Annotated in this window: 104 protein-coding genes (2 of these 104 running past the window's edge); 62 read left to right on the forward strand and 42 right to left on the reverse strand. The window is 59.6% G+C overall.

All coding sequences use genetic code 11. The annotated features are described in order from the left end of the window. The 8 genes from ACIQJ2_RS12455 to ACIQJ2_RS12490 all read left to right on the forward strand — a co-directional run. On the forward strand, window positions 1-344 hold the 3' portion of the coding sequence (locus ACIQJ2_RS12455; protein WP_400668999.1) for a L,D-transpeptidase. Its footprint begins 85 nt before the window's first position; 344 of the gene's 429 nt are visible here — the last part of the coding sequence; its start codon lies beyond the left edge, outside the window; the stop codon is at window positions 342-344. Window positions 345-569: 225 nt separating this feature from the next. Further along, window positions 570-848, forward strand: a complete 279-nt coding sequence (locus ACIQJ2_RS12460) for an acyl carrier protein (protein WP_069613139.1) — start codon at window positions 570-572, stop codon at window positions 846-848. 123 nt (window positions 849-971) lie between these two features. Continuing rightward, entirely contained in the window at window positions 972-1,445 is a 474-nt protein-coding gene (locus ACIQJ2_RS12465; RefSeq protein WP_199147910.1) for a 3-hydroxyacyl-ACP dehydratase FabZ family protein, read from the forward strand. A 42-nt stretch (window positions 1,446-1,487) separates the two neighbouring features. Next, a complete protein-coding gene (locus ACIQJ2_RS12470) occupies window positions 1,488-2,693 on the forward strand; it encodes a beta-ketoacyl-ACP synthase (RefSeq protein ID WP_400669004.1) in 1,206 nt (401 codons plus the stop codon). An 11-nt stretch (window positions 2,694-2,704) separates the two neighbouring features. Beyond that, window positions 2,705-3,991 (forward strand): beta-ketoacyl-ACP synthase, encoded by a 1,287-nt coding sequence (locus ACIQJ2_RS12475; protein WP_199147912.1) that lies wholly within the window; start codon window positions 2,705-2,707, stop codon window positions 3,989-3,991. 54 nt (window positions 3,992-4,045) lie between these two features. Next, window positions 4,046-5,074 carry a zinc-binding dehydrogenase gene (locus tag ACIQJ2_RS12480; RefSeq protein WP_112797738.1) on the forward strand — a complete coding sequence of 343 codons (1,029 nt, stop codon included), beginning with the start codon at window positions 4,046-4,048 and terminating at the stop codon, window positions 5,072-5,074. Window positions 5,075-5,079: 5 nt separating this feature from the next. Beyond that, window positions 5,080-6,012: a lipid A biosynthesis lauroyl acyltransferase gene (locus tag ACIQJ2_RS12485; RefSeq protein ID WP_400669007.1), complete on the forward strand. Its 933-nt coding sequence runs from the start codon at window positions 5,080-5,082 to the stop codon at window positions 6,010-6,012. Between the two features lie 646 nt (window positions 6,013-6,658). Next, window positions 6,659-7,084 (forward strand): PAS domain-containing protein, encoded by a 426-nt coding sequence (locus ACIQJ2_RS12490; protein ID WP_400669009.1) that lies wholly within the window; start codon window positions 6,659-6,661, stop codon window positions 7,082-7,084. A gap of 187 nt (window positions 7,085-7,271) precedes the next feature. Here ACIQJ2_RS12490 and zigA read toward each other — a convergent pair whose 3' ends face one another. Then, window positions 7,272-8,477 (reverse strand): zinc metallochaperone GTPase ZigA, encoded by a 1,206-nt coding sequence (gene zigA, locus ACIQJ2_RS12495; RefSeq protein WP_400669011.1) that lies wholly within the window; start codon window positions 8,475-8,477, stop codon window positions 7,272-7,274. 81 nt (window positions 8,478-8,558) lie between these two features. Further along, window positions 8,559-9,542: a zinc ABC transporter substrate-binding protein ZnuA gene (znuA, locus tag ACIQJ2_RS12500; RefSeq protein WP_400669014.1), complete on the reverse strand. Its 984-nt coding sequence runs from the start codon at window positions 9,540-9,542 to the stop codon at window positions 8,559-8,561. 100 nt (window positions 9,543-9,642) lie between these two features. Between znuA and ACIQJ2_RS12505 the strand changes: the two genes are divergently transcribed. From ACIQJ2_RS12505 to ACIQJ2_RS12515, 3 genes are read left to right on the forward strand one after another with little or no spacing between them, the layout of a single operon-like run. Next, window positions 9,643-10,548 (forward strand): ATP-binding cassette domain-containing protein, encoded by a 906-nt coding sequence (locus tag ACIQJ2_RS12505; RefSeq protein WP_400669016.1) that lies wholly within the window; start codon window positions 9,643-9,645, stop codon window positions 10,546-10,548. Beyond that, window positions 10,541-11,368 (forward strand): zinc ABC transporter permease subunit ZnuB, encoded by an 828-nt coding sequence (gene znuB, locus ACIQJ2_RS12510; protein ID WP_400669597.1) that lies wholly within the window; start codon window positions 10,541-10,543, stop codon window positions 11,366-11,368. The genes ACIQJ2_RS12505 and znuB overlap by 8 nt, the downstream gene beginning before the upstream one ends. Next, entirely contained in the window at window positions 11,365-11,763 is a 399-nt protein-coding gene (locus tag ACIQJ2_RS12515; protein WP_075850764.1) for a Fur family transcriptional regulator, read from the forward strand. Before znuB ends, ACIQJ2_RS12515 begins: the two co-directional genes overlap by 4 nt. A gap of 51 nt (window positions 11,764-11,814) precedes the next feature. Here the strand turns inward: ACIQJ2_RS12515 and ACIQJ2_RS12520 are convergent, their stop codons facing one another. Next, on the reverse strand, window positions 11,815-12,345 hold the full coding sequence (locus ACIQJ2_RS12520; protein WP_184703941.1) for a gamma carbonic anhydrase family protein: 531 nt from the start codon (window positions 12,343-12,345) through the stop codon (window positions 11,815-11,817). 16 nt (window positions 12,346-12,361) lie between these two features. Continuing rightward, entirely contained in the window at window positions 12,362-13,057 is a 696-nt protein-coding gene (locus ACIQJ2_RS12525; RefSeq protein WP_400669020.1) for a fumarylacetoacetate hydrolase family protein, read from the reverse strand. A gap of 139 nt (window positions 13,058-13,196) precedes the next feature. Between ACIQJ2_RS12525 and dusA the strand changes: the two genes are divergently transcribed. Further along, entirely contained in the window at window positions 13,197-14,210 is a 1,014-nt protein-coding gene (gene dusA / locus ACIQJ2_RS12530) for a tRNA dihydrouridine(20/20a) synthase DusA (protein WP_400669023.1), read from the forward strand. Window positions 14,211-14,493: 283 nt separating this feature from the next. Here the strand turns inward: dusA and ACIQJ2_RS12535 are convergent, their stop codons facing one another. Continuing rightward, window positions 14,494-14,706, reverse strand: coding sequence for a cold-shock protein (locus ACIQJ2_RS12535; RefSeq protein ID WP_184354750.1), 213 nt, complete (start codon window positions 14,704-14,706; stop codon window positions 14,494-14,496). Window positions 14,707-15,181: 475 nt separating this feature from the next. On the opposite strand from ACIQJ2_RS12535, the gene ACIQJ2_RS12540 reads away from it, so the two are divergent. Then, window positions 15,182-15,715: a nucleoside deaminase gene (locus ACIQJ2_RS12540; RefSeq protein WP_400669026.1), complete on the forward strand. Its 534-nt coding sequence runs from the start codon at window positions 15,182-15,184 to the stop codon at window positions 15,713-15,715. Window positions 15,716-15,754: 39 nt separating this feature from the next. On the opposite strand, the gene ACIQJ2_RS12545 is transcribed toward ACIQJ2_RS12540, so the two are convergent. The 3 genes from ACIQJ2_RS12545 to uvrB all read right to left on the reverse strand — a co-directional run bounded on the left by ACIQJ2_RS12545 (window position 15,755) and on the right by uvrB (window position 20,401). Continuing rightward, on the reverse strand, window positions 15,755-16,813 hold the full coding sequence (locus ACIQJ2_RS12545) for an adenylate/guanylate cyclase domain-containing protein (protein ID WP_400669029.1): 1,059 nt from the start codon (window positions 16,811-16,813) through the stop codon (window positions 15,755-15,757). 163 nt (window positions 16,814-16,976) lie between these two features. After that, window positions 16,977-17,432 carry an SRPBCC domain-containing protein gene (locus tag ACIQJ2_RS12550; RefSeq protein ID WP_400669032.1) on the reverse strand — a complete coding sequence of 152 codons (456 nt, stop codon included), beginning with the start codon at window positions 17,430-17,432 and terminating at the stop codon, window positions 16,977-16,979. A gap of 179 nt (window positions 17,433-17,611) precedes the next feature. Further along, window positions 17,612-20,401 carry an excinuclease ABC subunit UvrB gene (gene uvrB / locus ACIQJ2_RS12555; RefSeq protein ID WP_400669035.1) on the reverse strand — a complete coding sequence of 930 codons (2,790 nt, stop codon included), beginning with the start codon at window positions 20,399-20,401 and terminating at the stop codon, window positions 17,612-17,614. 283 nt (window positions 20,402-20,684) lie between these two features. Between uvrB and ACIQJ2_RS12560 the strand changes: the two genes are divergently transcribed. Beyond that, the gene (locus tag ACIQJ2_RS12560) at window positions 20,685-21,935 is read left to right on the forward strand and encodes an MFS transporter (RefSeq protein ID WP_400669599.1); all 1,251 of its coding nucleotides are present in this window, start codon (window positions 20,685-20,687) and stop codon (window positions 21,933-21,935) included. A 52-nt stretch (window positions 21,936-21,987) separates the two neighbouring features. On the opposite strand, the gene ACIQJ2_RS12565 is transcribed toward ACIQJ2_RS12560, so the two are convergent. From ACIQJ2_RS12565 to ACIQJ2_RS12585, 5 genes are all read right to left on the reverse strand, one after another. Then, the gene (locus ACIQJ2_RS12565) at window positions 21,988-22,503 is read right to left on the reverse strand and encodes a hypothetical protein (RefSeq protein WP_400669037.1); all 516 of its coding nucleotides are present in this window, start codon (window positions 22,501-22,503) and stop codon (window positions 21,988-21,990) included. A gap of 227 nt (window positions 22,504-22,730) precedes the next feature. Further along, window positions 22,731-23,801 carry a hypothetical protein gene (locus ACIQJ2_RS12570; protein ID WP_400669039.1) on the reverse strand — a complete coding sequence of 357 codons (1,071 nt, stop codon included), beginning with the start codon at window positions 23,799-23,801 and terminating at the stop codon, window positions 22,731-22,733. A 158-nt stretch (window positions 23,802-23,959) separates the two neighbouring features. After that, complete coding sequence (locus ACIQJ2_RS12575; RefSeq protein WP_400669041.1) at window positions 23,960-25,549, reverse strand: sel1 repeat family protein; 1,590 nt, start codon at window positions 25,547-25,549, stop codon at window positions 23,960-23,962. 122 nt (window positions 25,550-25,671) lie between these two features. Next, window positions 25,672-26,262 carry a hypothetical protein gene (locus ACIQJ2_RS12580; protein WP_199147985.1) on the reverse strand — a complete coding sequence of 197 codons (591 nt, stop codon included), beginning with the start codon at window positions 26,260-26,262 and terminating at the stop codon, window positions 25,672-25,674. 4 nt (window positions 26,263-26,266) lie between these two features. Beyond that, window positions 26,267-26,656 (reverse strand): acyl-CoA thioesterase, encoded by a 390-nt coding sequence (locus ACIQJ2_RS12585; protein ID WP_199086317.1) that lies wholly within the window; start codon window positions 26,654-26,656, stop codon window positions 26,267-26,269. 244 nt (window positions 26,657-26,900) lie between these two features. Here ACIQJ2_RS12585 and ACIQJ2_RS12590 point away from each other — a divergent pair, with 244 nt between their 5' ends. The 6 genes from ACIQJ2_RS12590 to ACIQJ2_RS12615 all read left to right on the forward strand — a co-directional run bounded on the left by ACIQJ2_RS12590 (window position 26,901) and on the right by ACIQJ2_RS12615 (window position 32,637). After that, a complete protein-coding gene (locus tag ACIQJ2_RS12590; RefSeq protein ID WP_400669044.1) occupies window positions 26,901-28,088 on the forward strand; it encodes an extensin family protein in 1,188 nt (395 codons plus the stop codon). 178 nt (window positions 28,089-28,266) lie between these two features. Continuing rightward, window positions 28,267-28,551 (forward strand): hypothetical protein, encoded by a 285-nt coding sequence (locus ACIQJ2_RS12595; RefSeq protein ID WP_400669046.1) that lies wholly within the window; start codon window positions 28,267-28,269, stop codon window positions 28,549-28,551. 387 nt (window positions 28,552-28,938) lie between these two features. Further along, the gene (locus ACIQJ2_RS12600; RefSeq protein ID WP_199147943.1) at window positions 28,939-29,865 is read left to right on the forward strand and encodes an ABC transporter ATP-binding protein; all 927 of its coding nucleotides are present in this window, start codon (window positions 28,939-28,941) and stop codon (window positions 29,863-29,865) included. Continuing rightward, on the forward strand, window positions 29,862-30,623 hold the full coding sequence (locus ACIQJ2_RS12605) for an ABC transporter permease (protein WP_199147945.1): 762 nt from the start codon (window positions 29,862-29,864) through the stop codon (window positions 30,621-30,623). Before ACIQJ2_RS12600 ends, ACIQJ2_RS12605 begins: the two co-directional genes overlap by 4 nt. Window positions 30,624-30,784: 161 nt before the next feature. Next, on the forward strand, window positions 30,785-32,110 hold the full coding sequence (locus tag ACIQJ2_RS12610; RefSeq protein WP_400669050.1) for a bifunctional folylpolyglutamate synthase/dihydrofolate synthase: 1,326 nt from the start codon (window positions 30,785-30,787) through the stop codon (window positions 32,108-32,110). Continuing rightward, window positions 32,107-32,637 carry a GNAT family N-acetyltransferase gene (locus ACIQJ2_RS12615; RefSeq protein ID WP_400669053.1) on the forward strand — a complete coding sequence of 177 codons (531 nt, stop codon included), beginning with the start codon at window positions 32,107-32,109 and terminating at the stop codon, window positions 32,635-32,637. Before ACIQJ2_RS12610 ends, ACIQJ2_RS12615 begins: the two co-directional genes overlap by 4 nt. 25 nt (window positions 32,638-32,662) lie before the next feature. Here the strand turns inward: ACIQJ2_RS12615 and ACIQJ2_RS12620 are convergent, their stop codons facing one another. The 4 genes from ACIQJ2_RS12620 to ACIQJ2_RS12635 all read right to left on the reverse strand — a co-directional run bounded on the left by ACIQJ2_RS12620 (window position 32,663) and on the right by ACIQJ2_RS12635 (window position 35,389). After that, on the reverse strand, window positions 32,663-33,568 hold the full coding sequence (locus ACIQJ2_RS12620) for a DMT family transporter (protein WP_400669055.1): 906 nt from the start codon (window positions 33,566-33,568) through the stop codon (window positions 32,663-32,665). Window positions 33,569-33,673: 105 nt separating this feature from the next. Beyond that, window positions 33,674-34,375, reverse strand: a complete 702-nt coding sequence (locus ACIQJ2_RS12625; protein WP_199147952.1) for a TIGR02281 family clan AA aspartic protease — start codon at window positions 34,373-34,375, stop codon at window positions 33,674-33,676. Beyond that, window positions 34,372-34,713 carry a DUF1289 domain-containing protein gene (locus ACIQJ2_RS12630; RefSeq protein ID WP_400669059.1) on the reverse strand — a complete coding sequence of 114 codons (342 nt, stop codon included), beginning with the start codon at window positions 34,711-34,713 and terminating at the stop codon, window positions 34,372-34,374. Before ACIQJ2_RS12630 ends, ACIQJ2_RS12625 begins: the two co-directional genes overlap by 4 nt. After that, window positions 34,613-35,389 carry an adenosylcobinamide-GDP ribazoletransferase gene (locus ACIQJ2_RS12635; protein ID WP_400669061.1) on the reverse strand — a complete coding sequence of 259 codons (777 nt, stop codon included), beginning with the start codon at window positions 35,387-35,389 and terminating at the stop codon, window positions 34,613-34,615. The genes ACIQJ2_RS12630 and ACIQJ2_RS12635 overlap by 101 nt, the downstream gene beginning before the upstream one ends. A gap of 128 nt (window positions 35,390-35,517) precedes the next feature. On the opposite strand from ACIQJ2_RS12635, the gene cobT reads away from it, so the two are divergent. Together cobT and ACIQJ2_RS12645 are read left to right on the forward strand one after the other, a co-directional pair. After that, window positions 35,518-36,534 carry a nicotinate-nucleotide--dimethylbenzimidazole phosphoribosyltransferase gene (gene cobT / locus ACIQJ2_RS12640; protein ID WP_199147958.1) on the forward strand — a complete coding sequence of 339 codons (1,017 nt, stop codon included), beginning with the start codon at window positions 35,518-35,520 and terminating at the stop codon, window positions 36,532-36,534. Between the two features lie 283 nt (window positions 36,535-36,817). Then, window positions 36,818-37,210 (forward strand): diacylglycerol kinase, encoded by a 393-nt coding sequence (locus tag ACIQJ2_RS12645; protein ID WP_400669064.1) that lies wholly within the window; start codon window positions 36,818-36,820, stop codon window positions 37,208-37,210. A 17-nt stretch (window positions 37,211-37,227) separates the two neighbouring features. Here ACIQJ2_RS12645 and ACIQJ2_RS12650 read toward each other — a convergent pair whose 3' ends face one another. After that, window positions 37,228-38,757: a sensor histidine kinase gene (locus tag ACIQJ2_RS12650; protein WP_400669067.1), complete on the reverse strand. Its 1,530-nt coding sequence runs from the start codon at window positions 38,755-38,757 to the stop codon at window positions 37,228-37,230. A gap of 126 nt (window positions 38,758-38,883) precedes the next feature. Between ACIQJ2_RS12650 and ACIQJ2_RS12655 the strand changes: the two genes are divergently transcribed. The 3 genes from ACIQJ2_RS12655 (at window position 38,884) to ACIQJ2_RS12665 (ending at window position 40,640) form a co-directional block, all read left to right on the forward strand. Beyond that, window positions 38,884-39,456 carry a thermonuclease family protein gene (locus ACIQJ2_RS12655; protein WP_400669601.1) on the forward strand — a complete coding sequence of 191 codons (573 nt, stop codon included), beginning with the start codon at window positions 38,884-38,886 and terminating at the stop codon, window positions 39,454-39,456. Further along, window positions 39,456-40,085, forward strand: a complete 630-nt coding sequence (locus ACIQJ2_RS12660) for a uracil-DNA glycosylase family protein (RefSeq protein ID WP_199147986.1) — start codon at window positions 39,456-39,458, stop codon at window positions 40,083-40,085. Before ACIQJ2_RS12655 ends, ACIQJ2_RS12660 begins: the two co-directional genes overlap by 1 nt. Before the next feature lie 66 nt (window positions 40,086-40,151). Beyond that, window positions 40,152-40,640, forward strand: coding sequence for an Lrp/AsnC family transcriptional regulator (locus tag ACIQJ2_RS12665; protein WP_068388031.1), 489 nt, complete (start codon window positions 40,152-40,154; stop codon window positions 40,638-40,640). A gap of 62 nt (window positions 40,641-40,702) precedes the next feature. On the opposite strand, the gene ACIQJ2_RS12670 is transcribed toward ACIQJ2_RS12665, so the two are convergent. Then, window positions 40,703-41,575 (reverse strand): NAD(P)-dependent oxidoreductase, encoded by an 873-nt coding sequence (locus ACIQJ2_RS12670; RefSeq protein ID WP_400669071.1) that lies wholly within the window; start codon window positions 41,573-41,575, stop codon window positions 40,703-40,705. A 266-nt stretch (window positions 41,576-41,841) separates the two neighbouring features. Here ACIQJ2_RS12670 and ACIQJ2_RS12675 point away from each other — a divergent pair, with 266 nt between their 5' ends. From ACIQJ2_RS12675 to ACIQJ2_RS12690, 4 genes are all read left to right on the forward strand, one after another. Continuing rightward, window positions 41,842-42,810, forward strand: coding sequence for an aliphatic sulfonate ABC transporter substrate-binding protein (locus ACIQJ2_RS12675; RefSeq protein ID WP_400669073.1), 969 nt, complete (start codon window positions 41,842-41,844; stop codon window positions 42,808-42,810). Between the two features lie 195 nt (window positions 42,811-43,005). Next, a complete protein-coding gene (ssuD, locus tag ACIQJ2_RS12680) occupies window positions 43,006-44,181 on the forward strand; it encodes an FMNH2-dependent alkanesulfonate monooxygenase (RefSeq protein WP_199147968.1) in 1,176 nt (391 codons plus the stop codon). A gap of 23 nt (window positions 44,182-44,204) precedes the next feature. Then, complete coding sequence (gene ssuC, locus ACIQJ2_RS12685) at window positions 44,205-45,041, forward strand: aliphatic sulfonate ABC transporter permease SsuC (RefSeq protein ID WP_400669077.1); 837 nt, start codon at window positions 44,205-44,207, stop codon at window positions 45,039-45,041. Between the two features lie 10 nt (window positions 45,042-45,051). Continuing rightward, window positions 45,052-45,852, forward strand: a complete 801-nt coding sequence (locus tag ACIQJ2_RS12690; RefSeq protein WP_400669079.1) for an ATP-binding cassette domain-containing protein — start codon at window positions 45,052-45,054, stop codon at window positions 45,850-45,852. On the opposite strand, the gene ACIQJ2_RS12695 is transcribed toward ACIQJ2_RS12690, so the two are convergent. From ACIQJ2_RS12695 to ACIQJ2_RS12710, 4 genes are all read right to left on the reverse strand, one after another. Continuing rightward, window positions 45,849-46,325 carry an SRPBCC family protein gene (locus ACIQJ2_RS12695; RefSeq protein WP_199147971.1) on the reverse strand — a complete coding sequence of 159 codons (477 nt, stop codon included), beginning with the start codon at window positions 46,323-46,325 and terminating at the stop codon, window positions 45,849-45,851. The two genes, ACIQJ2_RS12690 and ACIQJ2_RS12695, sit on opposite strands and share 4 nt — an antisense overlap. Then, entirely contained in the window at window positions 46,322-46,666 is a 345-nt protein-coding gene (locus ACIQJ2_RS12700) for a metalloregulator ArsR/SmtB family transcription factor (protein ID WP_199147972.1), read from the reverse strand. The genes ACIQJ2_RS12695 and ACIQJ2_RS12700 overlap by 4 nt, the downstream gene beginning before the upstream one ends. Next, window positions 46,659-47,351 carry a glutathione S-transferase family protein gene (locus ACIQJ2_RS12705; protein ID WP_400669082.1) on the reverse strand — a complete coding sequence of 231 codons (693 nt, stop codon included), beginning with the start codon at window positions 47,349-47,351 and terminating at the stop codon, window positions 46,659-46,661. The genes ACIQJ2_RS12700 and ACIQJ2_RS12705 overlap by 8 nt, the downstream gene beginning before the upstream one ends. A gap of 130 nt (window positions 47,352-47,481) precedes the next feature. Next, entirely contained in the window at window positions 47,482-48,306 is an 825-nt protein-coding gene (locus tag ACIQJ2_RS12710; protein WP_400669084.1) for a methyltransferase domain-containing protein, read from the reverse strand. A gap of 146 nt (window positions 48,307-48,452) precedes the next feature. Here ACIQJ2_RS12710 and ACIQJ2_RS12715 point away from each other — a divergent pair, with 146 nt between their 5' ends. Continuing rightward, window positions 48,453-49,178: a DUF2270 domain-containing protein gene (locus ACIQJ2_RS12715; RefSeq protein ID WP_400669087.1), complete on the forward strand. Its 726-nt coding sequence runs from the start codon at window positions 48,453-48,455 to the stop codon at window positions 49,176-49,178. Window positions 49,179-49,328: 150 nt separating this feature from the next. Here the strand turns inward: ACIQJ2_RS12715 and ACIQJ2_RS12720 are convergent, their stop codons facing one another. From ACIQJ2_RS12720 to ACIQJ2_RS12735, 4 genes are all read right to left on the reverse strand, one after another. Next, window positions 49,329-49,595, reverse strand: a complete 267-nt coding sequence (locus ACIQJ2_RS12720; protein ID WP_113345563.1) for an aspartate-semialdehyde dehydrogenase — start codon at window positions 49,593-49,595, stop codon at window positions 49,329-49,331. Between the two features lie 182 nt (window positions 49,596-49,777). After that, on the reverse strand, window positions 49,778-50,608 hold the full coding sequence (locus ACIQJ2_RS12725) for an ABC transporter permease (protein ID WP_400669090.1): 831 nt from the start codon (window positions 50,606-50,608) through the stop codon (window positions 49,778-49,780). Then, window positions 50,605-51,417 carry an ABC transporter permease gene (locus ACIQJ2_RS12730; protein ID WP_199150595.1) on the reverse strand — a complete coding sequence of 271 codons (813 nt, stop codon included), beginning with the start codon at window positions 51,415-51,417 and terminating at the stop codon, window positions 50,605-50,607. Before ACIQJ2_RS12730 ends, ACIQJ2_RS12725 begins: the two co-directional genes overlap by 4 nt. Window positions 51,418-51,535: 118 nt before the next feature. Further along, complete coding sequence (locus ACIQJ2_RS12735) at window positions 51,536-52,318, reverse strand: lysine/arginine/ornithine ABC transporter substrate-binding protein (RefSeq protein ID WP_199150596.1); 783 nt, start codon at window positions 52,316-52,318, stop codon at window positions 51,536-51,538. A gap of 369 nt (window positions 52,319-52,687) precedes the next feature. On the opposite strand from ACIQJ2_RS12735, the gene ACIQJ2_RS12740 reads away from it, so the two are divergent. After that, on the forward strand, window positions 52,688-55,189 hold the full coding sequence (locus ACIQJ2_RS12740; protein WP_400669093.1) for an OmpA family protein: 2,502 nt from the start codon (window positions 52,688-52,690) through the stop codon (window positions 55,187-55,189). A 47-nt stretch (window positions 55,190-55,236) separates the two neighbouring features. On the opposite strand, the gene mobB is transcribed toward ACIQJ2_RS12740, so the two are convergent. Genes mobB through ACIQJ2_RS12755 form a run of 3 tightly spaced genes read right to left on the reverse strand, consistent with a single transcriptional unit; the run spans window position 55,237 to window position 57,336 of the window. Further along, window positions 55,237-55,767, reverse strand: coding sequence for a molybdopterin-guanine dinucleotide biosynthesis protein B (gene mobB / locus ACIQJ2_RS12745; protein ID WP_400669095.1), 531 nt, complete (start codon window positions 55,765-55,767; stop codon window positions 55,237-55,239). Beyond that, complete coding sequence (gene mobA, locus ACIQJ2_RS12750) at window positions 55,764-56,414, reverse strand: molybdenum cofactor guanylyltransferase MobA (protein ID WP_400669097.1); 651 nt, start codon at window positions 56,412-56,414, stop codon at window positions 55,764-55,766. The genes mobB and mobA overlap by 4 nt, the downstream gene beginning before the upstream one ends. Before the next feature lie 10 nt (window positions 56,415-56,424). Continuing rightward, window positions 56,425-57,336: a DMT family transporter gene (locus tag ACIQJ2_RS12755; RefSeq protein WP_400669099.1), complete on the reverse strand. Its 912-nt coding sequence runs from the start codon at window positions 57,334-57,336 to the stop codon at window positions 56,425-56,427. 335 nt (window positions 57,337-57,671) lie between these two features. On the opposite strand from ACIQJ2_RS12755, the gene ACIQJ2_RS12760 reads away from it, so the two are divergent. Further along, window positions 57,672-60,221, forward strand: a complete 2,550-nt coding sequence (locus ACIQJ2_RS12760; RefSeq protein WP_400669101.1) for a methyl-accepting chemotaxis protein — start codon at window positions 57,672-57,674, stop codon at window positions 60,219-60,221. Window positions 60,222-60,320: 99 nt separating this feature from the next. Here ACIQJ2_RS12760 and ACIQJ2_RS12765 read toward each other — a convergent pair whose 3' ends face one another. Together ACIQJ2_RS12765 and moaA are read right to left on the reverse strand one after the other, a co-directional pair. Continuing rightward, window positions 60,321-61,070: an MBL fold metallo-hydrolase gene (locus ACIQJ2_RS12765; protein ID WP_400669104.1), complete on the reverse strand. Its 750-nt coding sequence runs from the start codon at window positions 61,068-61,070 to the stop codon at window positions 60,321-60,323. Between the two features lie 20 nt (window positions 61,071-61,090). After that, the gene (gene moaA, locus ACIQJ2_RS12770) at window positions 61,091-62,140 is read right to left on the reverse strand and encodes a GTP 3',8-cyclase MoaA (protein ID WP_400669106.1); all 1,050 of its coding nucleotides are present in this window, start codon (window positions 62,138-62,140) and stop codon (window positions 61,091-61,093) included. A gap of 134 nt (window positions 62,141-62,274) precedes the next feature. On the opposite strand from moaA, the gene ACIQJ2_RS12775 reads away from it, so the two are divergent. Further along, complete coding sequence (locus ACIQJ2_RS12775) at window positions 62,275-62,649, forward strand: gamma-butyrobetaine hydroxylase-like domain-containing protein (RefSeq protein WP_199150603.1); 375 nt, start codon at window positions 62,275-62,277, stop codon at window positions 62,647-62,649. 33 nt (window positions 62,650-62,682) lie between these two features. Continuing rightward, complete coding sequence (locus ACIQJ2_RS12780; protein ID WP_199150604.1) at window positions 62,683-63,882, forward strand: low temperature requirement protein A; 1,200 nt, start codon at window positions 62,683-62,685, stop codon at window positions 63,880-63,882. Here ACIQJ2_RS12780 and ACIQJ2_RS12785 read toward each other — a convergent pair. Then, complete coding sequence (locus ACIQJ2_RS12785; protein ID WP_400669109.1) at window positions 63,876-64,361, reverse strand: MarR family winged helix-turn-helix transcriptional regulator; 486 nt, start codon at window positions 64,359-64,361, stop codon at window positions 63,876-63,878. The genes ACIQJ2_RS12780 and ACIQJ2_RS12785 overlap by 7 nt on opposite strands. Window positions 64,362-64,406: 45 nt before the next feature. On the opposite strand from ACIQJ2_RS12785, the gene ACIQJ2_RS12790 reads away from it, so the two are divergent. Together ACIQJ2_RS12790 and ACIQJ2_RS12795 are read left to right on the forward strand one after the other, a co-directional pair. Further along, on the forward strand, window positions 64,407-65,372 hold the full coding sequence (locus ACIQJ2_RS12790; RefSeq protein WP_400669112.1) for an alpha/beta hydrolase: 966 nt from the start codon (window positions 64,407-64,409) through the stop codon (window positions 65,370-65,372). 61 nt (window positions 65,373-65,433) lie between these two features. Continuing rightward, window positions 65,434-66,042 (forward strand): pyridoxamine 5'-phosphate oxidase family protein, encoded by a 609-nt coding sequence (locus tag ACIQJ2_RS12795; protein WP_400669604.1) that lies wholly within the window; start codon window positions 65,434-65,436, stop codon window positions 66,040-66,042. A 55-nt stretch (window positions 66,043-66,097) separates the two neighbouring features. Here ACIQJ2_RS12795 and ACIQJ2_RS12800 read toward each other — a convergent pair whose 3' ends face one another. After that, the gene (locus tag ACIQJ2_RS12800; RefSeq protein ID WP_400669115.1) at window positions 66,098-67,165 is read right to left on the reverse strand and encodes a GGDEF domain-containing protein; all 1,068 of its coding nucleotides are present in this window, start codon (window positions 67,163-67,165) and stop codon (window positions 66,098-66,100) included. 199 nt (window positions 67,166-67,364) lie between these two features. After that, window positions 67,365-68,972, reverse strand: a complete 1,608-nt coding sequence (locus ACIQJ2_RS12805) for a fumarate hydratase (protein WP_400669118.1) — start codon at window positions 68,970-68,972, stop codon at window positions 67,365-67,367. Window positions 68,973-69,209: 237 nt separating this feature from the next. Between ACIQJ2_RS12805 and ACIQJ2_RS12810 the strand changes: the two genes are divergently transcribed. After that, complete coding sequence (locus ACIQJ2_RS12810; RefSeq protein WP_400669121.1) at window positions 69,210-69,446, forward strand: hypothetical protein; 237 nt, start codon at window positions 69,210-69,212, stop codon at window positions 69,444-69,446. A 58-nt stretch (window positions 69,447-69,504) separates the two neighbouring features. Here ACIQJ2_RS12810 and fumC read toward each other — a convergent pair whose 3' ends face one another. After that, window positions 69,505-70,896, reverse strand: coding sequence for a class II fumarate hydratase (gene fumC / locus ACIQJ2_RS12815; protein ID WP_400669123.1), 1,392 nt, complete (start codon window positions 70,894-70,896; stop codon window positions 69,505-69,507). Window positions 70,897-71,304: 408 nt separating this feature from the next. Here fumC and ACIQJ2_RS12820 point away from each other — a divergent pair, with 408 nt between their 5' ends. Beyond that, entirely contained in the window at window positions 71,305-73,206 is a 1,902-nt protein-coding gene (locus ACIQJ2_RS12820; protein WP_400669126.1) for a murein L,D-transpeptidase, read from the forward strand. Between the two features lie 71 nt (window positions 73,207-73,277). Here ACIQJ2_RS12820 and ACIQJ2_RS12825 read toward each other — a convergent pair whose 3' ends face one another. Next, complete coding sequence (locus ACIQJ2_RS12825) at window positions 73,278-73,952, reverse strand: HAD family hydrolase (protein ID WP_199151490.1); 675 nt, start codon at window positions 73,950-73,952, stop codon at window positions 73,278-73,280. A 197-nt stretch (window positions 73,953-74,149) separates the two neighbouring features. Between ACIQJ2_RS12825 and rpiA the strand changes: the two genes are divergently transcribed. From rpiA to ACIQJ2_RS12850, 5 genes are all read left to right on the forward strand, one after another. After that, the gene (rpiA, locus tag ACIQJ2_RS12830; protein ID WP_400669130.1) at window positions 74,150-74,851 is read left to right on the forward strand and encodes a ribose-5-phosphate isomerase RpiA; all 702 of its coding nucleotides are present in this window, start codon (window positions 74,150-74,152) and stop codon (window positions 74,849-74,851) included. Between the two features lie 13 nt (window positions 74,852-74,864). Continuing rightward, a complete protein-coding gene (locus ACIQJ2_RS12835) occupies window positions 74,865-75,419 on the forward strand; it encodes a DUF2059 domain-containing protein (RefSeq protein ID WP_400669132.1) in 555 nt (184 codons plus the stop codon). Window positions 75,420-75,603: 184 nt separating this feature from the next. Continuing rightward, window positions 75,604-76,989, forward strand: coding sequence for a glutathione-disulfide reductase (gene gor, locus ACIQJ2_RS12840; RefSeq protein ID WP_400669135.1), 1,386 nt, complete (start codon window positions 75,604-75,606; stop codon window positions 76,987-76,989). A 153-nt stretch (window positions 76,990-77,142) separates the two neighbouring features. Continuing rightward, a complete protein-coding gene (locus ACIQJ2_RS12845) occupies window positions 77,143-78,516 on the forward strand; it encodes a class II 3-deoxy-7-phosphoheptulonate synthase (RefSeq protein WP_199151275.1) in 1,374 nt (457 codons plus the stop codon). Between the two features lie 152 nt (window positions 78,517-78,668). Then, window positions 78,669-79,088, forward strand: a complete 420-nt coding sequence (locus ACIQJ2_RS12850) for a GFA family protein (protein WP_400669138.1) — start codon at window positions 78,669-78,671, stop codon at window positions 79,086-79,088. 99 nt (window positions 79,089-79,187) lie between these two features. Here ACIQJ2_RS12850 and ACIQJ2_RS12855 read toward each other — a convergent pair whose 3' ends face one another. Continuing rightward, complete coding sequence (locus ACIQJ2_RS12855; RefSeq protein WP_400669141.1) at window positions 79,188-81,116, reverse strand: LTA synthase family protein; 1,929 nt, start codon at window positions 81,114-81,116, stop codon at window positions 79,188-79,190. A gap of 187 nt (window positions 81,117-81,303) precedes the next feature. On the opposite strand from ACIQJ2_RS12855, the gene ACIQJ2_RS12860 reads away from it, so the two are divergent. From ACIQJ2_RS12860 to ACIQJ2_RS12870, 3 genes are all read left to right on the forward strand, one after another. After that, on the forward strand, window positions 81,304-82,983 hold the full coding sequence (locus ACIQJ2_RS12860) for an NAD+ synthase (RefSeq protein WP_400669607.1): 1,680 nt from the start codon (window positions 81,304-81,306) through the stop codon (window positions 82,981-82,983). A 28-nt stretch (window positions 82,984-83,011) separates the two neighbouring features. Next, window positions 83,012-83,839 (forward strand): PD40 domain-containing protein, encoded by an 828-nt coding sequence (locus ACIQJ2_RS12865; protein ID WP_199151277.1) that lies wholly within the window; start codon window positions 83,012-83,014, stop codon window positions 83,837-83,839. Window positions 83,840-84,016: 177 nt separating this feature from the next. Continuing rightward, window positions 84,017-85,798: an ankyrin repeat domain-containing protein gene (locus ACIQJ2_RS12870; protein WP_400669144.1), complete on the forward strand. Its 1,782-nt coding sequence runs from the start codon at window positions 84,017-84,019 to the stop codon at window positions 85,796-85,798. Here ACIQJ2_RS12870 and ACIQJ2_RS12875 read toward each other — a convergent pair. Then, window positions 85,758-86,510, reverse strand: coding sequence for a hypothetical protein (locus ACIQJ2_RS12875; RefSeq protein WP_400669147.1), 753 nt, complete (start codon window positions 86,508-86,510; stop codon window positions 85,758-85,760). The two genes, ACIQJ2_RS12870 and ACIQJ2_RS12875, sit on opposite strands and share 41 nt — an antisense overlap. Window positions 86,511-86,651: 141 nt before the next feature. Further along, on the reverse strand, window positions 86,652-88,964 hold the full coding sequence (locus ACIQJ2_RS12880; RefSeq protein WP_400669149.1) for an NADP-dependent malic enzyme: 2,313 nt from the start codon (window positions 88,962-88,964) through the stop codon (window positions 86,652-86,654). Between the two features lie 343 nt (window positions 88,965-89,307). Between ACIQJ2_RS12880 and ACIQJ2_RS12885 the strand changes: the two genes are divergently transcribed. From ACIQJ2_RS12885 to gndA, 7 genes are all read left to right on the forward strand, one after another. Then, window positions 89,308-90,114: a UDP-2,3-diacylglucosamine diphosphatase gene (locus ACIQJ2_RS12885; RefSeq protein ID WP_400669151.1), complete on the forward strand. Its 807-nt coding sequence runs from the start codon at window positions 89,308-89,310 to the stop codon at window positions 90,112-90,114. A 166-nt stretch (window positions 90,115-90,280) separates the two neighbouring features. After that, entirely contained in the window at window positions 90,281-91,498 is a 1,218-nt protein-coding gene (locus ACIQJ2_RS12890) for an MFS transporter (protein WP_400669153.1), read from the forward strand. A gap of 153 nt (window positions 91,499-91,651) precedes the next feature. After that, window positions 91,652-92,812 carry an ABC transporter permease gene (locus tag ACIQJ2_RS12895; protein WP_400669155.1) on the forward strand — a complete coding sequence of 387 codons (1,161 nt, stop codon included), beginning with the start codon at window positions 91,652-91,654 and terminating at the stop codon, window positions 92,810-92,812. Window positions 92,813-92,824: 12 nt separating this feature from the next. Then, window positions 92,825-93,688 (forward strand): ABC transporter ATP-binding protein, encoded by an 864-nt coding sequence (locus tag ACIQJ2_RS12900; protein WP_400669157.1) that lies wholly within the window; start codon window positions 92,825-92,827, stop codon window positions 93,686-93,688. A gap of 9 nt (window positions 93,689-93,697) precedes the next feature. Beyond that, on the forward strand, window positions 93,698-95,068 hold the full coding sequence (locus ACIQJ2_RS12905; RefSeq protein ID WP_400669159.1) for an MlaD family protein: 1,371 nt from the start codon (window positions 93,698-93,700) through the stop codon (window positions 95,066-95,068). A 38-nt stretch (window positions 95,069-95,106) separates the two neighbouring features. Further along, window positions 95,107-95,721 carry an ABC-type transport auxiliary lipoprotein family protein gene (locus tag ACIQJ2_RS12910; protein ID WP_400669161.1) on the forward strand — a complete coding sequence of 205 codons (615 nt, stop codon included), beginning with the start codon at window positions 95,107-95,109 and terminating at the stop codon, window positions 95,719-95,721. A gap of 488 nt (window positions 95,722-96,209) precedes the next feature. After that, on the forward strand, window positions 96,210-97,637 hold the full coding sequence (gene gndA, locus ACIQJ2_RS12915) for an NADP-dependent phosphogluconate dehydrogenase (protein WP_400669163.1): 1,428 nt from the start codon (window positions 96,210-96,212) through the stop codon (window positions 97,635-97,637). A 58-nt stretch (window positions 97,638-97,695) separates the two neighbouring features. Here gndA and ACIQJ2_RS12920 read toward each other — a convergent pair whose 3' ends face one another. Next, window positions 97,696-98,730 (reverse strand): LacI family transcriptional regulator, encoded by a 1,035-nt coding sequence (locus ACIQJ2_RS12920; protein WP_199149318.1) that lies wholly within the window; start codon window positions 98,728-98,730, stop codon window positions 97,696-97,698. A gap of 462 nt (window positions 98,731-99,192) precedes the next feature. Between ACIQJ2_RS12920 and ACIQJ2_RS12925 the strand changes: the two genes are divergently transcribed. From ACIQJ2_RS12925 to ACIQJ2_RS12965, 9 genes are all read left to right on the forward strand, one after another. Next, window positions 99,193-100,431, forward strand: a complete 1,239-nt coding sequence (locus ACIQJ2_RS12925) for an ABC transporter substrate-binding protein (protein WP_199149319.1) — start codon at window positions 99,193-99,195, stop codon at window positions 100,429-100,431. A 90-nt stretch (window positions 100,432-100,521) separates the two neighbouring features. Next, window positions 100,522-101,412 (forward strand): carbohydrate ABC transporter permease, encoded by an 891-nt coding sequence (locus tag ACIQJ2_RS12930; protein ID WP_199149320.1) that lies wholly within the window; start codon window positions 100,522-100,524, stop codon window positions 101,410-101,412. Window positions 101,413-101,424: 12 nt separating this feature from the next. Beyond that, on the forward strand, window positions 101,425-102,321 hold the full coding sequence (locus ACIQJ2_RS12935; protein ID WP_400669166.1) for a carbohydrate ABC transporter permease: 897 nt from the start codon (window positions 101,425-101,427) through the stop codon (window positions 102,319-102,321). A 3-nt stretch (window positions 102,322-102,324) separates the two neighbouring features. Beyond that, a complete protein-coding gene (locus tag ACIQJ2_RS12940; RefSeq protein ID WP_400669169.1) occupies window positions 102,325-103,416 on the forward strand; it encodes an ABC transporter ATP-binding protein in 1,092 nt (363 codons plus the stop codon). Window positions 103,417-103,472: 56 nt separating this feature from the next. Next, on the forward strand, window positions 103,473-105,938 hold the full coding sequence (locus ACIQJ2_RS12945) for a glycosyl hydrolase 2 galactose-binding domain-containing protein (protein WP_400669171.1): 2,466 nt from the start codon (window positions 103,473-103,475) through the stop codon (window positions 105,936-105,938). Between the two features lie 105 nt (window positions 105,939-106,043). Further along, window positions 106,044-106,805: a sugar phosphate isomerase/epimerase family protein gene (locus ACIQJ2_RS12950; protein ID WP_400669173.1), complete on the forward strand. Its 762-nt coding sequence runs from the start codon at window positions 106,044-106,046 to the stop codon at window positions 106,803-106,805. 11 nt (window positions 106,806-106,816) lie between these two features. Next, window positions 106,817-107,950 carry a Gfo/Idh/MocA family protein gene (locus ACIQJ2_RS12955; RefSeq protein ID WP_400669175.1) on the forward strand — a complete coding sequence of 378 codons (1,134 nt, stop codon included), beginning with the start codon at window positions 106,817-106,819 and terminating at the stop codon, window positions 107,948-107,950. Window positions 107,951-108,019: 69 nt separating this feature from the next. Beyond that, the gene (gene mgrA, locus ACIQJ2_RS12960; RefSeq protein ID WP_199149326.1) at window positions 108,020-109,051 is read left to right on the forward strand and encodes an L-glyceraldehyde 3-phosphate reductase; all 1,032 of its coding nucleotides are present in this window, start codon (window positions 108,020-108,022) and stop codon (window positions 109,049-109,051) included. Between the two features lie 257 nt (window positions 109,052-109,308). Continuing rightward, the gene (locus tag ACIQJ2_RS12965; RefSeq protein ID WP_400669177.1) at window positions 109,309-109,635 is read left to right on the forward strand and encodes an RcnB family protein; all 327 of its coding nucleotides are present in this window, start codon (window positions 109,309-109,311) and stop codon (window positions 109,633-109,635) included. A 135-nt stretch (window positions 109,636-109,770) separates the two neighbouring features. On the opposite strand, the gene ACIQJ2_RS12970 is transcribed toward ACIQJ2_RS12965, so the two are convergent. Then, window positions 109,771-114,131: the 3' portion of a hypothetical protein gene (locus ACIQJ2_RS12970; protein ID WP_400669180.1), read on the reverse strand. 2,845 nt of this gene lie beyond the right edge of the window; only the last 4,361 of its 7,206 coding nucleotides appear in the window; the start codon falls outside the window, past its right edge; its stop codon occupies window positions 109,771-109,773.

Consider the following 114,131-nt stretch of genomic DNA (forward strand, 5'->3'; position numbering starts at 1 on the left):
CCGTGGATCTTCGCGCCCAGACAATGACCGTCTCTGAAGATGGTATTCTCAAGTATCGCTGGAAGGTATCGACGGCTCGCAGGGGCTACGTCACGCCGATCGGCTCTTATACTGCCAAATGGCTCTCCAAGGATCATCGCTCGAAGAAATACGACGATGCGCCCATGCCCTATGCCGTTTTCTTCAATGGCGGTTACGCGGTTCATGGAACCTACGAGGTGAGGCAACTCGGCAGGCCGGCATCGCATGGCTGTGTGCGGCTCGAGACCCGCAACGCTGCAACCTTCTTCGCGCTGGCGTCGGATGTCGGGCTGCATAATACGCGCATCGTCATCAGCGAGTAATCGCCAGCGATCGTGCGAAAGGCATTGCAAATGCGGTCGGCGGCGAGGCTGACGCATCTTGAATGCATGGCGTCCGGTATCCCATCAGTTGCGGCACGGGCGCCGTTTTGCTGTTTGCGCAACAGTGGCCTGCCAAATTGCCGGGGTTTCTGGTGGAAACCATTGGCTTTTGGAATGGATTTCCCTATGAGGGGGATTGAATTATTATTTCAAGAGGTATGGGCAGTGACTGCTACATTTGACAAAGTTGCCGACATCATCGCTGAGACCAGCGAAATCGACCGTGACACGATCACTCCGGATAGCCACACGATCGACGACCTTGGCATCGACAGCCTCGACTTCCTGGACATCGTTTTCGCTATCGACAAGGAATTCGGCATCAAGATCCCGCTGGAACAGTGGACGCAGGAAGTCAACGAAGGCAAGGTTTCGACCGAAGAATACTTCGTGCTGAAGAACCTCTGTGCCAAGATCGACGAGTTGCGCGCCGCTAAGGGCTGAGCAACATCCTTGCACTTTTTTGACGCCCAGCCGCCCGTGAAACTGGCGGCCGGGCGGTTTCATTCTTAAATAGCGTATTCCGCCCGTGGCATCTAGCGTTTCGGGTTTAGAGCGGAGGCGTTGATGCTGCTGGAATATTTCCAGATGATCGACAAGGTCGAGTCCGTCGATCTGTCCAAGGGCCTGTTGAAGGCGCGTTCTGTCGTTCCGGCGAAAAGCCCGGTCTTCGAAGGCCATTTTCCCGGCATGCCGTTGGTTCCCGGCGTTCTCCTGATCGAAACGATGGCGCAGGCTTCGGGTATGCTCGTGCTTGCCGCGACGAAGTTTGCCTACATGCCTTTCCTGATGTCGGTCGACGGCGCCAAGATGCGCACTTTCGTCGAGCCTGAAGCGGAGCTGGATATCGAGGCCGAGCTGGAGCACGATGGATCCGGTTTTGCGGTCACCAAGGCACGCATCACCATTGCCGGGAAGAAGATCTGCGATGCGCAGTTGAAGCTGCGCACCATGCCGTTTAATGAGGTGCCGCTCGCCGATATCGTGCGTAAGCGGGCAGGCGAAGTCGGACTTCTCGACGCCATCGCCGCCAACGGTTGACGCCGCCGGCTTGCGGGTACCGCCTTCGAAGAGGATTGATGAATGAGCAAGGCTCAGAATGATGTGGTGATCACGGGTATCGGCATCGTCACCTGTCAGGGTGTCGGCAAGGATGCGCATGTCGCCCTTCTGACTGCGGACAAGGCGCCGCCGACCATCGTCGAAACCGAAAAATTCAAGCCCTATCCCGTGCATCCGCTGCCAGAGATCGACTGGTCACAGCAGATCCCGAAGCGCGGCGATCAGCGCCAGATGGAAAACTGGCAGCGCATCGGCGTCTTCACTGCCGGCTTGGCGCTCGACGATGCCGGTTTCAAGGACAATCTCGAAGCCTGCGGCACCATGGACATGATTGTCGCGGCCGGTGGCGGGGAGCGTGATACCAACGTCGACACGCTGATCGTCAACGAAGGTCTGAAGCGCAACGATCGCGAACTCCTGCTGAACGAAAAGCTGACGACGGAGCTGCGGCCGACCCTGTTTCTGGCGCAGCTTTCGAACCTTTTGGCCGGCAATATCTCAATCGTCCATAAGGTGACGGGCTCATCTCGCACGTTCATGGGCGAAGAGGCCTCCGGCGTTTCCGCTGTCGAGACCGCTTTCCATCGTATCAAGTCTGGCGAATCGACCCATGCGCTTGTCGGTGGTGCGTTTTCGGCCGAGCGTCTGGACATGATCCTATTGATCGAATCCATCAACGCACATGCGATCGGCGACTGGCATCCGCTCTGGTCTCGCAAGCCGGAAGATGGCGGCGGCATGATCATGGGATCGCTGAGCGCTTTCCTTGTGCTCGAATCACGCGCCCATGCCGAAAGCCGCGGTGCGCGTATCTACGCGACCATGGATGCGGTCGAGGGCGATCGTGGCCGTCGTGACGACGGCAAGTTCGAGGCCCGGCTGGAACGCATGCTTGCACCTGCCAAGCAGGGACTGGAAGGTGCGACGGTGGTCTTTTCCGGCACGACGGCGATCCCCGATCTCGCCCAGCGCGAAAAAGCGGTGCTCGAGGCACAGCTTCCAGGGGCGGCCATCCGAGCCTATTCCGGCATCTCCGGTCATGGGCTGGAAAGCCAGTTCCCGCTCGGCATTGCTTTCGCGGCGCTTGCCGTCGCCAATCAGGCCAAGGTGCCGCCCTTCGATACCACGCACGAAAAAGCGATGGCGGCTGGTACACGTAATGCTGTTGTAACGACTGTTGGTCATGTACGCGGCGAAGGCATCGCCGTACTTTCAGCTGAAGCGTGAGGAGCAGGATTATGACCGCATCCGCCTACAAGGACCACCTCGGACGCCCGATCGTCGCCGTCACCGGCATGGGGATTATCACCTCGCTCGGGCAGGGTCTCCAGGACAACTGGAACGCACTTTCCTCGGGCGTTTCGGGCATTCACAATATTACGCGCTTCCCGACCGACGGTCTGTCGACCCGGATCGCGGGCACGGTGGATTTCATCGATATTCCCTCGCCGAATGCCGTCGAGCGCTCCTATGCCTTCGCCCGCGAGACGACGATCGAGGCCCTGGCTCAGGCCGGAATCTCCGGCGACTTCGATGCGCCGCTGTTTCTTGCCGCGCCGCCGATCGAGCCGGAGTGGAGTGCACGTTTTGCCCTTGCTGATCGCTCGCCGCCGGCCGATCATGAAGGGGATGCCTATGAGCGCTTCCTTGCCGCCATGCGTCAGCGCCCGGATCCGACTTTCCATGAAGCAGCGCTGTTCGGCGCCATTTCCGAGCGTCTTGCAGACCGTTTCGGCACGCGGGGCTTGCCGGTGACGTTGTCGACCGCCTGTGCATCGGGCGTCACGGCCATTCAGCTCGGTATCGAAGCGATCCGTCAAGGACGTACGACACGCGCGCTCGTGGTTGCGACGGACGGCTCGTTGAGCGCCGAGGCGCTCATTCGCTTCTCGCTGCTGTCCGCTCTTTCGACACAGAACGACCCGCCAACCAAGGCTTCCAAGCCATTCAGTAAGGATCGCGACGGTTTCGTCATCGCGGAAGGCGCGGCGACGCTCGTGCTTGAATCGCTGGAGGCGGCAATTGCTCGTGGCGCCAAGATCCTCGGAATCATGAAGGGCGCCGGCGACAAGGCCGATTCCTTCCATCGTACCCGTTCCTCACCCGATGGTGGTCCGGCCATCGCCACAATCCGCGCGGCGCTATCCGATGCCGGCATGGATGAGAGCGATATCGGCTACATCAACGCTCACGGCACATCCACGCCGGAGAACGACAAGATGGAATATGGTTCCATGTCCGCGGTTTTCGGCGAACGGCTGCCGAGCATTCCCGTGTCGTCGAACAAGTCGATGATCGGCCACACGCTGACGGCGGCCGGCGCGGTCGAGGCGGTGTTCTCGTTGCAGACGATGCTGACGGGCACATTGCCGCCAACCATCAACTATAACAATCCCGATCCGTCGATCGATCTCGACGTGGTGCCGAACAAGAAGCGTGAAAAGCAGGTAAATGCCGTTCTTTCGAACTCTTTCGGGTTCGGCGGTCAGAACGCCAGTCTTGTCATGGCGCTTGAACCGGCTTAATCGGGCTTTTGAATACCAAATGATAACTGCGCCCAAGGGGCGAAGGACTTTGCCATGCGTGCTTTGCAACTGATCGACGACCGCAAACTAGAGATCACCGATCTGCCGGAGCCGGAAGCGCCTGGCGCAGGCGAGGTGACGTTGCGTGTCAAGGCCGTCGCCCTCAACCACATCGACGTATGGGGCTGGCGCGGCATGGCGTTTGCCAAGCGCAAGATGCCGCTCGTCATCGGCGCCGAGGCTGCCGGCGTGGTCGAGGCGATCGGGCCGGGCGTCGCCAACGTACTTCCGGGCCAGCTGGTATCGATCTACGGCGCTCGCACCTGCGGCCTTTGCCGCCATTGCCGCGAAGGTCGTGACAATCTCTGCGAACATGTCGGCGGTGTGCATGGCTTCCATCTGGACGGCTTCGCGCAGGAGAAGGTCAATCTTCCGGCTCGTCTGCTCGTTCCGGCGCCTCCGGGTGTCGATGCGATCGGTGCGGCACTTGCGCCCGTTACTTTCGGGACGGTCGAGCACATGCTGTTCGACAATGCCAAGCTGGAGCCAGGCGAGACGATCCTCGTTCATGCCGGCGGCTCGGGCATCGGCACCGCCGCCATCCAGCTTGCCAAGAAGATCGGCTGCACCGTCATCACCACGGTCGGCTCCGACGACAAGATCGAGAAGGCGAAGGCTCTGGGCGCCGATCACGTCATCAATTATCGCACCGACCGGTTCGAGGGCGTCGTGCGCAAGCTGACGAAGAAGAAGGGTGTCGACGTCGTTTTCGAGCATGTCGGCAAGGACACCTGGGCAGGTTCGATGCTTTGCATGAAGCGTGGTGGCCGTCTCGTTACCTGCGGATCGACATCGGGCGTTTCGACAGAGATGAACCTGATGATGCTGTTCCAGCAGCAGTTGAAGCTGCTCGGCTCCTTCGGCTGCCGTATGGAAAACATGGCTAATGCCATGCAGAAGATGGCGCGCGGGCTCGTTCATCCGGTCATCGATACCGAAGTGAGCTTCAGCGACATCGACCGGGCGCTGGAGCGGATGGAATCGCGTCAGATTTTCGGCAAGATTATCCTGAAGATGGATTGAGCCGCGTGAAGCTCTTCATAACCCGGATCGTCCTTGCGCTTCGAAATTTCCGGCAATGGCTGGTGGCGCAGGTCATCTTCGGTTTCTTGAATTTTTTGAAACTGTTTCCGGCTGACGGCGGTATCAGATTTGCCGACTGGCTGACCCGCAAGATCGGGCCGCGCCTGCGCCGGCATAAGCTGATGCTGACCAATCTGCGCAACGCCTTTCCGGAGAAGAGCGATGCGGAGATCGAGGAAATTGCACTTTCCAGCTGGGGCAATATGGGGCGGCTCGCGGCGGAATACGTCTTTCTCGATCGCCTGTTCGATTTCGATCCCCATAGCGACAAGCCGGGCCGTGTCGAAGTCTCGGGAATTCCGATCTTTCTCGATCTGAGGGATAATCCGCGCCCCTTCATCGTCTTCACCGGCCATACCGGTAATTTCGAGCTGCTGCCTGTCGCAGGGGCTGCTTTCGGGCTGACGGTGACGGTTCTCTTTCGTCCGCCAAACAATCCCTATGTGGCTGAGAAGGTTTTCGATTTTCGCGCAAAGCGCATGGGCAAGCTCGTGCCGTCGCATGCAGGCTCGTCGTTCAGCCTGGCGCGCGAGCTGGAGGCCGGGCGTGGCGTTGGCGTACTGGTGGACCAGAAATTTCGCAAGGGTTTGAAGACCTTGTTCTTCGGCCGCGATGTCAAGACCAATCCGCTGCTGCCGAAGCTGGTGCGCCAGTTCAATTGCGAGGTCTATCCGGCTCGCTGTGTTCGCCTGCCTGACAATCGCTACCGGCTGGAGATCGAACCGAAGCTGGAATTGCCTTACAACGAACAGGGTAATCTCGATTTGACCGCCACGGCGCAAATGCTGAACGACAAGGTCGAGGGTTGGGTGAGGGAACATCCCGAACAATGGCTCTGGTATCATGATCGCTGGAACATCAAGGACGCGGTGTTCTAGAGCGCTTTTCCGTCCGGAACGCCTAAAAGAACAATAGGATTGAGCGCCTTGGCGACTTCATGAAAGGCGGAAGCGCCGTTGCCCCTTGCTATGGCTTCAGCCGGCGTACTGGTGGAGCGTTCTGCGCGGTTTCGGCACACTCCTCGCCTTTGGTAAGTCTTTCGTTTCAGAAAGCTCCTCTTTGCGGACAAGTTCGATTCACCTGCATTGAAACGCCCGGTAAGTCATGTTAATTCACATGGTAGAAAGTTTGGTGAGAATGCGGACACTAAACTGAATATCCTTGGGCATGACAACGCCGGGAAACGAGGCCTCGGTGTTTGACAATGGTCAAGGACAGGAGGGCAATTTGCTGGCACTCTTTCATGCGTTTTCCATGAAATGCAGTCAGATTCAGCGTGCGATCAAACTTGGCGACGACGAGCTCGTAGATTCGCTTGATAGCGAGTTGGAGCCGCTTATTTCAGCTATTTTGGCCTACAAAGCCACGAGTCTGCTTGAAATTTACATGCAGCTGCAATTCCTGAACAATCTCATCCGAGAAGAGTCGGATGATAGGTCACGAGTCGTACGCAATTCGTCATCGCTGTCTGTACTGATCGATCGTTATTTTGGCGGCGCAAATGAATCTGCGGCGGATGTCTTGATGGCATTCTCGACCGACAGGGAAGAACGCGACGATCTCTTTGGCTTCGACGAGGGTAGCGTCTTGAACGATGTCATCCTCGACAGTCTGCCGGACCGCGTTGCCGTCATCACGCGCGACTATCGTTATCTCTACAGCAACGCTGCGAATTCGGAATTTCTGAGATCGAAGCAGATGGAACTCGTCGGTCGTCATATCGCCGATTTCGTCGGCTCTGACTATTTCGAGAGCAGCGTCAAGGTGAAGCTCGATGCCTGCTTTGCCGGCGAAAAGGTCGAATGCCTTTATCCGTCCTATCGTCAGGTTGAGCCAGGCAAGGTCTTTCATTGTAGCATGACGCCATTGCGCACGAGGTCGCAGGTGATCGGCGCGTTGCTTGTCGTGCACGAAGTCAGCGTCGTACCTGCCAACATGCTGGTGGCCTGAACGCGCGTTCAGGCCCCGAATAGCATTCGTTCGATCGAATCCGCCACTACTGGCGGATTCGTCTGATTGTCTGGATCGCTGTCTTGATCCAGGTCTGCTGCAGCGCCTGGCAATACCTTGCCTTTCGGCCTGTCGTCAGGGCCGCACTCTACGCAGTAGCAGCGAAACCTGATTACCTTCGGCTTTTTCATATCGCGGGCCGGCTCCAACTTGCGAAAGGATCCGGCAGGTTGCGCCAGCGCTCGGGCGTAAAGCGATCTGTTTTGATCAAGCAGGCATCCAACTCGGCAACGATCTGTCGCTCGTTCATCGGATCGGCGCCGATGAACACAAGTTCCTGACGGCGATCGCCCCAGATGGGATCGAGATAGGACGAGAGAGCCTGCTTGAACGAGGGATCACGGGGCCATTGATCCTGCGGCACAGCTGCCCACCATAGGCCCATTTTGCCGGTACGAACCAGCGCGCCGGCCTGGCTCATTTCGCCAACGTAGTAAGGGCGGGTTGCAAGCCAGAAGAAGCCCTTGGCGCGCACGACGCCCGGCCAGGGTTTGTCGAGAAATGCTTGAAATTTCGCGGGATCGAACGGCTTCTTCGCGCGATAGACGAAGGAGCGGATACCGTATTCTTCCGTTTCGGGAACATGATCCTTGAAGCCATGCAATTCCTTGTACCAAAGCGGATGCGTCTCGGCGCGGTCGATATCGAAGCGGCCGGTGCCGAGAACCTCGGCCGGCTCCACCGCACCGAACTCGGCTTCGATCAGACGTGCATCGGGATTGAGGCCGACGATGATCTTGCGCGCGGCATCAAGCTGTTCTGATGTTGCGGAACCGACCTTGTTGAGAATGACGACATCGGCGAACTCGATCTGCTCGACCAGCAGGTCGACGATGGTGCGGTTGTCGCCATCGCCAGCGGTCTCGCCGCGATCGGCAAGGAAATCCGTCGATCCATAGTCGGCGAGAAGATTGGCCGCATCCACGACGGTGACCATCGTATCGAGCTGGGCGACATCGGAAAGGCTGCTGCCATCCTCGTCGCGAAACTCGAAAGTGGTGGCAACGGGCAGGGGTTCTGCGATCCCGGTGGATTCGATCAGAAGATAGTCGAAGCGATCCTGCTCGGCGAGTTGCCGGACCTCCTTCAGCAGATCGTCGCGCAGCGTGCAACAGATGCAGCCATTGGTCATTTCGACGAGTTGTTCTTCCGTGCGAGAGAGGTTGGCACCGCCGTCGCGCACCAGGGCCGCATCGATATTGACCTCGCTCATGTCGTTGACGATCACCGCAACGCGCAAACCCTGGCGATTGTTGAGAATGTGATTGAGCAGCGTCGTCTTGCCGGCGCCGAGGAAACCGGAGAGGACGGTGACCGGGAGCTTCTTGTTCATGTCAACCTCTTTGTAATGTAATATCATTACATTTGCTATTCGGAAAAAAGCGAGCGCTTGGCTCGCTTCCTTCGGTTATCTTCAGCCTTGCGCCGCAAGGCAGGTTTTCAGAGAGCTTGCGATGCCGCGCATCAGATCGAAGTAGAGATCCGGCCCTTGCGGCAGTGTCGCGGCCTCGGGATCGAGCACGCCCGCTTTGGCGGAGGTGCCTTCCAGTACGACGTTCACCAGTTTCGGTTCGAATTGAGGCTCGGCGAAGACGCAGGTTGCGCCGAGATCAGCTACTTTACTGTGAATCTCTGCAACGCGCTGCGCACCAGGAATGGTTTCCGGGCTGACGGTGATGGAGCCAGAGACGCGCACGCCATAACGATGCTCGAAATACTGATAGGCGTCGTGGAAGACGATGAAAGGCTTGTCTTTCACGGGAGCGACGGTCGAGGCGATTTCTGTGTCCAGAGCATCGAGCTTGTCGTTCAAGGTCTTCTGGTTTGCTTCATAAGTCAGTGCATTCGCCGGATCGGCGGCGACCAGCGATGTGGTGATTTCGGCGACCATGGCCTTGGCATTGTGTGGGTCGAGCCAGAGATGTGTGTCGAACTCTCCATGATCATGATCGCCATGGTCGTGTGCATGGTTGTCGCCGGCGGCTGCCTCGTCGCCATCACCATCGTCATGCGGCTCGAAAGCGCCACCTTCGCGGAATTTGAGCTTGGTGATGCCCGGTGCCTGATCCAACTCCACGACGGTGGCGTTGGCACCGAGGGAGGCAAGTGGCTTCTGTAGGAAAGCTTCCATGCCAGGACCGACCCAGAAAACCACCTGTGCCTGTTGAAGGCTGCGGGCATTTGAGGGTTTCAGCGCATAAGTATGCGGCGAAGCGGCGCCATCGACGATTAGATCCGGCGTTCCTACACCTTGCATGACGGCGGCGACAAGCGAGTGAATGGGCTTGATGGAGACGACCACCTTGGGGGCGTCGGCTGCGGTTGCGGCGGTGCCGGCAAGCAAGCCCGAAAACAGGAGAGAGGCGGCTAGAGGAAGGAAAGCTTTTGCTGCATTCATGCGATTAGTGCCCTTGAATGGGTATGTAATGTTATTACATCAATTGCGTTATGCTATAACGTGTGCGATAGCAAGGCGCAATAGTGCAATTGGAAATTTCATGCTTTCCTCCATAGACAGCAAGAGCCGGCCCCTTGTGTCGCTCCATGATGTCGGCGTCCGCCGCAGCGGTCGTTGGCTGGTCCGTGGTGTCGATTTTTCCGTGAGCCGGGGCGAGATCGTTACGTTGATCGGGCCGAATGGTTCGGGCAAATCCACCAGTGCCAAGGCGGCAATCGGCGTGCTGAAGCCAGACGAGGGCCATGTCGATCGCGTTGCCGACCTCAAGGTTGGCTATGTGCCGCAGAAGCTTGCCATCGACTGGACACTGCCGCTCAGCGTGCAACGCCTGATGACGCTCACGGGCCGCTTGTCGGAGCGTGAACTCGCTGCTGCATTGGAGGCGGTTGGCATCGCGCATCTCGCCAAGGCTGAAGTGCAGTATCTTTCCGGCGGCGAGTTCCAGCGGGCGTTGCTGGCCCGCGCCATCGCCCGCAAGCCCGATCTTCTGGTGCTGGACGAACCGGTGCAGGGTGTCGATTTCAACGGCGAGATCGCCCTTTACGACCTCATCAAGTCCATTCGTAACTCGCAAGGTTGCGGTATCCTGCTGATTTCGCACGACTTGCATGTCGTCATGGCCGCGACCGACACGGTCGTTTGCCTGAACGGCCATGTCTGCTGCCGCGGCACGCCGCAAGCTGTCAGCCAGAGCCCCGAATATGTAAGGCTGTTCGGCACGCGGGCGGCGCAGTCGCTGGCGATCTACAGCCACCATCACGATCATACGCATCTGCCCGACGGCCGCGTGCAGCATGAAGACGGCTCGATCACCGATCACTGCCACGCCGAAGATGGCCATCACCATCATGAGCATGGCGATCATCACCATGATCACGATGACCATGACCATGACCATGGTCACCATCACGGGCACGATCATGCCGAGGGAGGACGCCATGTTTGACGATTTCTTCCTGCGCGCCATTTTTGCCGGGGTCGGGCTGGCGCTGACGACCGGGCCGCTGGGTTGTTTCATCATCTGGCGGCGGATGGCCTATTTCGGCGACACTATCTCGCATTCGGCGCTGCTGGGCGTCGCGCTGTCGCTGCTGTTCCAGCTGAACCTGACACTTTCCGTCTTTGCGGTTGCTGCGCTTGTTTCGATCCTGCTGCTTTTTCTGCAACGGCGGCAGGCGTTGTCTGCGGATGCGCTGCTCGGCATCCTCTCGCACGCGACGCTAGCGATCGGTCTGGTTATCGTCGCCTTCATGAGCTGGGTGAGGATCGATCTCATCGCCTTCCTCTTCGGTGATATTCTGGCTGTCAGCCAGTCCGACATTGCTGTGATCTGGGGCGGCGGCATTTTCGTACTGGCGGCAATTGCGTGGCTTTGGCGGCCGCTGCTGGCATCGACCGTCAATCCCGAATTGGCCGAAGCCGAAAGGCTGCGGCCGGAGCGGGCCAAGCTGTTCTTCATGCTGCTGATGGCTGTGGTGATCGCCATTGCCATGAAGATCGTCGGTATTCTGCTGATCACGGCGCTGCTGATTATTCCCGCCGCCACCGCGCGTCGCTTTGCCGGCACACCGGAAACAATGGCCATTTTCGCCTCGCTGCTCGGCGCAGTCGCCGTTGTCGGCGGGCTGTTCGGGTCGCTGCGCTACGATACGCCATCCGGCCCGTCGATCGTCGTTGCGGCGCTCATTCTATTTATCGTCAGTCTGCTGCCCCTCGTTCGCAGGAGCGGCACGCCAGCGGCGCAACAGAGAGGACAGTCGTCATGACCACTCCGATGCTCACCAAGAACCAGTCCCTCGTCTTCGATGTGCTGACCAAGGCGGAGGCGCCACTCAGCGCCTATACGATTCTCGACAAGCTGCGCGACCAGGGTTTTCGCGCGCCACTACAGGTCTACCGGGCTCTGGACAAGCTGCTGGAGTATGGCGTCGTGCACCGGCTCGAGAGCATCAATTCCTTCGTCGCCTGCGCCCATCCGCATGAGGATTGCCACAGCCATGGCCTTGTTGCTTTCGCCATTTGCGAAAGCTGCGGCCAAGTGATCGAATTCCACGATCATGAAGTGGATCATCGCCTGATGGATTGGCTGAAATCGCAGAAATTCAAGGCGGAAAAGTCGACGATCGAGATCCGCGGCCATTGTGCCAATTGTGCAGCGTAAGCATCTGACGGAGTCTTATTCGCTGCTTCGTCAGTTATTTATTATGATTTTCTAATCTAATCTTTTAAGATCGCGCGCGAAACGCTGCCAGTTGGCGACGTAATTGCGAGCTGAGCGGCGAAGGCCTTCGATTGCCGCTTCATCCAGCGTGCGGATCGCTTTGGCCGGAGCGCCAACGATCAGGGAGCCGTCCGGAAACTCCTTGCCTTCCGTAACAAGTGCATTGGCGCCGACGAGGCAATTGTTGCCGATCTTGGCGCCGTTGAGGATGGTGGCGCCCATGCCGACCAGGGAGTTATTGCCGATGGTGCAGCCATGGATGATGGCGTGATGTCCGATGGTGCAGCCTTCGCCGATGATGGCGGCGAAAGCCGGATCCGTATGCACCATCGTGCCTTCTTGGATGTTCGTGCCCTTGCCGATGATGATCGGCTCGTTATCGCCGCGCAGCACCGAGCCGAACCAGATGCCGACATCCTCGCCGATCTCGACCTTTCCGATCACGCTGGCATCCGGGGCGATCCAATATCGTCCCGGACCGGGCGTTTTGGGCGTCAGGCCGGCGAGGGCGTAAAGCGGCATGGAAGATCCTCCTCGATCAGATTACATTCAAGGTCAGCGTCGCGACGCCGTCGATGGCGCAGCTGATCCGGTCGCCACGCGAGACGGGGCCGACGCCGGCCGGCGTGCCGGTCATGATGATATCGCCCGGTGCGAGCGTGAAAAGCTTCGACAGTTCGGCGATAACTTCGGGCACTTTCCAGATCATTTGCGAGAGGTCGCCTCTCTGCGCAGACTCGCCATTGCGCATCAGCCAGATGCCGCCCTTGTCGGGGTGGCCGACGCGGGTTGCCGGCGCCAGCGCGGAAACGGGCGCCGAGTAATCGAAAGCCTTGCCGATCTCCCAGGGGCGGCCGAGTTTCTTGGCTTCACCTTGCAGGTCGCGGCGGGTGAAGTCGATGCCGACGCCATAGCCATAGACGCAATCGAGCGCCTGTTCGACCGGAATGTCTGCACCGCCACTGCGTAGCGCCACCACCAGTTCTACTTCGTGATGCACGTCCGATGACAGCGCCGGGTAGGGGAAATCGCGCGATACAAGCAGATTATCGGGGTTCTTCTGGAAGAAGAAGGGAGGCTCGCGGCTGGGATCATGACCCATTTCGATGGCATGATCGGCGTAGTTGCGGCCGACGCAATAGACGCGGCGCACGGGGAAATACTCGGCTTGCCCCTCGATCGGCAGCAGGACTGGCGCAGGAAGGGGAATTACGGTCTCAAGCTGGGCGGTCATATGGGCTTTCAAAACTCTCATTGATCTCGGACAACATGTGCCATCCGACTCCACGCGGCAACCTAGCATCATTGTTACTGCCGGGAAAACTGGCCTTCGCAAAGGTTTTGGTGTAGAGCGCGGGGCAGAAAGGTATCCCATGTATAGCGACGCACTGAAAAACGGCCGCAAGATTTTTGCCGTGGCCCCGATGATCGACTGGACTGATACTCGCTGCAGATATTTGCATCGGCAGATCAGTCGGCATGCGCTGCTCTACACGGAAATGGTTGTGGCCGACGCGATCATTCATGGGCCGCGTGACCGGTTGCTGGGCTATGATGCTGCTGAGCATCCCGTTGCGCTGCAACTGGGCGGTTCGGATCCGGCCAAGCTCACCGAGGCGCTACGGATTGCCGAAGCCTATGGTTATGACGAGATCAACCTCAATGTCGGCTGTCCTTCGGACCGCGTGCAATCCGGCACGTTCGGCGCCTGCCTGATGCTGACGCCGGAGACGGTGGCGGCTTGTATCGCGGCGATGAAGGCGGTGTCTAAAGCGCCGGTGACGGTGAAGTGCCGCATCGGCGTCGACGAGCAGGAGCCGGAAGAGGCGCTTCCGGAGCTGATGACGCGCGTGCTCGACGCCGGTGCGGACGCAATCTGGATCCACGCCCGCAAGGCCTGGCTGAAAGGCCTATCGCCAAAGGAGAACCGGGAAATCCCGCCGCTGGACTATGAGATCGTCTATCGCATGAAGCAGCGCTGGCCCGAGGTCTTCATCGGCATCAATGGCGGCATCCAGACGCTGGATCAGGCCGAGGCACATCTTGCTCACGTTGATGGCGTCATGCTCGGTCGCGCCGCCTACCAGAATGCCGCTATCCTTGCCGATGTCGATCATCGCTTCTACGGCGAGCCGGCAGTCGAGGCCGATTGGAACGCTTTGCGCGACCGGATGATGGCCTATACCGAGCGCCACATCGCTGAAGGGGGACGCTTGCAGCACGTCGCGCGGCACATGGTCGGCCTGTTCAGTGGCTTGCCCGGCTCGCGCCGATATCGCCAGATCCTCTCCACCGACGCCAACAAGCCAGGTGCAGGCCCTGAAGTGATCGCAGCCGCCTTTGCGGCGGTCGATTTTGCCGGTGAGGGCGAGCGCGCGAGCGCCTGAGAGTAGGATTGATCCCAATCCGTCGTGGTTCGAGAGCCCTGCGAGCCACCTCACCATGAGGGCTAATTATCCACGGTCGGCCAGAACCGCAGCATCAGATTTACGCTGAATGGTGCAGCTAAACTCGCTCCGCCCTCATCCTGAGGTGCGGAAGCCCTTCGTACAGCGCAGGGCTGCAGCCTCGAAGGACGAGGGTGGCCTCAGCCACATGAATGCTTAAAAACGAAAAACGGCGCGGTTTGCACCGCGCCGTCCGAAACCTTTTCAGGCAGTCATCAAGGGCTTAGTTAGCCTGGATGTTGACAGCCTTCGGGCCCTTGCCCATGCGATCCGGCTCGGTGTCGAAAGTGACCTGCTGGCCTTCGCGCAGCGACTGGATGCCAGAAGCCTGGAGAGCGGAGATGTGGACGAAAACGTCCTTAGCGCCGCCTTCCGGGGTGATGAAACCAAAACCCTTGTCCTGGTTGAAAAATTTTACGGTGCCCTTGGTGGCCATGGGGGATAGTCCTTTACCCATCAGTCTTAATTAGTCCGGGAAACCCGGACGGCTTTGCCTTCGCGCCATGCGAAAGCCAGTCGAGAAGTCACGTACGGGGAAAGAACGTCTGCGCGGGTCCGAAACCCCACCACTGCCTGCCGTCAGCGGATCACCAAATCAGTCCAGTCACCGGCATGCAAATGCCCGAGCATGCGTATGGGTGACAGGGTTTGTGGAAAAAGGCAAGGGGCAATATTAGGGCAGGGTGGGGAAACGGGTGGGATAGGGTGGGGATTTCAAGGGGTTGGAGGGCATCGGCCAGCTCAGATGACGGATCGAGCCATTCACGCAGAACGGTTTTAATGAGCTTTCTGCCGATCTCGGCAGCGTGCCGGGGCCGATTCCGTGGGTGCCGGATGTTGTCATGTTACTGTAGCAAAAGTCGGTATGTTGCCATGATACAACCTTAAATGACTGGAGCTGCGATCGCTGCATGGTTGAATTGGCCGATGAATACATGATGGGACTTGCCTTGGGTGAGGCTCGCATTGCACTGGATAAAGGCATATTTCCCGTCGGCGCGGTTTTGTCGGCCGGAAACGAGATTTTGGGGCGCTCCCACAAAACTATGCTGTCGAATCACCTGAGCCACGCTGAGATGAACCTCTTCCATCAGGTATTTAAAGGCGACTATACTTTCTCAAGGGCTGACGACCTAACGCTCTACACGACGTTTGAGCCGTGCATCATGTGCTTCGGCACGATGTTGCACCTGCCTATAACGCGGCTCGTATTCGCGATGGACGATACGTATGGCGGATGTGCGCATACGAGGCTCGAAAATGCTCCTCCTCGCCACCTTTCCCGGTCGATAGAGATCGTCGGCGGCGTTCGGCGACTTGAGGCTTGCAAACTCTTTGCAGATTTCCTCGCTACGACCAGGGAGGAGTTTTGGTTGACGGGAGGTGCTTCCCATTTCAGAGCGACTGTGGAAGCCGAGATAACGGCACACGCGACGCAACGCTAACCGCGTATTCGCGTGTGCGAGCGAGCGCTCGTTTCCCGGTTATGCCTCCGCCAGCGTAAAGACATCGCACGGTTCGATAATCCCACGCAATTCGTGTTTCCCCAACGGTGCTAGTGGCATACTCGTTTGCACCGCAACGGCGCCTGAGATCAGCACGTTGCAGCTCAGCGGCTTGCACAGGCCCTCCAACCGGCTGACGAGATTGACGGCGGGGCCGATGGCGGTGAAATCCAGGCGGTCGGCGGCACCGACGTTGCCCCATAGCATGTCGCCGAAATGCAGAGCCGCGCCGAAAGGGAGAGGTGGCAAGCCCTGACTTGCCCGTGTTGCGTCGAGGTGCGTCATGCCGGCGCGGATGGCTGTAACGGCGCGAAGCGCCGCCTCGCAGGCTTCGGCCGATGTTCCGGTCACCGGAAAGATCGCCAGGACACCATCACCGATGAATTTCAGCACTTCACCGCCGAAGGCATGCACAGCGCCGGCGACGCGATCGAACCACGCGTCGAGGGCTGTTATCATGACGGTCGGCTCCGTTACTTCGGAGAGGGCGGTAAAATCCCTGAGGTCGGCGCAGAGCAGTGCTGCGCGAATGGTCTCGCCGGTGCTGCGACTGAGTGCTCCCGCTTGCACTCTGGCGGCGCTTCTGCGGCCGAGATATGCTTCAAGCAGGGCCGAGAGTGCTGCTCGCGCCGTCAAGCCCGCCAAGGATGCTGCGGCGAAGCGCGCGATCTGACGCAGGCTATCCGTCTCAATCGAGGTGAAGGGCCGATTGCCTGCCCAGGCGAGCACGGAGTTATCGGGCGCAATGCCGATCGTCTGCTCGCACATCGGGCCGAGCTCGCCTAGCCAGTCTCGGCCGGCTTGTCCGAGCGGCGTACCCGCGAAGCCGAGTGCTTCGATCACCGCATCGGTTTCGGCGCGCCAGAGCCAGGTGCGTTGAGTAATGATCGGATGCGGCGCAGCAAGCGTCAGGGCACCACCTGCAACAGGCAGTCCGGCGGCCCGCAGACGTCCACCCAAATCGGCCAGGAACCGTTCCGGGTTCGGGGAGGTGCCGGCTTCGTCGACCAGCCAGGCGATAGGGGCGGGTAAATCCATGCCTCGATCATGCCATGACGGTTGCAGGCTGTCATCCGTGGTAGCGTAACCTTCAGCGCGATGCGCGATTGGCCCGCTTCGGGCTTGGAAGTGATTGTCGCCCAGGGGTGACGTTCGTTGCCTTTCAAGTCATCCGGTCAAGGATATCGCGTATGAAATATCGTTAGTCCTTGACGGTAGCCGTTCTCCAGGGATCCGGACCGGGATCGCGCCCTGCTGCCACATCCGTCAAACGACCGAGATAGTGAGCCCAGCCCTTGGCATGGCCCTCGCATTCTTCCGCCGTCGGCAGGCCGGTATGGGTGAGGCGGACCAGCGTTCCGTCCGACTGCTCAATAAGATCGATTTCAACCAGGCTCGATCCTGGAGGCACCTCTTCGTTGCCTTCCCAGCCAAAGCTGTAGGCAAGGCGGTGTACAGGCACGACCTCACGGAACGAGCCGCGTGCGACGCGGGTTCCGGTGACGTTGACGAGATAGATGCCACCGGGTTGCAGCTCTGTCTTGGCTTCCGTGCCCATCCAGCGCAGGATCTTCTCGGGGTCGGTCAACAGCGCGAATATTGCGGCAGGCGGCGCGGGAACATGCGTCTCCCGGTGGACGACGAGGGGTTCTGGCATCGGTCTCTCTCCCGTGGTTTCTGTCGCTTCCCCACTTTGCGGCGGGCGACCGAGCGCCTCCGTTCATCCGTGGGTCACCTCATGCAATGGTATGCATTTACGGGCACCGGACCAGCAAGATACCTCCCAACCGGCAGGCATTCCCCGTCACAAACCAGCGGCTCCACCCGACATCGGCTTTATCGCCCGGGCCGTCCCGTCTTGCCCTTCGTGCGCCCCTTGCGCTGCTTCTCGTCCACCGGATCCTCGTAGGAGCCGACGCCGGGCTTTGCACGGGTGATCGGCTTGTCCGGCATTTTGCCGGCCACTGGCTTCTCAGTGCGGCCGACGGTCATTTCGTCGAGCGTGTTCTTGCGGAAAAGCGGCGTACCGGCATCGCTGCCCGGTCCCATTTCGTCGAGGTTGGGCTTCGCGAAATAAGAGCGGGATGCCTCCGGGTCCGGAGCCGGAGGCGCACGTTTGCCTGATCCGCCACGGCTTTCGAGGCTTTTGGCCTCTTCGCGGGCCAAGGGATCGTCCATCGCGGCGAGTTCGACCGCCTTGAGGCGCTTGATTTCGTCGCGCAGTCTCGCGGCCTTCTCGAAGTCCAGATCGGCGGCGGCATCGCGCATGGATTTTTCCAGCGCGTTGAGATGGGCCTGCAGATTGTTGCCGACGAGGTGGCCGCCATCGGCAAAGCCCTTACCGGAAGCCCCGCCGATATCGGCGCGGACGTGATCCTTTTCGTAAACGCTGTCGAGAATGTCGGAGATCTTTGCCTTTACCGATTCCGGCGTGATGCCATGTTCGATGTTATAGGCCATCTGCTTCTCACGACGGCGGCTGGTTTCGTCCATCGCGCGCTGCATCGAGCCGGTGATGTTATCGGCATAGAGGATGACCTTGCCGTCAACGTTACGGGCGGCGCGGCCGATAGTCTGGATGAGAGAGGTTTCCGAGCGCAGGAAGCCTTCCTTGTCGGCATCGAGGATGGCGACGAAACCGCATTCCGGAATATCGAGACCTTCGCGCAGCAGGTTGATGCCGACGAGCACGTCGAAGGCGCCCAAACGCAGGTCGCGGATGATCTCGATGCGCTCCAGCGTGTCGATGTCGGAGTGCATATAGCGTACGCGCACGCCCTGTTCGTGCAGATATTCGGTCAGGTCTTCGGCCATGCGCTTGGTCAGCACGGTGCAGAGCGTGCGATAACCCTTGGCGGCGGTTTCGCGGATCTCGCCGAGCACGTCGTCGACCTGGCTGCGGGCCGAACGGACCTCGACCGGCGGGTCGATGAGGCCTGTCGGGCGGATGACCTGTTCGGCGAAGACACCGCCGGATTGTTCCATTTCCCAGCTGCCCGGCGTCGCAGACACCGCGATCGTGTCCGGACGCATCGCGTCCCATTCCTCGAAGCGCAGCGGCCGGTTGTCCATGCAGGAGGGCAGGCGGAAGCCATATTCGGCCAACGTCGCCTTGCGCCGGAAGTCGCCGCGATACATGCCGCCGATCTGGCTGACGGAGACGTGGCTCTCGTCGATGAACAGCAAGGCGTTGTCAGGGATATATTCGAACAAGGTCGGCGGCGGCTCGCCGGGATTGCGGCCGGTGAGATAGCGCGAATAGTTCTCGATACCGGCGCAGGAGCCGGTGGCTTCCAGCATCTCGACGTCGTAGCGGGTGCGCTGCTCGAGGCGCTGCGCTTCGAGCAGACGCCCAGCCTTTTCAAGTTCGGCAAGCCGGATCTTCAGCTCTTCCTTGATGGCCTTGATGGCACCGTTCAATGTCGGACGCGGCGTAACATAATGCGAATTGGCGTAGATCTTCACCGATTTCAGGTCACCGGTCTTCTGGCCGGTCAGCGGGTCGAATTCGGTGATGGCGTCGATCTCGTCGCCGAACATGGAGATGCGCCAGGCGGCATCCTCCAAGTGAGCCGGGAAGATTTCGATCGTATCGCCGCGCACGCGGAAGGAGCCGCGGATGAAATCCATATCGCGGCGCTTGTATTGCTGCGCCACGAGGTCGGCGAGGAGCTGGCGCTGGTCCAGACGGTCGCCGACATTCATCTGGAAGGTCATCGCCGTATAGGTCTCGACCGAACCGATACCGTAAATGCAGGAGACCGAGGCGACGATGATGCAGTCGTCACGCTCCAGCAGCGAACGCGTCGCCGAGTGACGCATGCGGTCGATCTGTTCGTTGATCGAGCTTTCCTTCTCGATGAAGGTGTCCGAGCGCGGCACATAGGCTTCCGGCTGGTAATAGTCGTAGTAGGATACGAAATACTCGACCGCGTTGTCCGGGAAGAAGTTCTTGAATTCGGAGTAGAGCTGCGCCGCCAGCGTCTTGTTTGGCGCCAGGATGACGGCGGGGCGCTGTGTGGCCTCGATCACCTTGGCCATGGTGAAGGTCTTGCCGGAGCCGGTGACGCCGAGCAGCACCTGGCTGCGGTCGCCGTTGTCGAGACCTTCGACGAGATCGCGGATCGCGGTCGGTTGGTCGCCGGCGGGCTGGTAGTCGGAAGCCATGCGGATCTGGATGCCGCCTTCCGATTTCGCCGGTCGGGCGGGGCGGTGCGGCGTCCAGAGCTTGCCATCCTTGAAGAGCGGATTGCCGCTTTCGATCAATTTCGACAGCGCCTCGACCGTCGCCGTCACTGCGGTGCCTGCATTGGCCGCGTTTTCCAGCGATGTATCCATGCCGGATACCGGATTGAGGCCGGCGGCGGCGCGGGTCTTCGGATCGGTCGATCCGCCCATCGAGGTGCCGCGCCCCGATTTGGAGGCGGCGATTTCCACTTTCTTGCGGTGCTTGCCGGCCTTGGAAGCGATCTCACGCTGCGTCTCGACGCCGGACATTTCGGCGTCGGCTTCAAGCTGCTTTACCCAATCGGCGACGCTGCCGCTGAGCGGCGCACCTTCAAACGGCGCCTGTGGCGCCTCTTCGAAACCGGACGGGGCGGAGGTGTTTTTCGGTGATCTGGCCATGGGGCGAATATGGAGACAGATCGCACAGATGTGAAGAGGCAAAGGGTACAAAAGGGAAACAAAGCGATGGATTTTTCCATTCGTCGATGATGTCAAATGTGTTACAACCCAAAGGCGGCTGGTACGCTATTGCTGATCCGAATATCCGCATAGCGCGATCCTCACAGGCGCCGCAGGAGGAACCACCGCAACGTCGACATGCCCGGCCAGTGCCGGGTTCCCCCAGCTTCGACGGCATCCGGAATTGCCCGCCTCGCCGCCGCCATCCGGTCGGAGGATCATGATGACCGCATTGGATAGCTTACGTTCCTTGTCCCCCCAGCAACGAAACACCGTCATCGCGGCCTATCTCGGCTGGACGCTGGATGCTTTCGATTTCTTCATATTGGTATTCGTGCTCAAACACATAGCCGAAGAGTTTCACACCGACGTCCCGGCGGTTGCCGTCGCGATTTTTCTCACCCTGGCCATGCGTCCGATCGGCGCCTTGATCTTCGGCCTTGCGGCCGACCGTTACGGCCGGCGCGTCACGCTGATGATCGACGTGCTGCTTTACTCGATCTTCGAGTTTCTGACCGGCTTTTCGACGGGGCTGACGATGTTTCTCGTTCTTCGGGCGCTCTTCGGGGTTGCCATGGGCGGCGAATGGGGTGTCGGCGCGTCATTGACGATGGAGACCATTCCCGAGGAGTCGCGCGGTCTGGTATCCGGCATCCTGCAGGCGGGCTATCCCTCTGGCTATCTGATCGCCTCGATCGTCTTTTTCCTGCTGTTTCCCATCATCGGCTGGCGTGGTATGTTCATCGTCGGCGCCGTGCCGGCGCTTCTGGTGCTCTACATCAGGCGCAATGTGCAGGAATCGCCGGCTTTCGTGCAAAGGCAATCCAAGCCACAACGACCGTTTCTTACCGTGCTGCGCGAAAACATTCCGCTGTTCATCTGGGCTGTTCTTTTGATGACGGCATTCAACTTCTTCAGTCATGGCACGCAGGATCTTTATCCAACCTTCCTGGAAACCCAGAAGCAGTATGACTCCTATACGGTCGGCGCCATCGCGATCGTCTATAATATCGGCGCGATCATTGGTGGCCTGTCCTTCGGGGCGCTGTCCGAGCGTATCGGCAGACGTCGCACCATCGTCATTGCTGCCCTGTTGGCGATTCCGGCTGCACCGCTCTGGGTCTATGGACACGGGCCGGTGATGCTCGCGATCGGCGCATTCCTGATGCAGCTATTCGTGCAGGGCGCATGGGGTATCGTCCCGGTACATCTCAACGAGCTGTCGCCGGACGAGGTGCGCGGCACTTTCCCCGGTTTCGCCTATCAGCTCGGCAATCTGCTGGCGTCGGGTAACGCGTCCATACAGGCCGGATTGGCGAAGCGATGGGGTGGCGACTATGCCCTTGCACTGCTGGTGGTGGCCTGCATCGTCGCCGTCGTCGTGGCTGTATTTGCCGGATTCGGATTCGAGAAGAAAGGCGTTCGTTTCGGCGGCAAAAGCGCTGATCCGGCGGACCGCGCCGTGCAAACCTGAGCCGGCTCGTATCTTGTTCGGGTGGGGCCGGCTGACGCCGTCGGCCTCCGCCTTACTTGCCGCATATCTCGGAGATTTTCGCCTGTGCGAAACCGCGGGCGAGTTCCTGAAGCCCGCCGACAGATGATATCAGCCCCCCAATCGGGCCGTTGACGCCCAGATGGAGGTCGGTGATGTGACACGCGCCGACATCAACCGTCATGGATGCATCGAGTTCGCCTTTGATGGTTGCCTTCAGCACACCATGCGATTTGCAGGCCATTTCCGCATGGGCATTGATCTGAACGCCGCCGTTCGGGCCATCGCAGACATCGAGCGATTTGACCTCGAACTTGTCCTTGTGATCGACACCCGGCAACTTCTTGCAGGGATCGGCCTCATTCACAGATTTTTCGATCTCCGGGCCGAACTTGCTGTGCAGCAGCGACCAGCACGAGCCGGGGGCCGCTTCGGCCGCCGCCGCAATCATGGGCAGCGGCGATAGCGGCAAAACGATAGCCGAGGCCAGAATGGCCACGCGAAGCAGCGCTAAACGCGAGGAAGGAGATACGGCAGATTTCGGATTCACGGCGATCTGACCCCTAGAAGGAAGCGAAGCAAAACATGTCCCGGCCTTGCGGCAGTCTTTCATGCCTTCCGCCAACAAGGCAATCCCCCGTATTCACGAGTGTTGTTTCAGCCCCTCAGGACTTTCGTGTCGCAGAAGGAGATAGCACGGCCTGCCGAGATTTGGCAGCGAATGAGAGCTGTGTCATCGATAAATGGAGCCGTTAGCGGCGAACCCGTCCGCTCTGCTCAGATCGGGATGCTGCTCGTGTCGGAAGGGGCGGTTTGGTCGCCTTCGCCGTCTCCCTGGTAGCCAAGGCTCTTTGCCTTGCTGAACCATTCCCGGGCCTTGGCCATATCGACCGGGACGCCATCGCCGTCGCGATACATGACACCGAGATTGTTGGCGGCGTCGGCATACTGATGCTCGGCTGCCCGTTCGAACCAGAAGACGGCCTGAACGGCATTTTTGGCAACGCCTTCGCCGTCGCGGAACATCACGCCGAGATTGTATTCCGCTTCGACATTATCCTGCCCGGCGGCTTTCAGAAACCAGATGATCGCTTCCGGGTCATCCTGCCTGATTCCGTCACCGTCGGCATACATCGCGCCAATATTATATTGGGCGTCCGCATCTCCCTGATCAGCCGCCTTGCGGAACCAAAAAAGGGCCTTGGGGCCATCCTTTGCAACGCCTTCGCCATCGCGATACATGATGCCGAGATTGTATTGCGCCTCGACCTTACCCTGGTCTGCAGACTTCAGATACCAGACGACAGCCTGGCTTTTGTCCTTGCTCGTGCCGTCGCCCTGATCATACATGACGCCAACATTGTATTGGGCGTCCGCATCTCCCTGTTCCGCCGCCTTGCGATACCAGACAAAGGCCTGCGCCTTGTCCTGGGGGATGCCTTCACCCGTGTCGTACATGACGGCCAGATTGTATTGTGCGTTGGAATGGCCCTGTGCCGCGGCCTTCTTGTACCACTCGATCGCCTGGCCCTTGTCTGCGGGCACACCTTCGCCCTGGTCATACATGGTACCGACGTTGAATTCCGCCTCGGCGCTGCCTTGGTCGGCCGCCTTTTTGTACCAGCTAAACGCGAGCGTGAGATTTCTCGCGACACCTTCGCCTTCCTCGTACATCTGACCGAGTTTCATCTGGGCCGTGACGTCTCCCTGGTTTGCCAAGGGGCGCCAATAGTCGAGGGGCGATCTGAAGTTTCCGCGATCGTAGGTGTTTCGGCCAACATCGGCATGCGCTGCGCCCATGGATGCCAATGCGAAGAGCAATCCTGCTGCTCCCTTCTTCCAATTCACGGCCTACCCCTCAGTCGATGATCCGTCTGGATCAATATCATGTATTTGCTGCAGCTAAAGCGCGTCGCGATCTTTCGGATCCGCCTCAAGCGCTTCGGCTCCTTGATTTCGCGCATGTCGCAGTCGCAAAACCACTGCACACATTTGCGCGACATGCCTTAAGGCACAAGCGCCATCAACAGGTGGAAGACAACCCACCCCGACGATCCGCCGCTATTCCTGTCGCTCGTTCGCCCTTCAGCCAATGGTCCGAGATCCCGGACGGGACCATCGCCGTTGGCCTCCATGTAGCTCAGCCCGTGCTGCGCCTCCGGCAATCCTTGCGCGGCCGCCTTGTTGAACCATTCTGCGGCGATTGCCGTGTCCTTGGCTACTCCGTAGCCGTTATAATACAGATATCCAAGACCATATTCGGCGCGTGCGTCGCCTTGTCCCGCCGCCTTGCGAAACAGATCCGCCGCCTGGCCGTAATCCTTCGCCACGCCGTCGCCGTGATAGTAGAGAAAGGCGAGGGCGTATTGCCCCTGCGGGTTGTTCTGGTCGGCTGCCTTGCGATACCAGTCCGCCGCCGTCGCCTTGCTTGTGCTGGTCGCCTGCCCGTTGTCGTACATGTAACCGAGTGCGTATTGCGCATCCGCATGGCCTTGAGCAGCCGACTTCCCATACCATTCGAAAGCCTTGCCGTAATCCTTCGCAACGCCGCGCCCCCCTGCGTACATGTAGGCGAGGGCGTATTCGCCTTGCGCATCTCCCTGCAGGGCCGATTTGCGGTACCACTTCACGGCAGTCGAATCGTCAAGCTTGACGCTCTGGCCATTGGCATAGAGGTAACCCAGCGCATATTGTGCGTCGGATCGCCCCTGATCGGCTGATTTGCGATACCATTGGAGCGCCTGTCTGTAGTCCTTTTCGGCTCCCAACCCGTTAGCGAGGCTGTAACCGACGGCATATTGCGCGTCGGCACGACCCTTTTCCGCTGCCTTCTTGTACCAGGAATAGGCTTCTGCATCATTTCGTTCGACGCCCTTGCCATTGGCATAGGCATAGCCGAGAGCGTACAGGCCCTGCCCATCGCCCTGATCTGCCGCCTTCCTGTACCAGTCGATGGCGCTCACCTGATCCGGTGCGACGCCCTGACCGTTTTCATAGATGTAACCAAGCGCATATTGAGCATCCGCTCGGCCCTGATCGGCCGATTTGCGATACCAAGAGAGAGCGATCGCGGCGTCCTGCTGAACGCCGCGGCCGTTGGCATACATGTAGCCCAGAGCGTATTGTGCCTGGGCCTGACCTTGAGCTGCGGATTTCTGGTACCAGCTGACGGCCTGTTCGTTGTCGACATCCATGCCGCGGCCATTCGCCAGAGAATAGCCTATCGCATATTGTGCATCGGCGTTGCCCCGTTGCGCTGACCGGAGATACCAGTCGTTTGCCTGCTCCTGATCGGCATCGACGCCACGGCCGGCGGCATACATGTAGGCTAGGGCATATTGTGCCTGGGCGTTCCCCTGCTCGGCTGCCTTTTGGTACCAGTCGACGGCCTGGGCATCGTCCTGCTCCACACCTTGGCCGTTAGCGTAGCGATAACCGAGGCCGTATTGGGCGGCAGCGTTACCTTGCTTGGCGAATTCCAGCCAGTATTTCAGCGAGATGGTCGTATTGGCAGGGCCGGGTGCCGGGTCTTCGGCATGAGCGAGTATGGGCAATGAAAGAGCAAGCGCCAATCCCAATGCATAGCTCTTCAGCATCAAGGCCAGAATCTCCCACCGCCGTTCCAGAGGACAATCGATCTGAACAATATGGCGGTGTCTTGGTCAAGAAACCCAGAATATCGAAATGACAGCCGTTTTACGCAGGATTGTTTGCAATCCTATCCTGGAAGCACGTCGTAGAGCCGGAAGATCCATGTGATCTGGTAGACTAGCCCCAGGATTACGAATGCAGCCTGGAAGCGTCGGTTGGCGGTGATCGCCGCGACGATGCACAACACGATATAGACGATGTTTCGGGTCGGGTATTCCCAGCCGAGAGATTGAAAATAGGCTTCACCCTTCAGCAACGTGTCTATGAGATCGACCGCGTAGGTCACGGCGAGCAGTCCGAAAAACCAGCGGCGGCGGGAAATGAAATATTCCTCGAAGCCGCCATATTCATCGATGGACGGCGGATTGAGGAGCACGCAGAGGAAATAGAAGAGGCAGCAGAAGCAGATCAGGAAAAGATAGACCGCGAAGGTAATGCCCTGCACCGACTGCAGCCGATATTCCCACCACCAGAAATGGATGATGTAAAGGAACATCGACAGCACCCAGCCGATATGGACGAAGTAGATCTTGTTCTTGCCGGGCGCCTGCACGAAGCCGGCCAGCCGTGTCAGGAGCTGGGCCAGCGAAAGGCCGATCACCATGCTCATGACAGTCCGGATGTAGACGTAAACTTCCGGTGCGTGTGCGGCGCCCATCATGTCAGTTCTCCACGGGCACGGCCTTGGGTGCGCCATTTTCGTCGAGAGCGACCATGATGAAGGTGGCGGCCGTGACCTTCTCCAACGTGTTATAGCGCGCGCGATGCGCCCATGCCTCGACGCTCAGCGTGATCGACGTGCGGCCGACGCGCTCGATGTCGGTGAAGACGCTCAGCGTGTCGCCGATCTTGACCGGCAGCTCGAATGCCATCTCCTTCACGGCGGCGGTGACGACACGGCCACGAGCCCGCTCGGCGGCGCGGATGCCGCTTGCCAAGTCCATCTGGGCCATGACCCAGCCGCCGAAGATGTCGCCGGCGGGGTTGGCGTCTGCAGGCATCGCCAGCGTGCGCAATGTCAGCTCGCCCCTTGGTTTGACGCCGTCGTTCATTCGTTCGCTCCTGTCGCAAGCTATTGATTCCGGTATCCAGCCTATGCAATCCCGCCGCGATGGGAAAGGCCGCTCTGTCGCTTCCGTCTCGCAGGGTCGCAACCGGCAAGCCGGCATAACCCTTCATCGAACGTCAAAGTGCCATGCGGACACAGGTCGGTTCTCGGCGGTAAGCTTTCGTTCACCGTTCCCGTTTAGGCTTTGTAAGTGCTACCGACCGTGGCTGGGGCAGCGGATCAGGACTATGACCTATTTACCCATTCTGCGGCGCGCACTGCTGCCGTTACTGTTGTCGTCGGCGCTGGTCGCCTGCACGGCTGACGGTCTCGTGCCGCCGTCGAATGTCGACAGCGCCTCGCGCGTCGGCTCAATCAAGCCTCATCGCAGCGCGCCACAACGGCAGTTCTCTTATCAAGGCATGCAGGATCCCGTCGTTTCTGCCTCCAACAACTATGCCAATGGCAAGCGCGGCTCCGGAACGGGTGAAGCCGTGACGACGACGGATGTCGAAACGGGTCTGGCGCCACAATCGAGCATTCCGTCGCAGGGCGTCAATATGGATGCCGAACTCGGGGTTGGACCAGCCGAAGAGGCTCAATCCGCGTCGGTCGTGGGGTTGGCGCAGGAGGAGCAGCAGAATATTGCCGAGGGCCAAACCGACGAGCCCGTGGTCGACGGCATCGGCTCGGATGCGCCGACGCAGACCAATCGATCCATTCTTCAAAGGTCGGCCGCACAGGCGGAACTCAATCGCTCGCCGATATCAAGGCAGCAGCCGGGGACGCAGGTCGCCATGCTGCCCCGCGTCGACAACCCCGTATCGCGTCTCGATCGCCAATTTGATGCGCCGCAATCGTCTCCCGGGATGATGCCGCCCTCCGAAATCGCCTGTCGTCAGGAACTTCGCCGTATGGGCGTCATCTATACGGACAAGCCTTCGATCTCGAACGGACCAGCGTGTCAGGTTCCCTATCCGATTTCTCTAAGCGGGCTTTCCGGCAATATCGCGGTCCGTCCGGCCGTTACATTGAATTGCCAGGTAACGCTTGCCTTCGCGAAATGGGTCAAGAACGAGTTGGCACCGGCGGCGCGCACACGCTACTGGTCGGGCATCGGCACGATCGTTCCGCTCGGCGGCTATTCCTGCCGGCGCATGAACAATAGCCGGCAACGCTATAATCCGATGTCGGAGCATGCCCACGGCAATGCCATCGACGTCGGTACATTCGTGCTGAAGAACGGCCATGTGATCGACGTGCGCAAGAAGGGGCTGTTCTCTTTCCGCGAAGGCGGATTGCTGAAGGCCGTTCGAACGGATAGCTGCCGCTATTTCGATACCGTGCTCGGCCCCGGCAGCAATCCCGAGCATTGGAACCATTTTCATTTTGATCTTCGTGATCGGAAGGGCGGCCGGCGTTATTGCAGCCTTTGATTGGCTCTTTGCCGGGTATACATCTGCTCTTGTCTGAAGCGGTCGCTGATTTATCTAAAGCGCGTCGCGATCTCCAAACTTCGCTTTTGCGCTTCAGATCTTTGATCTTGGGCATGTCGTTGTCGCAAGATCGCTGAATATTTCGCGCGGCATGCTTTGGTTGAGCAAGCATGGTCAAATGCGGAGAGCGGAGGCAAGCGAGGATTTCATGGAAGACGTGCCGAGACGGAAAAGAAGCCTAGGAAGAGCGCTCATTGCTGCCCTTATCGCCATTGTCGTTGTCATCGGAGGGCGTTGGTACATCTATGTCGCCTATGCCGAGGATCCATTTGATGAGGTTGGGATCGGTCTCAATACGATGATGCCGACGCCCATCCGCAACAAGGGCTGCGAAATGCTGAAGGCTCGCTTCGAGCACAAAACGCTGCCGCCGGCCGGTTGTGGCGTAAACGGCAGCTGGTAACCGTCGTTTCGGTTGTCAAAGCATGTAGAAAAGAAAAAAGCCGGCAAGTGCCGGCTTGAGTGGTGCATGGCAACGACGGGGGATCCTTGCCTGCTCCAGAAAAAAACTTCATGTTGCAATGAGGCACGCAATATGAATGCGAGGGCAATAAATCGTCCAGTAAAATAGGCGCTTACGTGTCGCCAAGAGGCGTTGGGCGGAGTGCGACAAACGTTGCTTACCTAACGAGCTATATGCCCGACGAAGGTCACGATTTAATGACAGCTTATTTGGCTTACGCGAACGCTGTGTTTAGTCCTCATAGGATGGTAAAAGCCTGAGCCCGGCTATATAGCGGGCAAACGCCGATAAATTCATCATCATTACAAGGCCGGACTTGCCCGCATCATGGCTCCGATCATTTCCATTCGTAATCTCACCAAAACCTACGGCAACGGGTTTCAGGCACTCAAAGGTGTCGATCTCGATATCGAACAGGGAGAAATTCTTGCCTTGCTCGGGCCAAACGGGGCGGGCAAGACGACGCTGATCTCCATCGTCTGCGGCATCGCCAATCCGAGCAGCGGCACGGTATTGGTCGGCGGCCATGACGTCGTGCGCGATTTTCGCGCCACGCGCAGCATGATCGGCCTCGTGCCGCAGGAGCTGACGACCGATCAGTTCGAAACCGTGTGGAACACGGTCAGTTTTTCGCGCGGCCTGCACGGCAAGAAGGCAAACCCGGCTTACATAGAGAAGATCCTGCGCGACCTTTCTCTGTGGGACAAGAAGGACAACATGCTTCGCCAGCTTTCAGGTGGCATGAAGCGGCGCGTCCTGATTGCCAAGGCGCTTTCGCACGAGCCGCAGATTCTTTTTCTCGACGAGCCGACCGCAGGCGTGGACGTGACCTTGCGCAAGGACATGTGGCATGTGGTCGAGCGCCTGCGGGCTTCCGGCGTGACGATCATCCTGACCACACACTATATCGAGGAGGCCGAAGAAGCGGCAGACCGCGTCGGCGTCATCAATGGCGGCCAGCTTCTCCTTGTGGAGGACAAGAAGGCGCTGATGGCCAAGCTCGGCCGCAAGCAGCTCATTCTTGAGCTGACCGAGCAGCTCGACGCAATACCGAACTGTCTCGAAGGCAATGGGCTTTCGCTCGGGCCGAACGGCATGACCCTCATCTATGATTTCGATAACCAGAACGAACAGTCGAGTATTGCCGCGCTGCTGTCGAAGCTCGCTGCCGAAGGAATTCATTTCAAGGACCTCTCGACGCGCCAAAGTTCGCTTGAGGATATCTTCGTATCGCTGGTTGGAGCAGGCAAATGAACTTCGAAGCGATCAAATCCATCTACATGTTCGAAATGGCCCGCACGCGGCGCACGCTGCTGCAGAGTGTCGTCTCGCCTGTTATTTCCACATCGCTCTACTTCATCGTTTTCGGGGCGGCGATCGGCTCGCGCATCAATCTGGTCGAGGGTGTTTCCTATGGGGCGTTTATCACGCCGGGCCTGATCATGCTGACGCTGCTGGGCCAGTGCATCAGCAACGGCTCCTTCGGTATCTATTTTCCGAAGTTCACCGGCACGATCTACGAAGTGTTGTCGGCGCCGGTCGCCATGACGGAAATCGTTCTTGGATATGTCGGTGCTGCGGCGACCAAGGGGATGCTGATCGGCTTGATCATACTGGCAACGGCGAGCTTCTTCGTCGATATCAGGATCGAGCATCCTCTCATGATGATCCTGTTTTTCGTCCTGACAGCCGTGACTTTCAGCCTGTTCGGTTTCATGATCGGCATATGGGCCGGGAATTTCGAGCAGCTGAACCTCATTCCCATGCTCGTCGTGCCGCCGCTGACTTTCCTGGGCGGAAGTTTTTATTCGATCAACATGCTGCCGCCATTCTGGCAGGCTGTAAGCCATCTTAACCCGGTTCTCTACCTCGTCAGCGGCTTCCGGTGGAGCTTCTATGGTATTGCCGATGTCAATCCGGTGCTGAGCCTGGCGATCATCACGCTCTTTCTCATCGTCTGCCTCACCGTCCTCGGATGGATCTTCAAGACAGGATATCGGTTGAGGAACTGATGACGGGGCCTGATCCGCAAATTTAGGGCCTTGTGGCGCTTGCCGCCGCATGGAACTGATTGGTCCTGACTTGATGTAGCGAGATGGTCGGATGTCCGTACGCGTCGAAGACGGTCGTGCCACTTGCCGCCACTCGCATGGTATCTCGACGAAGGTATATCATGCCACAATCCGCTTGCGACCTGTCCATCGCGCTCTCCCGGCTCGACCAGCTGACCAATTGGGAGCGTAAGCCACGCGGCGAGATGCGCGTGGGCCTTGAGCCGATGCTCGATCTCATGCATCGATTGGGCGATCCTCATCGCAGTTTTCGTGCCATTCACGTCGCCGGCACCAAGGGTAAGGGGTCCGTTTGCGCACTCACGGAAGCTGGATTGCTTCAGGCCGGTTGGCGTGTCGGCCGTTATGCGTCGCCACATGTCGACCGGGTGAACGAGCGCGTCAGCGTTCTCGGCACCGAGGTCGAGGACGGTGCGCTGGCAAAAGCGATCATGCAGGTGCTGGATAGCTACGAGAGCGCCAAGCAGGCAGCAACGGCTGGAGAAGACGCCACCTGGTTCGATGTGATCACGGCCGCCGCCTTCGTGGTGTTCAGAGATGCCGGCCTGAACTGGGTCGTCGTCGAGGTCGGGCTCGGCGGCAGGCTGGACTCGACGAATGTGGTCTTCGGTGAGGTTGCGATCGTTACCAATATCGGGCTTGAACATACTGAAATTCTCGGCACGACGCGCGAGACGATCGCGCGGGAGAAAGTCGGCATATTGAAAACAGGCGCAACGCTGGCCACCACGCTTGCTGCCGAAGACGCCGCAGGTCGGGTGTTGCAGCAGCGCGCCGATGAACTTGGTTGCGATGTGCTTCGAACCGATCTTGCCGGCGATGCAACGATAGCGGAAACAAATATCGCGCTTGTCGGCCTGGTATTCGATCATCTCGGCCGAAAAGGCGAGTGTGTCCTGGAAGGAGTGGCGAAGGGGCAGCCCATCGGGCCGAGGCTGCTGCAGCCTGACGTGGTCGCCAAAGCACGGTTGCCAGGGCGAATGGAACGCTTCGATTTCTCGCTGCCGCCGGCACTGCGAAAAGGACGGGAAACGGTGCCTTTGATGATGGACGGTGCTCATGTGCCGTTCAATATCGAGGCTGTCCTTCGCGATATTGCGCGCCTGTCGGATGTTAGCGGCAAATGCATTGCTTTGGTTGCGTTGGCATCGGACAAGGATGCTCCCGGCTTCCTGGCTGTGTTGTCACGCCACGCTTCCTACGCTGTATTCACGGAGGCGTCGGGATCGGGTCGTGCCCATACTGCGTCGGAACTGGGTGAAATTTGGCAGTCTATGGGAATGGCGGGGGACGCAGAACCGGATCCGCACAAGGCGCTGGATCTGGCTCTTGAGAAGGCTTCAGACGGTGGTGGCTGGATACTGGTGACCGGCTCTCTCTATCTTGTCGGCGCGCTGCGCAATACCGTCTCGGGGACGATCGGGTGACCGCGGAAATTGCGATCAGACCAGCTGCGGTCACCGATGCGGCCGATATTGCCAGGCTGCACCGCCTGGTCTGGTGCGAGACCTATCGCGACCTCGCGCCGGCGGAGGTCTATCACACGCTTGACGAAGATTTTCGGCGAGCGCGATGGAGCGACATGCTCGCCAATCCCAGCCTGCATCAAGCCATATTGCTGGCGGAACAAGGAGACCGGCTCGTCGGCATTGGAGCAGTCGGTGCGCCAACGCACCCCGCTTTTGAGGGACGAGGCGAAATCCGCTCGCTTTACATAGATCCCTCTGTGAAGCGCCAAGGGCTTGGGCGCCACCTCATGCGGGAACTGGTGGCGCAGCTGGCCGCCTTCGGTTATTCAAGTGCGGCGCTGGGCGTCGTGGTCGGCAATGAACCGGCGATCGCGTTCTACCGATCGCTCGGTGGTCGTATCATCGGGCAATATACCGATCCCGGACCGGTCTGGCGCTCCGACAATTTGGTTTTCGTCTGGGACGACCTGTCGTTGCTGCATTGATCTTCTGTGCAGCGTCCACTGCAACTCACTCTGCGGTGACCTTCTTGCGCGGGGCGATGGTCATGGCCATGACACCGGCGACAACGCAGACGAGGCCGATGGCTGCTGTCGAGGATACGGGCTCCCCCAGGAAGATCACGCCGATGCCGACGCCGATAGGGACGCGCAGATAAGCCTGGGCGGTCGTGCCGACCGAGCCGAGGGTCTGGATGAGCCGAAAGTAGATGCTGAAGGCGAGGGCGGTCGAAACGACCGACAGGCCGAGCAGCGAGAGGATCGAGGCTGTGGAGGGCGCCAGCTGCCAGGGATGTTCGACAATCAGGCTGGCGGGGATGAGGAGCGCTGCTCCGCATAGCAACGAGCCAGCCGCAGGCATCATCGGATCCAATCCCTTGAAATTGCGTCCGAACAGCGCTGCACTTGCATAGCAGATGGATGCGGCAACGACGGCAAGCTGCGCAGGGAGTTGTTGACCTACTCCGTGAAGCGCGTCGACGCCGATGATCAGGCAAATGCCTGCCATACCCGCGATGACCCCGAAGAGCTTGCGGCCTGTCAGCCTTTCGGTACGCAACAGGATTGCGGCGATCAGAAACGCGAAGATCGGCGTCGTGGAATTCAATATAGTCGCCAGACCAGCATCGAGTGTCTGTTCGGCCCAGGCGATCAGCGTGAAAGGAATGGCGCTGTTGAGGCAGGATTGAATGAGGAACCGCCGCCATACCGCTGGATCCCTCGGTAGGCTCAGGCCGCGCCAGCGAATGATGACGAGCAGGACGACACCGGCAATCAGCGTGCGGGCGGCAATCAGCGTAATCGGCGGAATGGTCGCTACGCCGACGCGGATAAAGCTGTAGGATGCCCCCCAGCAGGTGGCGAGAAGCAAAAGGAGCAACAACTCCTTGGTTATGTCTGTCTTAGCGGGCGCCATGGTTGTCTCACTCTCCGGGCTGTTCGGGTCTGCCGCTTTTTAGAGTGAAGAGACCAGCGAATGCTTCGATCTCCGCCGAACTATCGATTGCCGTTTTCGCCGTGCTCAATCGCGAAGGCGAAGCTCATCGGTCTGCATCTGCATCGATCCCAGTGTTTCCAGGAAGCTCATGCCGAGCAGACTTTGATCCAGCTTGCCCGCTTCGGCCACACTTGCCTTGACATCGTGACGCTTGATCGGCCCGATCGACACAGAACCAAGCTCGACGGGCGCCGCGCTGGCGCGACCATTCGCGGTCATCACGGTCATCGAGTAGGTGAGATTTTCCGGAATGATCCCGACGCGCTCGGCGTCTTCCTGCGACAAGGCGATCGTGCTGGCGCCTGTGTCGACAAGCATGTCGATGGGCTGTCCGTTGATCCTGACCACGGCCTCGAAATGTCCGCTGGATCGCTTGTGGATAATGACTTCCTGTCCGCCTTCGCTGGTGGTGACGACGACCGCACGGCCAGGTATCAGGCCGGCAAAGAGGCGATTACCGACCCGTTCGGCGTCGTAGCGATAGATGTAGGCGGTCGCCAGCGCCATGATGATCACGAACCAGATCAGGAGATTGCGCAGCGATTGGCTGAGGGTGTGGCGACTGCCCCACACGGCGGCGCTCATCATCAAGGCTATCGGCACGAGGTAGATGACGCGGGCAAAGTCGTCATTGTGCATGCCGAAGGTCATGCCGGTGTTGTTGTTGAAGATGAGAAGCGCGAGGCCGATGCCGAGAATGGCGAGAACGATGTTCAGGCGGTTCATACGGCGCTGCGCTCCTGTGTCTGTTGCGACGGGCCAATATCCTCGCCGGGCCGAGGTGCGAGCTTGGTCATGCGTGCGGGAAGAGTTTCCATGACCGCGCGTCGCTCGTCGTCGCTGTAGCTTATCCACGCGCCGATTTCCGCGCCTGTACGGCCGCAACCGAGACAGTAACCGGTGTTTTCGTCGAGGGAACAGACAAGGATGCAGGGTGTTAGCATAGGATCATATATCGAGGCTTCAAACACACATGGCAAGGGTACACAGCGACGCGATCTCGCAAATCTGCTGGGTCGCGCCGATCGTGTCTCCGGTATGGCCGGACAGTCTTTGACGCACATGTCTGTTCGACAAAAATGTCGTGATCGCGACAACGAGAAGGCAGGAGACGAGTGAAGGAATGCCCTGGGTGGGCCAGATTAGCAGGAGGGCAAGCCCGAGCGTTGTGATCAACGCCAGTTGCATGGCGTTGCCATCGGGTTGGCCTGCAGAGGCGGCGACGCCGTCAGGCTTTGCCGAAGGGAGGACGTGCCAGTGCCACACCATCGCGCCGCGGCTGAGCGCGGCTACGGCGAGCAGCGCGGCGGCTGCGTCGGTAGACGATACATGGCGGGCAATGGCAGCGAGCGCGGATGCCCGCAGCCCGAAGGACAGGATCAATGCGACCGCGCCATAGGTGCCGATGCGGCTGTCCTTCATGATACCGAGGGCGCGCGCGCGATCCTTGCCGCCGCCAATTCCGTCCGCGGTGTCGCTGAGACCATCCTCATGCAGGGCTCCCGTCGTCACGGTCTGTACCGTAAGGGCCAGAAACGCCGCCATGAGCGGATCCGCATGCATCGCAAGCAACAAGCCGAACACGATGGCGGCGGGAAATGCGACCAGCAAGCCGGCAACCGGAAAGGCACGTGACACCGTCCCGAGCTTGCCGTCATGACCGGCAAAGAAGGATGCCGATACGGGAATGCGGCTCAAGAAGGCGACGGCGCGCGCGATATCGCGCATATATTCCCGCATTTCTTCCTCTCCCCGCAATTCGCTCGACAGCATCGAACGCTTTTGGAGTTGTTCGCGCCGGTTCCGACGACTAATAGAGTCGCACGCAAAGAACCTGATTTGAGACCAAAAGACAAGGAACGGCATTCATGAGCGTAACCGGCTTGCCATTCGACGATTTCCGCACGCTGCTGCGCGACCTTCCGGGCCCGGATGCCCGCGCGCTCGTGGCGGCGCGCGAGCGCGACGCACAGCTCACCAAACCGCCAGGCGCGCTCGGCCGTCTCGAGGAGATAGCTTTCTGGCTGGCTGCCTGGTCTGGTCGCCCGCCTGCCGTCACCCGGCCGCTGGTTGCCATCTTCGCCGGCAATCATGGCGTTACCAAGCAGGGAATTACGCCATTCCCGCCTTCGGTTACGCAGCAGATGGTGGAAAATTTCGCAGCCGGCGGCGCGGCGATCAACCAGATCTGTGTCACCTATGATCTCGGCCTGAAGATCTTCGACCTGGCACTCGATTTTCCGACCGCCGACATTACCGAGGAACCGGCGCTCAGCGAACGCGACTGCGCTGCCACCATGGCCTTCGGCATGGAAGCAATCGCCGGCGGCACGGATCTGCTCTGCATCGGCGAAATGGGCATCGGTAACACCACGATCGCCGCAGCGATCCACTATGCGCTCTACGGCGGCAAGGCGGAAGACTGGGTCGGCCCGGGAACCGGCTCCGAAGGCGAGATGCTGAAGCGCAAGATTGCGGCTGTCGAGAAGGCGGTTGCACTTCATCGCGCTCATCTTTCCGATCCGCTTGAAATCCTACGTCGTCTGGGCGGCCGCGAGATCGCTGCCATGGCTGGCGCGATCCTGGCCGCGCGCATGGAGCGTATCCCCGTCATCATCGACGGCTACGTCGCGACCGCTGCCGCTTCCATCCTCAAGGCTGCCAACCCGGCGGCGCTCGATCACTGCCTGATCGGCCATGTTTCGGGAGAGCCGGGACATCTGAAGTCGATCGAGAAGCTCGGCAAGACGCCGCTTCTGGCGCTAGGCATGCGGCTCGGAGAAGGTACGGGTGCGGCACTCGCGGCGGGTATCGTCAAAGCCGCTGCCGCCTGCCACTCCGGCATGGCGACCTTCGAAAGCGCTGGCGTCACCAACAAGCATTGACCGGATATCGCGGCGAGGTGCCGGAGGGGCATCTTGCCACCGATTTTTCTGTGGAACTATCAGTTCGCGTCATAAATCTGTAATGAATTCCCAGTGGCGTTCTGAAGTGCCGACTTGCTTCAAAGGAGGCGAGGCGGTATTTGCAAGTCGCCCAGAGCCCGTCGCGATCTTTCAGATGCGCTTTCGGCCATTGATTTCGCGCATGTCGTCGTCGCAAAACCGCTGCACATTTTCGTGCGACATGCTCTAGATTTGCAATCGGGATAATACGGGCGGAGCAGGCATGGCCGAGTTTTCGAAACCTGCAGTTACCAAGGAAACCGGGATCCGGCATTTCTTTGCGGCCGCCAGCTATTCATGGGGCGGCTTTCAACGGCTGCTACAAGAGTCTGCCTTCCGTCAGGAGCTTTTCTTTGCGGCAATATCGCTGATCCTGCTGATCGTCGTCGGGGCGAGCCTTGGCGAGATCGTCATCGCCATGGTGCTTTTCCTTGGTGTCTTCGCGATCGAGGCGATGAACACGGCAGTCGAAGAGGTCATTGACCGGATCTCTCCGGAGATTTCGAATGTCGGCAAGCACGCCAAGGATCTTGGCTCGTTCGCGGTGCTCTGCATGCTGGTCGCGTCCGGCCTCTACATGCTTTACGTCGTCGGCAGCCATTTGTTTTTCCGCTAGGCGGGGAAGTTCAGGTCTCAGGCGAAGCTCTTCTTCCGCCGTCCGGCCAGCGGAGCGTCCTCGACGGCCGGCAGACTTTGCAAAACGCGCTTGGCCGGCAGGATCGCGATGACCTCTGTACCTTCGCGCAGCTTGGATTTCAGCGCGAATTGACCGTCATGCTTGGCGAGTATGGCTTGCACGATCGGAAGGCCGAGACCGGTGCCTTGCTCGGCGCTCTTGATGGCAATCGACCCCTGACCGAAGGCCGAGAGTACGATCGGGATTTCTTCCTCGGGGATGCCGGGGCCGTTATCCTTGATCGCCACATATTCCCCGCCGCCGGCCGTCCAGCCGACTTTGACGCTGATTTCACCACCCTGCGGCGTGAATTTCACGGCGTTCGACAAAAGGTTGAGAATGACCTGCCGCATCGACTTCTCATCCGCCCAGACGGAGGGAAGCTGCGGTTCTATCTGCGAGGAGATGGAAATGTTCTTGGCGCGGGCGCGCAACTGCACCATGCCGATGCAATCTTCGGCGATATCGAGCAGCGAGATCGCCTCTTCGTTCAACTCGTATTTGCCGGCCTCGATGCGCGAGAGATCGAGGATCTCGTTGATCAGGTTGAGCAGGTGCTGGCCGGATCGATGGATATCGGTGGTGTATTCCCGATAGGTGGGGTTGTTCAGGGGTCCCATGACCTCGGCTGACATGACTTCAGAAAAGCCGAGAATGGCGTTCAGCGGCGTCCTCAATTCATGCGACATGGAGGCAAGGAAGCGGGATTTGGCGAGGTTAGCCTCTTCTGCACGCCGGCGTGCCTCGTCGGACATGGAATTGGCGACTTCCAGCTCCGCGATCAGATCGTCCTTTTCCGACTGGAAAGAAAGGATCTTGAGATTGGACTGGAACATCCGGTTGGTGATGAAAGTGAAGAAGATCACGGCAACCGAGACGGCTGCGGTCAGTGCTATATCCGAGGGATTTCGGGTCAGTATCGCGGTAACGACCAGCACCATGGTCGGGGGCGCGAAGGCGAAAGGCACGGCACGCGGCAACATGAAGCTCGCCATGGCCGTGATGCAAATCGCCACCAGCAGCGTCGTGCCCTTGTACAGGCTGAAACTGTCCCCGCCGCAGGTCGTGCAGGTCTGCATTGTGAAAACCGCCCAACACAGCCCGGTCAACAATTGCCCCAGCAACAGGATCTGCCGCCACTTTCGGGCGCCTTCGATGGTCATTTCCTGCTTCTTGGCGCGTCTGCCGAGTAGCATGTTGATGGCGTGCGCCGTCAGGATCGGGATGGTCCAAAGAAAAATAGCGATGTCGCGCGTCAGATAAACCCCGAGTGCTGCGACGACGACGACAAAAATCGGGACGACCGCCGCGCCCTGCAGCAGGGAGTCGATGTGCATGACCATGAGTTCGCGGTCGAAATTGCTGCTATGCCCCGTCTGCAGGCGCTCACGCGTCTGCCGCACGGCCTTCGACACAGCCCGGTTGCGGTGGCTGCGCGATCGGTCGACGATGTTCTTATCTGTCGATGTGCTGGCGCCGGTTCTCATGGTTTCATTGAAACTTGATCTTTGTGAGATTAGAGACTACCGGCCAATTCTTAAGAAGATGCTGCGGCGAAATGTTTTGTTTGCCATCTTCGCCAAGGATTTGTTGTTAAAGGAGGCAAGAACGTGATGCGGTCAAGCCGCCTTTTTCGCGACGGCGTGGCCACATTTGCTCTGCTCGGCATTCTCGCTCTGCTCGCGTCGAAACTGAATAATCGGCCGGAACTCGTTCAAACTGGTAATTTTTACGTCGTTGACGGCGATACGCTTTCCGCCAATGGACAGCGTCTGCGGCTGAAAGGCATCGACGCACCGGAATATCGACAACGGTGTCGACGCGATGGCGCGGATTGGGCGTGCGGCGAGGAGGCGCGCAAGGCTCTTGTCACAATCGTTAAAACCGGCAGGCCGGAATGCCGTGGTGCGGAGAGAGATCGCTACGGTCGCCTTCTGGTGACATGCATGGTTGGTGATGTCGATATCAATGCTGCCATGGTTCGCAGCGGCATGGCATTATCCTATGGCGGTTATGCAGCCGAAGAGCTGAAAGCACGACAAGCGAAGGCGGGCGTATGGGCTGGCGATTTCGAGCGGCCGAGCGACTATCGCCGCGAGGCGCGTGTGCAGCAGGCGGCCGGGGGCGATCCGATCAGGAATCTGGCAGACTACGTATGGCAGCTCGTTGGGTGGGGCGTGCAATGATGCAAAAGGAAGAACTGCAGGAGTTGAGCCGGGCAATTGCGGCCTGTCGCGTCTGTCGTGACATGCCTGCCAAAGGAGAGGCGCATAGGCTGCCCCACGAGCCGCGGCCGATCGCGACGCTTTCCGGGACAGCACGCATTCTGATTGCGGGGCAGGCCCCTGGTCTAAGGGTTCACGAGAGCGGCTTGCCCTTCAATGATGCTTCCGGTGATCGGCTGCGGCAATGGCTAAACGTCGATCGCGAGAGTTTCTACAACCCTGAACATTTTGCAATGCTGCCGATGGGCTTCTGTTTCCCCGGCTACGATGCCGCCGGCAGCGATATGCCGCCGCGCAAGGAGTGCGCGCCTTTGTGGCGAAAGAGAGCCATGGACGCGATGCCGCAGATCGAGCTTATCCTGACGATCGGTCAATATGCCCAGGCGTGGCATATGGGCCCGGAGCGGATGGCTTCCATGACGGAGACGGTCGCCGAATGGCGGCGCTATCTTCTGACCAACCGGTCGCCTGCCATATTGCCCTTGCCGCATCCAAGCTGGCGCAATAGCGGCTGGCTGAAACGCCATCCCTGGTTCGAGGCGGAACTGCTTCCCGTATTACAAGAACGTGTGAGAATCCTCGTTTCTTGAAACAAGTTTCTTTTATTCCGCCGATAATAGGCTATAGAGAGAATATAATTCGAAGGGATGCTGAAAATGGACCGTCTTGACCGCAAAATCCTGCGCCTCCTGCAGGAGGACTCCACTCTGGCCGTGGCCGACCTTGCCAAGAAGGTCGGATTGTCGACCACCCCGTGCTGGCGCCGCATCCAGAAGATGGAAGAGGATGGCGTCATTCGCCGTCGCGTGGCGCTGCTCGATCCGGAAAAGGTCAACACCAAGGTCACGGTTTTCGTATCCATCCGCACCAACAGCCACTCTATCGAATGGCTGAAGCGTTTTTCCGAAGTGATTGCCGATTTTCCGGAAGTGGTCGAGTTCTACCGCATGAGCGGCGACGTCGACTATCTGCTGCGTGTGGTCGTTCCCGATATCGCCGCCTATGACGCTTTCTACAAGCGCATGATCGCGAAGATCGAAATCCGCGACGTCTCCTCGGCTTTCGCGATGGAGCAGATCAAGTATTCGACGGAACTACCGCTCGATTACATGCTGATCGAGAATGCCAAATCCAACGAGGACTGACCCGAAACGAGCGCCGTCTTGATGCGGCGCTCGCTCCTTGCTGCGTTGGGCCGCGGCGTTCCTTACTTCTTGTCCAGGCGCGCGAGCAGCGAGGAGGTATCCCAGCGATTGCCTCCCATCGCCTGAACGTCGCCGTAGAACTGGTCGACAAGCGCCGTCAGAGGTAGCTTGGCCTGGTTGCGGCGTGCTTCCTCCAGCACGATGCCGAGATCCTTGCGCATCCAATCCACGGCGAAGCCGAAATCATATTTGCCTGAATTCATCGTCTTGTGGCGGTTTTCCATCTGCCAGGAGCCGGCGGCACCCTTGGAAATGACCTCCACGACCTTCTCGATATCGAGGCCGGCCTGCTTTCCGAAGTGAATGCCTTCCGCCAGGCCCTGAACGATGCCGGCGATGCAGATCTGGTTGATCATCTTGGTCAGCTGGCCCGCGCCAACCGATCCCATCAGGCCGACCATGCGCGCATAGGCTTCGATGACGGGACGTGCCTTCTCATATACCTCTTCATCGCCGCCGCACATGACGGTTAGTACACCGTTCTCGGCGCCGGCCTGGCCGCCGGAGACCGGGGCGTCAATGAAGCCGATGCCCTTGTCCTTGGCCGCATCGTAGAGCTCGCGGGCAACTTCGGCGCTTGCGGTCGTGTTATCGATGAGAACGGAACCGGCCTTCATGGCCGAGAGCACGCCGTTTTCGCCCGTCGTCACCGAGCGCAGATCGTCGTCATTGCCAACGCAGGTGAAGACGAAGTCGGCGTTCTCCGCAGCTCGAGCCGGGGTAGGGGCGAACTTGCCGTCATATTGCTTGGCCCATGCCTCGGCCTTGGCGACGGTACGGTTGTAGACGGTAACGTCGTGCCCACCCTTGACCTTCAGATGCCCGGCCATGGGGTAGCCCATGACGCCCATGCCGATGAATGAGACCTTTGCCATTCCTGTAACTCCCTGTCCGAATTTGACTCGAAGGCTTAGCGGAAAGCCTGATTGGACGGAAGGCCGATCTATCTGACAACTTGTCACCGTGGCATGATGTTTGAAATATGATTTCTAAATCTGGCATTTATGGGAATGGAATTTCGCCGTAGGTGCAAAACTTCATAATATCCTTTGTCGATATAATCTATGGATTTGCGATCCTTTGCTATCGACAACGAGCCGATGGCCGCGAAAGCGCCTGAGCCTCATGAAAGGGATCCTCGATGATTTCGCGCAGACAGACACTCGGCCTCCTCGGCGCTACGGCCGCCGCCTTTGCGTTGCCGTCGATCCGGTCGGCGCGAGCAGCCGCCGCAACGACGCTTCGCATCGGCTGGCAGAAAAACGGCGTACTGGCGCTCGCCAAACGCAAGGGCGCGCTGGAAAAGCGGCTCTCCGATCGCGGCATATCCGTCGAATGGTCGGAATTTACCTCAGGGCCACCGCTTCTCGAAGCGCTGGGCGCGGGCGCGCTCGATTTCGGCGCCACCGGCGATGTACCACCGCTCTTTGCGCAGGCCGCCAATGGCAATCTGCTCTATGTCGGCCTCTATACCGGCAGTCCCGAAAGCTCGGCCATTCTGGTTCGCAAGGATTCACCGATCCAGACACTCGCCGATCTCAAGGGCAAGAAAGTCGCTTTCAAGCGCGGTTCCAGCGCCCACAACGTCACGGTTAAGGCGCTGCGCAAAGGAGGGCTCACGGTCAACGACATTCAGGCACTGGATCTTGCGCCGCCGGATGCTTCAGCAGCGTTCAAGACCGGCGCCATCGATGCCTGGTCCATCTGGGATCCGTATCTCGCCATCGCCGAGGCAGACCCGGATACCCGCATCCTGACAACAGCGCGCGGTATCGTCGACTCCTTCAGCTACTTCCTCGCCAACACTGATTTCACCAAGGATAACCCGCAGGTCGTCGCCGACATCATCGATGAGCTTGCCAAGGTCGGGGCAGCGGCGCAGTCCCATCTGGATGAAAGCGTTGCAGCGCTAGCCGAAATTACCGGCGTTCCGGCAGCGGTGACCCGGGTGACACTGACGCGCCCCGGCGCCGATCTCGGCGGTGTCTCGACCATCACGGATGCTGCAATTGCCTATCAGCAGGGCTTGGCCGATGAATTCTACAATCTCGGGATCGTGCCGAAGAAACTGACCGTCACGGATATCGTCTGGCGACCGAGGGCGAGCTGAGGAGCGGCCACTGCCGCTGCGGCAGCCCACATCCGAAACACTACGGATGTGGGTCGCGTCAGCAAAAATATTCCGTCCAACGCCTGGCAATAGAAAATCTGCATTGTCGATATAATCCATAGTCTATGTCACTATCCAAGTCGAACATCGGGAAGTGGCTTCCGATCACGCGCATCCAGAAGGCAGGAAAACGTCATGACCGCGACCGCAAAACCCATCGATTTTCTCTGGTTCATTCCGACTTCCGGTGACGGCACCTATCTCGGCACCTCCGATCTCAATCGGGGGCCGGAGATCGGATACCTCCAGCAGATCGCGCAGGCGGTCGATCGCCTTGGCTATTCCGGCGTATTGCTGCCGACAGGCGTCTCCTGCGAGGAATCCTTCGTTACCGCAGCTGCTCTGTCCGCCCATACGCAGAAGTTGAAGTTCCTCGTCGCGATCCGCCCGGGCACGGCGTCGCCAGCCTACTATGCGCGTCTCGCCTCGACGCTCGATCGTGTCTCCAACGGCCGCGTGCTGTTGAATATCGTCGTCGGCGGCAGCCCGGCCGAGCTCGCGGGTGATGGCATTCATCTGGAGCATGACGAACGCTACGCCCATGCGGACGAGTTCTTCCACGTCTGGGAGGAGCTATTGGAGAAGGGCTCCTCAACGTTCGAGGGCAAGTACATCAAGGCGACCAATGCACGGCTTGGCCTGCCGCCGGTGCAGGCGCCGCGTCCGCCGCTCTATTTCGGCGGTTCTTCCGATGCCGGTATCGAATTCTCTGTCGGCCGGGTCGATAAGTACCTGACCTGGGGCGAGCCGCCCGCGCAGGTCGCCGAAAAGATCGAGAAGGTGCGCGCCGCCGCTGCCAAGCGAGGGCGCGAGGTCAGCTTCGGTATCCGTCTGCATTTCATCGTCCGCGAGACGGATGAAGAGGCATGGGCCGCTGCCGACAAGCTGATCTCCAAGCTCGACGACGAGACCATCCGTGAGGCTCAAGAGCAATTCGTGACGCAGTCCGACTCTGTCGGCCAGAAGCGCATGGCAGCGCTGCATGGCGGCCGACGCGACAAACTCGAAGTATCGCCAAACCTCTGGGCCGGCGTCGGTCTGGTGCGTGCCGGCGCCGGCACAGCGCTGGTGGGATCGCCGAAGACGGTAGCGGCAAGATTGCGCGAATATCAGGAACTCGGCATCGAAACCGTCATCGGCTCCGGCTATCCGCATCTGGAGGAGGCCTATCGGGTCGCGGAGCTCCTGTTCCCCGAACTTGGATTGAGCCGCGAAGAACAGCGCGCGGGGTTCCGCAACGAGTTTGGCGCCAAACAGATCTTTGCCGGCGGCAGCCACGGCGGCAATCTGAAGGTGGTTTCCGGCTCGTAACTCATTCTTTCAGGGAGATCCTCATGTCGGCATTCGATACTTCCTTCATACGCGTCGGCGCCGAAAGCCGGACCCGTCCGGTCAGGACGGCAAGGCAGGTCGTCTCGTTGCAGAGGTTTCTGCCTTTCCTGCTGCCAATCGTCGTCATTGCTGCCTGGCAACTCGGGTCGACGTTCGGATGGATCTCCACTCGTATCATGCCGTCGCCGGCAGCTGTCGTGGTTGCCTTCTGGCAGACGACAATTTCCGGGCAGTTGCCAAACAATATCCTGGTCAGTGCAGGCCGCGCATTCGCAGGCCTGCTGGTCGGCGGCTCGATCGGCTTTCTCCTCGGCATCGCCAATGGCGTGTCGCGGTTATCCGAACAGCTGACGGATACGACGCTGCAGATGCTGCGCACCATTCCGCATCTCGCCATGGTGCCGCTCGTCATTCTCTGGTTCGGTATCGGCGAGGAATCGAAGCTGTTTCTGACCGCGCTCGGTGTGCTCTTCCCGATCTATCTGAACACCTATCACGGCGTTCGCAATGTTGACCGCGGGTTGATCGAGATGGGACGGGTCTATGGCATGAGCAACTGGACGCTGTTTCGGAAGGTCATCTTCCCCGGCGCCTTGCCGTCCATCCTCGTCGGCCTGCGCTTCGCGCTCGGCATCATGTGGCTGACGCTCATCGTCGCTGAATCGATCGCCGCATCGTCCGGCATTGGTTACATGGCCAACAACGCCCGTGAATTCGGCATGACCGATGTGGTTGTCCTGACGCTGGTCATTTACGCAATTCTCGGCAAGCTTGCCGATGTCGTCGCGCGAACGATCGAGCGCAAGGCTTTGCGCTGGAACCCAGCCTATCAGAATTGAGGAGCTTGCCATGAGCGCTATCGCGATAGACCGTCCGAGGACGGAAGCCGACCATGTTGCTCCGCCCGTTGCGGGCGCTGCGGCGATCCATATCAAGGGTCTGGAAAAGAGCTTCGGAAATAACCGCGTCCTGCGGGGCATCGATCTCTATATTCCTGCCGGGCAGTTCGTTGCCGTCATCGGCAAGAGCGGCTGCGGCAAGAGCACGCTGCTTCGTATCCTGATGGGACTGGAAGAGCCGAGCGCGGGCCATCTGCGCTTCGAAGCTTTCGATGGCAAGGATGCGCAACCCAATACGCGCATCGTCTTTCAGGAGCCGCGGCTGTTGCCCTGGTTTTCTGTTGCCGACAACGTGGCCGTTGGCTTGGGCGAGGGCGTGCCGACGGAGGTATTGCGAAAGGAAACTGCGTCCGTTCTTTCCGAAGTTCAGCTCGCCGAAAAGGCCGACGAATGGCCCTCCAGTCTCTCGGGCGGGCAGAAACAGCGTGTGGCGCTTGCGCGCGCGCTCGTCAGCAAGCCCGGCATCCTCGCTCTCGACGAGCCGCTTGGCGCACTGGATGCGCTGACACGCATCAGCATGCAGGAATTGCTGAACCGCGTCTGGCGAGAGCTTGGTTTTACCGCGGTGCTGGTGACGCATGACGTCAGCGAGGCCGTGCATCTGGCCGATCGCGTCGTGGTGCTCGACGAAGGGCGGATCGTGCTCGATCTCGTCATTCCCTATCCACATCCGCGCCGCCACGGCAATCCGGCGCTTGCCGAACTCGAGGGGCAGCTTCTGGCAGCCATTCTTGGTGACATCAGGAGCTAATTCGGCCTGGTATCGTCTCCCTCGACATAGAGCCGGAGGTTATCGAAGCCGATTTCCGTACCCATCAGCCGTGAGCCATTGTCGCCGTAGCCATCGAGAAACACCACCTGTTCGACGAAAGTCATCTTCGTGCCGCCGGGCTCAGGGGCAAAATTGACCGTCGCTAGCGACACGGAAATTCTGGCGTCGTCGAGCATCATGTCGAATGCATAGATGAAGCGCCTGTTCTGGACGACGTCGATGTAGCGTGCCTCGTAGGCGTGCACGACGCCATCCGGGGAGGCTGTGCGGTTGCTCTCGCGGCCGCCGGCACGGAAGTCGAGCTGAAAATCCAGCTGTTTCCATTCGCCGTGGCAGGCAAACCATTGCCGCTTATGCTCAGGGATTGCCCAGGCGTTGAAGACCCTGGCCAAAGGCGCCTTGAAGTGGCGCTCAATGGTGATCGTCGTATGGTCTGTCGATCTCTCGCTCATTCGTCCGTCGCCTCCGTCGATGTTTCCGCCAGGAACAGGTCGAGCCGATCGAAAGTCCTGTTCCAGGATGCCTTGCGCTCGGCAATCCATCGCTCGACGGCTGCAAGTGCCTCCTTGCGAAGATGATAGGTTCGCACCCTACCGGCTTTTTCCGATAGAACGAGCCCGCTGGTCTCCAGCACCTGCAGATGTTTCATCACGGTGGGCAGCGCCATGTCCAGTGGCTGCGCCAGCTCCGTAACCGAGGCCGGTCCAAGCCCCAACCGATCAATCATGCCGCGGCGGCTCTGGTCGGAAAGGGCCTGAAACATGCGGTCGAGCGCCTGTGGTTCCTCAAGCATTCGGCATTTCCGGCCGGAATTGCTCAGGCAGATTCCGGCTATAAGGGTAAAAATGGAAGTAGGGCATGGCTTCCTTGAGGACGCGTGCGAAGGATGGGCGCGCGAGAAGGCGCCGGTAATAGGCCGTCAAGCTGCTATGCTCCTCGCCAAAGGGAACGAGCGTTTCGGCATAGAAAAGTGCCGGCGCTGCCGCACAATCGGCCATCGTCAGACTGTCGCCGGTGATCCAGATCTTTCCATTCAACTGCTTCTCGATCATTCCATAGGCAGTGTGTAGCAATGCCCTGGCGTCGGAAACGGTCTGGGGGCTTTGATCCTTCTCCGCCCGGCGCACGTCAGCGACGATCTTCTGCATAGGATCCTGCACATAGAGGTCGAAGAAACGATCCCAGAGGCGGACGCACAAGGCATCGGATGGCTCTGTCGGCAATAGCTGGATCGCACCCGGATAATGTCGGTCGAGATACTCGATGATGATGCTGGTTTCGGGAATGGTGCTATCGCGCGCTTCGTCGCGAAGCACCGGGAATTTGGCAAGGGGCCAGAGCCGGACAAGTGAGGCGCGGGACTCTTCATTGCCGAGATCGATCACCCGGCTTTCGAACGGCGTCCCGTTTTCATAGAGCGCCATCAGGACCTTGTGGCAAAACGATGCGAGGGGATGCTGATAGAGAATGAGGGACATGCGACGACCTTTCCATGATCAAGGTTCGAGCTGATACTTGCTTTATTGGCTAAGTATCAGCTCGCCGGTCGTCGCGCAAGGAATAGTTATCCTTTTGGGTAACTATTCCTGGTGTCTGGCTTTCATAACCTTAGTCCGCCAGGCGGCGTGCGATCACCAGATGCCCGGGCGTCGGCTGGCCGTCTTGCATTCTGACGTTGATGTCGGTGATCTCGATCAGTTCGAAGCCGGTTTCCTTCAACCGTTCGCGGACATAACCGTCTGCGTGGGCGAAACGTTGATGCGGACCGACCATGTAGGGACGGCCGGCCATGGTCGCATCCGGCAGTGTCTCGGAGGAAAAGATGAAAAGGCCGCCAGGCGCCATGTTTTCGGCGGTGCCGAAGAACAGGGGCTCCAGCGCTCCGAGATACGGGAGCACGTCGGTGGCGGTGATGAGATCGAAAGGCTCTTCGTCATTGTCGTCGAGGAAGTCCTCGACCTCCGCCACGAAGAGTGTCTCGTAGACGTCCTTCTCATGGGCAACCTCGACCATGTTTTCGGAGATGTCGATGCCGGTGATGTCATCAACGACGTCGCGCAGCGTGCTTCCGGTCAAGCCCGTGCCGCAGCCGAGGTCGAGCATACGCTTGAACGGACCGAGACCGAGGGCCTGCAGGCGTTGCCGGACGAGCATGGGAACATGATAGCCCAGCTGTTCGACGAGGACGTCCTCGAAAACTTCGGCGTGCTGATCGAACAGCGTCTCAACATAGGCGTCTGGTGCCTTGACCGGCGTTTCGCCGCGTCCCATTGAAGCTATGCGCACGGCAGCGCCGCCGTGATCTTCCGGATCCAGCGCCAGGACCTCTTCATAGGCCCGTACGGCTGCATCGATATTGCCAGCCTTCTCCAGCTCAAGGGCACGGTTGTAGGCTTCCGCCAGCGCATCTTCGTCGATCTTTTTCTTTGCCATGGTTCAGCAGCCCTTCTGTTTGTTCTGCAGGCATTAAAATGCCTGATCTGCTTTTGCAATGCTTGCAAGGGAGGCGCAGAATATCACGGTCGACGACGGAGAGTTGGGGGACGCGATCCGGACAAAAAAATACGGGAGGAATGACAATGGATACCGAGTTGACCGTAACGAGCCCGACAGGCGATGCGACAGGACGCAAGGCTCCCTCATTGCCGGCGACATCGGCCGAGATCACCAATACATTGACCCATTATTATCGGGGCGAACTCGCGAGGATGACCAGCTGGCGCGATCGCATCGACCGGACATCGAACTGGGCGATCACGGTGGCTGCGGCTCTGCTCTCCGTATCCCTGTCGACGCCTTCGTCGCATCATGGCGTGCTGCTGTTCGGTATGATGCTGATCACGCTGCTGCTGATGATTGAAGCGCGGCGATATCGGTTCTTCGATGTTTACCGGTCGCGGGTGCGCCAGCTCGAGCGGCACTACTTCGCACAGATCCTGTCGCCGCAATCGGAGCTCAATCTCGATTGGGCGCTGCCGATTGCGACCAGCCTGCGCTCTCCGCGCCTGCTGCTCAGCCATGCTGAAGCGGTGCAGCGGCGCTTGCGGCGCAATTATTGCTGGATGTATGCGATCCTGCTGCTGGCATGGGTACTGAAGATTTCAACGCCGAAACTGCAGACCGCCGATGTGCCGCAGGAGTTGGCGCATTCCTGGAGCTATATCGCTGACAATGCATCTCTTGGGCCGCTGCCCGGTCTGGCTGTCATCGTGCTCGTCGCGATCTTCTATGCCGTGGTTCTCTATGGCACCTTCCATCGTGGGACTGATGACGGGGACTTCGTGCATGGCGAAGCGCATGTCTGATCGAGCGACGTCGAGCCGCCGATAAATTTAGCGCAACCAACCCGACCGGCTTTGACACGCCGCGATCTTCCAGATTCGCTTCCTGCGCTTGGCTCTTTGCCTCTGCGCGTGTCGTCGCCGCAAAACCGTGCATGCCGTGCGCGACGTGTTCTAGTGAAGGATGAATTCGCCTTTCACTGCACGCCACTCGCTGGCCGATATCAGCTTGCGATGAACGTAGCGCACCGAATGCAGCGGTCCGTCGAGCGTCTCCTGCCAGAACTTCAGGAAGCCGCGCATTTCCGGGAAGTTCGGGGCGAGGTCGTAATCCTGCCAGATATAGGTTTGGAGAAACTGCGGATGATCGGGCAGGCGGTACAAGATCTGTGCGGTCGTCAACCCATAGCCTTGCAACTGCTTTTGCATGTCGTCGTGCATGAGCTTTCTCTTTCAGTTCCATTCTTGTTCGTGACTCATGGTCACTAAGATATGGAAACAGCTGAAGGTAAACTCAAGCTTTACAAAAGTGTCATATAAGGATTTTTATTGCAAATCAAAGTGTTAGCAGCGCGTTGTTGCGAGTGCTGCCAACAAGGGCGGCTTGCGCCGCCCTTGTTGGATCAACGCTTCAAGTGGCGCGTCAGCCGGCCTTCCATGAAGGCCCAGCCGTTTCTCATCAACTCGACGATCACCAGATAGAAGATCGCCGCCCACAGATAGATCTGGTAGTCGTATGTGCGGGAGAACGCGTAGCGGGTTTCGCCCATCAGGTCGTAGACCGTGATGATGGAAACCGTCGCTGAACTCTTGATCAGAAGAATGATCTCGTTGCCGTAGGGGCGCAGCGCCACGATGAGGGCCTGCGGGATGATGATCTTGCGCAAGGCGACCCATGTGTGAATGCCGAGTGCATTGGCGGCTTCTCTCTGACCTTTCGGCACGCTCTGGATTGCGGCGCGGACGATCTCCGTCTGATAGGCGGCGGTGTTCAGCGTCATGGCAAAAACGCCGCAATAGAACGGATCCTTGAAGAACCACCACATGCCGATGTCTTCGAAGAACCAGCGGAAGCTCGGGAAGCCGTAATACACCATGAAAATCTGTGCCAGCAGCGGCGTGCCCCGGAACAGGTAGACATAGCAGTAGGTCAGCGTGCTCAGGATCTTGTTGTTCGACATGCGCGCGACGGCGAGCGGCATCGACAGGATTGCGCCGAGCACAAAGGATATGGCGACGAGCTTGATGGTGATCCCAAGACCGTTGAGCAGCCTCGGTCCGAAGGTTTCGAGCTTTTCGACATCCCAACCGAAAACGATCATCGCGATCAGTGCGACGCCGAGAATGGCCCAGAGGGTCAGGAAGAAGTAGCCGGTTACACGGGCTTTGGACAACTTCTTCGCCGTTTGGGGCGGCGCGGGCTGCGCCGCGATCAGAACTTCGGCATGGCTCATCGATGAACCTCCGCTTGCTTGGCCCATCGGTCGAGGTAGTACAGGCCTATCGAGGAAATGACAGCCAGCGTCAGATAGAACAGGCAGGCGATCGAATAGAAGGTGAAGGGTGCCTTGGTGGCGCGCACGGCGATCCCGGTCTGCCGGATGATATCCGCAAGGCCGATGATCGATACGTAGGATGTGTCCTTCAGCAGGTTCATCCAGAGATTTCCGAGATTTGGCAGCGAGATGCGCACGAGCTGCGGTACGATGATCAGCCGCATTGTCCGCGCTCGATGGAAGCCGAGGGCGTCGCCGGCCTCATACTGGCCTTTCGGTATGGCCTTGAAGGCAGATACAAGCACTTCCGAACAATAGGCCGAAAACACGATTGCGAGTGCGACCATGCCGGCGGCAAAGGCATTGATCTCGATCGGACCATCATAGCCGAATTTGGCGAGGAAAGATTGCAGCAGGATCTGCAGGCCGTAGTAGATGATGAAGAGCGTCAAAAGCTCGGGCAGGCCGCGGAAAATCGTTGTGAAGACTCCCGCAGCAAGTCGTAAGGACTTTTCTTCCGATTGCTGCGCGAGCGCTACGAAGAAGCCTATGACGATCCCAAGCGGCAGTGTGGCGAGAGAGACCGCAATGGTAATTTTCAGGCCGCCGGCCAGTTCGTCGCCCCAGCCGGCATCGCCGCAGGCAAGTAGCGTGTGCGGGCTGAACATGCTGTAAATGGTGAACAGACCAGCCGGACCACACAACGGGTCGAATATCGTACTCAACCAGGTCCACAACGAACCTACGGCGGAAAACAATCCGCTCATGCTATATTTCCCCTGGCGGCTTTTGCCGCGTTTCTGCTTGTATTGTTCTCGTTGTCAAACAAAAACGGCGGAAGAGCAAGCTTCCGCCGTCGTCTTTTCCCAAGGAATCGACAGGCGATCAGCCGCCGTAAACGTCGAAATCGAAGTACTTGTCCTGAATCTTCTTGTAGGTGCCGTCAGCGCGGATCGCGGCGATTGCGGCGTTCAGCTTGTCCTTGAGGGCCGTGTCGCCCTTGCGGATGGCAATGCCGGCGCCAACGCCGTTGATGACCGGGTCGGTCTTCAGCGTGCCGAGCATCTTGCAGCAAGAACCGGCATCCGACTTGACCCACTGCGACAGCACCACGACGTCGTCGATGGCGGCATCGATACGGCCGTTGCCAAGGTCGAGCTTGTATTCGTCAGCCGACGGATAGAGCTTCAGTTCGGCGTCCTTCAGGTGGACCGAAGCATAGTTGGCGTGAGTCGTGGAAGACTGGGCGCCAATGGACTTGCCCTTCAGGGCTTCGTCGGTTGCTTCCTTGATGGTGGAATCCTTCGAAACGGCGATTGCCGGCGGCGTATTGTAGACCTTGTTGGTGAAGTCGACGATCTTTTCGCGTTCCGGCGTGATCGACATGGACGAGATGACGGCGTCGAACTTCTTGGCCTGCAGGGCTGGGATGATGCCATCGAAGTCCTGGTTCACAAAGCTGCACTTGACCTTCATCTGATCGCAAAGAGCATTCGCTATATCAATGTCGAAGCCGACGAATTTGCCGCCTGCTTCCAGCGATTCGAAGGGCGGGTAGGTCGCATCGGTGCCGAACACGATCGTGTCGCCGTCAGCCAGCGCGGCGCCGGCAAGGAGCGACATCGCAGCGAAGGACGCAGCGGCAAAGAGACGAGTGGAAATGCGCATAATGATCCTCTCTGTTGGTGGCCGGCAGCCCATTATTATGTCTTGGCAGACGGCTCGAGTGGAGCGGGTCTGTGACCCGCCTTGGCGCGATATTCGTACTTTTTTTTCGGAAATTGCAACTGGAATTACGAAGGATCTCGTTGTCATCCGCTCCCACCGCGAAGAGACCGCGCTGCCGGCAAATCTGAACGGAAGCCGTCCAATACGTTCAGCCAGGGTTAATGGCTGCAACCTAATAGTTTGGGAACATATAGCGGCTTGCCGCGATTCAGCCTTACGAGAACCGGAAAATGGCCCGGATCGTGAGGCATCGCCTTGCCGGCTGAGATTCGCAATTCGGCAGACAAAGATTACAAGAGGAGACCCCATATGGGTAAGCGATCCAGACTATTTGCCAGCGCCGCATTTCCGCTGCTTTCATTTTCGCTCGTATTCGAGCCGGCGGTGGCTGCGGCGCTGCGTGAGCAGCCCATCGCACCGCTGAACAATGGCATCGTCGGAACGGCGAGTGCCACTGCAAGTTTCGAAGTGGCTCAGCAGGAGGCGCCAGCCGCCCAGCCGGAAGAAGAGCAACTCAAGCACAAGAAGCCGGCTGAGGGTGAGCAAGGCGAGCCGCAGGGGCAGAAGCACGAGGGCCAGAAGCCCGAAGGCGGCGCTGAACCTCAGCGTCAGATGAAGCAGGCCGAACCGGAAGCCGAGCCGAAGCCGCAGAAGCAGCCGCAACCGGAAGCTCAGCCGCCAAAGGCCGAGCACCAGCAGCAGCCTGCAGAACAGGAGCAGCCGAAGCCGCAAAAGCAGCCGGCCGCAGAAGCTCCGCCCGAACCGAAGAAGCAGCGTCAGCAGCCGGCGGAAGAGCCGCAAGCTCAGCCTGAAGCCCAACCTCAAGCCAAGCCGCAGCCCAAGGCCGTCGCGCCTGAAGCAGAACCCGAAGCGCCGCAGCCCAAGCACAAGGGCAAGCAGCCGGAGGCAAAACAGCCTGTCGAGGCTCCGCAGCCAAAGGTAGAGCAGCAGCCTGCCGAAGAAGCGCAGCCGGAGGCAAAGCCTCGGCCCAAGGCGAAGCCTGAACCGAAGGCGCAGCAGCCTGCTCCGGCGCAGAAGGAAGCTCCCGCCACCGCCGAGCCCCAGACCCAGCAGGAGCCGGCCAAGCAGGCTCAACCCGACCAGAACGCTCATCCGAAGAAGCAGGGCCAGGGCCAGCCCGAGGCACCGGCGCAGCAGCCGGCAGAACAGCCGCAGACGCCGACCGTCCAGCCGCCCAAGGGCGAGAAGACGCCGCCAGCCAAGCAGGAGCAGCCCGCGGCAGAGCCGGGAACACAGGTAGCGCCCGGTGCCGAGCAGGGACAGAAGCCTGCCGACAAGACGCATGGCAAACAGCCGCAGGGCGAGCAGCCCGCCGCCAATCCGCAGCAGCCGGCAACAAAGGGCGAGTCGCAGGGACAGCCGGCACAGCCGGGGAATGAGGCAAAGCCGCAGCCAGGCAAGCAGCAGCCTGCCAATGGGGCCGAGACTCCTGCCCAAGGCAACGCAACGCCTCCGGCAGCCAATGGCGGCCAGCAGGCCGGCGAAATCCAGGTGCCTCCGGCCGAACAGGTTTCGCCGCAGGAGCTGGAGCGCCGCAAGAAGATCGCTGAAAATCCAGGCTCCGCAAACGGTCCGGTCATTCTGCCGGTTGAGAACGGCAGCGCCGTGCTCGATAGCCAGAAGGATTCCGTTCGTCGCGGCGAGCATCTGAATGGCGGCCAGAACCCCGGCGGCCAAGGTGGTCGCGGGCAGGGTGGCCAGGGTCAGAACGGGCAAGGTCAGAACGGTCAGGGCCAGAATGGCCAGGCGCAGAACAATCCCGCCCAGCAGCCGCCTCCGGCCTACACGAAGCCGCCGACCTCCGACGCGGACGCGCAGCGCGTCCCTGCCGGTGGCCAGCAGCAACCGCCGGTCAAGATCGAAGCCGTGACCAGCGAGCAGGGTCGCCGCATCGATCGCCGTCCGGATTTCGTCCCGCCGCAGGGCACGACGATCCAGACCGTCATCAATCAGGACAACCGCACGATCGTGAATGTCGACAACACCTATGTTGTTCGCCATGACGATACAGACCGCTTCGTCCGCGGCGGCGAGCGGCCGACCTACGAGCAGCTGCCTCGGGATCGCTATCGCGAAACCATCGACCAGCCGAATGGCGACCGGATCATCACCATTCGCAATCGTTACGGCGACATCGTCCAGCGCTCGCGTATCGATGCGCGCGGCCGCGAATATGTGTTGTTCTACTCTCCGGACCTGGAACAGCGGCCGGATCATGACGACTACTTCCGCGACCCGGGCGACGATCTGCCGCCGATGCGCCTGCTCATTCCTTTGAGCCAGTACATCATCGACACCGCGTCCAACCGCAACACCAACTACTACGACTTCCTGCGGGAGCCGCCGGTAGAGCCGGTCGAGCGCATCTATTCGGTCAACGAAGTGCGTTATTCTGCACGTATCCGTGACAAGATCCGCCGTATCGACCTCGATACGATCACCTTCGCGACAGGCAGCGCCGACATTCCAATGTCGCAGGCCAGCACGTTGCGTGGGGTTGCGGACGGCATCTCGAAGGTCATCCAGCGCGATCCGACCGAGACCTTCCTCATCGAAGGCCACACGGACGCCGTTGGTTCGGCACAGAGCAACCTGATCCTGTCGGACCGCCGCGCGGAATCGGTCGCCAACGTGCTGACCGACGTCTACGGCATTCCCGCCGAAAACCTGGTAACCCAGGGCTATGGCGAGCAGTACCTCAAGGTGAATACGCTCGGACCGTCGCAGGAAAACCGCCGCGTCACCATCCGGCGCATCACGCCGCTGGTTCGTCCGGTCGCAAAGCGGTAAGCGTTCGCTGACACAGAAATGGAGGCCGCCGGAAAACCGGCGGCCTTTTATTTGGCCGGCTGACCGAGATGGATGGTCGCCGCAATGAAATCGGCGATGGCGATGGTGTCGTTGAGATCGAAGACCGCAAGCGCGCCGGCATCTTCGACCTGATGATCGGCGGCAATGGCTGCGATATACGGATCCTGAGGGGCCAGCGGTTCTGTTTTGGCTGCTGCAAGGCGACGGGCTTCGATCTTCGGGATCGGTTCGTGCTTGTAACCCTCGATCAGCACCAGGTCACAAGGGGCCAGGCGGGCCAATATCTCTTCGAAGCTCGGTTCCGGTGCCCCGCGCAACTCATGCATGATGGCGTAACGCGTTCCAGAGACGATGGTGACTTCGTGCGCTCCAGCCTCGCGATGGCGAAAACTGTCGGCGCCGACCTTGTCGATATCGAAATCATGATGCGCATGCTTGATCGTCGAGATCCGGTAGCCGCGCCGCGTGAATTCCGTGACGAGACGCACAGCGAGCCCGGTTTTGCCGGAGTTCTTCCAGCCGGCAATGCCGAAGATCTTCGGTCGAGGTATCGTCATGCCATGTTTTCCAATGCTGCGCGCCATTGCTCTGCCTCGACGAGATCGTCCGGGGTGTTCACGTTGAAAAAGGGGTCGAGGGGGCCGATCGAGGTTTGGATGGCTGGAAATTCAACCCGCCGGACCGTATGGCGGGCGAGAAAATCCCTGACCCGCCGTTTCGGGTCGTTGACGATCCATGTTTCGAGATCGTCGGTGACGGAAACTGGCCACAGACCGAAGACAGGGTGGTCGTGCCCTGAGGATACCGGGATAGCAGCTTCATCTCTGCCCCGGATGGCTTCGGCCAGCCGTGCGAAAAGATCGCCGGGAAAAAAGGGGCTGTCTATCGGCACCGTTGCAACATGCGAGGCGTCCGGATAGCGTATGGCTGTATCTTTGAGCGCTGCGAGCATGCCGGCAAGAGGGCCGAGTTTACCCGGTAGCGTGTCAGGAATTAGCCTCAACCCCATGGCGTCAGGCCAATCGTCATCGGCATTCAACGCCACCGGATTTTTCTGCGTTCGCCCGATGCGCGCCAGGATACCAGCAAGAAGGGTTTGATTGCCGAGTATCGCAAAGGCTTTGTTCGTCCCCATGCGGCTTGAGCGTCCACCTGCGAGAAGAACAATTGGAATATCGGCGGCATTGACGACGAAGCCGGGCATGACAGTGACCTCAGGCAGGAACGCGCGCTTCTGTTTCCTGCGCAATGCGCTCGGCTGCGCGCCGTTTGTTCTCCCGGTAAAATGTATAGATGCCGGAAGCGATGACAATTGCAGCACCGATCATAGACCATCCGTCGGGCATTTCGCCGAAAGCGACGAGGCCGAGCAAGCTGGACCAGATGAGACTTAGATAGCGGAACGGCGCGACAAAGGAAATTTCTCCCGTGCGCATGGCCTGGATAACGGACTGGTAGCCGATCAGCACCAGAACGGAAGCCAGCATGATCTGCAGCAGCGATACCATGCTCACGGGCTGCCAGCCACCAAAGGGGACGATGCAGAATGCCCCGAATATGGTGATCGACATGGCCGTGCACATGGTCACCATCAATGACGGTATGTCGCTGCTGATGCAGCGCGTCGCCAGATCGCGCGCGGCGGTCGCAAACATGCAGGCCGTGACCAACAGCGCCGCCAGAGTGAAACCGTCCGGGCCAGGACGAATGATGATCAACACGCCGGCAAAGCCGACAAGGATAGCGGTCCAACGTCGCCACCCCACGGGCTCCTTCAGGAATATCATGGCCCCGAGCGTTACAGCCAGGGGAACAGCCTGCTGGATGGCTGAGGCATTGGCGATCGGCATCATCCCCAAAGCTGTAATATAGGTTGCGGCAGCGATCGCCTCGCAGGCGATGCGCAATGCGATCATGGGTTGCAGGATGACCCTCCAGGATCGCAGCGCACCCATCTTGCGGGCAAGCAGGTAGACGAAGAGCGTGGTGAAGATGCCGCGGATGAAGATGATCTGGCCTGCATTCATGCTGGCGATGACCGTCTTGGACAGCGCATCGCTACAGGAAAATCCTGCCATGGCCGCAGCCATGAAAAGCGCGCCCCGCATGTTCTTGGTCAATTGCATTGATACAGACGATTCCCCGGATATGTCCGTCTGGATTAGCGCCGTTTTCCGCAAAATGGAATCGCAAGCCGTCTTGCCGCGCGCCAATTCGATTGTGCGATGCAGCAGAGTTGTTGCAAATCGAATGATTTTTCGCGTAATGGATGTAAAATGATCGTCAGGTTGTAGAATCTTTGTCGCCCCAACCGGTTTTGCCGCCGCGATTAATTCTTATTCAATCTTATTTCTTGAGGCTCGCTGCGGTTTTGCATGAGGCAGAAGCATCTACGGCAGCGCAGCAGGAATGACAGTCCGGCCGACTCCGAAGACTTAATAGATCCATTTTGGGGCGCCGCATGTTTTTCATTGATCGTCTTTTGCAAAGCCGCCGGATTGTGACCAAGGTTCTGATCTTCGTGGTCCCCCTGGTGGTTCTTATCGCCGGTGTCGGTCTCGTCGGCTATCATACTGCCAATATTCTCAACGGTCACATGACCGTGACGCGTGCAACCATAGAAAATATTAGTGATTTCGAAAATCTTCAGGCCGCTCTCCTTGAGTTTACCGCCGCGCCGTCCGACGACACGCGCCAGGCGCTGAGTGGCAAGATCGATGCGCAGGAACAGGGCGTGCATCGGCTAAGCGGGCTCCTGAGCGACGATCAGCGCGCCAAGATCGTGCCGGTCAGCGAGCTTGCCGCCAAGATGCGTTCTCAGCAGGCAACTCTCTGGTCCATCCGGCAAAAGCAGGACGCCGATGTCGAGGCCATCCGCAAGGGCGTGCAGAACATCGAGGCTGCCGGCAAGGCGGCAGGCAAGCAGATCGATATCATCCGCAAGGACTTCAACGACAAGGAAACCTTTGCAAAGGAGCTGCTCTATGATGCCGCGGCCTATAAGGGGTTGTCGGAGAAGATGAGCAATCTGCGCATCCAGGTGCAGATGGCGGCCGATTCCACCGAGGAGATTTCCGATGCCCGCACCTATGCCGACGCCATCCTGAAGCAGGTCGCCGTGTCGAAGGCTTTGGTGTCCAAGCGTGGCGCAGGTCTGGTGAACAATGCCTCGGAAGCCGCCGACAAGCTCGATGCCGTGCTGAAGGGGTCTGGCACCCCGGACCAGAAGGTCGAGGCCATGGGGCCGATCCTGCAGAGCTTCGTCAAAATCGAAGCCGACATGACGCTGCAATCGGCGAAGAACAGCGATACCGCTGCGGATCGCTTCGTCAGCCTGGACAAGATCATCGACGGTCAGAAGGAACTTCTCGATCGTGTCGACGAGGCGCTCGGCATCGTCGATCGTCTGACCCTGCATGCCTCGCGCATGGAAAACGTTCGCGACGCAACATCACGCGAGCCGGTCATGGCCGATCTCAAGGATCTGCAAACTGTGGCGGCTAAGATCTCCTCTCTCGGCCAGACCAATGCGACGATGCGCGATTTCGCCGCTCATGTGCAGCCGCTGATCGACAGCCTTACCAATGGCTCGGCCGATCTGCTGCAGACGTCGGCCGACTGGAAGACGACGCGCGTTCAGTCCAACAATCTGCTGGCCGATGCCATGACGTCGTTGCGTGGCTTCGTCGCCCAGGCACAGGAACTCGGCAAGGAAGACAGCGAGCGCTCCGCCAATGTCTCCGTGATCGCCATGATCCTCGGCACGCTGCTTGCCATCGTCGGCGGCCTGATGCTGGTAGAAACGCTGCGTGCACCACTGAAGCGCGTCACCGAGATCATGACGCGGCTTGCCAGCGGCGATCTGGAAGTGGCGATCGACGGGCGCAACCGCGGTGACGAGATCGGCGATATGGTCCGCTCCGTCAGCGTCTTCCGCGACGCCGCCCTAGAAAACGTGCGGCTGGAACGGGAGGCGGAAAGCGCCCGCGCACTGTCGGCGGAAGAGGCTTCGCGCCGGGCCGCCGAGCGCGCTCGCATCGAGGCAGAACAGAAGCAGGCCCTGAACGCGCTTGCCGACGTTCTCGCCAAGCTTGCCGACGGCAATCTGGAAGAAAGCATGCGTGAAGATCTGTCGGCGGATTTCGTCGAGATGGCCTTCACCTACAACCATGCCATCGAGGCCCTACGCGAGACGCTGACCGACGTTCGCTACACCGCGGAGGAGATCAAGGGCGGCACCGGCAATCTTGCCATGTCGGCCGACGACCTGGCGCGGCGCACCGAGCAGCAGGCGGCCGCGCTCGAGGAAAGCTCGCGGGCGCTGCATCGTCTCAGCGACGTGGTTCGCTCGACCGCCGATCGCGCACGTCAGACGGCAACCTCGGTCAACGAGACGCAGGCCTATGCCACGCAGTCCGGCGAGGTCGTCGCCAAGGCTGTCGGCGCCATGAGCGAGATCAACCGTTCTTCCGAGAAGATCGCCACGATCATCGGCGTCATCGACGAGATCGCCTTCCAGACCAATCTTCTGGCGCTCAATGCTGGCGTCGAGGCAGCCCGTGCGGGCGAGGCGGGCCGTGGCTTTGCAGTGGTCGCGCAAGAGGTGCGTGAGCTGGCGCAGCGCTGCGCCAATGCGGCGAAGGAGATCAAGGGCCTTATTTCCGCAAGCTCGTCGCAGGTGCAGAATGGCGTTCGTCTGGTGGAGCAGACCGGATCGGCTCTTACCGAGATCATCAGCCACGTCACCGGTGTTCAGAGGCTGGTTGCCGACATTTCTTCGGCCACGACCGAGCAATCGACCGGCATTGAGGAAGTGACCCGCGCCGTCGCCGAAGTCGAGCTGATCACACAGCGGAATGCGGCCATGGTTGAGGAAAACAATGCGGAGATCCATGGCCTGCGCCAGCGCGTCGACATGCTCTCCGAGAAGATCGATCGCTTCCGGACGGGTGAAGGCGATATGGGCTATGAAGACCATAGCGCCGCTGAGGCGCGTTATCGCGCGGCTTGACGGGCAAATTGCTGGAAAGACGTAGAGAAAAGCGCCGGATCAATCGTCCGGCGCTTTTTTTGGACGGTTTATCGTGTTCGGCGAAGCCCGATCCGACCATCATTTCAATTGAAGCGTTTCACCATCGGCGGGGATCAGCAGGCGCGCCGGATCGATACCGGCGGCGTTGGCAGTCTGGCGAAGGTCTTGCCGCGTGATCGTGGCGTGATCGAGCGCTTCCATGTGGGTCGCGACCACGATTGCCTTTGGTGCAAGGCGGCTAACCTCGACGGTTTGCTCCGCATCCATGACGATCAGATCGCCATCCCATTTTGCACCGCAGGAATGCGTGATGACGATGTCGGGAGAAACTTGCCGGATGGTGTCTGCAACGGGCGGATAAAGCACTGTGTCACCGGCCCAGTAAACGGTGGGTTCGCCGGCTGCCTCCAGTGTAAAGCCTATGACGTGTCCCATTTTCTCGACCACCGGCCCAAGACCGTGGCTGCCTTGTCGTGGCGTGATCGTTATTCCGTTCCAGACGATGGTGTCGAGCAGCGGCGTAACGTCGGTAAAACCGGATTCGCGAATGCTTCCCTCGTCACCGGGCTGGCAGAGGATCGGCAGGGATTTTGCCACACGCTCTTTTGCGACTGCATCGAAATGATCGGTATGCAGGTGCGACACGATGACGAGGTCCACTCCCTGGAGAATGTCGGCGATCGAACGCGGCAACTCCGTCATCGGATTGGGAGAACGGCCGGTGAAGGACGGCAGGCTGTGGCGTGGCGCGAAATAAGGATCTATCAGCAGCACATGGCCGCCATAGTTGATCTTCAGCGTCGCATTGCGAAGGAGCTCAAGCTGCATCGTGTTTCTCTAGCGATTGATCAGCCGCCGGTAACGCTCATATGGCGCGCGACAGCCGGGCGATTGTGGGTGCGGTCGATGATGAAGTCGTGGCCTTTCGGCTTGCGGGTGATGGCTTCATCGATGGCGGTGTGAAGGAGCGCATTGTCGTCCGTCGCACGCAATGCGGTGCGCAGGTCCGCGGCGTCGTTTTGCCCGAGACACATGTAGAGCGTGCCGGTGCAGGTGAGCCGCACGCGATTGCAGCTCTCGCAGAAATTATGCGTCATCGGCGTGATGAAGCCGAGGCGGCCGCCGGTTTCTGCGACTTCGACATAGCGGGCAGGGCCACCGGTCTGATACGGAATATCGGTCAGCATGAACTGACGCTCCAGATCAGCGCGCAGTTCGGACAGAGGCAGATACTGATCGGTGCGATCTTCTTCAATTTCCCCCATCGGCATCGTTTCGATGACGGTCAGATCCATGCCGCGACCGTGGGCAAAGCGCATGAGTGCGGGAATTTCCGCCTCGTTGAAGCCTTTCAGGGCAACGGCGTTGAGTTTGATTTTCAGGCCGGCTTTCTGGGCGGCGTCGATACCTTCCATTACCTTGGCGAAATCGCCCCAGCGCGTGATGGTGCGGAACTTGTCCGGATCGAGCGTATCGAGCGAGACATTGATGCGCCGAACGCCACAATCGTAGAGTTCTTCGGCGTGGCGCGCGAGTTGCGACCCGTTCGTCGTCAGCGTCAGCTCGTCAAGCGCGCCATCCTGCACGCGCCTGCCGAGTTCGCGAACCAGAAACATGATGTTTTTGCGCACCAACGGCTCACCACCGGTGAGCCGGATCTTGCGAACACCCTTGTCAATGAAGGCGGAACAGAGCCGGTTAAGTTCTTCAAGCGTCAGAAGATCCTTCTTTGGCAGGAAGGTCATGTTCTCCGCCATGCAATAGGTGCAGCGGAAATCGCAGCGGTCGGTAACGGAAACACGCAAATAGGTTACGGCTCGCCCGAATGGGTCAACCATGGGGGTCGCATCTGCCAGCAGTGCTGATGCGTTGCCTATCGTACCGATTATACTGTTCACTCGAGCCTCCGTAACACTGCTAATGTGTGTATAGGCGACCGGTGCGTCAAGGAAAATGCATTTCAAATGCACTTGCGCGTGAACGAAGGGCGGCATAATTCTCAAAACATCGAATGAAACGCGTGGAATGACCAATGAGCGACGCCTGGCCGACCGAATTGCGAGTATCGAAGGATCGCCGTCACCTCGTGGTGGGATTCGACGATGGTTCCAGCTTCGATTTGCCGGCGGAGATGCTGCGTGTCCTGTCGCCCTCGGCCGAGGTTCAGGGGCATGGACCCGGGCAGAAGGTTACTGTGCCGGGTAAGCGCAATGTCGGCATCATGTCCATGACACCTACCGGCAACTATGCCGTGCGCATCGGCTTCGATGACATGCACGACACCGGCATTTTCACCTGGACCTATCTGCGCGAGCTCGGCGAGAAGGGACAGGAGCTTTTTGCTGTCTATGAAGCCGAATTGAAGGAAAAGGGCCTAAGTCGGGATCCGGCCGTCAGGCCGCATTAGTATTGGCATCAACGACATAGAAGGGGCGTGGGGATGGTCCTTGAGGGCAGGGAAGGCTGGCTTCGCGCCAAGGGCAGCAAGAACGAGAGCAAGGTTTCTTTCGTCGAGCTGTTTTTCGATCTGGTATTCGTTTTCTCGATTTCACAGCTTGCTCATACCTTAGCCGAGCACTTTACGCCGCTCGGCGCGTTGGAAGCCATCATGCTGATCTTCGCGGTGTGGTGGGTTTGGGTCTTTACCGCCTGGGTAACGAACTGGCTGGATCCGGATCGCATGCCGGTGCGCATCATGCTGTTTACGCTGATGTTTGCGGGGCTCATCCTTTCGGCCTCGATACCCGAAGCTTTCGGCGAGAAGGGGATCTACTTTGCCGGCGCCTATGTATTCATGCAGGTGGGGCGCTCGTTGTTTACGGTCTATGCCCTCAAGAACGCCAGTCGTTCCAATCATCGCAATTTCCTGCGTATCACCAGCTGGCTCGTGCTGTCAGGCGTCTTCTGGATCGCCGGCGCGCTGATGGAAGGGGAGATGAGGGTCGTATTCTGGCTGATCGCCCTCCTCATCGAGTATTCTGCGCCAGCGCTCGGCTTTCGGGTACCTGGTCTCGGCAAGTCGACGACGGCGGATTGGGATGTATCGGGTGCACATCTTGCCGAACGTTGCGCGCTGTTCATCATCATTTGCCTCGGCGAGGCTGTGTTGCAGGCCGGCAAGACCTTTGCGGAGCAGCCGGTGACGCCTTTGATCGTCGCCGTCTTCATTACCGCTTTCGTCGGTACGGTCGCGCTCTGGTGGATCTACTTTCAGTTCGGCCACGAACGCGCGGCCCATCGGATCGAGCATGACGAGGTGCCGGGTAGCCTGGCGCGGCAGGCTTTCACTTACGCACACATTCCGATTCTCGCCGGCATCATCCTGAGCGTTGTCGGCGACGAGTTCCTGTTCGCACATCCCCACGAAGCCGCCGACCTGCATGCCGCTGCGGCACTTCTGGGCGGTCCAGCGGTCTTCCTGCTCGGCAATCTCTGGTTCAAGGGGGTGACGACAGGCCGGCCGCCATTGTCGCATATGGTGGGGCTTGCGGGGCTGGCGCTGCTGTTGCTCACTTTGCCGATAGTCGTGGTCTATCAGCTCGGCGTTCTCGCGACGGCCGTACTTGTCGTCGTGGCGATATGGGAATTCGCCTCGCTGACGCGAGTCGTGCCTTCGGCACGCTCGACGGGCGATCACTGATCGCCGACGGTCTCCAGCGGCTCGCGTTCGTCCTTTAAGAGCAGCGTGATGACCCGCTCCATATGGGTCGTCATCAGTTCGCATTCCTCGATCGGTGCGTCCGACATCATCCGGTCGATGAGGGCGGTTTGTATGGTCATGGCTTCCCGTGTCAGACGCCGCCCCGCCTCCGTCAGATAGAGTCGCAGCACGCGCTTGTCCTGCTTGTCCCCACGGCGCTCGATCAGCCCGCGCTTTTCCATCTGTGGCAGCAACATGCTCATGTTCGAGCGGCCGACGAGCAGCTTGCGGGCTAGCTCCTGCTGGGAGATTCCCTCAAAGCGGAACAGGTTGACGAGAATGTCGAGGTGCGGTGGCTTGATGTCGAGATATGCCAGTTCCCGCGCCAGCGATTGCTGCATGAGTTGGCAGGCGCGCGCCACGGCGATCCAGCTACGAAAACGCGGATGGTCCCAAGGAAGGGATTGATTTTTGTTCATCGTTGTACTTTATTGTTCATAGTTGAACATTATTGGATTCCCACTATGCCATCCTTTGCGCTCAAGGTCACCCGGTCGGGTCTGTCCGGCCTTGGAAGGTTGTCTCCGCAGCTCGCAGGCAGGGCCGCTTTCCGGCTTTTCTGCCTGACGCCTCCGCGCCGTCCGCGCGGCTCCAAGGCCAAAGTCGCCCATATGGAGGGAAGACAACGGCTTCTTACAGCCGAGCAATTCATGCTGCCGTTCCCCGGCGGCCGTGCAATGGCCTATCGCTTCAACGGCGGAGCCAAGGGGCCGCGCAAGCGTTATCTTGTCGTGCATGGCTGGGGTTCCAGCAGCGAATATATGTCGGAGCTGACGGCTTTCCTGGCGAGCAGTGGAGCGGAGGTGATTTCGCTCGACCTTCCAGGACATGGCCGCTCGGCTGGACGCTCCCTCAATGTGCGCCTCGCCATCTCTGCGATATCAGCAGCGACGGCTCGCTTCGGCGCGCTGGACGCCGCAATCGGACACTCCTTCGGCGGTGCTTCGCTGGCTCTTGCCTCCGCTGGCTTTCTGCCCGGGATTGATCCCATCGAGACAAAAAAGCTGGTGCTCATCGGCGCGCCGAGCGGCATGGGATGGCTGTTCAAGGAATTCGGCCGCTTCATGGGCCTCCGCTCCCAAGCGCAGACGGCGTTGGAGGCTGAGGTCGGGCGCGTCACGGGAAAAGCATTGACCACCTATGACGAACCGCACGGCCTGCTCGATCCGAGCCGGCCAGTCCTTGTTATTCATGCCGAGGACGATAAGGAAGTGAGCGCCAAACATGCCCGTGTCTACGCTGCGCAGGGAGAACATGTTCGCTTGTTCTGGGCAAATGGCTTCGGACATCGGCGCATTGTCAGCGCCGCTCCGGTATTCGAGGCGATAGACGCCTTTCTCTCCGAGCCCGTGAACGCTCAGAAAACGCTCGAAAGTGGCGACGGGACGGTGCTATCGTTCTACCGAACCCCGGTTCGGCGCTCGTCGTAGCAACACGAGTGCCGCTCCGGACTTTTTTGGCGGAACGCCACAGAAGAGAATGCGGGGCAGCATGGGCATCGTGACGTCGGTCGAGGAGCTGAGAGCGCTTTACGGCGTGGTCGGCGAGGCATCGATTACCAAAGTAACGCAGGTGCTGACGCCGCTTTACCGGCGGATGATCGAGGCTTCACCCTTCATGGCGCTGGCGACCGTTGGGCCTGAGGGGCTTGATTGTTCACCGCGTGGTGACCTTGGGGGCGTTGTCCGCGTTGCGGATGAGCGGACGCTGCATCTTCCAGACTGGCGCGGCAACAACCGCGTCGATTCCCTCGAAAACATTGTGCGCGATCCGCGCGTGGCGATGATGTTTCTTGTTCCGGGGTCGAACACGACAATGCGGCTCAACGGTCGGGCTGTCGTCTCCATCGAACCGAACCTGCTCGAGAGTTTCGAAATGGAAGGCAAGCGTCCGCGGTGCGTTGTCGTCATCACGATCGAGGAGGTCTATTTCCAGTGTGCCCGTGCGGTGATGCGGGCGGAACTCTGGAATGCGGAGCGTTTTGCTGATCCTACGAGCCTGCCCAGTCCTGGCATGATGCTCAAGGCAGCGAAGGGCGATTTCGATCAGGAGGCCTATGACCGGGAATGGCCGGCACGCGCGGTCAAGACACTCTGGTAGACAAAACCGCCGGGCAGCCTGGGAAAGCTGCTCCGGCGGTTGGTTGGCTTCACTTTTAGTTCTTGTAAATGAGCCAACTTTTGGTGAAGTCCTTCTGCATGCCGTCCCGATAGACGTTGCTGCAGTTGCGGCCGGCGTTCTTGGCGCAATAGAGCGCGAGGTCCGCCTTGTTATAAAGCTCACCGGAATCGGCTGCTTCCGAGGCCATGCAGATGCCCAGCGATAGCGTGATCGTGCCGTAATCGATTTTTGTCCGCGAATTCTTGAATGGCGTCGATTCCAGCGTGCGGCGAATGCGCTCGCAAATCGCCACGACATCATCGATAGCGGCGCCTTCGACGATCAGTGCGAATTCCTCGCCGCCGATACGCGACACGAAGACTTCACGCCGGACATTGGCGCGGATGATCGAGGCAACCGTTGCAAGGATCTTGTCGCCGACCGGATGGCCGTAGGTGTCGTTGATCCGCTTGAAGTGATCGATATCGGCGAGTACGAGAGCCGTTGTCGGGCGCGTCAGCGCGTTGTCGAAGATCGAGATCAGGCGATCTTCGAAAGCGCGGCGATTGGAGAGCCGGGTCAGCGCATCCGTATTGGCGATGCGTTTATATTCGTCCAGCTCCTTGCGGACCTGATCCATCTCCTGGCTGCGCTGGACGACGTTTTCGACGGTCTTTTCACCGTGCGCCATCGTATCGCCGGTCGCAGCAGTCAGCATATCGATCGCGCTGCGCAGCAAGTCGGCGCTGTTGTGGTTCCGGGAGCTGATGCGCTCGCAGGTTTCGCCGAGAAGCCTGTTGTAGCTATCGAGCGTCGACTGCTCCTGTTTCAGTGCACGCAGGACGGCGTCCAATTCGACAGTCAGGCGGGCGTGGGCGTCATCGAAAACACGACCTGCGTGGCGGGGAAAATACTTTGCTCCGATATCGTCCAGTTCTTCCTGCGTGGCGCTGCTGCCAAGGGCTGCGAGTTCGCGGGTCAAAGCGGGATTGGAGCCAATATAGGCTTCGTAAAACAGTTCGTAATTGCGTGGAATCGGCGCGACCCCCATGGATCGCATGGCGTAGGTAATCTGCCCTGCCACGTCGGGAATTTGCGCCTTGGGCGCAATCGCCGTACTCATCGGTGAGCTCCGTACATGTATTGGTTAATTCCCATTTTTACTTATGCAGAGATTCTTTGAAAAAATATTAAGGAGATGGTTGTGAAAAATCCTCTCTCACTACAGTTTTATTCAAAAATAACTAGAATTTAAACTGGTTTTACAGAAGAGGGCGCATTTAGCGCCCTCTTCGGGGAGCGCATATAGATACGCCTAGTCTTTATCCCAGATTGAGCTCCTGGAAGAAGTCGTTGCCCTTGTTGTCGATGACGATGAAGGCCGGAAAGTCTTCAACTTCGATCTTCCAGACGGCCTCCATGCCGAGTTCAGGATATTCCAATACTTCGACCTTCTTGATGCAATCCTGCGCGAGACGGGCGGCCGGGCCGCCGATCGAGCCGAGATAGAAGCCGCCATGCGTCTTGCAGGCTTCGCGCACGGCGCGTGAGCGATTGCCCTTGGCAAGCATGACCATGGAGCCGCCGAACGACTGGAACTGATCGACGTAGCTGTCCATGCGGCCTGCTGTCGTCGGACCGAAGGAGCCGGAGGCATAGCCGGCAGGCGTCTTTGCCGGGCCGGCATAATAAACCGGATGGTTCTTCAGATAGTCCGGCATGCCTTCACCTTTTTCCAGGCGCTCGCGAATCTTCGCATGCGCCAGGTCGCGGGCGACGATGATGGTGCCTGTCAGCGACAGGCGCGTCTTGACCGGGTGCCGCGACAGTTCTGCGAGAATATCCGCCATCGGCCGGTTCAGGTCGATGCGCACCATCGATTCCGACAGCTTGGCTTCGTCGATCTCGGGCATGTACTTGGACGGATCTGTCTCAAGCTGCTCGATGAAGATGCCATCGCGGGTAATCTTGCCCTTGGCCTGGCGGTCGGCGGAGCAGGAGACGCCGAGACCGATCGGCAGCGAGGCGCCGTGGCGAGGCAGGCGGATGACGCGGACGTCATGGCAGAAATACTTGCCGCCGAATTGCGCGCCGACTCCAAGGCTCTGTGTGAGCTTGTGAATTTCCTTTTCCATCTCGATATCCCGGAAGGCATGCCCGCTTTCGGAGCCTTCCGTGGGAAGACAGTCGAGATATCGCGTCGAGGCGAGCTTAACCGTCTTCAAGTTCATCTCGGCCGAGGTGCCGCCGATGACGATGGCGAGGTGATAGGGAGGACAGGCTGCGGTGCCGAGCGTCAGGATCTTCTCTTTCAGGAAGTCCAGCATTCGGTCATGCGTGAGGAGAGACGGCGTGCCCTGATAGAGAAAAGTCTTGTTGGCCGAACCACCGCCCTTGGCGACGAAGAGGAATTCGTAGGCGTCGGTGCCTTCCTCGTAGATATCGATCTGCGCCGGCAGATTGTTCTTGGTGTTCCTTTCCTCGAACATCTTGATGGGCGCGAGCTGCGAATAGCGCAGGTTCTTCTTTTCGTAGGCGTCCAGAACACCCTTGGCCAAGGCGCCGCTGTCGCCGCCTTCGGTCCAGACGCGACGGCCCTTCTTGCCCATGATGATCGCCGTGCCGGTGTCCTGGCACATGGGAAGCACGCCGCCGGCAGCGATGTTGGCATTCTTCAGCAAATCGTAGGCCACGAAACGATCATTGTCAGTCGCTTCGGGATCTTCGAGGATGGACGCCAATTGCTTGAGGTGACCAGGGCGCAACAGATGATTGATGTCTGCGAAAGCCGTCTCGGCAAGCAGGCGGATGCCTTCCGGATCGACGGTCAGGATTTCCTGGCCCTTGAAGGTGTCGACGGAGACATAGTCGCCGGAGATTTTTCGATAGGGAGTGGTGTCGTCGCCGAGGGGAAATAGATCGTCAGCCATGTGGGAAACCTTTCAAGCCGGATGGCGGAGGAAAATGTTTGGAGACGGTCTAAATCCGGCTTGCGCCAAAAGCAATCGGCTGCAAAGCGCCTCAGGATTTCAATAGGCGGATCGTCAATGCCATGTAGACAATCGGTATCGAAATCGCTGGCTTTAAAGCACGGTGAATAGGGAGCACTTATTAAACAAGCGGGGCAGGGCAAAGTGCCCATGGTTCCGGTGCAAGGGATAGAGATCATGGATATCTCCCACAATCATCAGCATCACATCTCGCCGGTCGCAGTGGCCGCAGTCTTGGTCGGCGTTGGCATGTTCGCGCTTATACAAGGCGGCTATCTGAAGAGCGCCTTTCATAAGGAAATTCTGGCCAGGATCGATCCCGCCACCATTCTGACGGCTACAGACACGATCCCAGAACCGCGAAGAGCCACGACGCCGCCGAGCGGCGCGCCGGTCATGGCAGACCTTCATTGAAAGCAGAAGAGGCAGGCATCCGACGCGTGCAGTGGATGCCTGCCCATAGATTCCGATCCTATTTCGGCCCGATCATCGTTTCCGGGCGGACGATGGCATCGTATTCTTCCGACGTTACCAGTCCGCTCGCCAGAGCTTCTTCCTTCAGCGTCGTGCCGTTCTTGTGAGCCGTCTTGGCGATCTTGGCGGCATTGTCGTAGCCGATTTTCGGCGCAAGCGCCGTTACCAGCATGAGCGAACGTTCCAGGCCGGCCTTGATGTTGTCTTCGCGAGCTTCGATGCCGACGACGCAATGATCGGTGAAGGAGACGGCGGCATCTCCGAGCAACTGAACCGACTGCAGGAAATTATAGGCCATCATCGGATTGTAGACGTTGAGTTCGAAATGGCCCTGGCTGCCGGCAAAGGTGAGCGCGGCATTGTTGCCGAAGACCTGGATGCACACCTGCGTCAGCGCTTCGCATTGGGTCGGATTGACCTTGCCCGGCATGATCGAAGAGCCAGGCTCGTTTTCCGGCAGGGCCAGTTCGCCGAGGCCGGAGCGCGGGCCGGAGCCGAGCAGGCGGATATCATTGGCGATCTTGAAGAGCGCTGCCGCAGCGGCATTGATGGCGCCGTGGCTGAAGACCATAGAATCGTGTGCAGCCAGCGCCTCGAATTTGTTGGGCGCCGTGACGAAGGGCAGGCCGGTAATCCCTGCGATTTCTTCGGCAACCTTTTCGGCAAAGCCGATCGGGGCGTTCAAGCCGGTTCCGACCGCCGTACCGCCCTGCGCGAGTTCGCAAAGGCCAGGCAAGGTCAGTTCGATGCGCTTGATCGAGGACGCGACCTGTGCGGCGTAGCCGGAAAATTCCTGGCCGAGCGTTAGCGGCGTTGCATCCTGCGTATGGGTGCGGCCGATCTTGATGATGTGGGCGAAGTCGGCGACCTTCTTTTCCAGGGCCGCGTGCAAATGCCGCAGGGCCGGCAGAAGGTGATGGACGATCTGTTCTGCGCAGGCGATGTGCATCGCCGTCGGGTAGGTGTCGTTCGACGATTGGCTCATGTTGACGTGATCGTTCGGGTGCACCGGCTTCTTCGAGCCCATGACGCCGCCGAGCATCTCGATCGCGCGGTTCGAGATCACCTCGTTGGCGTTCATGTTCGACTGCGTGCCCGAGCCGGTCTGCCAGACGACGAGCGGGAAATGATCGTTGAGCTTGCCGTCGATGACTTCCTGAGCTGCCGCGACGATGGTTTTGCCGAGCGCGGGATCCAGCTGTCCGAGCTCCATGTTGGCTCGGGCGGCTGCCTGCTTGACGATGCCGAGGGCGCGGACGACCGAGAGTGGCTGCTTTTCCCAGCCGATCTTGAAGTTGCCGAGCGAGCGTTGCGCCTGCGCGCCCCAGTAGCGGTCGCTCGCGACCTCGATCGGGCCAAATGTATCGGTTTCTGTGCGGGTGGAAGTCATGTTCCTGGTCCTGCCTTCTATGGAAATAGATAGCAGCCATATAGGCCCGATCGTCGGCCATGAAAACACCAAAGCGCAATTACATGACTGGAGTAATCATATTTTCGGCATGGCTTATCGAGCGTGCTCTTTTTGACACGCCACTCATATATTCGTGAACGCGAATTTTCGCCTTCGCAAAAACTTCGCCAGATTTCAATAAAAGATTAACCAATAATTTCATAATTTTGTGTGAATTGAATCGCCGAAAGCGCCTCGGATTCGTAACGTGAAGTTGAGGCATTGAACAACAGGCGGGGTCTCGCTGTTTTCATAGTAGTGGGTATACGATGTTTACGACATCGCAGCCGCATTGAAGCAGCACCGTCTGGCTCGAAGTTACCGCACGATACAGGGACTGATTAGAGAATGAAACTTGCAGCCAAAGCCACAGCATCCGTCCTGACTCTTTCCTGTTGCCTCTCCTCCATTGGCGCGACATCCGCTAACGCGATGACCCTCATGGATTTTATCCGTGGTGGGCAAGGACGCCAACAGAGCACGCAGGTTTCGGCTCCTGTTCCGGCAAACCCGGCGCAGACGATGTTGAACCCGAACCAGCCGGCTCCGGCCAAGCAGCCGTTGCCGACCGTCAGCGCGCCGAAATACTATACTTACAAGGCCGACCCGATGCGCTTGGTATCGACGGTGCATTTTGCCGATCCGGTCGTGACCGGCGCGGTTGCCGATGCGTCGCCGAACCCCATCGCCGTGGATACGGAGGCCTCGCAGCGCCGTTATCTGGCTAACGCGCGCGTTATGGCGACCAATGATGTCGCCAAGGCGATCGAAACTTATTATGCGGATCAGACAAAGCCGCTGCTCTGGGTTGCCGATCATGCCGTCAGCGATAAGGCGAAGGCCGCGATCGCCGTTCTTTCCGACGCAGGATCTGTCGGCCTCGATCCGGCCGACTATGCCGTAACGCTGCCGGGAGCCGAGGCGGCGGAGGCCGATCCGGTCCTGCGCGATCGCGCTCTCATGCAGTTCGAGCTGGCGCTGTCCACCAAGGTGCTGATGTTCGTTCAGGATACGGTTCGCGGCCGCATCGACCCGAACAAGCTCTCCGGCTATCATGATTTTAAGCGTAAGGACGTCAACCTGACGGCTATGCTGGATGTGCTTCGCGCAAGCCCGGATATCACCGCCTATCTCAACAGCCGCAACCCGTCCAACCAGCAGTTCGCTCTGCTGAAGGCCGAGCTTGCAAAGTTGCGGGCAGAATCCGGCACCGACGGCAATCATGTTTCGATCTCGCTGACCGGCACCCTGAAGCCGGGCGGTAGCTCGCCGGAATTGGCCAACATCGTCAAGGCGATCCAGAATCGCGGCTCCGAAGCTTTGAAGACCGCGCATGCCGATCTCTTTTCGGCCTATCTCGGCACGCCGGATTATACGCCTGAGCTCGTATCACTGGTCGAGGACTTCCAGAGGGAGAAGGGTTTGACGGCCGACGGCGTCATCGGCCCGTCTTCCGTTCGCGCCATGGTTGGTGAGAATAATGATGTGAAGATCCAGAAGCTGGTCATCGCGATGGAACAGCTGCGCTGGCTGCCGCCGGAACTCGGACCGCGCTACGTCTTCATCAACCAGCCGGCCTTCATGGTCTATTATTACAACAACAACCAGGAACAGCTGTCGATGCGCGTCGTCGTCGGCAGCAAGCAGCACCAGACCTTCTTCTTCGAGAACCAGGTGCAGACAGTCGAGTTCAATCCGTATTGGGGCGTTCCGCAGTCCATCATCATCAACGAGATGCTGCCGAAGCTGCGCGCCGATCCGAACTATCTCGACCGCATGGGCTATCAGGTTGAAGTTGGCGGCCGTGCCGTCGCATCGTCCAGCGTTGACTGGTACGGCTCGACCAAGAGCATTTCGGTTCGTCAGCCGCCAAGCAGCGACAATGCACTCGGCGAGCTGAAGATCCTTTTCCCGAACTCGCATGCGATCTACATGCATGACACGCCGAGCAAGAGCTTCTTCAAGAAGGACATGCGCGCGCTCAGCCACGGCTGTGTCCGTCTTGCCGATCCGCGCGCAATGGCCGCCGCCGTCCTGAACACCACGGTCGACGACGTCGCCAAGCAGATTGCGACCGGCCAGAACAAGGGCGTCTCGGTGCCGCAGAAGTTCCCGATCTATATCGCCTACTTCACGGCCTGGCCGAACAAGGACGGCGTCATCCAGTATTTCAACGACGTCTATGATCGCGACGCCGCCACGATGAAGGCGCTCGATGCGACCGCGAAGGCTCGTTCCGCTCAGATTTGAGTTTGGCACGATTGAGAACAGAAAAAGGCGGCCGCATCGGCCGCCTTTTTTATTGAAGACCTGCAGATCGCTTAGGCTGCAAGCAATCCGTCGACCAGTTCCGGTGTCAGTTCATCATAATGATAGATGATGCGGGTAGGGCCGAGCGTTTCGATGCCGACGTCAGAATAGCCGAAGGGGACGGCGATAGAGGGGACGCCGGCATTGCGGGCGACAAGGATGTCGTTGACGCTGTCGCCGATCATGACGGTATGGGCGATATCGCCGCCGGCGCGCTCGACGGTGCCGATCAGGTGCTCGGCATGTGGCTTACGCACGGCAAAGGTATCGCCGCCGGTAATCGCTTCGAAATAGTGAGTAAGGTCGAGCCGCTCGAGCAAAGTGCGTGCGAGCGATTCCATCTTGTTGGTGCAGACCGCCAGCTTGTAGCCCTTGCTCTTCAGCATTGTGAGTGCCGATATGAGCCCCGGATAGGGTTGCGTCGCGCCCGGCATTGCCTCGGAATAATGGGTGATGAAACGCTGCAGCAGAGCCGGCAGTTCCTCCGACGCCAGCACATAACCGTGCAGCTTGCAGGCCCGCTCGATCATCACCTGGGCGCCGCTTCCGACGAGATGGGTCACGTCGTCATAACTGACCGGCGGAAGCTTGAGTGCGGCGATCGTGTGGTTGAGGCTGACGATGAGATCTGCGTGCGTGTCCAGCAGCGTGCCATCGAGATCGAATACGATGAGGGGGGATGTCACGGGGAATCGGCCTTTGCGTCGGAAAAAACGGTGCGTCTTTCGGAGTTAGAAGATCGTGCGGACAATTGCAACCGAAGGCCCGGAAAGCCTCGGGGAAGAGGCGCGGGGATTTCTATGTTGCGCCATTATTTTGGCTTTCGTTTGGCCGGAGAGCCGTGTAAACAGCAGACCAACGTAACAATGGGAGCAGGTGGCGCATGGACGCCCGCCAGATGAAGATTGAGGCTGCGAGAGCCGCACTCACCTATGTCGAGAGCGGCATGCGGCTGGGGATCGGCACGGGCAGCACGGCGGAGGAATTCGTTCGGCTGCTTGCTGAAAAGGTCGCATCCGGCCTGACCATCGAAGGCGTTCCGACTTCGGAACGCACGGCCAAGCTCTGCAACGAGCTCGGCGTTCCCTTGAAGTCGCTGGACGAGCTTCCGGAGCTTGATCTCACCATTGACGGCGCCGACGAGTTCGATGGGGCTCTGACGCTGATCAAGGGCGGCGGCGGCGCTCTGTTGCGCGAAAAGATCGTTGCTGCCTCCTCGGCCCGCATGATCGTCATCGCCGACGAAAGTAAGGTCGTCGAGACGCTTGGCGCGTTTCCGCTGCCGATCGAAGTCAATCCGTTCGGCCTTGTTTCCACCCGCATTCAGATCGAGAAGGTTGCCTCGCAGCTTGGCCTCTCGGGTGCGCTCAACCTGCGCCAGTCCGGCGACAAGACCTTTGTCACCGACGGCGGGCACTTTATCATCGATGCATCTTTCGGCCGCATTCCTGATGCAGAGGCGCTGTCGATTGGGCTCAACTCGATTCCCGGTGTTGTCGAACACGGGCTCTTCATCAATATGGCGACATTAGCGATCATTGCCGGCCCTGCCGGTGCGCGCACGTTGCGGGCGAACAATACATAGGAGCACTCATCTCATGATCAAACTAGCGGGTCTTGGCCGTTTTGCCGCTGCAACCATCCTTCTCTCGGGCATCGCTTTCGGTTCTGCCAGTGCGCAGGAAGTCTCCGAGGATCAGATCAAGGCAGCGCGCGCCGCGATCAATGCGCTTGGAATCACCAACCAGTTCGACAACATTCTCCCGAACCTGGCCGAGCAGCTGAAGAGCACGATGATCCAGGCCAACCCGAATTTTGGCGATGCGATCAACTCGACGGTCGACGCGACCGCTTTGGCGCTTGCACCTCGCCGTGCGGATCTCGAGCGCGAAGCCGCCGTGACCTACGCCAAGGCATTTTCGGCTGACGAACTCAAGGCGATCGCCGATTTCTACGGTTCTGCGGCTGGCAAGAAGCTTCTGAAGGACGGCCCGCTGGCAACTCGCGAACTCTATAAGGCTGCCGATATCTGGAGCCAGGGCATTTCGCGCGATCTCGCCAAGCAGAGTAACGACGCCTTGCAGAAGGTCGTCAAGCAGCCCGTTCTGACGCCGGACGCAGGTGCGGCTGCGCAGCCTGCACCGAAGCAGTAAGCCCCAATCTAACGCGACGGTCGTTCACGAGACGGAATTTCGCGTTTCGGGATAATCGGCCGCAGCGAGAGATTCAAAGCCCGGACAGCATTCCGGGCTTTTCTTTTTGCGCCTCGGCTCCCTATATGAAAGCCGATCCCCCATCGGTGCTTCGCGCCCGTTTTCATGTCTTTAGGAGCCGTCCATGCCTTCGTTTGATTTCGACCTTTTCGTGATTGGCGGCGGCTCCGGTGGTGTGCGCAGCGCGCGGGTTGCCGCCTCGCTCGGCAAGAAGGTCGGCATTGCCGAGGAATATCGCTATGGCGGCACCTGCGTCATTCGCGGCTGCGTGCCGAAGAAGCTCTTCGTTTATGCCTCGCAGTACAGCGAACATTTTGAGGACGCCGCCGGCTACGGCTGGACCGTGGGCGAAAGCACGTTCGACTGGAAGAAGCTGATCGCCGCGAAGGACAAGGAAATCGCGCGGCTCGAAGGCCTCTACCGCAAGGGGCTGGACAACGCCAAGGCTGAGATCTTCGACACGCGCGCGGAGCTCGTGGATGCCCGTACGATCAAGCTACTGAAAACCGGCCAGATCGTTACAGCCGAAACCATCGTGGTTGCGACGGGCGGCAGGCCGAACCTGCATACGGCGCTGCCGGGACACGAGCTGTGCATCTCCTCGAACGAAGCCTTCCATCTAGAGGAGTTGCCAAAGTCGATCCTGATCGCCGGCGGCGGCTACATCGCGGTCGAGTTTGCCAATATCTTCCATGGCCTCGGCGTCGAGACCACGCTGATCTATCGAGGTGCGGAGATTCTGTCGCGCTTCGACCAGGACCTGCGCAAGGGGCTGCATGAGGCAATGGTGGAGAAGGGCATTCGCATTCTCTGCCAGGACATCATCTCGAGCGTCGAGAAGGTGGATGGCGGCCTTACTGTGCGGACCAAGAACGACAAGGTTCTGCGTGTCGATACAGTCATGTTGGCGCTCGGCCGCGCGCCCAATACCGAAAACCTCGGGCTGGAGGCCGCAGGCGTTGCAACGAACGAGCATGGCGCTGTGATCGTCGATGCCTATTCCCGCACATCCGTTCCGAACATTTACGCGCTCGGCGACGTCACCGACCGGGTACAGCTGACGCCTGTGGCAATCCACGAGGCTATGTGCTTCATCGAGACCGTCTACAAGAACAATCCGACGCGGCCCGACCACGACCTTATTCCGACGGCCGTCTTCTCGCAGCCGGAGATCGGCACAGTCGGTTTGACCGAAGAGGATGCCGCCAAGCGCTATCCGGAACTCGAAGTCTATCGCGCCCAGTTCCGCCCGATGAAGGCGACGCTCTCGGGCCGCAGCGAAAAGATGATCATGAAGCTGATCGTCAACGCAGCCGACCGCAAGGTGATCGGCGCCCATATTCTCGGCCATGATGCCGGCGAAATGGCGCAACTGCTCGGTATTTCCGTGAAGGCTGGCTGCACCAAGGACGATTTCGACCGGACCATGGCGGTGCATCCGACGGCAGCGGAAGAATTGGTGACGATGTATTCGCCGAGCTACCGTGTCCGCAACGGCGAGCGCGTGTAACGCGCCTAAGCGGCGCAGTTTTGGCTCGCGCCACAAAAGATCAGCACAGTAGTTCGCCTGCCTTTGCAAGCGGACGGCAAAGGTTTATAAGCGCGCGTTATTTACGACGACGGGACGCCCGGCCAGGACCGGGCGCACAAGCAGGTGAGTGATATGGCACAGAATTGGACACCCAGCAGTTGGCGGCAAAAACCGATCCAGCAGGTGCCGGATTTTCCGGACAAGGCAGCGCTTGCAGAGACCGAAGCCCAGCTCGCAAGCTATCCGCCGCTGGTTTTTGCCGGCGAAGCCCGCCGCTTGAAGGCTCATCTGGCCAATGTTGCCGAAGGTAACGGCTTCCTGCTGCAGGGTGGCGACTGTGCGGAGAGCTTTGCCGAGCATGGTGCCGATACGATCCGTGACTTCTTCCGCGCGTTCCTGCAGATGGCCGTCGTCCTGACCTTTGGTGCGCAATTGCCCGTCGTCAAGGTCGGCCGTATCGCTGGCCAGTTCGCCAAGCCGCGCTCTTCGAACATCGAAACGCAGAATGGCGTCTCGCTGCCGAGCTACCGTGGCGATATCATCAACGGTATCGACTTCAACGAAGAGTCGCGCATTCCCAATCCGGAACGCCAGATGATGGCTTACCGCCAGTCTGCTGCGACTCTGAACCTGCTGCGCGCCTTCGCCATGGGTGGCTACGCCAACCTCGAAAACGTGCAGAAGTGGATGCTCGGCTTCGTCAAGGACAGCCCGCAGGGTGAGCGTTACCGCAAGCTGGCCGACCGCATCGGCGAAACGATGGATTTCATGCGCGCAATCGGCATCACCGCCGAGAGCAATGCGAGCCTGCGCGAAACCGATTTCTTTACCAGCCATGAGGCACTGCTGCTCGGCTATGAAGAAGCCTTCACCCGTGTCGACTCCACCTCGGGCGACTGGTATGCGACCTCGGGCCACATGCTCTGGATCGGCGATCGTACACGCCAGGCGGACCATGCCCATGTCGAATATTTCCGCGGCATCAAGAACCCGATCGGCCTGAAGTGCGGTCCTTCGCTGCAGGCGGATGACCTCATCAACCTGATCGATATTCTGAACCCCGAAAATGAGGCCGGTCGCCTGACGCTGATCTGCCGTTTCGGTCACGACAAGGTTGCCGACAATCTGCCGCGCCTCATTCGCGCCGTCGAGAAGGAAGGCCGCAAGGTCGTGTGGTCGTGCGATCCGATGCACGGCAATACGATCACGCTGAACAACTACAAGACCCGTCCGTTCGAGCGGATCCTGTCCGAAGTCGAGAGCTTCTTCCAGATCCATCGCGCCGAAGGCACGCATCCGGGCGGCATCCATATCGAGATGACCGGCAAGGATGTCACCGAGTGCACGGGCGGCGCCCGCGCCGTCGGCGCCGAGGACCTGCAGGATCGCTACCACACCCATTGCGACCCGCGTCTCAACGCCGATCAGGCGCTCGAGCTTGCCTTCCTGCTCGCCGAGCGGATGAAGGGCGGCCGCGACGAGAAGCGTCTGCGCGCGCACGGCTGATTGAACATACATACGAAGTCATTGGCGGGTCGGCGAAAGCCGGCCCGTTTGCTTTGTGCGGAATGGATCAATCCGGCTGAACACCGCTTCATTTCTTTGAGATTGACCGGGAGGCCGTTCTCGGAAAGGCTCTTTCTAAAGAGGGAGCGATCATGAGCGACGAACATTCCGGTGCCTGCCTTTGCGGCAGTGTGCGCTTCAAGACAAGCGACAGGTTGCGTGAGGTCGTTGCCTGCCATTGCTCGCAATGCCGCAAGCAGACGGGGCTCTACTACGCCGCCACAAACGTCGCGGCTGACAAGCTTGTCGTCGAAGGGGAGGAGGCCGTCACTTGGTATCGTGCCAGTTCGTTCGCCCGCCGCGGCTTCTGCAAGACCTGCGGTTCAGCCTTGTTCTGGCAGGCGGATGGTGCCGACGAGATTTCGATCATGGCAGGGCTTTTCGATCAACCGACCGGCCTTGAGATCGGCTACCATATCTTTTGCGCCGACAAGGGCGATTATTACGAGATTGCCGATGGCTTGCCGCAATATCCGCAAGGGCGCCCCGCGCCGGCAACAACGGTGTCCTAAGAAACTTCGCGATCTTCCAGTTTTACTATCAGCGCCTTAGGTTGTTGGTCTTGCACCTATGATTGCCGCGACGTCCCGTACAGTTTTGCGCGCCATGATCTAGCTGCTCTGATCGACAAGCCGTGCGTGCGAGGGAAAGAAGCGTTCCAGCCCCAGCTGGCGCCCGAACATCATATCGTGCTGGAGATAGCGGTAGTCACGCACAATCGGGTCGATAGTCTGTTCGTTGCGTGCCCAATCCGGGAAAGTCTTGTTATCGCGGGTCGCGAGCTGATAGCGGTCGACGATGTTGTACTTCTTCTGGGCGCGACCAAGGAAGCCGGTGTAGAAGGGATGCTCGTATCCCGCGGTCTTCAGCAGCTGATAGGGCAGCTGCGAGGGACTGATCGTGCCGATATCCTTGCGCACGCCCTTTTTGCTCGACCAGATGACGAGTGGCGTTTCATGCTCCTGCTTCATGATGTCGAGCGGTGCCTTGCGGGTTGCGACCTGCTGGGGCATGTAGCCGGTGTTCGGGTAGACTTGGCCGAGCGGGGGCAGATGATCGCCCCAGAGCACGATGATGGTTTCGCGCTCGCGTTTTTCGGCCCAATCCATCAGCATCTTCAAACTGTCGTCGGCTTCGCGCACGCCCTGCGCATAAGTGCCAAGGGTCTCGCGATCGTCGTCATTCAGGTTGCCGATGATCTCGACGGTATTCTCTGCATAGCGGTTGGCCTCATAAGGACCATGCCCCTGAAGGGTGACAGCAAAGAAGAAGAAGGGTCGCTCCGACCCATCGCCCTCGCGCATGATCTCCTTCATCAATGAATCGTCGGAGGCGAACATGCCGCGCTTGTCCATTGCCGGCATGGTTTCCTCGGTGTGGAACTCCTCGAAGCCGAAGGCTCGGTAGACTTCGTTACGGTTCCAGAACCAGCCGCTGAACGGGTGGAGGGCGCGCGCCGAATAGCCTTCGCCACGGAAGAAGGTGGCAAGCGAAGGCATTGGGCGGCGAACATATTGCTGATAGGGGATGCTGCCATAGGGCAGGAAGGCATTGGAGAAGCCCGTCAGCGCCTCGAACTCCACATTGGCGGTCATGCCCCCGAATTCCGGAGAAAAGACATTCCCCGATTGTCTGGTGCGGATGGTCGGCATCGGGTCGGGCGTGAAGGTGATGTTGGTGAGCCGCGTCGGGTCCCAGAGGGATTCGCTCATCAACATGATGACGTCAGGTTTTTGGCGCGGGCCGGAAAGATAGCCATAATTGCGGGCCGGTATGGCGTCCATCGCATCAGGCCCATAACCTGCCGGTGATTTGACGTCGGCCATCGGCAAGTTGAGCGAGAAGGCGATGATGAAGCCGTTATAGTTGTAGTTTTCCGTCTGATCCCAGACGATCGGGATGATGCGCAGTTTCTCGCGGATGTAGGAATATTGGGTAGGGTCCATCTGCGAGATGAAAAGTCCTGCCAGCGGAAGGCATACGGATAGCCGGGCCATGCGCGCCCTGTGAGACAGCGCGGCGGACCGATGCCATGCCTGCCGCCAAAGGATGACAAGAGCTGTGACAGCGGCGATGGTTCCGATGGTAAGCGCGACCGCGGTCCAGGGCCGGTCGCGCACCATGACGGGCATCAGCTCCACAATCTGCCGACCGAAGAGGAAATCGGAGGGATAGAGCGGGTCGGAAAGATAGTTTTGCTTCTGGCTGGAGATGAATGCGGGGACGAGCGCCAGCGGAGCGACGATCAAAGCAGACAGATGCGCGCGGCCCAACAGTGCATCCAGCATCAACATGACAAGCATGATGAGGCCGATTGTGGTGAAACCCGGCCGCGACGGTGAAAGCAGGTAAGGCAGCACGGCCGAGAACTCGCCGCGTGCAATCCACTCAACGCCGACGACGATCGAGGATGCGATCAGCAATGTCAGTATCAGGCTCAAAAATTGGCGCAGGGCAGCCGATTGCTGTCTCGCCGCGCCGATTTTTTGAAAAAGAGTGAGCCTGCCCGTCGAGACGGAACCAATGACCTGATCGACCAAAGATTTCTCCGAATGCTTAAACCTTCATAAAAGTGTCATGCTTCTGTCATGAACGCGCGATGAACTGCAAGGCGATGCTGATATTTTTCCGAGTAAAAATACCGCCTGTGCGCGTGGCGCGATCTAAGATGGTCGTCGTGAGCCAAAGGCGGTTGCCGAAGGGAAATGGCGCCGCTAAATGTATGGCATGACAGAGCAAAGCCACATCACCCACACGATCCGCATCGCGGTTGCGCAGCTCAATCCGACGGTCGGGGACGTTTCCGGCAATCTCGCAAAAGCGCGCGAGGCGCGGGCCGAAGCGGCGCGCGAAGGCGCTGATATCGTGTTGCTGACGGAGCTGTTCATATCAGGCTATCCGCCGGAGGATCTGGTACTGAAACCGGCCTTCCTGCGCGCATGCTGGAAGGCCGTCGAGAGCCTTGCTGCCGATACCGCCGATGGCGGGCCGGGAGTCGTTATAGGCTTTCCGCGGCAAGGCGATGCGGGCCGCTACAATTCCGTAGCCGTTCTCGATGGCGGCAAGGTCATCTTCATCCGAGACAAGGTCGATCTGCCGAATTACGGCGAGTTCGACGAGAAGCGGGTTTTCGACGAGGGAACCATAGCCGGTCCCGTCAATTTCCGCGGCGTCCGCATCGGCATTCCGATCTGCGAGGAGATCTGGAACGATCTTGGCATCTGCGAGACGCTGGCCGAAAGCGGGGCCGAAATCCTGCTGGTGCCGAACGGGTCGCCATATTATCGCGGCAAGGTCGATATCCGTCATCAGGTCGCGCTGCGGCAGGTGATCGAATCCGGTCTGCCGCTGATTTTCGCGGCGCAGGTCGGCGGCCAGGATGAGCTGGTTTTCGATGGCGCGAGCTTCGGCTTCAATGCGGACAAGACGCTGGCCTTCCAGATGAGCCAGTTCGAGACGGCACTGGCGGTCACCACCTGGAAGAAGAACGGTGATGGCTGGCACTGCACCGAAGGGCCGATGGCGCATATTCCGGAAGGTGAGGAGGCCGACTATCGCGCATGCCTGCTGGGCTTCCGCGATTATGTGAACAAGAACGGCTTCAAGTCGGTCGTGCTCGGCCTTTCCGGCGGCATCGATTCTGCGATCTGCGCCGCAATCGCCGTCGACGCGCTCGGCGAGGAGCGCGTGCGCGCGGTCATGCTACCCTACAGATACACGTCGCAGGATTCGCTGAAGGATGCTGCGGACTGCGCCAAGGCGCTCGGCTGCCGTTATGATATCGTTCCGATCGAGGATCCCGTCACCGGCTTCACCTCGGCCTTGTCCGATCTGTTTGAAGGTACTGAAAGCGGCATCACCGAGGAAAACCTGCAGAGCCGCGCCCGCGGCACTATCCTGATGGCGATCTCCAACAAGTTCGGCTCGATGGTGGTGACAACAGGCAACAAGTCCGAGATGTCGGTTGGCTACGCCACGCTCTATGGCGACATGAACGGCGGCTTCAATCCGATCAAGGATCTCTACAAGATGCAGGTCTATGCGCTGTCGCGCTGGCGCAACCTGCATGTGCCGCCCGGTGCACTCGGCCCATCGGGTGAGGTGATCCCGCATAACATCATCGACAAGGCGCCTTCGGCTGAACTCAGGCCGAACCAGACGGACCAGGATTCGCTGCCGCCCTATCCGATGCTCGACGACATTCTCGAATGTCTGGTGGAAAAGGAAATGTCGGTCGAGGAGATTGTCGCGCGGGGACATGACGTCGCGACGGTGCATCGAATCGAGCATCTGCTCTATCTCGCCGAGTACAAGCGCCGCCAGTCGGCGCCGGGCGTGAAGATCACCAAGAAAAATTTCGGCCGCGACCGCCGGTATCCGATCACCAACCGGTTCCGCGACCGCTGATTGCGCGGCGGACGGCAAGGGAGAACGCATGCGCAGCTCGGTGGAAATCTACAATATCCGTACTGGCGCCAATCGTGTCGTCTGGCAAACCGACCAGCTGATCGAGGCGCCGAACTATTCGCCTGACGGTCGCTATCTGCTGCTGAACGGCGACGGGCTGCTGTATCGGCTGCCGCTGGATGGTAGCGGTGACATCGTTCGTGTCGATACCGGTTTTGCTGTCACGTGCAATAACGACCACGGGATTTCCCCGGATGGATCGCTGATCGCCATTTCCGACAAAACGCAGCACGGCAAGTCCTGCATCTATGTATTGCCCGCCGAGGGCGGCACGCCGCGTCAGGTGACGACTAATCTGCCGTCCTATTGGCATGGCTGGTCTCCTGACGGGCAGCGATTTTCCTATTGCGGCATCCGCAACGACGTCTTCGACATCTACACGATCTCCATCGATGGTGGCGAGGAAACGAGGCTGACGCATGGCGAGGGCCGCAACGACGGGCCTGATTTTTCCGCCGACGGGCAATGGATCTATTTCAATTCAAGCCGTACCGGCCTGATGCAGATCTGGCGCGTTCATCCCGACGGCACCGGCCTGCAGCAGCTGACCGACGACAATTACGGCAACTGGTTCGCGCATCCGTCACCGAAAAACGACAAGGTCGTGCTGATCTCATACGATCCCGATGTCTTCGATCATCCGCGCGATCTCAACGTTCGCATGCGGCTGATGGATATGGACGGCGGCAACCTTACGACCCTGTTCGAGCTTTTCGGCGGGCAGGGATCGATCAATGTGCCCAACTGGTCACCTGGTGGTGACGAGTTCGCCTATGTGCGGTACGAACCGGCCTGAATCCAAAATTGTGACCTCTGGACAGATCGTATTTCGCGCGATAGATGTGATCCGTTCTCAGGGCGCATCCGATCCGCGGGAAGGGCAAAGCCCACCTGAAGCATGGAATACGAGACTGCCACACCTCTTTTCAGTCTGTGGGCGCGGATACCGGACGTAAATGGAAGGAGGTCTATTTTGACCACGCGCTCTTTGGCGGCGAACGCCACTCTCGATTCCCTGAAAAAGCAGGCCAAGGCTTTCCTCAAAGCAGTTCAGTCCGGCGACGCTTCGGCGCGGGGCCGCGCCGCTCCCTATTTCGCTGACATTGCCAATGTCGGATTGCAGGACATACAGCTCGTCCTTGCCCGTGAACTCGGATTCTCCAGCTGGGCCAAGCTCAAGGTGCATCTGGAGGCGGGCGATCATCGAAACTTCCCGCCAGACCAACTTGCCAACCGCTTCCTTTCGTTGGTAACGCTTTCCTACTTCGGCAGCATCGCCGCCGATCCCGCCCGCTTCGAGGAAGCGCGTGAGCTGCTGGAAGCAAATCCGGAGATCGCCGTCGAGAACATTCATGTGGCCGCCGCGCTTGGCGATGCCGATGGGGTCGGGCGTTGGCTAGAGCGTCAGCCGCACCTTCTCGATCGCAAGGGCGGCCCCTATGACTGGTCGCCGCTGATGTATGCGGCCTATGCGCGCTTTCCGGGCCGATCAAGCCTGCCGGCCGCGCGCGAGCTGGTCAGGCGCAGGGCTGATGTCAACGCCTTCTTCCTCGACGGTGGCCAATATCGCTTCACCGTATTGACTGGCGTGTTCGGTGAAGGCGAGGCGGGTAAGGAGCGTCAGCCTCAGCATCCTGATTGCGAGGCCTTTGCACGGCTGCTGCTTGAAGCCGGTGCCGAAGCCAATGATAGTCAGGCGCTTTACAACCGCATGTTCGAACCTGACGATACCTGCCTGAACCTGCTGCTGGAATATGGGCTGTCCGCCGCCGATCGGAACAATTGGCTGGTGCGCGAGGACGGCAAATTCGTCGCGAACTCGCAGGCCGTTTTCGACTATCAGCTCGCATGGGCGCTTGAGCATCGTATGGCCTCGCGCGTTCGCCTGCTGGTGGAGCATGGAGCGGATGTCAACAAGCCTGTCAATGGGCGGACGCCTTACGAATGGGCGCGGCTAGGCGATGACAAGGAACTCACATTATATCTCGTTCAGCAGGGAGCTATAGCGGTTCGTCTGAAGCCCGAGGATTGGGTCTACATCAAAATTCAGGAGGGAGCCGGCAACGAGGTGGACGATCCGGCAATACTCGTCGAGCACATAAAGAACGTTGCACGCGAGCTTAATATCCCCGAAGCGATGCGGCGGGCGCATCCCGCCATGCTGCACGAGGCGGCCGGCGACAATAATCTGCGGGCTGTTTACGTCATGCTGGCGCTGGGCCTCGACGTCAATGCGATGACCAGCCGCACGCCGCTGCATGAGGCTGCGCTTCATGGCCATATCGAGATGGCGCGGCTGCTGATCGAGCATGGCGCCGATACCACCATCCGCGATCCGCATTTCTATGCGCCGGCTATCGGTTGGGCCGATTACAACGGCAAATCGGAAATGGTCGAGTTCCTGAAGACCTATCCGCTCGATATCTTCGCCGCTGCCGCTTTCGGCCAAATGGAACAGCTGACGGATCTCATCGACAGCCATCCGGAACGGCGGGATCTACGTTTCAGCGATTTCCGGCCGCAGGGACAGTCCAGCCCCGACCGCGATTGGATGACGCCGCTCGGCTTTGCGATCGGCAATCGACGTGGGGACGCGGTGCGCCTTCTGCTGGAACGTGGCGCGGACGCTTCTATTCGGGATGCGACCGGCAGGTCCTACCGCGATCTTGCGCAAGAAACGGGAGATGAAAACATCATCTCCCTGCTGCAGCGGCCTATTGCGTCGGCTGCGGGCCAGCTGCCTTCGGATGTTTGAGGTCGATGCCGCCCGGATCGGTCGCAAGGAATTGCGGTCCGACTTGGCGGACCTTGTTGGCGGAGGGATCGTAGGGGCGATCAGGCGGGAATTGCTGCGGCGTCGCCTGCGCTACCGGCGGTGCCTTCGCCGCAGGCGCCTGCATTTGCTGCAGGCTAGAGTTCTTTTGCAACCTGGGTTTTTCGATGACAGTGATCGAACTGTCGGGCTGCGCCAAGGATTGCTCTGGCGAGGCATAGGTGTCGAGATGCGTGCGGGTGTTGATAACGATATCCGGCGCAGCCGACGCCGGTGCGCTGCAGCCGTTTCGCTGCATCGTATCCAGCAATTGCCGGCGCTGAAGGCCGGCGGCATCGACCCGGCCGGTGCTCCGTTCGCGCTCGTCCATCAGTATGCCGAGATCGTGCCGCATCGCGTCCAACGATGTTCTCATGTCGTCGCAAACGGCGCTATTGTCGTCTCCAAAAACGCCGAAGCCGCCATCGACGACGCAGCCCTGATTGCGCAAATCGCTCATCACGCGCCGGATCATCAGGTTCTGTTGCACGATGGCGCGGGAAAGCTGGCGCGTTTCCTGGCTGGCGCCGACGATCTCGGTGGTATCTGCGAAACGTCCGCGCAACTCGTCGCACAGATCGGTCTGGGCGAGGCTCGGTGTTGCCGCCAACAGGGACAGCAAGGCGATGGAAACTAGGTGTGTGCCGCGGTTCACGATTTCCGTTCTCGAAAGCGGTTGAATGTCGCTGAAAGCTACACTTTGGAGCTTAACAACGTATCCATCAAAAGGCACGGATTTCGAGACAGTTTTGTCGAATTGCGGCCACCTCGGAGAGGCGGCCGCAAAAGATTTGGATCAAACGAGCTGCGATGCCTCGACCACGGCGAGAGCCGCCATGTTGACAACGCCGCGCGAGGTGACCGAAGGCGACAGAATATGAGCGGGGAGTGCCGTGCCCAGCAGGATCGGGCCGACATGCAACCCGTCAGTCATGGTCTTGACCACGCCGAGGGTTATGTTGGCGGCATCGAGATTGGGGAAGACGAGCAGGTTCGCTTCGCCCGTGAGCGTGCTGTCCGGCATCACGTGGCGGCGCAGGCTTTCTGAAATGGCGCTATCGCCATGCATTTCGCCGTCGACTTCCAGTTCCGGTGCCGCCTTGCGAACGAGCGCCAGTGCCTCGCGCATCTTGGTGGCGCTTTCTGATTCCCGCGAACCGAAATTGGAGTGCGAGACGAGAGCGGCGCGCGGCTCGATGCCGAAACGCTTGATTTCCTGCGCTGCAAGTACGGTGGATTCGGCGATTTCTTCTGCGTTCGGATTAAAAGTTACGTAGGTATCCGTGTAGAAGGTGGCACCGCGCTGCGAGATCAGCAGGCTGAGCGCCGAAAAGTCGCGAACGTCTGGCCGCTTGCCGATGATCTGGCGTACGATGCGCAGATGACGCTCGTAGCGGCCTTCCAGACCGCAGATCAGCGCATCGGCTTCGCCGCGCTTCAGGGCGAGCGCGCCGATCACCGTCGCGTTGGTACGCACGATCGTCCGGGCGGCTTCGGGGATAACGCCGGCGCGGCCGACGAGCGAGAAATAAAGCTCGACATATTCGCGGAAGCGCGGATCGTCTTCCGGATTGATGACGGCGAAATCCGCATTCGGACGGATCTTCAGGCCGTAGCGCTTCAGGCGGGTCTCGATGACGGAAGGACGGCCGATCAGGATCGGGATTGCCGTGCCTTCTTCGAGCAGAACCTGGGCTGCGCGCAACACGCGCTCATCTTCGCCTTCGGAGAAGACTACGCGCTTGCGCTCGGCAATCTTCGCAGCGGCAAAGATCGGCTTCATGATGAAGCCGGAGCGGAAGACGAAGCGGTTGAGCTCGTCCATGTAGGCGTCGAAGTCCTTGATCGGACGCAGCGCAACGCCGCTGTCCGCGGCGGCCTTCGCCACGGCCGGCGCGATGCGCAGGATCAGGCGCGGATCGAAGGGCGAGGGGATGAGATAGTTGGGACCGAAGACGGGCGTTTCGCCGGAATAGGCGCGGGCGGCGACATCGGAGGGCTCTTCGCGGGCGAGCGAGGCGATGGCGCGAACCGCGGCCATCTTCATTTCTTCGTTGATCGTCTTTGCGCCGCAGTCGAGCGCGCCGCGGAAGATATAGGGGAAGCAGAGAACGTTGTTCACCTGGTTCGGGAAATCGGAGCGGCCGGTGCAGATCATCGCATCGGGACGGGCAGCGCGTGCCAGGTCCGGCATGATTTCCGGCGTCGGGTTGGCGAGCGCCATGATCAGCGGCTTTTCCGCCATCTGTTCGAGAAGCTCCGGCTTCAGCACGCCAGCGGCGGACAGGCCGAGGAACACGTCGGCACCGGGAATGGATTCGGCCAGTTCGCGCTTGTCGCTGTCCTGGGCATAGATCGACTTCCATTCGTCCATCAGGACGTTGCGGTCCTTGTAGACCAGGCCCTCAATATCGTGGACCCAGATGTTTTCACGCTTGGCGCCAAGGATGACGAGCAGGTTGAGGCAGGCAAGTGCTGCGGCACCGGCGCCGGAGGCGACGATCTTGACGTCTTCGATCTTCTTGCCGGCCAGTTCCAGTCCGTTGAGGATGGCGGCGGCGACGATGATGGCAGTGCCGTGCTGGTCGTCATGGAAAACGGGGATTTCCATCTTCTCGCGCAGGCGCCGCTCGACGTCGAAGCATTCCGGCGCCTTGATGTCTTCCAGGTTGATGCCGCCGAAGGTCGGCTCGAGCGCGGAGATGGTGTTGACCATCTCATCGACTGTAGGGGCCGCGACCTCGATGTCGAAGACATCGATGCCAGCGAACTTCTTGAAGAGAACGGCCTTGCCTTCCATGACGGGCTTGGAGGCCAGCGGGCCGATATTGCCGAGGCCGAGCACCGCAGAGCCGTTGGAAATCACGGCAACGAGGTTGGCGCGGGACGTATAATCGGCGGCGGTCTCGGGATTGTCACGGATTGCAAGGCAGGGAGCGGCAACGCCCGGGGAATAGGCCAGCGCTAGATCGCGCTGGTTGCCGAGCGGCTTCGTTGCCTGAATTTCAAGCTTGCCGGGGCGGGGATAACGATGGAAATAGAGCGCCTGTTCGTCGAAGTTGCCACTCGCCATGTTCTTGGCTGCTTTCGAATTGTCGTTCGTATCCATATGCGTCTCCATTCCAGGCGTGTGCTTCGAGTCCCTGCATACATCAATCGCTTGGCGTTCACAGTACGCAATTGACGTCGCTGGGCGTTTTTGCCGCGATCAATGTCTTGATCGGCTGCGTGACAGGCCACTTGCAAGAGCGAAACGGTGCGAAACACTTATCCGCTTTAGGCCCACCATTTTCATGGCTTCTCGCTCTGGTTTCAGTCGTGTGGCCACGAGCGTCCGAATCGGCCCTTAGAACCGCCAAGCACAGGGTTTGTCATCTTCCTGAAACACGAGTCTGGTTTTGGATTAGGTAAGGCTAGGATAGGGCACGGACATAGAGTTCGTGAATGAAAACATGGACACCCGGCGATTCCGCACATTGTTCATCTCTGACGTTCACCTCGGTTCGAAAGCTGCCAAGGCGGATTTTCTGCTCGACTTTCTCCGCCATCACGAGGCCGATACCATCTACCTCGTCGGTGACATCGTCGATGGCTGGCGCCTGAAGCGAAACTGGTATTGGCCGCAGGATTGCAACGACGTGGTGCAGAAGCTTTTGCGCAAGGCGCGCAAGGGCACCCGCGTCGTCTACATTCCCGGCAATCACGATGAATTCCTGCGCGATTTCCCCGGTATGCACTTCGGCGGCATCGAAGTGGTGCAGCGCGCCATGCATGAGACTGCAGACGGAAAGAAGTATCTCGTCCTGCACGGCGATGAATTCGATGTCGTCGTTCGCAACGCCCGCCTGCTCGCCTATCTCGGCGACTGGGCCTATGACATGGCCATCCTGATCAATATCGGCCTTGCGGCGGTGCGTCGTCGTCTGAACATGCCCTACTGGTCCTTCTCAGCCTGGGCGAAGCTGCAGGTGAAGCACGCGGTCAACTTCATCGGCGAATTCCAGCGCGTGGTTGCCGAAGAGGCCAAGCGCAACGATGCCGATGGCGTGATCTGCGGTCACATCCATCATGCCGTGATCGAAGATATGGATGGCGTGCAGTACATCAATACCGGAGACTGGGTGGAAAGCTGCACGGCGATTGCCGAGCATGAGGACGGCACCTTCGAACTGATCACCTGGCGGACAATCCTCGAGGCGCAGTCCGTCGGCGCTTCGATAGAGGAGCTGCCGCAGTCGCTGGGCGCTCAGGCCGCGTGACTTCGTACCTGTTCACGAGCTTAATAATAGGCTGTCATAAATATTGACCGTCAGGAAAGGCCGAGACGGCCGAACTTTTTCGGAAACGTTACAGTTCGACCATTTCTCGCCATAGTCGTGCTCTCGATAGAGTGATAGGGACAAATGAGTTCCCTTCAGGTCTGTCATGATTCCCGCGATAAAATCTTTCCAAGGTGAGGGTGCGCCTCCGTATTTCCGCTTGCGCACCGCTTTGTCCTATTGTGCTCCGTTGTTCGTCAACGGCATTGCCTTGCCGTTCTTTCCCGTCTGGCTGGCGGGGTTGAACTTCAGCGATCACGAGATCGGACTCGTGATTGCGGTGCCGATGGTCGTGCGCGTTCTCGTTACGCCGATCATCGCCGTGCTTGCCGACCATATGAAGGAACGCGCCGATGTACTGTTCTGGTCCGGCGGCCTGTCGCTGCTCACAGCAATCGCGCTCTACTGGACCAGCGACTTCTGGCCGGTCCTGCTCGTCTACGGCATTCAAGGGGCAACCTATGCGCCGTATATTCCGGTGGTCGAATCCATCGCAATGTCCGGCGTACGGCGTTGGGGCTTCGATTACGGCTCGATGCGGGTCTGGGGGTCGATCACCTTCATCATCTCGACGCTTCTCGGGGGGCAGATGATCGGAATGTGGGGCGGTACGATGGTGCTCCCCGTAATGGTCGCGGGCTTCGTGCTGACGATGCTGATGGGCCTGGTTTCGCCGCGCATCGGACCGACGCGGCGACGCAATCAGCCGATCAACCTGCAGGCGCCGACCGGCAGCCTGCGTTCTCCGCAATTGCTCATCACCATGATCGGCGTCTCTGTGCAGCAATCGAGCCATGCGATGCTCTATACATTCGCATCGATCTATTGGCGCAAGCTCGGCTTTTCCGGCACGGAGATTGCGGTTCTCTGGAGCATCGGCGTCGCAGCCGAGGTGATGGTATTCTTCTTGTCCAAGACCTTGAATCGCCGGTTCAGCGCATGGACGCTTATTTTCTTCGGCTCGACCGTCTGCGTCCTGCGCTGGATCCTGTTTCCGGTCAATTTCGGCTTCCTGGGCTATTTCCTGCTGCAATGCCTGCATTCCTGCACATTTGCCTGCGTGCACACCGGCGTTCAACGCCGCATCGTCGCATCCGTCCAGGAAACGCAGGAATCATCGGCGCAGGGCGCCTATTATTTCTATAACGGCATGTTCCTCGGCCTGATGACGCTGGCCTCCGGCTATCTTTACGCCTGGCTCGATCTCTACAGCTATTATGTCATGGCTGCATTGGCCGCTTTCGGTCTGGCCATGGTCATCGTCGCGCGTGGACTTCAGCCCAAAAGCTCTGTTATCGGCGGAGGCGCGCACGGCGTCTCGTGACGCGGATGCAACGAATTCATTTGGATATCAAAAAGCCGTGCCATATCTTGGCCGCGGCGCGGCATAGCAATTTCCTGTGCAGTCGGTGTATTAGACATGGGCGTCGTTCGGGCAATCCGAGTCGACGCCTGTGATGCCAGATCTGAAAGACGCATGAGTTTGAAAGCAGCCGAACAGAAAACCGATGCACCGAGGATCGATGACGAGGGTGATGGCCAAGGGCATCGCTATCGGCTCGAGGGCAATTGGCGTAGCGCCAATGTGCATGGCGTGCTGCGGCAGATCGAGCAGCTCTCGAAGCGCAGCGCCGGCGGGAATGTCGTTATCGATCTCTCCGCACTCTCGGATGTGGATACCGCTGGGGCGCTGCTGATCCGACGGCTGAAGATGAGCCAGGAAGCTCATGGCGCCACCGTGACCATCGACGGCTCCAACCCGCATATCGACGAATTGCTGACCGCCTTCGACAAGGATGCCAGCGAGCAAAGCGCCGCGCCGAAGCCGAAAACATCCCTGGCCGAAAGGCTGTTGGCACCCATCGGCAAGAATGTCTACGACCTGTGGGGCAACCTGATTGCCGCGATGTATATTCTCGGCTCGGCGGTCCGTGGAGCGCAGCTGAAGTTCGGGCGCGGCAGCGGTGTCTCGCCGGCCTCGATCATCAACCAGATCGACCACATGGCCGTGCGCGCCGTTCCGATCATCCTTTTGATGTCGTCGCTGATCGGCGCGATCATCGCCCAGCAGGGCGCATTCCAGCTGCGTTATTTCGGCGCCGAAGTCTTCGTTGTCGATCTCGTCGGCATTCTGCAATTGCGTGAAATCGGCGTGCTCCTCACCGCCATCATGATCGCCGGCCGTTCCGGCAGCGCGATCACGGCCGAAATCGGCTCCATGAAGATGCGCGAGGAAGTCGATGCGCTGAAGGTCATGGGCCTGAACCCTGTCGGCGTGCTGATTTTCCCACGACTTGTCGCGTTGACGGTTGCGCTGCCATTGCTGACGATCATTGCCAACTTCGCTTCGCTTTTCGGTGCGGCGATGGTCGCCTGGGGCTATTCCGGGATTACCGTTGCCACCTTCATTTCACGCCTGCACGAGGCGATCAGCCTTTCCACCGTGATTTCCGGCATGATCAAGGCGCCGTTCATGGCGCTGGTCATCGGTATTGTCGCGGCGGTCGAGGGGTTGAAGGTCGGAGGCAGCGCCGAATCGCTCGGCCAGCACGTGACCTCGTCAGTGGTAAAGTCGATCTTCGTCGTTATTCTGATGGACGGGCTGTTTGCCATGTTCTATGCCGCGATCGATTTCTGAGGGATGGCAGGGATGAGCGCGCTTCACTCGGAGATCCCGTTGGAAACAGATGAGCATGGCAGAGACATCGTGCTGTCGGCACGGGACGTTACGGTCGCTTTCGGGTCGAAAGTCGTTCTCGACAAGTTGAATCTCAATATTTATCGCGGCGAAATCCTGGGCTTCGTCGGCGCATCGGGTGCGGGCAAGTCCGTGCTGTTGCGCACTGTGCTGCGGCTGCTGCCCCGTCGCTCCGGCACCATCGAGATTCTCGGCGAAGACTATGACAAACTCGACGAGAATGAACGCAACCGCCTCGACATGCGCCTTGGAGTGCTCTTCCAGCAGGGGGCGCTGTTTTCTTCGCTGACCGTGAAAGAAAACATTCAGGTGCCGATGCGCGAGTATCTCGACCTGCCGATGGACATGATGGACGAACTGGCGCTGATGAAGATCCGCATGGTGGGTCTGGCTGCCGACGCCGCCGACAAATATCCCTCCGAGCTTTCCGGCGGCATGATCAAGCGCGCGGCGCTTGCGAGGGCCCTGGCGCTCGATCCCGACCTCGTTTTCCTCGACGAGCCGACGTCGGGGCTCGATCCCATCGGGGCAACCGAATTCGACGAGCTGATCGCCAAGCTGCGCGACACGCTCGGTCTGACCGTTTATATGGTGACTCACGACCTCGACAGCCTGTTTTCCGTTTGCGACCGTATTGCCGTTCTCGGACAGAAGCGGGTATTGGTGGAAGGCACGGTTGAGGACATGCTCGCCTGTGATGATCCCTGGGTGCAATCCTACTTCAGGGGCAAGCGCGCACGCTCGATCGTGCCGCGGGAAGACATCAGAGGCCGCAACGACGATAAAGGCGCAGGCGCCTACAGCCGCGAGAAGTGACTGGAGACTATGGAAACCAAAGCCAATTATACGATCGTCGGGTTCTTCACGCTGCTTGTCATCGCGGCGGCCTTCGGTTTCGTTTACTGGATGGCCGAATATGGCCGCGGCGGTCCGATGGTCGAGCTCGTCGTGCGTATTCCCGGTTCGGCAAACGGCTTGAGCGTAGGCTCGCCGGTTCGCTTCAATGGTATTCAGGTGGGTTCGGTACAGGGGCTGTCGATCGACGCCGACGATCCGAACTATTCCTTGGCCTTCACGCAGGTGCGCGCCGATGCGCCTGTCTACACATCGACGAAAGCCATCCTTGAGATCCAGGGTTTGACCGGGGCCGCCTATATCGAGCTTTCCGGCGGCCGTAACGGCGATGAAAACATCCTCAAGCGCTCGATCGACACGGGCAAGCGAGCGGTACTGCTCGCCGATCAATCCAGCGTCACGAACCTGCTGACGACGGCGGACAAGATTCTGAACCGTGCCAATGACACCATCGGCGATATCCAGGGGTTCGTCTCGGATTCGCGCGGGCCTTTGACCGATACGGTGCGCAACGCGCAGAAGTTCTCCAAGGCGATCGCCGACAATTCCGATAATATCGACAAGTTCCTGGCAAGCGTCGGGCAGTTGTCCGATACGTTCAAGACCGTTTCCGTCCGCGTCGACTCGACACTGGATGCAATCGAGAAGCTGGTGCGTGCCGTCGATGCGCAGAAGGTCAATGACGTCATCGCCAACGCCGACCGGATTACCGCGAACGTCGCCGACGCCACGGCGGATCTGAAGGCCACAATTGCAAGCTTCAAGCAGACGGCCGATACCTACAACACTTTCGGGCAGAAGGCGCAGCAGACGCTTGATCGCGTTGACGCGATCGTTGCGCAGATCGACCCCGCCAAAATCAAAGGATCGGTTGACGATATCGCCGACGTGACGAAGCAGGCTCGCACGGCGGTCGCGTCGATACGTGACGTCGCCAACTCGGTCGCCGCTCATCAGCAGGATATCGACCAGACGATCGCCAATGCGCGTGATATTTCCACTAAGCTGAACTCGGCATCCGGCAAGGTCGACGGCATCCTGACCAAGGTTGATTCCCTGCTTGGCAACGACAGCACGCAGTCGCTGTTTGCCGAAGCCAAGGATACGCTCGAATCCTTCAAGAAGATGGCCGACAACCTCAATTCGCGCATTGGTCCCATTGCCGACAACCTGCAGAAATTTTCGAGCAGCGGCCTGCGTGACGCCCAGACGCTTATCAACGATATGCGCGGCACGGTTGACAATCTGAACTCGACCATCACTAATTTCGACCGTAATCCGCAACGACTGCTGTTCGGTGGCGATACGGTGAAGACATATGACGGCCGCGCGCGGCATTGATGAATAGCGATATCTGGTCTCCAGGGGATAAGCGAAATATGGTCGGTTGCGTATCGAGTGAGCGTCGTCAGGTGTGGAAAGCTGTGATCGCATTGCCGTTGCTCGCAGCGCTGCTCGGGAGCTGTGGCACCTCCAGCAATAACGACACCTACGATCTCTCGGGGTCGGCGAGGGTGAACGGGCCTTCCGCCAAAAGCAAACAGATCCTGATTCCTCAGCCGACGGCGTTGCAGGCGCTCGACAGCAACCAGATCGTCATTCGCGTGTCCTCTTCGGAAATCCAGTATCTCGGCAAGTCGCAATGGAGCGACAAGCTCAGCAAGATGGTGCAGTCCAAGTTGGCGGAAGCCTTCGAGAACACCGGCAAGCTCGGTGGCGTCGGCGTACCGGGGCAGGGATTGGCAATCGACTACCAGATCGTGACCGACATCCGCGCCTTCGAGATCAATGCGGCGGGTGGCCAGAAGAGAGCGATCGTCGAAATCTCCGAGAAGATCCTCAACGACCGCACGGGCACGGTGAAGGCCCAGAACGTCTTCCGCAAGGTCGTTCCGGTTAGTGGCGGCAGCAATCCCGACTTCGTCAAGGCGCTTGATGCGGCATTTGCGGGCGTGACGGGCGAACTTGTCGATTGGACGCTACGCTCATTGTAAAGAGAGCCTGGCGAATATCGGTTTGCAGGCATCGCCAGTCGGCGTTTTTCTTTCAACCATCTCCATCTTGGGCCAAGCTTCATGCCGGCGCCGAAGCCCGGAAAAGCATATTTTGCGGGTGACTGACGTAGTCTTGGATCATCCTCCGAACGCAAGCGGTGACGATAGGCACGATCTTCGCGCCCATGGTCGACATGCTGGTTTCCTCCGCTATATCGCTTCGGATGAGCTTACGGCCGGCAAAGCGCATGCGGGTTCTGAAGTGCTAGAACAACGATTCCAGCAACATTCTTGCACAGTCCTGCAAAGCGAACGGCTCGTCGCCCGCGGAGGCTTGCCGTTTTCCGTTCGGAGTGCAACAACACCCCTAACGCAGGGGTTTTGCCGGTCGCGCCAAGCGTCGGAGGTATTGCGTCAAATCGGAGTGGTTGTGTCCTCCCAATCTCCGGGATGGGGCGGCGCAACCAACGGCTTATTGGAGGATTGTCGTGGAAAAGGCAGAAATCGGGCTGATCGGTCTTGCTGTGATGGGATCGAATCTGGCGCTCAACATCGCCGAAAAAGGCAACAAGATCGCAGTGTTCAACCGTACGCCGCAGGTAACGGATGAATTTTACGCCAATGCGGGCGCGCTCAAGGACAAGATCATTCCTTGCAAGACGATCGAGGAGTTCGTCGAGGCGATCCGCCCGCCGCGGCCGATCATCATCATGATCAAGGCCGGTGAGCCGGTCGACCAGCAGATGGCGGCGCTGCAGCCCTATCTCGACAAGGGCGACATCATGATCGACGCCGGAAACGCCAATTTCCGCGATACGATCGCCCGCTTCGACCGCCTCAAGGACACTGGCCTTACCTTCATCGGCATGGGTGTCTCCGGCGGCGAGGAAGGTGCACGCCATGGACCGTCCATCATGGTCGGCGGCACGGAGGATTCCTACAAGCGCGTCGAGAAGGTGCTGACCTCTATCGCTGCGAAGTACAATAACGATCCATGCGTTGCCTGGCTCGGCAATGATGGCGCCGGCCATTTCGTCAAGACGATCCATAACGGCATCGAATATGCCGACATGCAGATGATCGCTGAAATCTACGGCATCCTGCGCGACGGTCTCGGCAAGAGCGCTGCCGATATCAGCTCGATCTTCGGCGAGTGGAACAAGGGCCGTCTGAACTCCTACCTCATCGAGATCACCGAAAAGGTTCTTGCCGCCAAGGATCCGGCAACCGGCAGCGCCATGCCCGATCTCATCCTAGACAAGGCTGGTCAGAAGGGCACCGGGAAGTGGTCGGCCATCGAAGCCCAGAACATGGGAATTCCGGCAACCGCCATCGAGGCAGCCGTTGCGGCGCGCAGCCTGTCGGCCCTCAAGAGCCAGCGCGAAGCTGCCGAGAAGATCTTCGGCACACCTGATTACAAGTTCCCGATCTCGTTTGGTCCCGATCTGCTGAAGGATCTGGAGCTTGCTCTGTTTGCCGCGAAGATCGGTGCCTATGCTCAGGGCTTTGCCGTCATGGCCGAGGCTTCGAAGGAATTCAACTGGTCGCTGCCGATGCCTGTCATTGCCAAGATCTGGCGCGCAGGCTGCATCATCCGTTCGCAGTTCCTGGATGAAATCACCAGTGCCTTCACCAAGAATCCGGATGCGGCGAACCTGATCGTCACGCCGGCCTTTGCGGAAATGGTCAAGGAATCGATCCCGTCGCTTCGCCGCATCGTTTCGGCTGCCACGGCGACCGGCCTGCCTGTTCCGGCGCTGGCCTCTGCGCTCACCTATTTCGATGCCTATCGCCAGGCGCGCGGCACGGCTAATCTGATCCAGGCCCAGCGCGACTTCTTCGGCGCGCACGGCTTCGATCGTGTCGATGGCAAGGATATTCACCACGGCCCATGGGGCAGCGGTGCTCAAGGCTGAGAAAGCTGAAAGATGCTCTTATAAAAGCCCGTCGGAGAAATCCGGCGGGCTTTTTCTATCAGCCCTTCGGCCAGACGGGCGAGCTGATGCTCTGCAGCAGCTCCGGCTCTATGCCGTCGATGCGGGCGATGATGGACTTGGCCAACTCGCGGCCGCCATGGCGGACATCCTCGTAGATCGTGATGATTTCCGGGCGGATCCAGTTCAGCACATCAGTCGATTGCTTCGCGACCATGTCGATGTCGCGGCCGAGGCGGAAACCAGCTGCCTCGATGCCGGCATTGACGGCGATGGCGCCGGCGCCGCTGGAACAGACGATGCCATCGGGCGGATGAGAGGAGCGCATCAACGCCTCGACGCTATCCCTGATATCGGCAAGCGGTGCATCCGTCGTTACTCTGAGAGGGATCTCCTCGGCGCCATACTCATGAAGGCCGATCTGGAACCCGATACGGATGTGCGAGTAGTAGGTCAGCTTGCTGGCGGGCTGCAGCAGGGCCAAGCGGCGACGTCCCTTGGCGACCAGCGCGCGAACCGCCTCGTGCGTAAAGGCTTCGTTGTCGAAATCGTGGAAGGGGTGGACGATACCCATGTCCGTCCGCCCATGCGTGGCAAAGGGCAGGCCGCGCTCGTGCATCAGGCGAACGCGCGGATCGTCCGGCTCCGTGCGCGATATGATGACGCCATCGGCCGAACCGGTGTCGAGGATATAGCGCACCGGCACCAACGGATCCTTGCTGTGCGAGTGCGGCGTGATGACGAGGTGGTATTGCGTGCCTGCCAGAACCTCGGAAATTCCGAAGACCATCTGGCTGGTGAAGCCCATGATTTCCTCGTCGATGCTCAGAACCAGAGCGATGACGTTGGTCTTGCCGGTTCGCAGGCGTACGCCGGCGCGGTTCGGCTGGTAGCCCAACTGCCGGGCGACCATGCGTACGCGTTCCTTCGTTTCGGCGCCGATATCGGGGGCATCCTTCAATGCGCGGGACACGGTGGTAATGCCTAGCCCGGTCATGAAGGCGATCGTCTTGAGTGTCGGCCGCTCGGGTGCCGTCTGCTGCGTGCCGCTCGCTGAAGTCTTCTTATTGTCCATTTCGTCCAAGCTCGCCTCCCGGCCGCCTCCCGCGGCCAATCCGCTTATATTGCTCATGCTCGTGCCGCAAGCATAGATGCGACGCGATCGCTCCGTCGTTAGTGATGAAAACTGTAACGATACAGTTCGATTGTCGAGCGTTATTTTATGAAGACCTGCCGAAGCAATGCTTCCCGGTTGTATTGGCCTGCTTTTCCGAAGATTTTCCCTTCTGCGATGGCGAAACAATGGGATTGGTGGTGTTTGCGGAGAGATTTAAGTATTAATATCAATATATTGATGCTTGTCGCTGTGGAGTTTTCACCGAGACGGGAGCTGTGAGCGCCACGCTTTCCACAGGTCATATTTCTTCTAAGGGTTGTATAATTACGTGCTCTGGAAAAAATCGCGGATAGGCGGTTGCGCACCGAAAATGATTCGACTACGTTTTTCCGGCAACGTTTCAGTGAGGGAGGAGAACTCATGAATATTCGTTTGATGGCTGCCGCTTTGCTCGCATCTGTCGCGATTCCAGCCTTTTCCGCAAATGCGACCGATCTTGAGGTAACGCATTGGTGGACATCGGGCGGGGAAGCAGCCGCAGTTAAGGTTCTGGCCGAGCAGTATAATGCGCTTGGCAAAGATCACTGGGTCGACGGAGCAATCGCCGGATCCGGCTCGACGGCAACGCCGCTGATCGTCAGCCGCATCCTGGGCGGCAATCCGATGGGCGCCACGCAGCTGAATACCGGCCGCGACGCCGAAGAGCTGGTCAAGGCCGGCCTGATGACCGATCTGACCGATCTGGCCGAAAAGGAACACTGGAAGGATATCATTCGCCCCGCAAGCCTGCTGGCATCCTGCACCTATGAGGGCCGCGTCTATTGCGTGCCGCTCAACATCCACTCCTGGCAGTGGATGTGGGTCAACCGGCATGTCTTCGAAGACAATGGCATGAAGGTTCCGGCCAACTGGGATGAGTTCGTGGCCGACGCGCCGAAGCTGCGCGAGAAGGGTATCGTTCCGCTTGCGACTGGCGCTCCATGGCAGGTCGACGGCATGCGCAGCGTCATGCAGATCGGCATTGGCGGCAAGGAAACCTATCTGGCGATCTACCAGAAGAAAGACGCCGACGCCGTGAAGAGCCCCGAAAACCGCAAGGTTTGGGATGCCTTCGCCCAGGCTCGCGATCTGGTTGACGAGAGCTATTCCGGCCGCGACTGGAACGTCGCCACAAACATGGTCATCACAGGCAAAGCTGCCGCGCAGATCATGGGCGACTGGGCGCAGGGCGAGTTTGGCGTCGCCAAGCAGGTTGCCGGCAAGGATTACGATTGCCTGCCGGGTCTGGGTTTCAACGGTCTGCTCGATACCGGCGGCGACAGCTTCTATTTCCCGAAGAACAGCAATCCCGATATTACCAAGGCGCAGCTCGAACTTGCGAGCATGCTCGTATCCAAGGAAACGCAGGTGAAGTTCAACCTCGCCAAGGGGTCGCTGCCGGTGCGTGGCGATATCGATCTGAGCGCGGCCAGCAGCTGCATGAAGAAGGGTCTGGAAATCCTGAAGAACCCGGACAACGTCGTGCCGGGCGTGACCCAGCTGATCGACCCGGATACACGCGGCCAGATGACCGACCTCGGGCTGCAGTTCTTCTCGTCGAAGATGACGGTAGATGAGGCGATCGAAAAGCAGGCCGCCATCTTCAAGCAGGCGCAGTAAGCAGACGACCATCCTATCAATCGCGATGGCCGGCTTGGGACGGGCGAGGGTTCTCGCCTGTCCCGATCCTCGCCACCAACGGAGGTATCGATGGCTAACGCTGTCCGGCCATTTGGTCTGTTCCGCAACCTGAATGCAAAGATCGCCGCCATTCCGATGGTGTTGACGGTGATCGTCGTCTTCGTGGGCTGCACGCTCTGGACCGTCATCTATTCGTTCACAGATTCAAGACTGCTGCCCAGCTCGAACTTCGTCGGTCTGGCGCAATATCAGCGCCTGTGGGGCACCGATCGCTGGAACATCTCGATCGGCAATCTTGCCATTTACGGCGTTCTTAGCCTCGTTTTCGCATTCGTCGTCGGCTTCGTCCTTGCCGTGCTGATGGACCAGAAGATCCGCTTCGAGAATACATTCCGGACCATTTTTCTTTATCCCTTCGCCCTGTCTTTCATCGTCACCGGCCTTGTCTGGCAATGGATCCTCGATCCGGCGCTAGGACTGCCGAAACTGGCGCAGGACATGGGGTTCACATGGTTCAATTTCGCGCTGCTCGGCAATCAGAAGACAGTACTCTACGCACTTGTCATCGCCGGGCTCTGGCAAGGCACCGGTCTCGTGATGGTGTTGATGCTGGCAGGTTTGCGCGGGATTGACGGCGAGATCTGGAAGGCCTCGCGCGTCGACGGCATCCCGGCCTGGCGAACCTATATTTTCGTCGTCATTCCGATGATGCGCGGCGTCTTCGTCACCACGCTCGTCATCGTCGCTTCGGGCATCGTACGCGTCTACGATCTGGTCGTTGCCATGACATCAGGTGGGCCGGGCTTCGCATCCGAAATGCCGGCCAAATATGTCTACGACTTCATGTTCCAGCGTTCGAACCTTGGGCAGGCGCTTGCCGCCTCCACTGTCATGCTGGTCACCGTGTTCATCTTCGTCGTGCCGTGGGCTCTCTACGAGTTCCGCCAGAAGCGCAGATAAGGGAGGCACCAAATGGCACTTGCCACCACAATCGAGCCTTCGGGCGCAAAACCCAAGCGCCGCTTCGCGCCGCGCACCATCATGCTCTACGGCATTCTCGGGCTTGCCGCGCTCTACTACGTGCTGCCGCTCTATGTGATGATCGTCACTTCGCTCAAAGGCATGCCGGAAATCCGTCTCGGCAATATTTTCGCGCCACCGATGGAAATCACCTTCGAGCCATGGGTGAAAGCCTGGTCGCAGGCCTGCACCGGTCTTTATTGCCACGGCATCCAGGTCGGCTTCTGGAATTCGGTGAAGATCCTGGTTCCCAGCGTCATCGTCTCGATCGCCGTTGCCTCGGTCAACGGTTACGCGCTGGCCAATTGGCGTTTCAAGGGATCGGAAGTCTTCTTCACCGTCCTCCTGTTCGGCGCTTTCATCCCGTATCAGGTCATGCTCTATCCGCTCGTCATGGTGCTGCGCGAGCTCGGCCTGTTCGCAACGCTTGGCGGCATCGTGCTCGTGCATACGATCTTCGGCATGCCGATCAACACGTTGCTGTTCCGCAATTATTTCGCCTCGCTTCCGCCTGAGCTCTTCAAGGCGGCGCGTGTCGACGGCTCGGGCTTCTGGCAGATCTTCCTGCGCATCATGCTGCCGATGTCGCTGCCGATCTTCGTCGTCGGCATCATTATCCAGATCACCGGCATCTGGAACGACTTTCTGTTCGGCGTGATTTTCGCCGGCACGCAGAACTATCCGATGACCGTGCAGCTCAACAACGTCGTCAACGCCGTTCAGGGTGTGAAGGAATACAACGTCAACATGGCCGCAACGCTTCTGACCGGCGCGGTGCCGCTTATCGTCTATTTCGTGTCCGGACGGCTCTTCGTCCGGGGCATCGCCGCCGGCGCAGTGAAGGGTTGATCCATGAACAGCAGCGTTTCCATCAAAGACCTTTCGCTGAATTTCGGTGCGGTCAACGTTCTGAAAAATCTCAATCTCGAGATCAATGACGGCGAATTCCTCGTACTCCTCGGCTCGTCCGGCTGCGGCAAGTCGACCTTGCTCAACTGCATCGCCGGTCTGCTCGATATCAGCGAGGGGCAGATCTTCATCAAGGACAGGAACGTCACCTGGGAAGAGCCGAAGGATCGCGGCATCGGCATGGTGTTCCAGTCCTATGCGCTCTATCCGCAGATGTCGGTGGAGAAGAACCTGTCCTTCGGCCTGCGCGTCGCCAAGGTGCCGCAGGACGAAATCAAGAAGCGCATCGCCCGTGCGGCCGAGATCCTGCAGATCGAGCCGCTCCTGAAGCGCAAGCCGGCCGAGCTTTCGGGCGGCCAGCGCCAGCGTGTCGCGATCGGCCGTGCACTGGTGCGCGATGTCGACGTCTTCCTCTTCGATGAGCCCTTGTCGAACCTCGATGCGAAGCTACGTTCCGAGTTGCGCGTGGAAATCAAGCGGCTGCATCAGTCGCTGAAGAACACGATGATCTACGTCACCCACGATCAGATCGAGGCTCTGACGCTCGCCGACCGCATCGCCATCATGAAAAACGGCGTCATCATGCAGCTCGATGATCCCACGACGATCTACAACGAGCCGCGCAATCTCTTCGTTGCCGGTTTCATCGGATCGCCTTCGATGAACTTCCTGAAGGGTGAATTGGTGAACCGCGAAGGGAAGGTCGTGTTTACGACCAATGACGTGCTGTTCTCGCTCGATGGCTACAAGGCTGGCGAGGCTCTTCAATCGGGTCGGAAGGTCGTTCTGGGCGTCCGCCCCGAGCACATCAAGGTCAATGAGGAGGCGGCGTCTGGTGCGGAAATCCATCATGCCACGGTCGACATCGAGGAGCCGATGGGCGCCGATAATCTGCTTTGGCTCAAACATGCCGGGCATACCATGTCGGTGCGCGTCAATGGTGCCCGGAGATTTGGCCCCGGTTCGGCCGTTAAGCTCGGCTTTGACATGTCTCTCGCATCGCTCTTTGATGCGCAGACAGAACTCAGAATTTGATCCATACACGGAGGCGGTCTGACCGCCTCCATCTCACAGCGGTCCGGGGAGGTCCGATGTCGTCTTCGCTCAATGACAATTTCACCGTCGATCTGGCCGGGGCTTGGAGGCTGACGTCTCCCCACAGCGACCATTCGCTTTTCATGTCTCTGCCTGGTGATGTGCACACGGCTCTCAATGCGGAAGGGCTTATTCCCGATCCGTACTTCGGGCGCAACGAAGAGGTCGTGCAGTGGGTTGGCAAGCAGGACTGGGAGCTGACGCGCCACTTCACTCTCGATGATGCCGGCGGCGACTGGTATCTCGACATCGATTATCTCGATACGGTGGCTAGCGTCTTCGTCAACGATACGCTTGTGCTTGAGGGCAACAACTGCTTCCAGCGCTACCGTCCGGATGTTTCGAAGGCGTTGAAGACGGGCGAAAACACCATTCGCATCGTGCTGCATTCGAGCATTTCGGCCGGCGCCGACCTTCAGGACAAACAGCCTTTCTATATTCCATACAGCACCGGCAATTCGCCCATCCCGAACGGCAACATGCTGCGCAAGCCGCAATGCCATTTCGGCTGGGATTGGAACATCGCGATCGCGCCGCTCGGCCTCTATGGCACCATTGCGCTGAAGAAGCTCGAAATCGCGCGCATCGAGAATGTCGTCACCCAGCAGATCCACAACGACGACGGCTCGGTCGATCTCAAGGTGACGGTGGCGCTATTCGCCAAGGGAACGGGTATCGCGCAGCTCTATTTCTCGCTCGACGACGAGCGGGTGCGTCTCGATGTCGGCGTCAATGCCGGTGAAACCTCGATCACCCATTTCATCCATATCGACAAGCCCAGGCTCTGGTGGCCGGCCGGCAATGGCGAGCAGGCGCTTTATGCCCTGTCTGTGGAAACCAATTTCGAAACCGTCACCCGACAGATCGGTCTGCGCACGGTCGAGTTGATTACCACGGAAGATGAAGCGGGTAGTCGTTTTGCCTTGAAGGTCAATGGTCGCGAGATTTTTGCGCGCGGCGCCAACTGGATTCCGGCCGACGCGTTGTTCTCGCGCTCCAAGCCGGAGCTGACCGAAGATCTGCTGCAATCGGCCGCGGACGCCAATATGAACGTCATTCGCGTTTGGGGCGGCGGCTTCTACGAGCATGATTGGTTCTACGACACTTGCGATCGTCTGGGGTTGATGGTCTGGCAGGACTTCATGTTCGCTTGCAACCTCTATCCCTCGACTGGCGATTTCCTGGAGAATGTCGAGGCGGAGGTGGGCTATCAGGTCCGCCGGCTGGCAACCCATCCATCGATCGTGCTCTGGTGCGGGGACAATGAGCTGGTGGGTGCACTCACCTGGTTCGAGGAGTCCCGCAAAGATCGAGATCGCTATCTCGTTTCCTACGATCGCCTGAACAGGACGATCGAGACGGCGATGAAGAAGGCACTCCCGGATGCGATCTGGTGGCCGTCCAGCCCGGCTTCGGGCTATCTGAATTTCGGCGATGCCTGGCACGCAGACGGCTCGGGCGACATGCATTACTGGTCGGTCTGGCACGAGAACAAGTCCTTCGACAATTATCGCACCGTGCGGCCGCGCTTCTGCTCGGAGTTCGGCTTCCAGTCCTACACCTCGCTGCCCGTCATCAAGACTTATGCCGAGGCGAAGGATATGAACATCGCCTCTCCGGTCATGGAGCTGCACCAAAAGAATGCCGGCGGCAACGAGCGCATTGCCGGCACGATGTTCCGCTACTTCCGTTTTCCGAAGGATTTCCCGAATTTTGTCTATCTGAGCCAGGTCCAACAGGGCCTCGCGATCAAGACGGCGGTGGAGTATTGGCGGTCGCTGAAGCCGCATTGCATGGGCACGATCTATTGGCAGCTCAACGACACCTGGCCGGTGGCATCGTGGTCGAGTCTCGATTACGGCGGCCGATGGAAGGTGATGCATTATCTCGTGCGACGCTTCTTCCAGCCTGTGTCCGTTGCGGCAATTCCGTCTGAAGACAACAAGACGATCCGCTTCTCCTTGGTCAACGACACCAATGCGGATGTCACGGCCGATATCTCCGTCTCGCTGTTGAAGCTCAACGGCGAGCGGGTGCCGCTTAGCACGGCGCACGCCATCTGCACGCCGGATGCGGCCGTTACCGCATTGTCGATCGACGCGGACCAGGTGCCAGCCGATTGCCTGCTGGCGTGGCGTTTCACCGCATCGAATGGAATGGGCGGTGAGGGGCACTATGTGCATGGTACCTACAAGGCTCTGGAGCTTCAGCCCGCCGGTCTGACGGTGCTGAGGGAGGAGAAGGAAGAGAATGGGACGGTGGAGCTTACCGTCACCGCAAAGGGACTTGCGCTGTTCGTGATGATCGAGAGCGAAATCGAGGGACGTTATTCCGACAACGCCTTCGATCTTGCCGCCGGCGAGAGCCGCCGCATCGTCTTCACGCCGGCCAAACCCATTGCAGGTGGCGTCCCTGCATTCCGCATCTACGATTTGCAATCCAGTCAGTCGGTGGACAGCTAGCTGGCGGCCATCCTGCTGATGGATTGAACTATCGCGCCGCATCGGCGGCGCTTTCGGGGCGAAAAGCCCAAGACAGACGGCCGGGAGGCCATTGGAGGAGTATCGATGACGAAACTTGGATTTCAGCTTTATAGCGCTCGCAATTTCCAGCCCTATTCGGAGATCTTCGTAAAGCTCGGCAAGGCGGGCTATGCCGAAGTCGAGGGCTTCGGCGGCATCTATGCCGATCTCGACGAGACGGGCCTCAAGAACTTGCGCGCCGAACTCGACAAGAACGGCCTGCGGATGGCAAGCGGCCATTTCAGCCCGGATTTCCTCGATGACGACGTGCAGAAGTCGCTGACCATCGGCAAGGTCCTCGGCATGGATTCGATCTATGCACCGCATATCGCTGCCGATCAGCGTCCGACGGATGCGGCCGGCTGGCGCGCTTTCGGCAAGCGTCTGCATGAAATGAGCAAGCCCTACAAGGATGCAGGCTTCGAATTTGGTTGGCACAACCATGACTTCGAATTCGTCAAGCAGGCGGACGGCTCGCTACCGATCGAGCAGATCTTCGAAGCCGCTCCGGATATTTCCTGGGAAGCGGATATCGCCTGGGTCATCCGTGGCGGCGGCGATCCCTTCGCCTGGATCGAAAAGCTCGGTCCGCGCATCACCGCCGTTCATGTCAAGGACATCGCGCCGGCTGGCGAGAACAAGAACGAGGATGGTTGGGCCGATGTCGGCCATGGCACGGTTCCATGGGCAAAGCTGCTCAAGGCGCTGGCCGGCACCAAGGCCAAGCACTTCGTCGTCGAACATGACAATCCGAGCGATGTCGATCGCCTGATCACGCGCTCCATCGCATCCTTCAAGAGCTTTTGAGGCACTTCCACATGACTAAGGAACTTGGCGTCGGCATCATCGGATGCGGCAACATCTCAACCACCTACTTCTCGCTCTCGCCGCTCTTCAAGGGGCTGAAGGTGCTGGCCTGCGCGGATATCAACATGGAAGCGGCGCGGGCGCGCGCCGAGGAATACAAGGTCAAGGCCCAGACCATCGACGAGCTGCTCGGCAATGACGAGCTCGACGTCATCGTCAACCTGACCATCCCGGATGCGCATTTCCCGGTTTCGAAGCGCATCCTCGAAGCAGGCAAGCACGTCTACTCCGAAAAGCCGCTGGTGCTGACGCTGGAGCAGGGCGAGGAGCTGCGCCGTATCGCCAAAGAAAAGGGGCTGGCCGTTGGCTGCGCTCCCGATACTTTCCTCGGCGGTGCGCATCAGCTTGCCCGCAAGTTCATTGATGACGGCGGCATTGGCCGCATCACCTCTGGTTCTTGCCATGTGATGAGCCCGGGCATGGAGATGTGGCATCCGAACCCGGACTTCTTCTTCCTGCCCGGCGGCGGCCCGATCCTCGATCTCGGCCCCTATTACGTCGCCAACCTGATCAACCTGATCGGTCCGGTGAAGCGCGTGGGTGCTATGACCTCCATGGCATCGCCGACCCGCACCATCACCAGCCAGCCGCGCAACGGCGAGATCATTCCGGTGAAAACGCCGACGACGATCCAGGCTCTGCTTGAGTTCGTCAGCGGCGCCAGGATCACGCTGACGGCAAGCTGGGATGTCTGGTCGCATCGCCATGCCAATATGGAGCTTTACGGCACAGAGGGCTCGCTCTACGTGCCCGATCCGAACTTTTTCGGCGGCACCGTTGAGGCGAGCGGCCGTGACAAGGACATCAAGCCGCTGGAAAACTGGGCGCATCCGTTCGGCATCGCCAATCAGGAAAGCCCGAGCGGCCCGCGTGCCAACTACCGCACCGCCGGCCTTGCCGACATGGCGGCATCGTTGATCGACGGCCGCGATGCGCGCTGCTCGCTCGACCGTACCCTGCACGGCGTCGACGTCATGACCTCGATCCTGAAGTCCGGCGAAGAGGGTCGTTTCATCGATCTGACGACGACCTGCACGCAGCCTGCGGCTCTGGGCATCGAAGAGGCACAAGCGCTCTTGAAGTAAGCGCAATAAAAGCTAGTTTGCGCGCGGGTGAGCAACCCGCGCGTTTTTTCATCTCGAAGGAATTTCACCATGGCCTGGCAACCGGCATCCGATCGCTATTCGAAAATGAAGTACAACAGAACCGGCCGTTCCGGTCTGAAGCTGCCGGCCGTGTCGCTGGGGCTTTGGCATAATTTCGGCGGCGACACGCCGCATGATCGCAAGGTCGACATGTGCCGCACGGCCTTCGATCTCGGCATCACCCACTTCGATCTCGCCAACAATTACGGCCCGCCTCCCGGCAGCGCCGAGACCGCCTTTGGCGAGATCATGCGCACCGAGTTCGCCGGCCTGCGCGACGAGCTCATCATCTCCTCCAAGGCAGGCTACGACATGTGGCCGGGTCCCTATGGCGAATGGGGCAGCCGCAAGTATCTGATCGCCTCCTGCGACCAGAGCCTGAAGCGCATGGGCCTAGACTATGTCGACATCTTCTATTCGCACCGCTTCGATCCCGACACCCCGCTTGAGGAAACCTGCGGCGCGCTCGATCATATCGTCCGTTCGGGCCGGGCGCTCTATGTCGGCATTTCCTCCTACAACTCGCAGCGCACGCGTGAGGCTGCCGCCATCCTCAAGGACCTCGGCACACCATGCCTGATCCATCAGCCCAGCTATTCCATGCTCAATCGCTGGGTCGAGGATGACGGTCTGGTGGATACGCTCGAAGATCTCGGTATCGGCTCCATCGTCTTCTCGCCGCTGGCGCAGGGGATGCTCACGACGAAGTATCTCGGCGGCATTCCGGACGACAGCCGTGCAGCCCAGAACCACTTCCTGAAGCGCGACTTCATCCGCCCGTCGATCATCGACAATATAAGAAAGCTCAACGAGATTGCGGAGAAGCGTGGCCAGACGCTGGCGCAGATGGCTATCGCCTGGGTTCTGCGCGGCAACCGCATCACCTCCGCCCTGATCGGCGCCAGCCGTTCGTCACAGATCGTCGATTGCGTCAAGGCGCTCGACAATCTCGAATTCACGGCCGAAGAGCTGAAGCAGATCGACGTCTATGCCAAGGAGGCTGACGTCAATCTCTGGGCCGAGTCGGCCGAACGGGACTGATTATCTGAGACGCCCGGAACCATGTTCCGGGCGTTTCTCATTGCATCGACGCTGCCATTGCATCGACGCGCGAGAGCTTCTCGTTCATGCGTTTTCGGCAGCGGTCGGTCTGACGCTCGACGACGATCGCGTTGCGCTATAGCGCTGATTGCAAAAGATTGCTCCTCTCCATTACGCAATTGTAATTCGACTGTCAGATTTGTTTCATGTCTGTCACCATAAGTTCGCGCGCAGATTCTGAAATGAGGAAACAACCAATGAAAAAAATCTTCACCGTCCTTCTTACGGCATCCGCCCTGGCGATGCCGTTGGCTGCGACAGCGCAAGTCAAGCCGGCGCCGGTCGGCAAGCAGGTCGTCGTCGAAAAGGAGGTCGTGAGGAAGAAGGTCGTGGTTCGCAAGGGCGGTTGGGTGAAGGGGCGGCGCTTGTCGGCTTCCGACCGGCGTCGCGCGGCTGAAATCGACTATCGCACCTTCCAGCTGTCCACGCCTCCGCGTGGCTATCATTGGGTCCGTATCAAGAATGATTTCCTGCTCGTCGGCATTACGAGCGGCCTGATCTCCAAAGTGCAAGAAGCGCGATAGTTGGGAGCGATCATCGACTGACACAGCGAGGGCGACCTTAGGGGCGCCCTTTTTCACGCGACCAAATCGAAGCGTCCAGAATCAAAATCCCCGGCACATGGCCGGGGATTTTCAATGTTCGCGTTTGCCTCGATCTCAGCTCAAGCGGCCTGCCGCATGCGCCAGCATGGTGTAGACCTTGCCGGTATCCGAGGTGAGATAGGATTGCGTGACGGTGCGATCGCGATCTGTACGAGCAACGTCGGCGAGCAGCTTTTCGAAATCGGCGATGTAACGATCGACGGCGGTACGGAATTCCGGTTCGCGATCATACTTACGCTTGATGTCGTCGAAGGTCTGCTGACCCTTCAGCGTGTAGAGACGGCGGGTGAACACGTCGCGTTCGCCGCGCTGGTAACGGCGCCACAGATCGACCGAGGCGTCGTGATCGATAGCGCGAGCGATATCGACCGACAGCGAGTTCAGGGATTCGACGACGTGACGCGGATTGCGGGCCACTGGCGCGGCTGCCTGTTCCGTCTGCGCGCGCGGCGCGGCCTGGCGTGCCGGCGGCAGATCTGCGTTCTCGTCGCGAGAGGCGCCGCGCAGCAGGTCGCTGATCCAGCCGCCTCCGGCTACCGTTTCCTGACGGGCAGGAGCGGGCGTTTCAACAGGACGCTGCGGCTGGACGGCCGGGCGTTCAGCCGGGATGGAACCGCGCAGACCGAGCGTTTCGATCGAAGGCTGCTGCGGCCGGGGCGCCGGCTGCTGAGCGCTTTGCTGGGGTGCAGGCTGCTGCGGAGCAGGTTGCTGCGGCTTTGGAGCCGGAGCAGCTGCCACCGGCGCTGGAGCGGCTGCGGACGGGGCAGGTGCCGCAGGCTGCGGACGCGGGGCCGGCTGTGCATTTGCCAATGCGCGTGCTGCGGGTTCGGAGATTTCCAGCTGCTGCGTCGAGCGGCCGACGATCTGCGAGATATCCTGCAGGGCCTTGATCTGCTCCGCCACGGCGCGACGCATGGCGGCAGCGCTTTCCTTGGCTTCTTCAGGCAGATCGAATGCGCCGCGCTTCAGCTCGCTGCGGGTCATGTCGAGTTCGCGGCGGATATCGCCAGCCGAACGACGGATCTCGTCGGTGGCGCCGGCGAAGCGGCCGATGGCATCATCAACGGCCACACGCAGGGTTTCGCGCAGCTGCTCGGCTGCACCGTCGGAGGTCTTGCCGGCTTCGGCAAACATCCGCTCGACTTCCGAGAGCGAGGACGTCAGGCCGCCGCGCAGACGGTTGGTGAGATCGTTGGAACGGCGCTCGGCATTGGCGAAGGTGCTCTCCAGCGCCTGGCCCGCTTCCTCGCCAGCCTTCTGAAGTGAACCGCGCATATTTTCCGCGGCATCTTCGGCGCGCTTCTCGGCGTCTGAGAGAACGCGGCCGATATCGGCGAAGGAGGACTGGACGCTCTGGCGCAGATTGCCGGTGACCTGGTTGGAGCGCTGTTCGGCGCGGTCGAAGGCGGTTTCCACCATGGAGCCGAGGGCGCGCATGGTGTTCTCGATCTCTTCCGAGCGCTGGACGAGGCCGACAGCCAGGTTCTGCAGTGCCGTTTCGCGCTCTTCCAGCGTCGATACGAGGTTCGACTGCGCTGCACCCAGGAGCTGGGAGGCCTGTGTCAGCACCTTGGAGTGATCGTCGAAGCGGCCGACGATGCTACCGACCTGCGACAGGGTCTGGCCGGTGATTTCCGACAGCTTGTCGACCTTGCCTTCGAGGAGACGGCTGGAGGCCGAAACCATTTCGCCGGCCTTCGCGGCAGAGTCGGCGAAACGTGCCGATGTCGCACTGAGGCGATCGTCGACGCTTGCGAACTCGGCTGCGGCGTTGGAGAGCAGGCCGGTGATCGCGGAGTTGTTTTCCGCAAGACGGGCGATGATGCCGTTGACGCTTGCGAGCAGGTTATTTTCCAGCGCGCTGACGGTGCCGACAGCATGTTCGGTACGCGATGCGATAGCGTTGATCAGAGCGGCGTTTTCGGCGCGCAGGCGCTCCGTGCTTTCCTGTGCTGCCGCCGTAATGAGGGCGGCTGCTTCCTGGCCGGTTGCCGCATAGCGGTCGACGATCGGGCGAGCCTTCTCGTCGATGAGGCGCGACAGTTCTGTGGAGCGTCCGGCCAGCATCGAGTTCAGCTCGCGGGTGCGCTCGTCGAGCGAGGTGCGGATCGAGGAGCCACGAGCTTCCAATGCCTTGTCGACGTCGGCGAGGGTGGCGTCGATTTCGCGGGCACGGTCTTCCAGCGAGGTGCGGATGGCCGTTGTACGCTCTTCGAGGGCACGCTCGACCTGAGACATGGTGGACGCGATTTGCTCGCTGCCGCCTGCAAGGGTGTTGCGGATGGCTGTGCCGCGGGCTTCCAGCGACTGTTCGGCCGAGGAGAGGGCCTGCGAGATCGTGTTGACCTGGTTGCTGACGAGGCCTTCGGCTTCGGCGACCTTGTTGACGATCGCATTGCCGGCTTCGGAGAAGGTCTGTGCGACGGCGGCTGCCTGGCTCGCCAGGCGGTTCTGCGTTTCCGAGACGCGGCTCACGAGGTCGTCGGAACGTTCGGTCATGGCACGCGTGAAGGCATCGCTGTGGGTGCCGAGGTTTTCGGCAAACTGCTGGCCGGTATTGGCAAGCAGATCGGCCGTGCGGGTTGCCTCGCTGTCCATGCCCTGAGCCGCATCGGCGACGGCGGTGCGCAGCGTGGTTGCGAGATTAGCTGCCTTGCCTTCGATGGTGCGGTTGACCGCTTCGAGGCCGAGATTGAGGGCGCGATCCATGGTGGTCAGGCGCTCTTCGATCCGGGCGGCAGCCTCGTTGCCGCTATTGTCGATCCTGGCCGAACCGGTCGCCAGCGTATCCGAGAGGCGGTTGCCTGCGGCGTCGACCTGAGCGGTGACACCGGACACTCCCTCATGGATGCGGTTTTCAAGGGCCGACAAGCTTGCCTCGACGCGCGAACCGGTTTCCGCAAAGCGGCTGTTCATGCCGTCGATCGACTGATTGAGGTTGGACGAGAAGGTTTCGGCGGAGCGAGCGATGTCGCCAGCTGCCTGCTGAATGCGGCCGGCGATATCGCCTGCACCGCTGTTCAGGCGTTCTTCCAATGCCCTTGCGCTCATGTCGATGGTTTGGCGCAAAGACGCCTCACGGTCTTCGAGCGACATTTCGAGCATGCTGGCGCTGGTGGCGATCGACGTGCCGATGTTGGTGGTCTGCTCAAGCAGCGTATTGTCGATCTGAGCGTGGGCGTCGCGAAGCGTCAGGCTGATGGCGTTGCTGCGATCCTCGAGAGTGGAGCGCATGCGCTCGTAGGCCGAGGCAAGATTCTGGTCCATTTCGGACAGACCGGTGCCAAGCGTATTTTCGAGCTGGCGCGTCGTGCTGCCGAGCACATTTTCCATCCGATCGGCATTGCTGCCGAGCAATCCTGACAGGGATTCAGTGTGTGCCGCAAGCGAGCGATCGAGGCGATCCTGATTTTCCGTGTAAGCAGCGCGAATGGCATCCGCCTTGTCGCCAAAAGCGCCTGCCACGCGGGATTCCGCGCCGGAGACACTGTCGAGAAGGGCGTTGGCGCGCGACTCCAGGGCGCTTTCGAAACGGTTCTGGTTTTCGGCAAGCGAGATCGCGAAGGCCATGCTCTTGTCATCAAGAGTGTTGGTCAGCGCGTCGTGGCCGCTGGTTACGGTATGAGCAATCGCACGGGCACTGTTCGAGAGGGTTTCCTCAAGCTTTGCCTGATTTTCCGAGAGCGAAATTGCCAACGCCATCGTTCTGTCGTCGAGGCTGTTGACGATCTTGTCATGAGTACCGGCCACCGTGCTGGACAGCGCATCCAGGCGGCTCGAAAGGGTATCTTCGAGGCGCGACTGGGTGTCGGAGAGCGAGATGGCAAGTGCCATCGCCTTGTCGTCCAGGGCGTCGGCTAGTGCCGCGTGGTTATTCGTGAATGCGCTGGCGATGGCGTCCGCGCGATTGGCAAGCGTTGCCTCGAGGCGGGACTGGCCGTTCGTCAGAACGTCGGACAAGGCTCTCGTCTTGCCGTCCAACGTATCGGCGACACGGTCGGCATGGCCGGAAACGGTGTCCTCGAGGCGAGCCTGGGTTTCGGAGAGAGCAATGGCAAGCGCCATCGTCTTGTCGTCCAAGGTATTCGTAACGCTTTCGGCGTGACCGGAGACGGTGCTTTCCAGGCGAGCCTGGCTCTCGGCCAGTGCGACGGCCAATGCCATCGTCCTGTCATCCAGCGCGTCGGCCAAAGCGGCGTGATTGCCGGCAAATGCCCTGATGATCTCTTCGGCGCGGGTGGAGAGCGTTTCCTCAAGGCGGCTCTGTCCGCTCGTGAGCGCTGCGGCCAGCGCACCGGTCTTGCCGTCCAGCGTGGATGCGACCCGTTCTGCGTGGCCGGAAACGGTTTCTTCCAGTCGAGCCTGGTGCTCCGAGAGCGCGATGGCCAGCGCCATCGTTCTATCGTCGAGCGCGT

The organism is Rhizobium sp. NPDC092011 (assembly GCF_044756305.1).
Classification (GTDB): Bacteria; Pseudomonadota; Alphaproteobacteria; order Rhizobiales; family Rhizobiaceae; genus Rhizobium.

Coding starts and splice junctions, on each gene's coding strand:
- ACIQJ2_RS12720 (WP_113345563.1), bottom strand. CDS start 49,595: ATGCACGACGACATGCAAAAGCAGTTGCAAGGCTATGGGTTGACGACC.
- ACIQJ2_RS12795 (WP_400669604.1), top strand. CDS start 65,434: ATGGGCATCGTGACGTCGGTCGAGGAGCTGAGAGCGCTTTACGGCGTG.
- ACIQJ2_RS12620 (WP_400669055.1), bottom strand. CDS start 33,568: ATGGCGCCCGCTAAGACAGACATAACCAAGGAGTTGTTGCTCCTTTTG.
- ACIQJ2_RS12930 (WP_199149320.1), top strand. CDS start 100,522: ATGGCTAACGCTGTCCGGCCATTTGGTCTGTTCCGCAACCTGAATGCA.
- ACIQJ2_RS12480 (WP_112797738.1), top strand. CDS start 4,046: ATGCGTGCTTTGCAACTGATCGACGACCGCAAACTAGAGATCACCGAT.
- ACIQJ2_RS12965 (WP_400669177.1), top strand. CDS start 109,309: ATGAAAAAAATCTTCACCGTCCTTCTTACGGCATCCGCCCTGGCGATG.
- cobT (WP_199147958.1), top strand. CDS start 35,518: ATGAGCGTAACCGGCTTGCCATTCGACGATTTCCGCACGCTGCTGCGC.
- ACIQJ2_RS12775 (WP_199150603.1), top strand. CDS start 62,275: ATGAGCGACGCCTGGCCGACCGAATTGCGAGTATCGAAGGATCGCCGT.
- ACIQJ2_RS12835 (WP_400669132.1), top strand. CDS start 74,865: ATGATCAAACTAGCGGGTCTTGGCCGTTTTGCCGCTGCAACCATCCTT.
- ACIQJ2_RS12780 (WP_199150604.1), top strand. CDS start 62,683: ATGGTCCTTGAGGGCAGGGAAGGCTGGCTTCGCGCCAAGGGCAGCAAG.
- ACIQJ2_RS12520 (WP_184703941.1), bottom strand. CDS start 12,345: ATGCCGCTTTACGCCCTCGCCGGCCTGACGCCCAAAACGCCCGGTCCG.
- ACIQJ2_RS12765 (WP_400669104.1), bottom strand. CDS start 61,070: ATGCAGCTTGAGCTCCTTCGCAATGCGACGCTGAAGATCAACTATGGC.
- ACIQJ2_RS12575 (WP_400669041.1), bottom strand. CDS start 25,549: ATGCTGAAGAGCTATGCATTGGGATTGGCGCTTGCTCTTTCATTGCCC.
- ACIQJ2_RS12920 (WP_199149318.1), bottom strand. CDS start 98,730: ATGGACAATAAGAAGACTTCAGCGAGCGGCACGCAGCAGACGGCACCC.
- ACIQJ2_RS12630 (WP_400669059.1), bottom strand. CDS start 34,713: ATGTGCGTCAAAGACTGTCCGGCCATACCGGAGACACGATCGGCGCGA.
- ACIQJ2_RS12785 (WP_400669109.1), bottom strand. CDS start 64,361: ATGAACAAAAATCAATCCCTTCCTTGGGACCATCCGCGTTTTCGTAGC.
- ACIQJ2_RS12665 (WP_068388031.1), top strand. CDS start 40,152: ATGGACCGTCTTGACCGCAAAATCCTGCGCCTCCTGCAGGAGGACTCC.
- ACIQJ2_RS12465 (WP_199147910.1), top strand. CDS start 972: ATGCTGCTGGAATATTTCCAGATGATCGACAAGGTCGAGTCCGTCGAT.
- ACIQJ2_RS12730 (WP_199150595.1), bottom strand. CDS start 51,417: ATGAGCGGATTGTTTTCCGCCGTAGGTTCGTTGTGGACCTGGTTGAGT.
- ACIQJ2_RS12545 (WP_400669029.1), bottom strand. CDS start 16,813: ATGGATTTACCCGCCCCTATCGCCTGGCTGGTCGACGAAGCCGGCACC.
- ACIQJ2_RS12490 (WP_400669009.1), top strand. CDS start 6,659: ATGGCATTCTCGACCGACAGGGAAGAACGCGACGATCTCTTTGGCTTC.
- ACIQJ2_RS12810 (WP_400669121.1), top strand. CDS start 69,210: ATGGATATCTCCCACAATCATCAGCATCACATCTCGCCGGTCGCAGTG.
- ACIQJ2_RS12950 (WP_400669173.1), top strand. CDS start 106,044: ATGACGAAACTTGGATTTCAGCTTTATAGCGCTCGCAATTTCCAGCCC.
- ACIQJ2_RS12890 (WP_400669153.1), top strand. CDS start 90,281: ATGATTCCCGCGATAAAATCTTTCCAAGGTGAGGGTGCGCCTCCGTAT.
- fumC (WP_400669123.1), bottom strand. CDS start 70,896: ATGACTTCCACCCGCACAGAAACCGATACATTTGGCCCGATCGAGGTC.
- ACIQJ2_RS12845 (WP_199151275.1), top strand. CDS start 77,143: ATGGCACAGAATTGGACACCCAGCAGTTGGCGGCAAAAACCGATCCAG.
- ACIQJ2_RS12860 (WP_400669607.1), top strand. CDS start 81,304: ATGACAGAGCAAAGCCACATCACCCACACGATCCGCATCGCGGTTGCG.
- ACIQJ2_RS12695 (WP_199147971.1), bottom strand. CDS start 46,325: ATGAGCGAGAGATCGACAGACCATACGACGATCACCATTGAGCGCCAC.
- uvrB (WP_400669035.1), bottom strand. CDS start 20,401: ATGGCCAGATCACCGAAAAACACCTCCGCCCCGTCCGGTTTCGAAGAG.
- rpiA (WP_400669130.1), top strand. CDS start 74,150: ATGGACGCCCGCCAGATGAAGATTGAGGCTGCGAGAGCCGCACTCACC.
- ACIQJ2_RS12755 (WP_400669099.1), bottom strand. CDS start 57,336: ATGCAATTGACCAAGAACATGCGGGGCGCGCTTTTCATGGCTGCGGCC.
- dusA (WP_400669023.1), top strand. CDS start 13,197: ATGTATAGCGACGCACTGAAAAACGGCCGCAAGATTTTTGCCGTGGCC.
- ACIQJ2_RS12940 (WP_400669169.1), top strand. CDS start 102,325: ATGAACAGCAGCGTTTCCATCAAAGACCTTTCGCTGAATTTCGGTGCG.
- ACIQJ2_RS12625 (WP_199147952.1), bottom strand. CDS start 34,375: ATGAACCGCCTGAACATCGTTCTCGCCATTCTCGGCATCGGCCTCGCG.
- ACIQJ2_RS12600 (WP_199147943.1), top strand. CDS start 28,939: ATGGCTCCGATCATTTCCATTCGTAATCTCACCAAAACCTACGGCAAC.
- ACIQJ2_RS12955 (WP_400669175.1), top strand. CDS start 106,817: ATGACTAAGGAACTTGGCGTCGGCATCATCGGATGCGGCAACATCTCA.
- ACIQJ2_RS12650 (WP_400669067.1), bottom strand. CDS start 38,757: ATGAGAACCGGCGCCAGCACATCGACAGATAAGAACATCGTCGACCGA.
- ACIQJ2_RS12525 (WP_400669020.1), bottom strand. CDS start 13,057: ATGACCGCCCAGCTTGAGACCGTAATTCCCCTTCCTGCGCCAGTCCTG.
- ACIQJ2_RS12595 (WP_400669046.1), top strand. CDS start 28,267: ATGCGGAGAGCGGAGGCAAGCGAGGATTTCATGGAAGACGTGCCGAGA.
- zigA (WP_400669011.1), bottom strand. CDS start 8,477: ATGAACAAGAAGCTCCCGGTCACCGTCCTCTCCGGTTTCCTCGGCGCC.
- ACIQJ2_RS12905 (WP_400669159.1), top strand. CDS start 93,698: ATGGAAACCAAAGCCAATTATACGATCGTCGGGTTCTTCACGCTGCTT.
- znuB (WP_400669597.1), top strand. CDS start 10,541: ATGTTTGACGATTTCTTCCTGCGCGCCATTTTTGCCGGGGTCGGGCTG.
- ACIQJ2_RS12505 (WP_400669016.1), top strand. CDS start 9,643: ATGCTTTCCTCCATAGACAGCAAGAGCCGGCCCCTTGTGTCGCTCCAT.
- ACIQJ2_RS12705 (WP_400669082.1), bottom strand. CDS start 47,351: ATGTCCCTCATTCTCTATCAGCATCCCCTCGCATCGTTTTGCCACAAG.
- ACIQJ2_RS12550 (WP_400669032.1), bottom strand. CDS start 17,432: ATGCCAGAACCCCTCGTCGTCCACCGGGAGACGCATGTTCCCGCGCCG.
- mobB (WP_400669095.1), bottom strand. CDS start 55,767: ATGACGATACCTCGACCGAAGATCTTCGGCATTGCCGGCTGGAAGAAC.
- ACIQJ2_RS12910 (WP_400669161.1), top strand. CDS start 95,107: ATGGTCGGTTGCGTATCGAGTGAGCGTCGTCAGGTGTGGAAAGCTGTG.
- ACIQJ2_RS12515 (WP_075850764.1), top strand. CDS start 11,365: ATGACCACTCCGATGCTCACCAAGAACCAGTCCCTCGTCTTCGATGTG.
- ACIQJ2_RS12925 (WP_199149319.1), top strand. CDS start 99,193: ATGAATATTCGTTTGATGGCTGCCGCTTTGCTCGCATCTGTCGCGATT.
- ACIQJ2_RS12805 (WP_400669118.1), bottom strand. CDS start 68,972: ATGGCTGACGATCTATTTCCCCTCGGCGACGACACCACTCCCTATCGA.
- ssuD (WP_199147968.1), top strand. CDS start 43,006: ATGACCGCGACCGCAAAACCCATCGATTTTCTCTGGTTCATTCCGACT.
- ACIQJ2_RS12900 (WP_400669157.1), top strand. CDS start 92,825: ATGAGCGCGCTTCACTCGGAGATCCCGTTGGAAACAGATGAGCATGGC.
- ACIQJ2_RS12740 (WP_400669093.1), top strand. CDS start 52,688: ATGGGTAAGCGATCCAGACTATTTGCCAGCGCCGCATTTCCGCTGCTT.
- ACIQJ2_RS12605 (WP_199147945.1), top strand. CDS start 29,862: ATGAACTTCGAAGCGATCAAATCCATCTACATGTTCGAAATGGCCCGC.
- ACIQJ2_RS12580 (WP_199147985.1), bottom strand. CDS start 26,262: ATGGGCGCCGCACACGCACCGGAAGTTTACGTCTACATCCGGACTGTC.
- ACIQJ2_RS12540 (WP_400669026.1), top strand. CDS start 15,182: ATGGTTGAATTGGCCGATGAATACATGATGGGACTTGCCTTGGGTGAG.
- ACIQJ2_RS12935 (WP_400669166.1), top strand. CDS start 101,425: ATGGCACTTGCCACCACAATCGAGCCTTCGGGCGCAAAACCCAAGCGC.
- ssuC (WP_400669077.1), top strand. CDS start 44,205: ATGTCGGCATTCGATACTTCCTTCATACGCGTCGGCGCCGAAAGCCGG.
- ACIQJ2_RS12850 (WP_400669138.1), top strand. CDS start 78,669: ATGAGCGACGAACATTCCGGTGCCTGCCTTTGCGGCAGTGTGCGCTTC.
- ACIQJ2_RS12560 (WP_400669599.1), top strand. CDS start 20,685: ATGACCGCATTGGATAGCTTACGTTCCTTGTCCCCCCAGCAACGAAAC.
- ACIQJ2_RS12670 (WP_400669071.1), bottom strand. CDS start 41,575: ATGGCAAAGGTCTCATTCATCGGCATGGGCGTCATGGGCTACCCCATG.
- ACIQJ2_RS12660 (WP_199147986.1), top strand. CDS start 39,456: ATGCAAAAGGAAGAACTGCAGGAGTTGAGCCGGGCAATTGCGGCCTGT.
- ACIQJ2_RS12800 (WP_400669115.1), bottom strand. CDS start 67,165: ATGAGTACGGCGATTGCGCCCAAGGCGCAAATTCCCGACGTGGCAGGG.
- ACIQJ2_RS12690 (WP_400669079.1), top strand. CDS start 45,052: ATGAGCGCTATCGCGATAGACCGTCCGAGGACGGAAGCCGACCATGTT.
- ACIQJ2_RS12590 (WP_400669044.1), top strand. CDS start 26,901: ATGACCTATTTACCCATTCTGCGGCGCGCACTGCTGCCGTTACTGTTG.
- ACIQJ2_RS12895 (WP_400669155.1), top strand. CDS start 91,652: ATGAGTTTGAAAGCAGCCGAACAGAAAACCGATGCACCGAGGATCGAT.
- ACIQJ2_RS12715 (WP_400669087.1), top strand. CDS start 48,453: ATGGATACCGAGTTGACCGTAACGAGCCCGACAGGCGATGCGACAGGA.
- ACIQJ2_RS12475 (WP_199147912.1), top strand. CDS start 2,705: ATGACCGCATCCGCCTACAAGGACCACCTCGGACGCCCGATCGTCGCC.
- ACIQJ2_RS12585 (WP_199086317.1), bottom strand. CDS start 26,656: ATGAACGACGGCGTCAAACCAAGGGGCGAGCTGACATTGCGCACGCTG.
- znuA (WP_400669014.1), bottom strand. CDS start 9,542: ATGAATGCAGCAAAAGCTTTCCTTCCTCTAGCCGCCTCTCTCCTGTTT.
- ACIQJ2_RS12760 (WP_400669101.1), top strand. CDS start 57,672: ATGTTTTTCATTGATCGTCTTTTGCAAAGCCGCCGGATTGTGACCAAG.
- ACIQJ2_RS12470 (WP_400669004.1), top strand. CDS start 1,488: ATGAGCAAGGCTCAGAATGATGTGGTGATCACGGGTATCGGCATCGTC.
- mgrA (WP_199149326.1), top strand. CDS start 108,020: ATGGCCTGGCAACCGGCATCCGATCGCTATTCGAAAATGAAGTACAAC.
- ACIQJ2_RS12635 (WP_400669061.1), bottom strand. CDS start 35,389: ATGCGGGAATATATGCGCGATATCGCGCGCGCCGTCGCCTTCTTGAGC.
- gor (WP_400669135.1), top strand. CDS start 75,604: ATGCCTTCGTTTGATTTCGACCTTTTCGTGATTGGCGGCGGCTCCGGT.
- ACIQJ2_RS12655 (WP_400669601.1), top strand. CDS start 38,884: ATGCGGTCAAGCCGCCTTTTTCGCGACGGCGTGGCCACATTTGCTCTG.
- ACIQJ2_RS12820 (WP_400669126.1), top strand. CDS start 71,305: ATGAAACTTGCAGCCAAAGCCACAGCATCCGTCCTGACTCTTTCCTGT.
- ACIQJ2_RS12610 (WP_400669050.1), top strand. CDS start 30,785: ATGCCACAATCCGCTTGCGACCTGTCCATCGCGCTCTCCCGGCTCGAC.
- ACIQJ2_RS12700 (WP_199147972.1), bottom strand. CDS start 46,666: ATGCTTGAGGAACCACAGGCGCTCGACCGCATGTTTCAGGCCCTTTCC.
- ACIQJ2_RS12710 (WP_400669084.1), bottom strand. CDS start 48,306: ATGGCAAAGAAAAAGATCGACGAAGATGCGCTGGCGGAAGCCTACAAC.
- ACIQJ2_RS12790 (WP_400669112.1), top strand. CDS start 64,407: ATGCCATCCTTTGCGCTCAAGGTCACCCGGTCGGGTCTGTCCGGCCTT.
- ACIQJ2_RS12725 (WP_400669090.1), bottom strand. CDS start 50,608: ATGAGCCATGCCGAAGTTCTGATCGCGGCGCAGCCCGCGCCGCCCCAA.
- ACIQJ2_RS12880 (WP_400669149.1), bottom strand. CDS start 88,964: ATGGATACGAACGACAATTCGAAAGCAGCCAAGAACATGGCGAGTGGC.
- mobA (WP_400669097.1), bottom strand. CDS start 56,414: ATGCCCGGCTTCGTCGTCAATGCCGCCGATATTCCAATTGTTCTTCTC.
- ACIQJ2_RS12885 (WP_400669151.1), top strand. CDS start 89,308: ATGGACACCCGGCGATTCCGCACATTGTTCATCTCTGACGTTCACCTC.
- ACIQJ2_RS12675 (WP_400669073.1), top strand. CDS start 41,842: ATGATTTCGCGCAGACAGACACTCGGCCTCCTCGGCGCTACGGCCGCC.
- ACIQJ2_RS12535 (WP_184354750.1), bottom strand. CDS start 14,706: ATGGCCACCAAGGGCACCGTAAAATTTTTCAACCAGGACAAGGGTTTT.
- ACIQJ2_RS12645 (WP_400669064.1), top strand. CDS start 36,818: ATGGCCGAGTTTTCGAAACCTGCAGTTACCAAGGAAACCGGGATCCGG.
- ACIQJ2_RS12735 (WP_199150596.1), bottom strand. CDS start 52,318: ATGCGCATTTCCACTCGTCTCTTTGCCGCTGCGTCCTTCGCTGCGATG.
- ACIQJ2_RS12945 (WP_400669171.1), top strand. CDS start 103,473: ATGTCGTCTTCGCTCAATGACAATTTCACCGTCGATCTGGCCGGGGCT.
- ACIQJ2_RS12865 (WP_199151277.1), top strand. CDS start 83,012: ATGCGCAGCTCGGTGGAAATCTACAATATCCGTACTGGCGCCAATCGT.